Genomic DNA, 115,343 nt, shown 5'->3' on the forward strand with positions numbered 1-115,343 from the left:
GAACGCTTCCCGCAGGACACTCTGACGTACCAAACTCACGACCACGGCCTTCGTGCTGAACCCATGCCTCTGTGACGGAGCACAGGATCAGCCGAAGGCCGCCTTCACGTCCGCTGAAATGCGAAAAAGCCGATCAAGTACGAGCCGTGTTCGATGCCGGACCATAAACGTCAAGTGAGGTTCACTCCGCGGACGTCGCCCGAGCCGTGAGCTGGGGGAAGCGCTCTTCCCAGACCTGCCGGATGTGCCTGCTGACCAGGGTCCGCAGGATGGGCCACTGCTCGGTCAGCAGGTCACGGTTCAGGAGCGCGGTGAGGTCGTCGCGCTGTCCTTCGGCCAGTACGGTGCGGTACAGGCTCATCCGTTGCCGGGGCCGGTCCAGGTCGTACGTACGCAGACCGGACCACGCGACATGCAGGGGCAGCCGCACGGGTCCACGGGACGGACCGGCCAGTTCGCCGAGAGAGGCGGGCAGGCGGCCGTCGTACCGCTCGCGCAGGACCTCGGCGACTGGCGCCGGTGAGACGGAGGACGACAGCTGAGCCATGAGGCCAGTATCCGCGCCCGACCTTCCCTGGTACTGCGGGGCGCGGCATCATGCTCCACCTGCCCGGCTACGGCCTCCGTTCCGGCCGCCCCCATATCCGAACATGTGCGGGATCGCTCAGGCTCGGTGTACCGCCTTATTGCGGAGCTGCCCCGTCAGGCTGCGGCCGGACAGCCGGTCGCGTTCCCAGCCTTCTGAGATCAGAAAATCGAGATGGCCGCAAGGGTTCACCCAGCCCCCGCGCGCCCGACGAGGAGGCCTGCTGAGCTGCACCTGCACGATGACGACGGAACCCGCGCAAGTTTTTCGAAAGCAGCATTTCACGCAAACCTCTGTCCGTCCGGCCCGCTGTCGGCTTGAGGCAAGCATGCGAGGGCCTCGACCAGTTGTCGTACGGACACGGCGCCGGAGTCCGGGAGGGCAGCCTCCGACCAGGCGCGTTGCGCGGTGGCCGTGTCGCCCTCGGCGGCTGCCAGGACGTTCTGCTTGGCGCTGTTCTCGTGGATCGGGTCGGTGTCGAGGCCGAAGTCCGCCAGGTGCACGACGATGCGCACCTCCAGCTTCGGATTGGACGCCATCCGCTCGTTGAGGCGGTAGACCCGGACCCGGTGGCCGATCAGCGCCCGGGCGCGCTCGATCATCGCCCGGCCGGCCTCGGAGTCACCGCGGTCGGTGCGGATCGGCTGCTCCAGCTCGCCGGAGGTGTTGCGTAGCACCAGGACGCCGCGGGTGCTAGTTGCCTCCAGGCGTACGTCCAGCAGCGTCGCAGTGAACTGCTTCGCGGCATCCAGTCGGGCGGTGTCCTGACCGACGGTGTCCCCTAGGACATAGAGGCTTACGGCACGTTCTCGGACGCGGTCGGTCCAGTCCGCTTCTTCGCCCGGCGGGCACGGACCGACGGCATGGGCTGCGGCGATGACGAGGTCGAGGTCACGAGGGTTCATCGCTCCATCCTGACCGACCCAGCGCCGGCAGCCGGACTCGGCGGGTTCGGCTTGCCGCCGCTCTCAGGGCGCAATTGCGGCCTCGTCATGCCTCGCCTTCGCCGTCGCCCTGCTCGACTCCGGCCTCGCCTCCTCCTCGGTCGGCACCTACGCGGGGCAGTTGATCATGTCGGGCTTCCTCGGGCGGTCCCTGCCGCTCACCGTGCGCCGGGGGATCACGCTCCTGCCGAGCATGGTCATCCTATGCACGGGCGTCGATGCCACCCAGGCGCTGGTGTGGTCACAGGTGGTGCTGTCCTTCGCCCTCGTACCGCTGATCCTGCTGACCCGCGACCGTACGGTCATGGGCCCGCTGGCCAACCGGCCCCCTGACCACCGCGGCGGCCTCGGTGGTCGCAGTCCTGGTGATCGGCCTTCTACCTCGTCGGGCAGGTCCTCACGGGCTGAGCGGAGCAACGGGGGTCCATACCACCGGCCTTGTTGCACTCCTCTTGCAATTGCCATCAACATGCAATCCAATGGCGGTAGTTGTAACCGCAGCCCTCGCCGCACGCCCCTTACCGTCAGTCCTGACAGGATACGGAGCGCACCATGCCCCACCTGCTGCCGGAGCCCGGACCGCAGCGCACCATCGCCGCCTCGAACTTCGTCTGCACCGTCGGCAGCGGCCTCTACCTGACCGCGGGCGTCCTCTACTTCACCGAGGCCGTCCGGCTCCCGGCGGCCCAGGTCGGCCTCGGGCTCGGCATCGCCGGGATCCTCGCCCTCGCGGTCGGCATCGTCGCCGGCCACCTCGCGGACCGGCGCGGGGCGCGCGGCGTGTACGCCGCCACGCTCGTGGTGCAGGCGTTCGCCACGGCCGGCTTCCTGCTGGCGGACAGCTTCTGGCCGTTCGTGGCGGCGGTCTGCGCGGCCACCGCGGCGAAGGGCGCGGGGCTCGCGGCGCGCAGCCCGATCATCCGCCACCACGGGGGCGAGCGGCCGCAGGAGTTCCGCGCCTACCTGCGCGCCGTGACCAACATCGGCATCTCCCTCGGTGCCGTGCTGGCAGGCTGGGCGGTCCAGGCCGGAACGCAGAACGCGTACCGCCTCCTCGTCATCGGCAACGCCCTCGCCTTCGCGGCATCGGCGGTGATCGTGCTGCGCCTGCGGCCCGTCGCGCCCGAACCGGCCGCCGACGGCCCGCGCTGGATCGCGCTGCGCGACCGGCCCTACCTCGCCCTCACCGTGCTGGACGGCATCATGGCCATCCAGTTCAAGGTGCTGACCGTCGCCATCCCGCTGTGGCTGGTCGCCGCCACGGACGCGCCGCCGTGGCTGATTTCGGGGACCATGCTCCTGAACACCGTCCTGGTCCTCACCTGCCAGGTTCGGGCCAGCCGCAGCATCGACACCCCGACGGCGGGCGCCCTCGCCTACCGCCGCTCCGGCGTCGCCTTCCTCGCCGCCTGTGTGCTGATCTCCCTGTCCGCCGGGATCCCGGCCTGGGCCGCGGCGGCGCTGCTGCTCGCCGCCGTCGCCGTCCACACCCTCGGCGAACTGTGGCACTCGGCCGCCGGGTTCGAGATCTCCTTCGCGCTGGCCCCACGGCACGCCACCGGGCAGTACCTCGGCGTCTTCGGCCTCGGCGCCGGCCTCGCCGAAGCGGTCGGGCCGGCCCTGCTGATCTCCCTGTGCATCACCTGGGGGCGGCCCGGCTGGTACGTGGTGGGCGCGCTGTTCGCCGTGACGGGCCTGGCCGCCCCGCCAGCCGTGGCCTGGGCCCGACGCCGCGGCTACGCGGGCGCGGCCCGGCACGGGGACACGGCGAAGGAGGCCACGGCGACTGCCTGAGGCGGACGGGCGGGTCAACCAGGACGTGCCGGCGGATATCGGCGCCCCTCTGGCCGACCGTCGACGGGCTACGACGCCCACCTGCCAGCCGGCTCCGTCGCGGAGGGGAAGGCCGGGCCCTCAGACGACTCCCTGGGCAAGACGGTCCCGGGTGGGATACGACGTCCGGACGGGCGGTCTTCCGACCGAACGTGAAGCCACCCTCGTATAAATTCCCTTATACAAGGGTGATTGCCCAGGAACGATCGTCAGGGGAGGGCCGCATGACCACGCATCAGGGTCCGGCGGGAGGAGCGTCGACGGCGGCGGTCGACGAGGACACCGAAGTCCTCGATGCCGAGCTCGTCGACGAAGCGCTGCTGCCCGCCACCATCCCCTCGGCAGCCGCGCCCCGGCCACTGCTCGACCGGCACACCATCCTCCACCCCGGCGAATCCGTACCCACCGAGGCGGACGCCCCGACCTACACCCGCCGGGACTTCGAGGTGTCCCCGGCCACGGCGGAGCGTCTGAAGAACAAGGCCGCACCGGCCAACACCAACCGCAACTACAGCAGCCAGCGCAAGAACTTCGCCGAATGGTGCGAGGCGATGGGGCGCGTGGCACGCCCGTGCACGACGGCCACGTACGTGGAATGGGTCGCCGGCCTCATCGCCCGGGACATGGCCCCCAACACGATCCGAACGTACATGTCGGGCGTCCGTACGTGGATGCCGGAGGACCAGCGTCCTGGCACCACCGAAGCCCGCGGCATGCTGGCCGAGTACCGCAAGGAGTGGGGCAAGCGGAACCGCGTACGCAAAGCCCCGCCCATCACCGAGCCGATGCTGCGCGCCATGGTCGACACCTGTGACCTGCGCACACCGGCAGGACTCAGAGACCGGTGCGCGCTCCTGGTAGGCCGGGGAGCACTGAACCGCCGTATCGAGCTGGCAGACCTGGACATCGACGACGTCGAGGTGGAGGACAGCGGCGTCGACCTCTGGATCGCGTACTCCAAGACGGATCAGGAGGGAAAGGGCGAGAGCACGTTCATCCCGGCCGACCCCGCCGGTCCCGCGCTGTACGACCCGGTGTCGGCCGTACGGGACTGGCTGCACTGCCTGCACCGCATGGGTGTCCACGACGGCCCTCTGATGCGCGCCCTCACCTCGAAGGGCAGGCTCCAGAACCGCACTGCCGCGACCACCCGGGGCGACTACGTCACGGGCGACGCCCTCAACGACTGGATCCGCCACCGCGCCTACCTCGCGGGCTTGCCCGGCTGGCACCTGATCACCTCACACGGCCTGCGCCGCGGCGGCGCCCAGCAAATCGCGGACGCCGGCGGCGACCCCACCCAGCAGGGCCGTTGGAAGCCCGGCTCGGCAACGGTGAAACGCGAATACCTCGACCGCGCCCAGAACCGAGCCCAGAACCCGTGGCACAAGGTCCACATGCGGAGCACGCTTTGACTGATCGGAGGCAGTGGGGGACCGGCCTCGGGGAACATCGGTACAGCCGTTGGCGCTGAGAACGATTGCGTTCGCTGAGTACGGGCGCATCGCCAAGACCGAGCACCTGCTGCGGGTGGTCGACCGGGTCGACGACACCTACCGGCGGCAGATGAACCGGCAGCTTCGTCGTCCAGAGGACGACGGCGTTGAGGACCAGGCCGAGGAGGCCGAGCTGGTCCCCCTGCCTTCGCGGTACGCCTGGTGGATGGTGCCGCGCTTGCCGTGGCACACGTCCCGGCCAGCGTGTGGCGGGGCTCCTGCACGGTGAGTGTCCAAGGGGCCCTCGACCTGTGCGTCGGCCCGATCCGCGCCTGTCACCTCGAGGAAGCCGGGGCCTGCTGAAGCTTGCACGGCGTGTCAGCAGATCGTCATGGCGCGTCCGGCGCGGCCCGTTAACCGCTTCCGCGGCCTGCCGTGGCGAGTGGCAGCGCCGCCCACGGTCTCTCCGGTGGGCCTGGACGGCCCGGGGCCCCGCAAGTGCTCCAGCAGACCCAAGGCGCTGTCCGGCCGGCACAGGGGGCGGGCGATGACGCCGGGTACCGTGCGCAGCACCTCGGCGGCCTCCCGGGCGGAACACGCTCGCGCCCGGCTGCCCATCCGGCACTCTCACTCTCCCGTGTGCACGCTGGTGGGCTCTTGCCGTACGCCGATCCCAAGGTCGACGCCGAGACGCTCGGACCCGGCAGATACGGAGGGCCCCGCCCGATCTGATGATCGGGCGGGGCCTCGCTCGTTCTTCCCTGGTGTCAGGAGGTGAAGTAGCCGTTCAGGTCGGCGATCACGTCGGCGGATCCGGAGTTGTTGTAGAACGTGACCCGGCCGTCCACGACGGGGACGACGACGAGGTTGGCGACGGTCTGCCCGGGGACGTAGTTGAGGTTCGACACGCCCGGCCGTGTGATCCCGTGCGGGTGGACGATCAGGTGGCTGGCCTCGGTCGGGTTCGTGACCGTGACGTTGAGCACGACGGCGGTGACTCCTTGTGCGGGGACTCCTGCGGCGCCGGTCACCTGGAGGTGGACGACATCGCCCGGACCCACGGCTCCGGCGCGGGCGCCGGTGCCGTCGCGGGTGTCCAGGAGGCGGACCGGACCGGCCGCGGAGAAGGCGGAGCCGGTGGCCGCGTAGTAGCCGGTGACGTCGGCGATGAGGTCGACGGAACCGGAGTTGTTGCGCAGGTCGACCTTGCCGTTGACCACGGGGACCGTCACCAGGTTGGGGACGATCTGTCCGGGCGTAAAGTTCAGGTTCGACACGCCCGGCGCCGCCTGGCCGTTCGGGTAGACGGTGACGTGCCCGGCCTCGGTCGGCTGCACCGCCGTCACGTTCATCACGACCGCGGTCACTCCGGTGGCCGGGACGCCCTTGTCGCCCGCGACCTGGAGGGTAACGACCCCGCCGGGTCCCACGCGCTGCTTCTTCGTACCCGTACCGTCACGGGTGTCCAGGAACCGAGCCGGGGTGATCGGGTTCAGCGCGGAGCCGGCACCGGCCTGATCGGTGTAGTAGCCGGTGACGTCGGCGATGAGGTCGACGGAGCCGGCGTTGTTGCGCAGGTCGACCTTGCCGTTGACGACCGGGACGGTCACCAGGTTGGGGACGATCTGCCCGGGCGCGAAGTTGAGGTTCGACACCTTGGGCGTGGCCTGCCCGTTCGGGTAGACCATCACGTGTCCGGCCTCGGTCGGGTGGACGGCGGTGACGTTCATGACCACGGCCGTGACCCCCGTCGCCGGAATGCCCTTGACCCCGGCGACCTGGAGTGTGACGACCCCGCCCGGTCCGACGCGCTGCTTCTTCGCACCGGTGCCGTCACGCGTGTCCAGGAACCGGGACGGCCCGGCCGGCACGAAGCGGCTGCCCGTCTGGACGGGCGCGGGGGCGGTGACCGTGTACGCCCTGGGCAGGTAGCCCGGGGAGGGCACCCCGCTGGTGTACTTGGCGCCGTCGAGGAGCAAGTCGTACTGTCCGGGTTCCAGCCCGTTCGTATCGACGGTGACGTGCAGCTGCTTTCCGTCGGTGTTCGCCGTGATCGGCTCCAGCACCCGCTCTGTCCAGCCGTTGCGGATCAGCTTGAGCTTGGTGCCGACGGTGAGCCCGGTACCGCTGACGACAGCTTCGGTACGCGTGCCCGCCGCGCTGGTCGACGGGCTGATGCCGGCCGGGTCCAGCGTTGGCACAACGCAGCCGGAGTCACAGATCCCCCTCAGGTGGAAATCGACGGGAGTGCGGGACCGGCGGGGGCTCAACAGCAGGACCGCTTGGCCGGGTGCTGCGTCGGCGCTCGCGCGGCAGCCGAAGAACAACCGGCTGTCGTCCCCGTTGGTGCACCCGTAGCCGCTGTTCATCGAGGTCCACCCCGGGCTGCTCAGCAGGTCCAGGTCCGGCTTCGCGCCCCCAATGTCAGAGGTGTCGCCCGAGACCGTGAATGACTGGCCGGGCCTCATGTCGATCACGGCGCAGTAGGCGGTGGAGGTTTCGGAAAGGGTGCCGCTCCGTTCGGGGAAATTGTTGACCCAAATCCGGTTGGCGGTGCATTCCGGGGCCCAGCCCGAGGCCGTCCCCACTCGCCAGGTGTCCAGTTTCACCGCGAGGGGGGCGTCGGGGCGGGCAGCGTGGGATGTGATGACCGCTGTGTACGACGTCGAGCCGTCAGCACGGCAGGGGGCGAGGGGCTCCGGGCACACGAATCGGCCCTCCCTGTCGACAACGGTCAGCTGGGTGACGTCACCGCCCGAATTGCCGGGTGTCCGTGAGGCGATCCAGAGTTTGTCCGTGGTGGCGGCGTCCACGCGCACGCAGCGTGCATCCAGCACGGACGTGAGGTCGAGGGCGAGAGAGGGGCCGCCTGTCTTCGTCGAGGCCGCGGCCGGGCACTGCGCGGTTGCGGACACGTCACGGCGGACCAGCTTGTACGTGTTGAATCCGCCCCGGCTGACGAGCAGCACCGTGTAGGGCACCCCGGAGGCGAGGGAGCATCTGGCGGCCGTTTCGGAGGAGCCGGTCTCGCATTTCACGTCGCCCGCCGCGTCGACCCACATGACCGTCGCGTTCGGGTAGCCCGCGGTTTCGGTTGAGCCGATCAACTCGGCGTTGGAGTGCGCGTCCCCCGGCACGCTCAGGCAGCCCCAGGTGTTGTCCGGGGACACCGATACCTCGGCCCCCCAGGCACCGTTGCCGTACGCGGAATGAGGCCACGGCGTGCAGCCGACGGCCTCACCCGTCCTGTGGAACACCAGTCCGTAGCTCGAGTCCGGCTGCCCGCTCAGGTATGCGCGGAAGGGAGCGGTGCCGGTCAGTTTGCAGATGGGCCCGGTGTCACACTGCAGGGTTCCGGACGCGTCGTACACCTTCACACGGGCAGGGTTGCCGCCGGCGGGCGGCCGGTTCAGTGTGTAGATGCCCTTGCCGGTGGCGGTCGGCAGGGTCAGGCAGAACTGCTGTCCGGGCGCACCGAACGCTCCGGTGACCGGACCGGCCACGAGGCCGTTGTCGTGGGTCGTCGTGCATCCCCTGGTCTCCTTGGCGGAGACGAATGCGATACCGAAGGTCGTGAGATTCCGGGACCGGGGGTCTGCCGACCAGGTGTAGTCACCGGGGGCCAGGTCGCAGGTTCCGTCGTCGCAGCCGGGTATGACGTCGCCGGCCACGGAGACGAGCCGCGAAGGAAGCGGGACGTTGCCGGAGGAAACCTCGGCGAAGGAGTGCTCGGCCGCCTGCGTGACCCGAAGGGTGCGGCAGTGCTCCGGGCTCAGATCCGGGGCGACTCCGAAGGCCTGGGGGACGACCAGCGCGCAGCCCTCTGGCTTGGAGAGCCGGGCCACGGAGTAGTTATAAGCGACCGCGCCACCCCAGGGATGCACCGCCGAGATGCGGAACGGCGCGGTGCCCGTGAGTTTGCAGTCCATCGCGTCCTCCCCGCGGGAGTAGGACGTGCAGATCTGCTGCCCGGAGGCGTCGTACACGCTGTGCAGGACTTCGGAACTGGAGCTGTAGGCGCGCAGGACGTCACTCGCTGCCAGGTCCAGGGTGTAGCAGTCGCCCGCCGAGCCGGTGGGCAGCGTCCGGGGGAACACGGTCGGTCCGCCGAGCCTGCGGTCTCCGGCGCCGATGACCTTGCATGCGGTGGACGAGAGCAGCGGAGTGTACGACACGGAGATGCCGTTCGCCACGGCGCTCTTGTCCGTGACTTGCAGTGTGTATGTCCCGGCCTGACTGGTGGGGCACTGCCGGATCGCGGGCGCGCCCCAGGCGACGTCGCACGCGACGGTGGCGCCGCCGGGCGCGATCAGCTTGGTGGTGGACGACTGGGTCGTGGTGACCTGGAGCAGGACGAGGTCCTTCTGCTGCGGCAGGGCGAGCGAGAAGGACGCCGTCTTGGACGGGTCCACCGTGCAAGTGACGACCGTGTGCGGAGCGACGGCTGCCGGGCACGGACCGGAGACGTCGCTGTTCTGGAGCGTGCGTACGGTCGCCTGGTGGTCGGCCGTGGGATCCGGCGTCGGCGTGGCCTGCGGACCCGCGGTCTTGGGCGGGGCCGTGGCCGGGGCGGCCGTGGTGGTGGTGGGTGCCGCGGGGGCCGCGGCGGCGGTGCCGGTCTGACCTGCGAGTGAGGCCAGCAGGGCGAGCAGCAGGGTGCCCGAGGCGGCTCTCGCGCGGCCCCGCCCCCGTCTTCTCCGCTTCTTTCTGCCGATCGGCAGCAAACTCATGAACCCCCCAGTTCGGATGGGCCCGACCCCCGTGACCTGCTCGGGAGCTCTGGGCAGCCGGAGTTTAGCGCCTGCCCCGGACAGCCCGAGGGGGCGGGATGCGCCGTGCACGTCCCGCCCCCACCAGGCAGGAGGCTCGGGGCGCGGCCGCCGACTGGCGGCCGGCCTGCGCAGCCCGGACCGGACTTGCTCGACCAGGGCGCCGACTTGGTCCACTATCAGGCGCAACGCCGGCAGCCAAGGGACCCTGGCGGTCCCTGCCCAGCGGAATCCTGGAGACGCCCGCCATCGACTGTCGCCCACAGCGATACTGCTCGCAGTGATTCGCAGCCTGAGGCAGTGAGCGCGGCAGGCTGAGCCGGGGGGTGTGCGTGGCAGGGTCGGGGCAGCGGAGCCGGTCTCGGGGTGAGCTGATTCGTCAGAGGGCGCGGTCGCAGTTCGTGGGGCGGCGGGTGCAGTTGTCGCTGTTCACGGAGAACCTGGCCAAGGATCCGGAGTCGGCGGAGTTCTTGTTTCATGTGCGCGGAGTGGGCGGCGTCGGCAAGAGCACGCTGCTGAGGCAGTGGCAGCAGGCAGCACGGGCAGCCGGGGCGATCACCGCGGTGGTGGACGAGGGGGACGTCCACGGTGTGCAGCAAGCCCTGGTGGAGCTGGCACGGCAGTTGGCCGAGGAAGCGGGGCCGTTCAAGGAGTTCGACCGAGCCGCCGATCAATACCGCCGGGAGCAGGAGGCAGCCGCCGAGCCCATGCCGCTGGAGGGGGCCGACGTAGCGGAAGGCGGGCCATCGGTCTCCAGCCGGCTGGTGTCGCAGGCCGCGCTGGGTGCCGTGTCGCTGATCCCCGGAGCCGGAGTGGTGACCGCCATGGCGAACCCGGACACTGCTGCCCAGGGGCTGGGTCGTCTACGCGCCGGGGCGCGCGGCCGTGGACGGCGCTCACGCGGCGGCGATGTGGCCGGGGTCAATCGCGCGTTCGTCTCCGAGTTGGGCCGGCTGTGCGAGCGGTACCCCTGGGTGGTGCTCTTCCTCGACACGTGGGAGCAGACCGGACGCTATATGGACGAGTGGCTCCGAGAGCTGCTGAGCGATGGTTTCGGGTCGTTGCCGGCCAACGTGATGGTGGTGCTCGCAGGACGGGACGAGCTCAGGGAACGGGAGTGGGCCGAGTTGCGGGCGCAGGTGGCCGACGTACCGCTGGAGGAGTTCACCGAGGCGGAGACGCGGGAGCTGCTGGCTGCGAGGGGCGTGACGGAGCCACAGGTGGCGGAGGCCGTGTGGCAGCTGTCCATGGGGCTGCCGCTCCTGGTGGAACTCCTGGCGCTCACCAAGCCCGAGGCCGCTGATGACGTGGACGCGAGCGGGGACGTGGCGGATGCTGCCGTTGACCGGTTCGTGCAGTGGATCACCAGCTCGCAGCAACGTGAGGCGGTCCTTGCATGCGCGCTGGTGCCGCAGCTGAACGAGGACGTCTTCGCCGCCGCCGTACCAGCAGAGGCGCAAGGGCTGTGGCGGTGGCTGTGTGAGCAACCGTTCGTCACGGGCCATGGTGACTTCAAGCAGTACCACGCCGTGGTGCGGGCGAGCATGGTGCGTCAGCAACGTACCCGCTCACCTCAGCGATGGGTTGCGGCGCATCTTCGACTGGCGGAGGCCCACGCCGGCTGGCGCTCCGCTGCCGAGTAAGGACTTCCCGAAGGGAAGCGGTGGAGTGATGCCCGATGGCGTCGGCACCACGTGGACGAGACCTATCACCGGCTCTGTGCGCAGCCTGCTGCTCATCTGCCCTCTGCGCTTGACGAAGCCGTCCATGCCGCTGGAGCGAACACGGCCGCCCTGCGGCAATGGGCCGATGCCCTTGAACAGGCAGCTCGGGACACGGCAGACCCCGAGCTCCTGCTCTGGGCGCGGCGCCTTCAGGACGCCGTCTCCGGTGATGAGTCCCCCGCCATGGCCTCGCTCACCGCGCTCCTCACCCACGGTCGGCTCACCACCTCGGCACGGGCCTGGGCCCACACCTACCGGGGCCGGCACCTCTACCTTGAGGACCGCGATGAGGAAGCCCTCACGGAACTCAGCCGGGCCATCAGCCTCGACCCCCGCAACGGTCGTGCTTGGGCCTACCGAGGCAACTCCCACCGCTGGCTCGGTCACGCTGAGCAGGCCATCAGCGACCTTTCGACCGCGCTCACCCTCGACTCGACCTTTGCCTGGGCGCTCGTCTCACGCGGTGAAGCCCACCGCGAAGCCGAACGCTTCGAAGAGGCCATCACCGACCTCACCGCCGCACTCGAACTGGACCCCACCGACGCCTGGGCTTACAGCCAACGCGGTGAAGCCCATCGGCAGATCGACCGTTTCGAAGAGGCCATCACCGACTTCACCGCCGCACTCGAACTGGCCCCCACCGACGCCTGGACACTGGGCTCCCGCGGACAGACTCACTGGCAGGCCGACCGCTATGAGGAGGCCATCAGCGACCTCACCGCCGCACTCGACCAGGAGCCCGATGAGACGTGGCTACTCGTGGCACGCGGAATGGCACACCGAGACGCCGGCCACGACGAAGCAGCCATCACCGACCTCACGGCCGCATACGACATCGATCCGACCAGTGTCCCGTCCTGGTCCAGCGCGGAATCGCCCACCGCGAGGCCAGCCGCTACGAGGAGGCGCTCACGGACTTCACCGCCGCGATCGGCTTGGATCCGACCAGCGAATTGGTTCTCATCCACCGCGGCTTGGCGCACCTGAGGGCCAGCCGGTACGAAGAGGCCATCACCGACTTCACCGCCGCACTCGAACTGGACCCCGACAACGCCTCGGCCCGCGTCTCACGCGGGATGGCACTGCGGGAGGTCGACCGCTACGAAGAGGCCATCACCGACTTCACCGCCGTGCTCGAACAGGACCCCGACAACGCGGAGCTGCTCGTCTCACGCGGGGTCGCACACCGCCATGCCGGCCACCAAGAGGAAGCCATCACCGACCTCACCGCCGCACTGGAGCTCAAACCCACCCACGCCCGGGCCCGATTCTCACGCGGAATCGCACTCCGGGAGGCCGACCAGTACGAGGAGGCCATCACCGACCTCACCTCGGCATTCGACCTGGACCCCACCAACGCCTTGGCTCTAGTCCAGCGCGGGCTCACACACCGGGAGGCCAGCCACTACGAGGCAGCCATCACCGACCTGACCTCCGCACTCGACCTGGACCCCACCAACGCGTGGGCCCTCGTGGTGTGTGGGATCACATACCGAGAGGTCGATCGCTACGAGGAAGCCGTGAGCGACCTCACCGCCGCACTGGGCCTGGACCCCACCCTGGCCTTCGCCTACAGCCAGCGCGGAGAGGCTCACCGGGAAGCCGGCCGCTTCGATGAGGCCGTTGACGACTTCACCACCGCGCTCAGCCTGGATCCCCATGACGTCTGGGCCCGGGGCTCCCGCGGGCAGGCTCACTCTCAGGCCGACCGCTATGAAGAAGCCCTGAGCGACCTCACCGCCGCACTCGACCAGGAGCCCACCTCGACATGGCTGCTCGTCGCACGCGGAGTCGCGCACCGGAATGCCGCCGACTATGAACAAACCCTCGCCGACTTCACGGCGGCGCTCAGCCAGAACCCCCGGCTCGTGTGGGCACTCACCCAGCGCGGCGTGGTCCACCAGGCACTCGGCCACTTCGAAGAGGCCATCACCGACTTCACCGCGGCACTCGACCAGAACCCCACCAGTACGAGTGCGCTCGTGATGCGCGGGTTCACGCATCGGCAGGCGGCCCACTATGAAGAAGCCCTGGCCGATTTCACCGCGGCACTCCATCAGACTCCCCGGGTCGGGTGGGCACTCGTCCAGCGCGGCATGGTCCACCAGGCACTCGGCCACTTCGAAGAGGCCATCACCGACTTCACCGCGGCATTGGATCTTGACTCCGGCAACGCTTCGGCACTCACCCAGCGCGGCGTAGCCCACCGTCAGGCCGGCCACTACGACGAGTCCGTCACCGACCTCACCGCGGCGCTCGGCTTGGACTGTTCCAACACACCGGCACTGAGAGAACGGAGCATCACCTTCCGCCAAATGGGGGACTACTCGCGAGCAGCTGACGACCTCGAACGAGCACTGGCGGTCGACCCCGATGGCGACGGCCTTTTCTTCGAGAAGGCGATGCTCGACACCGTCCGGTCAGGAATCGACGAGGCCAGTGCGGAACGTTGGACGGACCTCCTCGAACACCACGTCGATGAATCAGTCGACGGTCCTCGACCCCTCGTCGCCTTGGTCCGGATTCTCCTCTTCGGGCCGGAGAGCCAGGTCTCCGAGGCCACCGAGCTGCTCCTCCCGCGCCTCTCGGACCACGGCGCTCTCGCAGACCTGCAGCACTACCTCATCGAGTGTGCGGCCTTGGAGGCCGAGGTGGCTCAGCGGGTGGGGACGTGTCGACGCGTCATCTCGGAGCGCAGGAACGGGTGAAGATAAACGGGAGAATTGAGTCAGGGCGAAGCTGATGGACCGCGAGCGGCGCGACGGGCCCGGCTGCCCCAGCGGAATGTCTCTAGCGCGCTGCGCGGAAGAGGTCCACGGAGGATGGGGTCATCCCCGCGGGCGCGGGGAGCAGCGCGACTACATCACCGAGCACACCCGCAACCTGGGGTCATCCCCGCGGGCGCGGGGAGCAGAGCCTCGCGAAAGCGTCGATGACCTGGGGGGTCGGGTCATCCCCGCGGGCGCGGGGAGCAGCTTACTGACCTGCGACTCTATCCGGGCGATGGGCCGTTTTTCAGCACTTCCATCGAATCCGGCAATCAACGTGTCTCATGCCAAACTTTGCGCCCAAACCAGCACCGGTGCTTGGCAGGCCGACGACGGCGATGCCAACAAGGATCGCGGCCCAGGGCCCCGAGCCTGGCAGGAGCATCCGATGATGACGAACAAGACGCTGAGCGTCGCGGCCCGCCTTCGACGAGCCGGGCCCTGGCCACGTGAGGGTTTCGAACGACATCCAGCACTCTGCACGCAACCCGGCCGGTGGCCAGCGTAGGTGCGCATGGGCTCCAGATCGGCCTGCAGGCCAAGAGCACGCAGGATCCGTCGATGATCGCGCAGATCACCGAACTGCTATCAAGGGTTCGCGTGCCGCCTACGGCCCAGCCGCCGACACCCCGGCAGGTTTCGGCGGCGCAGGCGGTCATGACTCCTCATCAGGTGATTTAGCGATCAAGGTAATGTTCCCTGTGGGGTGTCAATCACCCCCTGAAGGGGGACGCAGAGTATGGAACTGACCGCAGAGATCGCCGCGTACCGGGCCGGTACCGGGGATCCCAGACGCCTGGTGGGCAAGTTCCGGCGGGCAGTGCTGCTTGCGCCCCTTGCCGACGGTGACTCGGACGCTGAGGGCGGGTTGATGTCGGCCGTCTCGGGTGGGATCCGCTGGTTCTACGCGTTCACGGACGAGGAGGCCTTCGCCCGGTTCGCCGAGGCCCGTGGGGAAGCCGGCCGCGAATGGCCCTACCTTGCGATCCTCGGTGCGCGTCTGGTCGATGCGGTCGTCCCGGAGGTGGACGGCCCCGCTGGCGTTGCCGTGAACGTGGCCGATGTGGACGGGTCGATGCTGTTTCCGCCCGTCGCCGGGATCGTCCCCGATGCATACGCGGTGGACATCGAAGCCGAGGCCAAGACCGAGTCCGGGGAGGTGGCCTGATGGCCGGCGATGGTGATCTTGAGGTATCCCCGCAGGCGGTGGCCGCGATCCAGAAGGGTCTGCGGGCTGCGATATCGGAGCTGCGCGAGTCGGGGGATGCGGCCGGGGCCTCGCAGGGGGCCGGGTTCGAGAACCTGTCGATGACGGCGATGGAGACCGGGCACGGCGCGTTGTCGAAGGACTTCGAGGACTTCTGCGAGCGCTGGGAGTGGGGCGTGCGCAGCCTCGTCCAGAACGCCTCCACCCTCGCGGGCAACCTCGGCATCGCCGCGGGGACGATGTGGGAGGAGGAGCAGTACATCCACGGCACGTTCAAGGTGGCGGTCAATGCGGCGTACGGAAACCCGCACGCCAGTGAGGACGAGATCGAGAAGAAGTCCTGGGGCGACATCTTCAGCGCCGACGTCTACAAGCCGGACTACAGCGCCGAGTCGTTCCAGAAGAGCTCGGAAGACATCAAGCAGACCTGGTCCGACACCAAGGACACGGTGACCTCGTCGGGGAGGATCGGGTCGCTGAAGGACCTGCTGGAGCAGACGAAGGACAACGGGGGCGGTAACTGATGGGCTGGCGGGATGTCATACCGGACTCGATCGAGGACAAGGTCGAGAAGGGCGTCGAGAAGGTCGGCGACTTCGTCGAGTGGAGCGGTGGCAAGGCCGCCGACCTCGCCGACGAGGTCGGCCTGGACGAGGCCGGCGACTGGATCCGTGACAAGTCCCGCTCGGCAGCCAACCAGCTCGGCGCCGACGTCTCCGAGCTGGAGCTCGGCCAGACCGAGGACCCCAAGAAGCTCGTCTACGGCAGCGTCTCCAAGATCCGCGCCCAGGTCTCCCACCTGAACGACTTCAAGGCCGCCTTCGAGTCGGTCGGCGACGGTCTGAAGACCATGACCCAGCCCGAGGGCCTGAAGGGCAAGACGGCAGACACGTTCCGCGAGAAGGTGGCCAAGGAGCCGCCGCGCTGGTTCAAGGCCGCCGACGCCTTCGGCAAGGCCGCCGACGCGATGAATCGTTTCGCCGACACGGTGGAATGGGCGCAGGGCAAGGCCAAGGAGGCCCTGGACGACTACAACAAGGCCAAGAAGGCCTCCGAGGACGCCCGCACCGCGCACAACAAACTCGTCAAGGAATACAAGGACGCCTACGAGGCGAAGAAGGAACACCTGCCCCCGAAGCCGTCCGACGACTTCCACGACCCGGGCAAGGCGATGGCCCACGCCGCCCAGGAGAAGCTCGACAACGCCCGCAAGCAGCGCAACGAGGTCGCCGACACCACCGCGGCAGCCGTCCGCGCTGCCCGAGACGCCGCCCCGCCCAAGCCCTCGTACAGCCAGCAGCTCGGTGATGCCGAGCAGTATTTCGTACTGGCCGGCACCCACCTCCTCGGAGGTGTCGTCAAAGGCACGGCCGGCACGGTCAACTTCGCCCGCGCCCTCAACCCGCTCGACCTCTACAACCTCTCGCACCCCGCCGAGTACGTAACCAACCTCAACTCCACGGCCGCAGGCCTGGTCACCATGGCCAACGACCCGTGGGGCGCGGGCAAGCAGATGCTCGACGAGTTCATGAAGGACCCCTCCGAAGGCATCGGCAAACTCATCCCCGAACTCATCGGCTCCAAGGGCGCCGGCGCCTTCAAAAAGCTCAGCTCCACCGCCAAACACCTCGATGACCTGAAAGGCCCTGCCCGCAAGTCGATCGATGGGGACGCCGCGAGGACGTCCCGCACGAAGGACGCCGTCGAAAGCGGGAACACCGACCCGATCGACCTCGCCACCGGAGCGATGTTCCTGCCGCAGACGGACGTCGTCCTGCCGGGCACGCTGCCGCTCGTCTTCACCCGGCGCGTGGCGTCGGACTACCGGGCCGGGCGCTGGTTCGGGCCATCCTGGGCATCCACGATCGACCAGCGCCTCGAGATCGATTCCGAAGGCGTCGTGTTCGTGGGAGAGGACGGCATGCTGCTGGCCTATCCCCATCCGGCTCCGGGCGTCCCGGTCATGCCGGAAGCCGGCCCCCGCTGGTCCCTCGACCGGGACGCGGACGGCGAGTACACCCTCACCGACCCGGCCTTCGGCAACGTCCGGCGCTTCACCTCGTCCCGCGACGACTTCGCGCTGCTCACCCGGATCGACGACCGCAACGGTAACTGGATCACCTTCGAGTACGACGACGCCGACGCACCGGCAGCGATCGTCCACCACGGCGGTTACCACCTGAAACTCACGACCCGCGAAGGCAGGGTCATCGCCCTGCACCTCGCTGCAGCCGGTCCCGATGGCACGGACCAGGAGATCCTGCGCTACGCGTACACGGACGGGAACCTCACCGCTGTCACCAACTCCTCCGGCCGACCTCTGCAATTCACCTACGACGAGCGTGCCCGGGTCACCTCGTGGACCGATACCAACGGCAGCCACTATCAATACGTCTACGACGACCGGGACCGGTGCGTGGCCCAGGGAGGCGCCGAAGGCCACCTCTCGGTCCGTCTGGACTACGGCAGCTCCGATCCCGTGACCGGACTACGCGTCACCACCATGACCACGGGCTGCGGAGCAGTCCACCGGTACGTCGTCAATGAGGCCCACCAGATCGTCGAGGAGATCAGCCCCGTCGGCGCTGTCACCCGCTACGAACGTGACCGGTACAACCGGTTGCTGAGCCGGACGGACGCCCTCGGCCGGACGCACCGCTTCTCATACGATGCCCTGGGCCGGCTCACCGCGATGGTACGCCCCGACGGCCGCGAGTCGATCGCGGAGTACAACGAGCTCGGGCTTCCGACGAGGGTCGTCAATCCGGACCGGACGACCATCCGCCAGGAGTACGACGCACGGGGCAACCGCACCGGCGTGACGGACCCGTCCGGCGCCCTTACCCGGTACACCTACGACGAGGCGGGGCGCCTGACCGCCATCACCGACGCCCTGGGCCACACGAGCCGCATCGCAAGTGATGCGGCTGGTCTGCCCATCGCGGTCACCAATCCGCTTGGGGCGACCACCCGCCTCACACGGGACCCGTTCGGCCGCACCTCCGCCATCACCGACCCCCTGGGCAACACGACCCGCCTCTTCTGGACGCCGGAGGGCAGACTTGCACGCCGGATCGAAGCGGACGGCAGCGAGGAGACCTGGACGTACGACGGCGAGGGCAACTGCCTCACCCACACGAACGCCGTCGGCGCCGTCTCCCGGTTCGAGTACACGCACTTCGACCTCATGACCGCCCGCACGGGCCCCGACGGCGTTCGCCACGCGTTCACGTACGACCACGAGCTCCGGCTGGTCCAGGTGCGCAATCCCCAGGGCGCGACCTGGGACTACGAGTACGACGCCGCGGGCTGTCTGGTGTCGGAGACCGACTTCGACGGCCGGCCCCTGGCCTACCAGCGCGACGCGGTCGGTCGGGTCACCGCCCGTACCGATGGGCTCGGGCAGACCATCCGCTATGTGTGGGACGACCTCGACCGCATCGTCGCCAAGGACGCCGCTGGAGACGTCACCACGTTCGCGTACGACTTCTCCGGCCGGCTCGCGGAGGCAGCCAACGCGGCCGCTACGGTCACCTACCTCCGCGACCGCAGCGGCCGCCTTCAGTCCGAGACGGTCGACGGCCGCACGACGAGCTACACGTACGACGCTCTCGGCCGACGCATCAGCCGCACCACCCCAACGGGGTCGGTGAGCACCTGGGCCTACGACCCCGCGGGGCGCCGGTCCCTGCTCACAACCGCCGGGCGTACCCTCACCTTCGATCACGACGCCGCGGGACGGGAGATCGGACGTCACGTCGGCGAGCTCACCTTCACGTCCGAGTTCGACCCGCGCGGCCGTCTTCGCACGCAGCAGGTCACGAGCGCCGGCCGCAGCATCCAGCGGCGCGACTACGCCTACCGGGCCGACGGGCACCTCATACGCATCCACGACCAGCTGTCGGGGCCGCAGACGTTCGAGCTCGATCCGGGAGGCCGCGTCACCGCTGTCCGGGCGGACGAATGGACCGAGCGGTACACCTACGACGAGTCAGGCAACCAGACCGCGGCTTCCTGGCCCGCCTCCCACCCCGGCCAGGAAGCCACCGGTCCCCGCGCCTACTCCGGTACCACCCTCACCCGGGCTGGCAAGGTCCGCTACGAACACGATGCACTCGGTCGCACCACCCTGCGTCAGGTGACCCGGCTCTCGCGCAAGCCGGACACCTGGCACTACACCTGGGACGCGGACAACCGCCTGACGGCGGTCACCACCCCGGACGGCTCGCGCTGGAGGTATTCCTACGACCCGCTGGGGCGCCGCACCGCCAAGGAGCGTCTCGCAGACGACGGCACGACGGTGGTGGAGCGGATCACCTTCACCTGGGACGGGGACACGCTGTGCGAGCAGCTCGAGGAGCAGCTGGTCCAGGGCTGCGGGCGCGGCGACCGCATCGCCCTGTCCTGGGACCACGACGGCCTGCGCCCGCTCACGCAGACGGAACGCCGGTTCAGCGCGGACGCCCCCCAGGATGCTGTCGACGAGCGCTTCTTCTCCATCGTCACCGATCTAGTGGGCGCCCCGCGGGAGCTCGTCGACGAGGCGGGCCGCCTGGCCTGGTACACGCGCAGCACGGTGTGGGGCACGACGACGTGGGCGGCATCGAGCACCGCCTACACGCCGATCCGCTTCCCTGGGCAGTACTTCGACCCTGAGACGGGGCTGCACTACAACCGCTTCCGCTACTACGACCCGGAATCGGGACGTTACGCGTCCTCGGACCCGCTAGGACTTTCACCGGCGCCGAATCCCATAGCATACGTCAGTAATCCGCATAGGCTGGCGGACCCGATGGGACTGTTCTCGTGTACGGACGCCCGGCACCCCATGGACTACATGGAGGACAATGCGATCCCGGCCGGGCATCCGGTCACGCATGGCCCGACGGCGACTCTGATCGGGTCCGACGGGCCGAGCACGCGCAACTTCCAGAATGTGCTGAACGCGGGCGAGCACGACGTCGTCGCCCACGGCAGCCGGGACGGATTCCTGGAGATGCCGGGGGGCAACGTCAATTCCGGTCAGATCGTGGATGCCGTCCGGAACAACCCGAATTATGATGGGGGGCCTCTGCGGCTCATGGTGTGCCACTCAGGATCGGACACCGCCTGGACCGCCCAGCGGATCGCCAACGAACTCGGAACCACGGTGCGGGCGCCTACGGACAGGGCGGGAACCAACCCGCTGCTGGGGCCGGGACAGACGCCCGTGGTGGACAACGGTGGCTACTGGAGGGTGTTCCTCCCGATGGTTGAAGGGTGACGTGGATGGAATTGATCGGCTTCTATCGCGAAATGCAGCCGGAGCCCAAGGAGGTCTTTCACGAATCCCTCAGGGACCAGGTGAGGAGCGAGGCCGGGTATCCGAAGGCAGAGGTCACGCGGTATCTCGAAGCGGGACATCCGATCTTCGACGTCATGGAAATGACACGGGATGTCCTGCGAGGGTCGTTCACAGTACCCGGCGGTTCCTCGCTGCTGTCCGACGGGCGGTTTGTATGGCGCGCTGATCTGGCTCGGTACGTCGGCGCCTACAACATCGAACTGCCGCAGGAGTTCCTCTCCTTCGCCGCCGGGAACGGATTCTCAGTACCCGCCCCGGACTACGAGCGGCTGCTGGGCATCTCCGTGGCCGCGACACGGGCGCTCGGTTTCCGGCTCGACAAGGGCGCCGAGCCTGGTGCCGGCGCATGACGGGGTGACACCCCTTGCGCGGGCGGTGGCACCGACCCCGACCCGCCCTCCTCGGCCACCTGTCGCCTGCTCACCGAATGCCTGGACCTGATCACCACCACCGTGGTCGATGACCTGGTGGACGGCGAACGGGCCGCCGTGGCCAGGCTGCGAGCCGCCGACGAGGCCCTGCGCGAGCTGATCGCCACCTATGTCGAGGCCTACGGGAAAGGATGACGGATGTGGCGGAGGGGCGGAATCCAGGCCGAGAAGCTCACGAGGCGCCATGCACGGTGAAACCAACACTCGACTGCGACTGGGATGCTACGGTGACGGGCCCACCCCTGCCCCTCACCCCGCGTTTCGGCTTTCGCGACTTCCGCGTGACGATCGCGCCCTACGCGAACGCGGAGGAACGGGGACGGTTCCTCATGAGCACTTTCGGCAGTGCGGCGTGGCTGTGGGACACCCCCGACGAACTCCGATTCGATCCAGTCAGCCGAGAACTGGTCGGAGCCGAATTCCAGATCGCCGGTGACGCCGCCGCTGCCGGCGACTGTGCCCGCGTTCCCACCACACCCCTCGCCCAGCCGGGCGGCCTTCACGCGGAAGAAGCCCGAGACTTCCGGCTGGAGGCGACCACGGAACTCTGCCGCGCCCCCGGGGACACCATGCTGACCTGCCTGCGGAACCTCGACGTCCTCGACGAGCCACTGGACGCCCGCATCGGAATCGCACCCGACGTGGCGCTCCTCGTCCAGCACGGCACCGTCGTCGGCTGGAGCCTCACGGATCCCGTGCGCTACCTGACCAGCGGGTTCACCGCCCCGGACCCGGCTCCTCCCGCCCCGGCCACCCGACTCCTGTTCACCCAATGCCTGGACCTGATCACCACATCGCTGCTCGACGAGGTAAGGAACCGAAACCCGGTCGCCCTCACCAGCCTCCGGACGCTCGACCGCGCCCTGCGGAACCAGCGCGAGGACCGCCACCGGGCCGACGCCCTGATCGCGTTCATCGCGGAACTGGTCGAGGACTACGGGTAACCGTGAAGCTGAGTTCGACGGCGGGTGGCCGGCAGCGGCGACGGGCGCACGTCGCGAACGCTGTGGGGCGTCACGCCAGGGAACCGCGACGCGACGGCGCACACGCCTCTTCGCCTTCCCGGTCAGTACTTCGATGCCGCTGGTTCGCCGCCTCGCGCACGGAGGCGACCAGCCGGGTCAGCGTCGTCACCCTGGGCAGCAGCACGCGGCACTCGCGCAGCCAGCCGGCCGCCGCGTCGAACAACGCCTTCGGGCCCTCGCCCGTCGTCCCGGGTCAATCCCCGTGGCGGGGGCGCCATTCCTTCGCCCGGCATGTCGACGATCTCGTCGAGTTGCTTGACGCATGGGGCGTGCCCAGAGCTGTGCTGATCGGGCACTCCTACGGTACTGACCTGGCGAGCCGGTTCTGCCTGACGCATCCTGACCGGGTTGCCGCCATGCTTCTGATGTGCGGGCCGTTCGTCGGTGATTGGCGTACCGGGGACCGAGCGGAGCGAGGCCGCCGCATGTCCGCAGGGTGAGAATCTTGTCGAGACGGGCGAGGCGTGCGCGCGACGTCGAGCGCAGCCGGGCAGCGGGGAGGCGGTCGAGGACGTCGAGGGCCCGCTGAGCGGCGTCTGAGGGCTGGGTGGGTGCCTCGGCCTGCGCGAGGACCAGGGTGGCAGCAGCCCAGCCGGGGGTGGCCACGGCAGTGGACGCGATGGCCGTTTCGAGCGAGGAGTTCGAGGCCGCCGTCGCATTTTCGCTCGGCGACGACGGATCGGTTCGCTGGGTGACGTGGGCCTGCGGTGCACCAAGGACGGATTCTGCGGGGTGTATGCCGACTGGAAGATCGACTACGGCCCCACGGATCACCTCCTGACCATGGTCTAGGTCTGCTGGGCGACTGCCCGGGCGGGCTGGGGTTCGTTAGGTGCCGTCGCGGAGCATGGCGAAGAGGACGTCGGCCCGGCGTCGGGCGAGGCAGGGTAGGCCTGGCTGTGGTGCTTGCCCTGGGCGAGCTGCGAGAGCAGCTTGCCCTGGGCGAGCTGCGAGAGCGTCGCAGGCACAACCTCCCGAGTGGGGCGTCGGCGCCCGAGTGTGGTGGTTCATGTCACAGCAGAATTTGACCGAGTCGTTTGGATTGGTCGGGCACGCCGAGGCCGGCCGGAGGCCAAGTTCATCAGGAGCCCATGAGCACCTGCCGAACCAGGGCTGAGGTTGGTCTGGGGAGGGGCCCTGGCCAACTTGCCGCATATAGAGCCCAACTGGGTGCAGGGCGATCCCAGTAGGCGTCAGCCCGCCATGTTGCGTACGGGGCGGCCTGCTTCAGTCAGGACTTCGCTGATCTGTTCTTCGTGGTGCCCGCAGGCCTGGCTGACAGCCGCTCACAAGGACGCGGGGCGCACCGTATATGCACGCTCTGACATAGGCGCGAACCAGCCAATGGTGAGTGTTTGCGCCATCCGGGCAGTGCTGCTTCCATGTCGCCATCTCACCGCCCCTGACCTGCTGCTTCTGCCAGCGGAGGACGCGGTGTGCGCGGGTACTGGGTGACGACAAAGGGACTTGAAGTGCGGGACATCTACGAGCGGCTGCTTGCCGCGGCGAGTCTGCGTTCGACCGACGGGGCAATCCGCGTCAGCGCGGAGTACGAGCCGATCGGCGGTGCCGGGGACACGCTGTTCCCGCCAACCGTGAAAATCAAGGAAACCGATGGCGCCGGCTACCTCCTCGAACCCCGCTACGTGGACGGCGAGAAGGTCGAGGTGGTCTGGCTAGACCAGCCACAGTCGCAGGCCAACCGTTGCGAGCAGGCACTCATGGACGCCATCCGCGACGGATCCGCGTACCTTCCGCATCTGCTGCTGGTCACCGAGTCGGCGGGTGTCCCCGTGCGAACGACGAACCTGCAAGCGCCCCACCGGTCCAGGGACGCCTACTTCCGGGACGCCGAGGATGCGACTGGTGCTGCCTTCGACAAGACCGAGGCGGGCCGTGCCCTGCGCCAGGCGAGCTCCGAGGACTGGAGCGCCTATCTGCGCCTGGTGCCGAGCGATCTCGCGTATGGGGTGTGGGACTCGCACCGCAAGCGGCGTATCCAGGTGAAGATTCCGCGCGCGTACAAGTCGGCGATGATCGGCATCGCCCCGCTGATCGGGGTTCGCGGGGCCGGCCGCGTTGACCCGCTGAACCTGGCCGGCGACACGGTGCAGGTGTCCGAATCCGGCTGGACGCCCGTCGAGGGGACCAAGGCGCCCAAGGGCGCCAAGACGGCACGGATGTCCGAGCTCGGGCACGGCATGATCCCGCCCTCGGAGGGACTGGGTGGCGTCTCGGTGCGCTCTGTCCAGCGCGAGGCGAGTCTTGCGATGGCCCAGCTGGCCTCGCTGCGCTTCGGTGACGCCGGTGAGGAGTTCACGGCGGCGGCGCGCGCTCTGGTGGCAGCAATCGCTCTGCTGGGCGACCGGCTGGCCTTCGCCTCGCCCGCGCTGCGTCTGCGCTCAGGCTGTGACCTGGTGCTCGTTTCGGAGCGGGTGCAGTGGGTTCAGCGCGGCCGGGACGGGCGTCCCCAGGAGGAGCCGCTGGCGGTGAACACCGTGCAGGAGGCACTGGCCCTCTTCGAGATCGCGTCCGAGCGGGCGCGCGCGGCGGGCCTGGAGTGGTCCGCCGAGCCGGTGGCGCTGAAGCCGAACGCGAGCCTGCAGCAGGCCATCGACAAGTCGTTCCTGTCCGATGGCGTCGGCGAGGCAGAGGGCGAGTGACGGCATGCCATTTCGTATAACTGTTCATCTGCTGGACCCCGTCTACCAGGCCTCGACGCTGGACCGTGGCGCGGCCGAATGGCCGCCCCACCCCTACCGGGTGTTCTGCGGCCTGGTGTCGGTGGCCGACCCGAAGGACCCGGCTCAGGACGCCGCCCTCCAGTGGCTGGAACAACAGCCCGCCCCGACCGTGCGGGTGCCCGAACGCACTGCCGAGGCCGCCTCCCCGCGCGGCGCGTGGGTGCCGACCAACGGGATCGAGAAGACAAAGCCCAGCCACGCAGTGCTGCCCGGCCGGACGGCCGGCGGAAAGCCGAAGGTCTGGCCCGAGCGCACCCTTGCCGAGCCGACGGTGGAGTTCGAGTGGCCCACCGAACCACCAGCAGGCGTCCACACGGTCCTGGAGATGCTGGCGAGGTCTGTGCCGTACATCGGCCGGGCCACCGGCCACGCCTTCGTACACGCCGCGATCCGGCCCGCCGGCGAGGAGAGTGCCCCCGACGAGGGCCAGTGGCAGGTGTGGGAGCCGACCGGCGACAGCGACGCACACCGAGCGGACGCACAATCCCTGCGCATCCCGTACCCGGGGCTGCTGGCACAGCTGCGGTGGGCTCACGAAGAGGGCCAGAGCGCCTACCAGCAGGCGCGCCCGCACCCCTATTTCCTGCGCGGCACGGTGGCCGAGGACGAAGAACCCACCGTGCTGGAAGGGCCGTACTCGGATCTCCTGTCCTTCGCGTTCCCGCCCGGCTTCTCGCTGGACCCGGCCCTCACCTTGAAGGTCACCGGCGCCCTGCGAAGCACGGTCAGCACCCTGCTGGACGAGGCCGGTCACGACGTGGACGCCATGGTCGCGGTCCACGGCCACAAGGCACCCGGCGACGAGCGACGGCTGTGCGCGTTCGTCGCCTACCCGTTCGTCGGACACCACCACGCCGACGGCAGGCTGCGCGGCGTGGGCGTTGCCCTGCCCTCCGACCTGGAACCGGCTCACCGCCGCGCTCTGCTGGCGATCCTGCTGCGCGCCGGTGGCGGCCTGGCCGAACTGAACGTCCCGGCCGTATCCAAGCCGATCCGCCTGACCTACATCAGCACGGGCGCCACACCGACCGACGCCATCCGCACCGTACGGCCGCAGCGCTGGACACGACCCGCCCGCGAGTGGACCACGGCACTGCCGATGGTGCTGGACTTCTTCCCCAAGCGCCACGGCCGAGAGATCGAGGCCTCGGTGGCCGCCAGCTGCCGCCTCGCCGGCCTTCCCGAGCCCGTTGCCATAGAAGTCCTGCACTCGGGCGCCTACGCGGCCGGAGCCCCCACGCTCCCCGCGCGCGCCCTGCGCCGCAAGGCCGACGAGCGCCCGCTGCCCGCCCGGCACGTCCGCCTGCGATTCGCCCAACCAGTGACCGGCCCGGTGCTGCTCGGCAGCAAGAAGAACTACGGCCTGGGCCTGTGCCTGCCCACCCATCCGCAGGAGAAGTCGGCATGAGCCTCACCCCGGAACACGACCTTCGGCTGGAAGAGTTCCCCGACTTCGTCCAGGAAGTCCGAGGCCACCGTCCCTTTCCCTGGCAGACCGCCTACCTCCACGAGGTCGCCGACCGCGGCACCTGGCCGGACCTGGACATCCCCACCGGCCTCGGCAAGACCAGCATCATCGACATCTGGGCCTTCCTCCTCGCCTGGCAGCACGCTTCCGGCACCCGCCGGACGGTGCCACTGCGGCTGTTCTTCGTCGTCGACCGGCGCCTGGTCGTCGACCAAGCCCACGACAGTGCCCGCGCTCTTCAGCACGCCCTCGACACCGCACTGCCAGACACCGTGATAGCCCGCGTCGCACGCGCCCTGCGCGAGATCGCGGGTTCCGGTTCGGCGTTGGAGAGCGTGCGGATGCGCGGCGGCGTCGACTGGGCCTCACGCTGGCTGCGCTCTCCCGCCCAGCCGGCCGTCATCACCTCCACCGTCGACCAGTACGGCAGCCGCCTGCTCTTCCGCGGCTACCACACCAGCCCCCGCATGCGACCCATCGACGCCGCCCTGTGCGGCATAGACGCGCTGCTCGCCGTGGACGAGGCCCACATCGCCCTGCCGCTGCTCGTCACGGCCACCGACTGCGCCGCCTACCAAGGCACCGCCACCCAGCCCGAGTTCGCCGACCGGGCCGTCAAGGTCGTCAGCCTCTCCGCGACCGCCTCAACCGGCCCCGACCGGCCACGCCACTCCATCACCGGCGCCGACCGAACGCACCCTGTGGCCGGCAGGCGCCTGGCCGCCCGGCGGCGCCTGACCCTGCTGGACGCCTCTGCCGACGCGAAGAACACCGCTGAAGCCTTCGCACGCGCCGCCGAATCTGCCGTCGACACACTGCTGCCGATCGTGGAACGCCCGGTGATCGGCGTGGTCGCCAACACCATCCGAGCCGCCCGCGCCACCTACCGCCTGCTGTCCCAGCGCGACGACGTGGACGTGGTGCTGCTGACCGGCCGCTCCCGCACCCTGGACCGCGAACGACTGCTCGCCAGCACGCTCGTCACCGAACTCCTCACCGGCGTGAACGCGGAGCGCGTCAGGCCGCTCGTCGTGGTCGCCACCCAGACCGTCGAGGTCGGCATAGACATCTCCTTCGCCGGCCTCATCACGGAGAACGCGGCCCTCGCCGCGCTCATCCAGCGCCTGGGCCGCCTTGACCGCACCGGCGACCTCCACCTCGCCCCCGCACTCGTGATCCGTGCCAGCACCCAGAGCGACCAGTCCTCCATCCCCGTCTACGGAGAGGCCGCCGAACACGTCTGGAACTGGCTCACCGACCAGACTCCCGCCTTGCCCGCGACCGACCTCGATAGGACCGCCCTCGCCCAGGCACTGCCGGGCGGCCTGCTGGTCAATCCGCTTACCCTGCCCGGCCTGCTCGCCGACGTCGACACCACCCTCTTGAACGTGGCACCGCCGCGTATACCCGTGGTGCATCGCACGCTCCTCGACTCCTGGACCCGCACCAGCCCCACCCCTGTCCCCGACCAGGACCCAGCCCCGTTCCTGCACGGCCTGGACACCACCCCCAAAGACGTTCAGGTCCTGTGGCGAGCCGACCTTCATGAGGTCGACGGACGGCCGGACTTTGACCAGTGGATGGTCCGCATGCGGCAGATCCCTCCTCACCCGGGCGAAACCGTCGCCATTCCCGCAGCGCAACTCCGCCGCTTCCTCACCCGTACCGCGGGCGCAGACGACACCAGCGACCTCGAATCCACCCCGCCGCCCCATGAACCCGCCCCCGGACCGAAGAAGCAGAAGCAGCCGCGCATGGCGCCGGTGCTGTCCTTCGACGAGGTCCAAGGCGAATGGGTGCCGGTGACCGAAGCGAACGACATCCGGCCGGGCAGCACCGTGGTCCTGCCCAGCCACTACGGCGGCCACGATGCCTACGGCTGGTCCGGCACCCGCGACCTGCCCACCTGTGACCTCGGCGACTTCCCGCCCGCCGCCACCGCCCCCACCCGCATCCACGCGCCCCTGCTCACCCTCCTCGCCGGCGGCGACGACCACCTCACCGAGACCCTCACCAAGACCATCACCCGAGCTGTCGGGCTCCTGCAGGCGGCGGAACAGGAGGAGGCCGTCATCGTCCATAACCTCCTCGACACCCTCCTGGGGCACCTGAACCGGCACACGGGGGACGGCGCGTACGCCGACCTGGCCCGTGACCGCCTGAGCCACCTTCGGACGGTTGGGCAGTGGACCGTAGAACCCACCGGCCGTACCGAACGCCGAGGACGCATCGTCCTGGACCCCGACGAACCCGCCCGTCTCCTCCTCATCCCCCCACACCTGCCCGTAGGACAGCGAGAACAAGGCGCGGGAGTCGGCGACGAGAGCGCCGACTCCAGCTCCCTGACCAGGCCCGTCCCCCTCAGCCAGCACAGCCTGGCCGTCGCAGACCGCACCGCAGCCTTCGCCGCCTACCTCGACCTGCCCACCAACCTCATCGACACGCTCCGCACCGCCGGCCACGCCCACGACTGCGGAAAGGCCCACAGCAGATTCCAGTGCATGCTGTGCGCCGGCGACCGGCTCCTCGCCGAATCCCTCGACGAACCCCGAGCGAAATCCGGCATGGACCCCGCCGACCACGCCGCACGCCGACGCGCCGCCAGACTCGCCCAGTGGGATCCCGAGATGCGCCACGAAGCACTCAGCGCCCTCGCCGTCACCGCCTGGCTCGAAACCCAGCCCGACCATGCACGCGGAACCGACGATGAACTTCTCATCCACCTCGTCGCCGCCCACCACGGACACGCCCGTCCGCTCCTGCCCCCGGTCACCGACCCCTCACCACAGGCCGTGACCTGCACCATGCCCGACAACCAGCAGATCACCGTCAACAGCGCCAACATGGGCACCGACTGGAACGGACCCGACCGCTTTCACGCCCTCAATCGCCACTACGGACCCTGGGGCCTAGCCCTCCTCGAAGCCGTCCTCCGCCTCGCCGACATGGCCTGCTCCGAAGAAGGCACCTGACCATGCCGATGCCCACCCACCAGCTCGAACTCCCCGCCCTCTACGGAAGCTCACCCCTTGGCTTCCTCGCCGCACTCGGCACCCTCCACCTCACCACCCACATCCTCGACCAAGCCCCCCGCCTCTCCTGGAGCGGACCCGACGCACCCGCCGTTCTCCACACCCACCACCCCCTCACCCACCAGACACTCGCCGACCTCCTCACCACCCAGCTGCCCAACCAGCCCAACAAAGACCCGATGGCCGTCGCCCCCGGCATCCTCGACCAACCCCGCCACCCCGAACCCGGCTCACCCAACGACCCACTCCAGATGCCCATCGACGAAGCCCTCACCCGGCTCCGCGGCCATGCCAAGGCTGAACGCGACCACGACGACAACCGCGCCCACTGGTTCACCTCACTGATCAACACGCTCAGCCTCACCCCGGGCAAGACCAACAAGAAGGAGACCGCAAAGAGCAACGCCACGGATCGCGGAGCCCTCTACACCCGCACCACCCCCCACTTCGGCCGGACCGGCCAGATGACGCTGCCCAACAACTGGACCATCGCCGCCCAGCATTGCCTGAAAGCCCCCACCCACATCCACGCAGCGCTCACCCGCTGGCAGCGAGTCGACGACTACGCCGGCGCCAACCTCGACTACCTCTCCACCGGTGACGCCCACATGGTCAGCCACGGCAAAGCCAGCCAACAGGGCGTTCCGGGCGCCACCTGGCTCGCTCTCCACGGCTTCGCCGCCTTCCGCCTCACCGGCAACACCAACCGACCTGCGGCCACCAATTGGGACACTGCCACCAATGCCCTGATCTGGCCCATCTGGCAATCACCCCACACGGCGACCACCCTCGCCACCCTCCTCGAACACCCCGACATTCGAACCCACACCCCAAGCCGGACCCGACTCCACAACCTCGGCGTCACCGCCCTCTACACCGCACCCCGCACACGCCTCAGAAACGGCGACGGCCCCCTACAACCAGGGCGCCTCATTCCGACGAAGCTCGACGGACTTCGGAACCCCAAGCCCACCAAGACACGCCGAACCACACCGAAGCCAGAAGCCGGATAAGTAGCGTGTCCACCATGGCGAAGCCCGCCAGCAGTACCCCTGCGGCTCCTGCGGTGCTGGTCGCTCTCCTGGGCCAGACAGCCGGCCCCGCGGGCACGCTCCGCGGCACCACTGCGGCATCTACAACGATGGCCGCCCGGGCGGCCTTGTTGGGCCATCTCTGCGGGTTCGACCCGCAGCACCACGACGGCACCTTGGTGAGGATCACGCCGGCCGCAATGGCCGCGACCATCTCCGTGGGCATGCCCCGCGGCACCACTGTGGCAGTACGGCGGCGTGGATGTGGAGCTGTGGGTCTTCCCGTCTCGCCTGGCACGGCCTGGACATCAACTCGGCCTCATAGGCCGCGCCGGTGTCCAGGCTGGTCGTGGGCTGAGCTGTTCCTGCGGACTTCTTCCCTAGCACCACTACGGCGCGATGGGCGTGCCGGTGGCCTGCATGCCAACTCGGTTCGTCTCTGCGGGTTCATCCCGCAGCACTACTACGGCGTGAATAACGGGGGCCTATGGGCCGTCGAGCGCCTCTTCGGTTCACCCCGCAGCACCACTTCGGTTCGATCAGACGGACCACCGTGCCCTCCGGGCTGGCGGGTCATTTTGTTCTGCAGCACCACCACGGCTTCCAGTTGAAGAGGAAGATGACCGCCGTCAGCGCGACGGGCTCTGGGTACGTCGCGCAGCGCCACGACGGTGACGAGATCGCCGAGTATCTGGCTAAGGCAGCGAACCCGTCACTGCGGCTTAACCCTGCAGCATCACTGCGGCGAGTGTTGGCGCCGGTCGGGGGGGCATTCCCTTCCAACAGACTCTGCGGCGCGCGTCCCGCAGCACCATTGAGGCAGGGCATAGGCGACCAGCTCGCGGATCAGGGTCAGGGCCGATTCTGCGGGCTCCCCCTGCAGCACCACTGCGGCCCGTCGGGAGCGATCCGCTGCTTCACCCGGACTCCACCGTCTCTGCGGGTACGACCTGCAGCACCACCGCGGCGTTAGGTATTCGATCAGAGCCGTGTCGTCAGCGGAGCCGTCCCTGCGGGCTTCGTCCCGCAACACCACTACGGCGATGGTGCCGAGATCGGTCTCATGCTGGGCTTAGCGCTATTCCTACGGGTTCTCCGCAGCACCACTACGGCGTGCCGGTGCCCATCTTGTGGGTGCTGCCGACCAGGATCGTCCCTGCGGGCTTCTTCCGCAGCACCACAACGGGATCGCCGCCGACGCGGAGACGAAAGCGAGCAACAGCTGTCTCTGCGGGTTGCTTCCGCAGCACCACTACGGGACCTGGGGCCTGGTCGCCTCCTCGGGCCCGGAAAGGCCTGTTTCTGCGGGTTTTCCCCCCCCCGCAGCACCACTGCGGCACCGCTACCTCGACGACGCGTCCATCCGCGAGCTACACCGTCTCCGTGGGTACGTCCTACCGGGACTCCATGACCCGGCTCAACCAGGCTCGGCGTGAGCCGTCTCCGTAGGCAGGTCCTGCGGCACCATTTCAGCTGGCCTCTGGCGGTCGCGGGCTCGGTCTGGCGCAACTGTTCCGCAGGTACCACCTGCGGCACCATCGCGGCACGTACCCGTTCCTCCCGACCGCGTGCGCGACCTGACGACTCCGCGGGCATGACCTGCGGCAGCACTGCGGCACTTCCTGGAGCGCGTCTCCCACAGCGGGGTCCAGCGGCCGTCTCGACAGGCACGACCTGCGGCACCACTCCGGCGCCCACTGGTACGCGATGGTCGGCGGTATCGCCGTCCCATACCTGCTACCTGCGGATTCGGCTCACAGCACCACTCGGGAATCCACACGTCTGCCTCGGCGATAGAGTTGACGACTAAACCTCTACGGGTCCGTCCCGCAGCACCACTGCTGTAGCTCATGGAACATCGGCGCCGCCTCGGAGAAGAACCGCTCCCTGCGGGCTCGCCCTGCAGCACCACTGCGGCTGTGACGGTATCAACGGATACCTCAACGGACCGTGCTCTGTCTCTGCGGGTTCATCCCGCAGCACCACTACGGCCCCCGTCGTCGACCCGGAAGGCACGTGAGACGCCCCGTGTCCCTGCGGGTTCATCTTGCAGCACCACCGTGGCCTACTGAAGCAGGAGAAGGGTATGAGCCGCGTCGAGGCTTGTCTCTGCGGGTTCCTTCCGCAGCCCCACTACGGCAGCGTCGTCGAGGCCGTGGCCAACCAGATCGACGCCTGGTCCCTGAGGGTTCGCCCGGGGCACCACTGCGGCTGCACGAGCGACCTCAAGACCGTCGCCGGCCGGGACCTGTCTCTGCGGGCTTCCTCCGCAGCACCACTATGGAACCTGGGGCCTGATCGCCCCCTCGGGCCGGGAAGGCCTGTCTCTGCGGTTTCACCCCGCAGCACCACCGTGGCGTCAAGAACGGCGACCAGTGACAGATCACCCGGGTCTCTCCCTGCGGGTTCGCCCCCCGCAGCACCACTGCGGCTACCAGCAGGTGAACCTTGCTGCCCTGCCTGGCAACGTCTGTCCCTCTGAGCCGCTCCGCAGCACCATTGCGGCATGATGGCCGCGGCGAGCCCGGAGAGCGCGAAGAGGACCGCCCCTGCAGGTACATCCTGCAGCCCCACTACGGCTACTGCATCACCCCCCGGCACCGCGCGCCGGTCCTCCGTCTCTGCGGGCGCAGCCCGCAGCACCACTACGGCCCTCGGATGCCCAGGGTAAGGACCATGGTCATGACCCCATCTCTGCGGGTTCGTCCCGCAGCACCACATTGGCTGCGCTCTCCGAGTGGGTGTGCGACTTCGGCGACCCCCTGCGGGTTCGCTTAGCCAGTCAGTACACGGTCAACTGCTCGCGGCGGGTGAGCTGGCACCGGCTGAGGGGGTATGGCCATATAGGCAGGCCCGGAGTCCCCCCGCTGCGGGCTGGGGGACTCCGGGCCTTGGCCGCTTTGCGGCCTGGTCAGATTGTCGGAGTGTGCCCGTGCACCGCGTGCGGCAGGAAGGCGGTGAACGCGGCCTCGGTGAAGGCGAGTGCTGGGCCCGTGGGCCTCTTTGAGTCGCGGACGGCGACGAAGCCTCGGGTCGGCCGGGCGTCGGCGACCTCGACGCACTGCTCACCGCCGTCGCTGAACGACGACTTGCGCCACTTCGCCTCGGGCAGGTCGGTGGCGTACAGCCTGTTCATGTCGGTCATGACTTCTCCATGATGGTTTTGATCTTCTCCCGCGAGTCGTCGACGGGGAGTGCTGCGGCCACGATCCGCTCGAAGGCGGCCTCGTAGACCTTCACGTCGTCGGTCCCCTCGGCGAAGGTCCCGCCGCGGATCGTCTCCACGCTGATCACGGTGGGCCAGGGATGGGGGAACCGGACGATGTGGAACGGGCCCACCATGCCGGGGTGGGGGTTGGCGAGTATCGGCATCATCTGGATGGTGATGTTGGGCTGCTCAGCCATGTCGAGCAGGTGGCGCAGCTGCTCTCGCATCAGCGAAGGGTGTGCCGCGGAGCGGTAGTGCAGGGTGGCCTCGTGGATGACGGCCCATAGGTGGAGGGGTCCGCCGGGGCGACTGGTGTCGGTGAGAATGGCCTGGCGCTTCTTGCGCATCTCGACCAGGGCGGAGACCTCTTCGGTGGTCCGGGTGATGGCCGAGCCGGTGATGATCTCGCGTGCGTACTGGGGGATTTGGAGCAGGCCGGGGATCAGGCCGGGCAGGTAGATCCGGGTCGACTCGGCGTCTTCCTCCAGGCCGATGTAGTCCTTGTAGTTGGTCTCGGGCAGGTCGCCGTAGTTGCTCCACCAGCCGACCTTGTTGGCGTCGCGGGCCAGTTCCTCCATGGCGGTGACCACCGTCTCGTCGGTGACCCCGTAGGCCTTGAGGAGTGGCTTGACGTCCTTGATCGGCAGGTGTGCCTTGGCGTTCTCGATCCGGTTGATCTTGCTGCCGTCCCATCCGATCGCCTGGGCGGCGCTGTCGGAGGTGTTGAAGCCGGCTTTCTTCCTGAAGGTTCGCAGCGCGCTGCCGAGACGGCGTCTGCGCACGGTCTGCACAAGCGGCGGTGTGGGCACGGGAAGTTGAACCTCTCTGCGGGCTGTCCGGTCGATGCAGGGGGCGGATCTTCCCCTTCCGGGTGTGGCTTCCTCTTGCCGGGTCAGTCTGCCCGTCCCGGGGATCGGAAGTCGATCGAACATCCCTCCAATCGTTGGGAGTTTGGTTGCAATGGTTGCAGGCATCGCGTCATCGGGTGCATTCTTCCAACGTGACGCCGTGACCAAGTGTCAGCAGATGATCACACTGAGGTGTTAGGTCGCGGCCCCAGAACGGCCGGGTTCGAGCATGGCCCGGCCCGCCGGCCCCGTGTCCCCGCCCCCGTCGGGGACACGAGGCCAGCACCCGACACCCGCTCCCAACTCGCCGAGGCCACCCATGAGCCAGAGCACCACACGCACACCCCGCACCCACCGCCCGGCCCTCACCGCCCGCGCCATACAGGGCCCCGACGCCGACAGGACCGCCCGGTGACCGGCGTCCTGGCGGAAGACGTGAAAGCAGCCCCCACCGGACCCCAGCGCTACAGCGACGGCTACACGCCCCGCGACACCGCCCCCTCCCGCGCCCGACGCGACGTCACCCTTTGCCTCCGTACCTGGGGCCTCGATGCCCTGGTCGACGACGCGCAGCTGATCGTCTCCGAGCTCGTCGCGAACGCCGTCAAGCACACCCACACTCGCCGGATCGGCGTCTCTGTCACCCGCCACCCCGACCACGTACGGATCGTCGTCACCGACACGAGCCGCGCCCTCCCCGCTCTCACGGCCGCCACTCCCGACGCAGAAGCTGGCCGCGGGCTCCACCTCGTCGACCAGCTCACTACCCGGTGGGGCAGCAAGCGGGTCGGGACCGGCAAGCAGGTCTGGGCCGAACTCACCACTCGCAAGGCGACGTCGTGAGCGCCGGCGACTGGGGCGAGTTACACGGCCCCACCGCCGTCCCCTCGCTCACCGTCCCGGGCCAGGCACCCGCCAAAGCACAGCCGCTCCGCAGGCTGGCCAACGACACGGCGCACACCGTCACCTCCGGACTGGAAGCCCGTACCACCGAATCGCGGGCCTGCCGCTGCGGATCCCACACCCGCACCACCCTGTGAGCTCCGGTGACAGCGCGGCGCCCCCGGGCCCGCGCCGCCACCGGCCAGAATCCCGGCCCGGCACTCCGAAGGGCAGCACCAGCCGGAACGGGCACCGTCCTCGGCTGAACAACCTTGGACAGGTCGAGCAGCCGGGGACGGGCACCGCGCACACCGGCGGGCCACCCTCGCCAGCAGGCAAACGATGTGGTCCTCGGCCCCTTCCCGGGGGGAGGAGTCCAGCCGTTTGTACCGCTGCAAGCCCGTTTTACACACGGCACGAACCCGCTGTCGGTCACCGCTTCCCGAGCGGTTCCATCGAACCAACGTCGGTGCCGACCCTCGCCGCGACCCTGGCGACAGGCCGGGCCCCGAGGGCCCACGGCCGACGTGACCACCCGCCCTCGGTGCGTGGACGACAGCACCAGCACCCGAACGACACCCTGAGAACCCCAAGAGGGAAGGACACTCATCGTGTTCATCGACATCCCGAGCGAACTCGAAAACGCTCTGATCGACCGTTCTCTCCCGCCCTGGGAACTGGACGGTTCGTTCCTGGCGCAGTCCACCATGGAGCGGTACCGGACCGAGCTGACGGCCACCCCGCGGTTCGAGGAGACCGCCGCGACCCTGCGCCACGCGCTGACCGGGAAGGGCGGCGGCTACGCCGTGCTGCGCCTGGGGAACCTCGCCAAGGCCCTGGGAACCGACGACCGGTTCCTGAGGCTGGCGACGGCCTTCGCGGCCGAGGTGGCCGTCCCCTTCTCGCCCTTCCCGCGGTGGCCTCTGTGGAAGGACATCGGGGTCAAGGTCGACAAGGATCCCGGCAAGTCCAGCGGCATCGGGTACAACGCCTTCCACATGGACCTGGTCAACGCGACCCTGCCCCCGGACTACACCACGCTCCTGTGCGTCCGCCCCGACCCGCTCGGCGGCGGCCCCAGCATCCTCTCCGACGCCCACAAGACGGTGGCGCGGCTGTCAGAGCACTGCCGCGCCCTGCTTGCCGAGTCGGCCTACCACTATGGGACGTTCTTCGACCTGTTCGGTGTGGGCGAGGAGTACAAGCCGTTCCCGATCCTGGACGGCTCCGACCCGGGCGAGAGGTTCGTCCGGTTCACCGCCAAGATGCTGGAGCGGTCCAAGCTCGGCCAGGCGCACGCCGACGCCGCCCGAGAGTTTGCCGAGGAGCTCGTCCGCGGTCAGGTCTCCTTCATGCTCCAGCCCGGGGACTACCTCATCGTGAACCAGCGCCGATTTCTGCACGGCCGGGAGGCGCTCCACAGCGGTCAGGAGACGATCCCTGCCGCCGACCGGCGGCTACTCCTCCAGCTGTTCCTGCGCGCGCCGGCCGGAGCCGGCTCGGCCGCGTAGCAGGCCGACGGCACCCGTGACCCACCGAGTCCCGCCCCGGCTCCAGTCCCCGAGCACGCGGCACGGCCATGGGGCGGGGCCACGTCGGGCACCACTCGGAAACGGTCGCGCACCGGGCTCCCTGGGTCCGTGTACGGATCTAGATGCGCGAGTTGCGCAGGGACTGCCATGCAGCGCCGGCCAGTGCCCGCGTCGCTCGCGGGACCGACAGATGCTCGCGGTACAGGGTCCAGTTGTATTGCACGAGGGACAGCTTGTTAGAGGACAGGGATCCCGCCTGGTGGGCCCTGTACACCGCAAGCGGCTCAGCCAGGCCCCGGGCCTCAGCGCCATCCCGCATGATCGACAGCCAGAGGGCGTAGTCCTGGCGCTTGCGCATCTCCGGCATCAGCCTCGTGCCCAGCACATTGCGGTCGTACATGGCGGTGAGAGCACCAATGTGGTCTTGGAGCAGCATCGCGCGGTAGTCCACGTGCTCCCGAGCACGGACCACCCGCCCGTTCGGGATCCAGTCGGTGCTCTCGCCGTCGTAGTCGGCGTCCATCTTGAAGTAGGAGGTGAACGTCAAAGGCGCAGAGGCCTCCGCAGCGAAGGCGAGCTGCTTCTCGGTCTTCTCGGGGAGCCACATGTCGTCGCTGTCGAGAAAGGCGATGTAGTCCCCGCGGGCCCGCTTGATCGCGAGGTTGCGGGCCCGGCCGGCACCGCCCTGTTCGGGTGCCGTCTGCGGCAGGACGCGCTCGTCCTGCTCGGCGAACTCGCGGAGCAGGTCCATGGAGCCGTCGGAGGACTGGTCGTCGGTGACCAGCAGCTCCAGGTCGCTGTGGGTCTGCGTGAGTACCGACCGGACGGCTGCGCCGAGGGTGGCTGCCGAGTTGTACACGGGCATCACGACGGACACCAGGGGCACAGCGCTTCTCCTTGCCAGTCCAGGAACGACGGTCCATTCAAGCACCGCAATCGAGTAGGAGCTGCCATTCCTGCTCCTGGGCTGGGGCCGCGTCGGACCGGCCTTCCTGGCGCAGTTCCACACAGCAACCCACCCCACCCCGCACCTGGAGGCCGCCACCGCGTCCATCCCCACCCCTGTCCCCGCTACTGAGCCGGACCCCGACCCGGCACCCGCTCCCGAGGCCGCAACCCCTGCCCCTGAGCCGCTCCCCGTCGCCACGGCCGATTCGGCCCCGGCCGCCGTGCCCTCCATGAACGAGGCACCCGCACCCGCCCCAGCCTCCGCTACCAAGACGGCCGTACCCGGCTCCCGTCCGTCCCTGCCCGCCGCACTGCTGGACGCAGCCAGGCACATCGCGGACACCCACCACGCGGAACACGGAGCGCCGATCACCGCTGCCCAGCTGGCGACGCGCATGGGCGTCGCCCTGCCGGTGGCCACCGCCGCGCTCGCTCAGCTCTGAGCCTCCCCCGGCCGCTGGCCAAATCACCCCACCTGAACCCCACGCCCACCGATGGGCCCGGTTCGTCATGCCCCGAGCAGCACCAACACGCCCCCTCGCTGGCTGGTTGCTGCTCGGGGCCACCCACCCCGACAGAAGGGACACGCCCCGACATGGTCACCCTGGACCTGCGCCACGTGGCAAGCCCCGCCGTGCGGGACCTGCTCCGCCTCGTCAACCACCCCGGCTTCGACCGCGCACAGCAGCAGATCGAACGCCTCGGAGGCTGCACCGAACCCGTGCGCCTGACCGGCCACACCACCACCGTCGACACCACGACCGGTGAGGTGCTGCGCTCCCACACCACGTCCGATGAACCGACGGGCAGCCTGCTCACCGCGTGCGGCAACCGGCGCTCCTCGCGCTGCCCTGCCTGCTCCCGTGTCTACGCCGCTGACACCTACCACCTCATCCGCGCCGGCCTGTCCGGCGGCAAGACCGTGCCCGACACGGTCCGCACCCACCCCCGCGTCTTCGCTACCCTCACCGCCCCGTCCTTCGGCCCCGTGCACAACCGCCCCACCAACACGGACGGCGGGCTCCGACCCTGCCGCTGCGGCAAGTTCCACGAACCCACGGACGCCCTCCTGGGTACGCCACTGAACCCGAAGACATACGACTACGCGGGCGCGGTCCTGTTCAACGCCCACGCCTCCGCGCTGTGGGCACGCTTCACGATCTACCTGCGCCGTGAGATCGCCGCCCAGCTCGGCCTCACCCAGAAGGCCGCCCGCGCCCTCCTACGGGTCTCCTTCGCCAAGGTCGCCGAGTACCAGAAGCGCGGCTTGGTCCACTTCCACGCCGTCATCCGGCTCGACGGCCCGGACGGCACCACCCAGCCGCCACCGCCGTCCGCCACCGTCGCCATGCTCGCCAGCGCCATCCGGGCTGCTGCCGCCCGCGTCCGCGTGGCCGTCGTGTCGGACGCGGTCGGGGAACGCGAACTCACCTGGGGCGAACAGCTCGACGTACGCGAGATCGCCGCCTTCGGCACCGACGCCGAACTGACCGACCAGGCCGTCGCCGCCTACGTGGCCAAGTACGCCACCGAGTCCGCAGACGCCTCCGGCACCCTCGACCGCGCCTTGTACTGCCGCCCCTGCCAGGGACGCGGCGCCACCCTCCTGCCCCATGGAACCCCGCTCCCATGCACCGCATGCACTGGCACCGGACAGGCCCGGTCACTGCCCCGACTCGCGGTCGCCCGGCACGTGCGGCAGATGATCCGCACCTGCTGGGATCTGGGCAAGCTGCCGGAGTTCGCTGACCTCAAGCTCTGGAAGTGGGCGCACATGCTCGGCTTCCGCGGCCACTTCTCCACCAAATCCCGCTGCTACTCGGTCACCCTCGGCGCACTGCGCGACGCCCGCCATGCCTGGCGCACCGACCAGGCCCGCGCCCAAGCCGGCCTGCCCGAGCCCGACCCGACGACCACCCTCGTCATCGGCCACTGGGCCTACCACAGCTCGGGCTACAGCCCCGGCGCCGGACTCCTCGCCGCCGCCGTCTGGCACCGCAGGGAACTGGAACGGCAGTCGTAGCGGAAGAGGGCTGCCGATGACCTCGCACCAGCCCACCGCGCCCCACCCGGCACCGAGTGCGTCGCAGGAACTGCTGACCGTGCCCCAGGTCATGGCCCGCCTCCAGCTCGGGCGATCAGCCGTCTACGACCTGCTCCGCACTCGGCAGCTCGCCTCGATCACTCTCGGCCGCGCCCGCCGCATCCCCACCCACGCCCTCACCGACTTCATCTGTACCCGCCTCGACCAGGAAGCCGCCTGACGACCACGCCCCACGACGCCACCCCCTCCCGCCGCGTCCGCGCCAACGGCGACGGGACGGTCTACCAGCGCAAGGACGGACGCTGGGAAGCCGCAGGGTACGTCCTTGCCCCGGCAACACGCGCAAGCGCGTTCGCGTCTACGGCACCACCCGCAAGGAAGCCCTGGCCAAGCTCACCGAGAAGATCGCCACCAGCAACCGCGGCGTCCCCGTGCCGTCCGCACAGGGCAGCGTCAGCGCCTACCTGACGTACTGGCTGGAGACGGTCGCCGTCCATCAGCTCCGCGAGAACACCCACACCCGATACACCGCCTGCGTCAACCAGTACATCGCCCCCGGCCTGGGCAAGAAGAAGCTCGCGAAGCTGACCGCCAAAGACGTCCGCACCTGGCTCAACCAGCTCCGTACCACCTGCCAGTGCTGCGCCCGCAGCATCGATGCCGGCCGTGATCAGCCCCGCTGCTGCGCCGCCGGAGCGTGCTGCTCCAAGCGGCTCTCCCCGCTGACGCTGGCGTACATCCACTCCGTCCTCAAGTCCGCCCTGGAGCACGCCGTCCGCGAGGAGGAGATCACACGCAACGTAGCCCGCAACGTCCGCACGGGTACACCCCGCCCCCGGCGCTTCGAACCCTTCACTGCCGACGAAGCCCGCCAGTTCCTCAGCACCGCCCACACCCACCGGCTGCACCCGCTGTTCGAACTCGCCTGCACACCGGACTCCGCAAGGGCGAACTCCTCGGCCTCCACTGGGAAGACCTCGACCTCAGCACGGGCACTGCCGCTGTTCGCCGAACGCTCCAGCGCACCAGTGCCAGCGGACTTACCACACTGCCTACCAAGACGCGGGCCTCCGAACGCCGCATAGCACTCCCCACCCGCTGCGTCCAGTCACTGAAGCACCACCACGACCAGCAGCAGCGCGAGCGCGAGGCCGCAGGCGCCACGTGGCAGTACAACGGGCACGTGTTCACCACTGCGCAGGGGGGCCCGATCGACCCGACCAACCTCACCCGCGCCTTCACCATGCTCCTCCGCAAGGCCGGCCTCGGCCGCATCCGCTTCCACGACCTCCGGCACTCGACCGCCACCCTGCTCCTTGAGCAGGGCGTCGAACTGGTCGTGATTAAGGAGCTTCTCGGCCACGCCCACATCGGCGTCACTGCCACCGTCTACGCCCACGTCCGACTCCGGCTCCAGCGCGACGCCATCAACGCCCTCAGCACCGCACTCGGCGGGTCAGAGAAGACCGAGACGACCAGCGGCAATAGCGACGAACCGCCACCCTGCACCGCCACCTTCCGCTGACGTTGCCGTCAACTACTGCCGTCACCCCGCGCCGAAGCCCCGTCAGGACTCGCCTGACGGGGCTTCAATTCGCTACCATGAACAGTTTCCCGCAGGTGAAATCTTGAGGAATTCGTGCAGGAATCGCGCGTTGGCGGTCAATCTAAACTCGCCACTAGCTCGATCTAGTCAGCTAGTTCTCGCTTTCGCTCTGCTCCATTTCGCCCCCCGGGGACTCGACAGTCGAAGGTGGCAGATTGGACTCGTCCTGTCGGCGTTCATCCCAACACCTAACCGAGTGCCACCTCTCTTGGTCGTACCCTTGATGCCCCCACCACGGAGAAACCAACGAACAGAGCGAGTTCCACGAGAGTATTACCTTCCAGCGGACTAGCTCCTGAGGCCCAGCATCCGCCTCAGGAAAGGACAGGCAATGCTGGAGTGTAATAACGTGATGCTGAAGGGCATTCCTAACAGAGCGCACCATTTTACGCTCATCAGATCCGCGATCAGCCCGCGCGAGTCGCTCCGTTTGGGCTTTCATGAATGCGTCAAGGCGCTCTACATCGCGAAGCGTCACCTCCTCGCCGAAGCGAAGAGCCCGCGCCGCGATCTTCGTCTCCTCGGCCATCTCGTCATCACCCCGCGAATGCGTCACGGCCTCTCCCAAATCGGCTCATCCCAATCGAAGTCGATATCCCCCGTCTCGGCGTCTCTCTTCCAGATGCGAGTCACATGCTCCCAGGAGATTCCCCCCTCAAACACTACTTCAGCTTCATGGGCATTCGGATTCACTCCCGGTCCGAGCCTTGCGTTCACGTCGATACCGCCCGGAGCTCTAATCTCGTACACATACAATCCACGGCCAGGGCCGGCAGGAAACGTTTGCGCCGTGTTGGCATGCTTGGATGCACCGACAAAATTACTGGGGGTATTGTGTACCACATAGTCCAAGAGGCTGGTATTCGAGCCAGGGGCCTTGGGCGCAAAACCTCCGGCTGCCTCGATGACATCAGGTGCCCGCGAGTCGCCCCGATAGACCGTATCGCAATTGTGAACGAGGACCGGAGCGGTGCCCGCCAGCACATAGTACGTGTGGAAGTCTTTGACGGTGAGGTTGTGCGTCGAGACTGCGTAGGGGTAGTTGCGCTTCGTCTGGACGGTGAGGGTGGTGCCGTCGGGGCGGCGGAGGTGGTCGCCCGGGTTGAAGTCGCCCGCGTCGACCCACTGCCGGCGGGTTTCGTTCCAGTGCGGGTGGTGGAGCGTGGAGGTGAGCTGGACGGGCGGGGCGCGGGGGTTGGACTCGTCGGTCAGGGTGAGGTCGGTGAAGTCCTTGTCGTCGGGGGTGGTGATGGTGGCCGTCACCTGCTGGGGACGCGTCTCGCCGGTCTGCGGGTCAGTGGCGAGGACGGTGTCGCCGACACGGACGTCCTGGATCTCCTTGGTCGTACCGTCCGCCATCTGTACGCGGGTGCCGGTCGGGAAGCTGTTGAGCTTGCATGCCACGGCGCTCTCGGCTTCGCCGCCCCCGCTGCTGTGGGATTCGACCGAGTCGGCGGCGCCGGCTTCGGCGTCGGATGCCTCTCTGGTGGTTTTGGCTTCCGTGCCTGCGCTGTCGCCTGCGGTTTCCTTGCCGGCTTTCTCGGATGCCGATTGGGCTGCTTTGGCCTCGGCTGCGCGGGCTTCCTTGGCTGCGGTCTTGGCGCGGGTCATCGCCTCTGCCGCGCGGGCGACTCCGCGTTCCGCTTCGTGGACGGCGTCGTAGGCCTTGTTCAGCTCCTTGTAGATCTTGAAGGCCTTGATGCCGACCTTGATGGCCTTGGCGATCTTGCCCCAGGGGACGAAGTTCAGCGCCGTGTTGATGCAGGCCATGACGTCGCCCTTGGTGAAGCAGTCGCGGGCGTCGTTGTAGCCGATCAGGTCACCGACGATGTTGATGACCTCGTGGAGCAGATGGTCTCGCCGCTGCTTGGTCTTGTGAAGCTGGTTGTTGGCGTTCTTCAGTGCGGTCTCGCCGTCGTCGTCGTCACCGCCACCGCCACCGCTGTAGATGAACGGCTTATCGAGACCGTCCTTGTGGTTGTTTGTGCACTCCGCAGGTGTGTCGCAGGCGTTCTTGAGGCCGCTCGGATCGGATGAGTTGACAGGGTTGTTGTTGGAGTACGCATACGCGTTCCACTGCTGTGGATCGCCAGCGTCGATGATCGGATCCGGGCTGATGAAGCGGCCCGTCGTCGGGTCGTACTCGCGGGCGCCCAGGAGGGTGAAGCCGGTGGATGTCTCCTTCGTGCCGCCGATGAAGCCCTTGTCGCCGGCCCACGCGCCCGGAGCGGGTGGGGTGCCGCGGTCGTTGCCGAACGGGTCGGAGGACCGGCGGACCTGGGCCAGGTCCGCGGCGTTGAACTGCACGCCGCCCGTGCCGTGGTGGTCGGAGCACTGGTAGGTGAGGGTGGAGGTGCCGCCGGTGGTGGTGCGGGTGATGGACAGGCCGCCGGGTGCCGCGTACGTGCGGACGTCCGTGACCTTGCCCGTGGCGGTGTCCAGGGTGATCTGGTCGGTGCCGAGGCTGAGGGTGGTACTGCCTGGGTCGCGGCGGATGAGCTGGTTGCCGCCCGTGTCGTAGAGGTAGCTGGTGCCGGCGCTCTCGCCGGTGCCGGTGATCTTGTCGAGCTTGCCCTGGTCGTTCCAGGTCAGGGTCTTGGTGCCCGGGGTGCTGGTCATGGAGGCGGTGTTGCCGCCGGCGTCGTAGGTGTACGAGGTCACCTTCGAGCCGGACGGGCCGGTCTCCGTGGAGGTCATCAGGGCGTGCGGGCCGCCCGTGCCGCTGCCGGTGTTCTGGCGGCCGCCGAAGGTCTGCGTGACCGTAGTGTCCTTGGCGGCATTGCCGGTGAGGTCCTTCTTGACCAGCTTGGTGCGGTTGCCGAGGAGGTCGTACTCGTACTGCTGCCAGTACGGCGTCGGGCCGCCCACGCTGGGCTTGCCAGTGCCGTCTATCGCCGGGCCGCCGGCATTCGCGCAGCCGCCGATGCCGGGGACGCTGGGCTGGGGGGCAGTGGTCTGGGTGCCGGTGTCGGTCCAGGCCTGGGTCAGCCGGCCCAGGTAGTCGTGCGTGAAGCACTGCAGGTCGCGCTTGGCGCCATCCTGGGTGTTGCCGATCGAGGTCAGCTGGCCGACCTGGTTGTAGGTGTAGTCGACGACGTCGACGCTGGATGTCGCGTCGGTCTGCTTGTCGAGGGTCGAGCGGATCTGTCGGCCGGTCGCGATGTCGTAGGCGACCGTGGAGACGATCTGCTTGGCGGTCTTGCCGACCGTGGTGCGGATGACGTTGCCGTACGGGTCACGTCGCAGGCCCACCACGTACGGGGAGCGGGTCGTGGCGATAGTGCCATCGAAGGCCGTGAGGTTGCCTGCGACGTCCATGGAGAACGCCATGGTCTCGACGCCGAGACCGGCCTTCGGAACACCGGGCAGCTCGGTGGTCGCCAGCTGGCCGTATGCGTCGTAGGTGTTCTTGGTCTCGTAGGTGCCGGCCAGGTCCTTCTCCACCGCCGGGATGGTGGTCTTGGTGCCGAGGGGGCGGTAGCCGGCGTCGTAGCCGGTGACTTCGGAGGTGTAGGCGCTGCCGGCCGCTCCGCCGACATAGCGGGTGCTCGAGGAGGGCTTGCCGAGAGCCTTGGTGTCGTAGGTGAAGGCACCCACCTGCTTGGCCGGATCGGCCGCCATGCCCTCGTACGTCGCAATGGGACGGCCGAGCAGGTCGGTGACCGTGGTGGCGCTCTTGTTCCTGCCGTCGGTGACGGTGGTGAGGTTCTTGGCGTCGTCGTAGACCGTGGTGCTGATTCCGGCATCCGGGTCGGTGGTCTTGACCACGCGGCCGAGGAGGTCGTAGGCGAAGGTCCACTCGTTCCCGGCGGCGTCCTTGCGGCGCAGCTCCTGGCCCTGCGTGTTCGTCTCGTACGTCGTCTCGTCGTACGGGCCGGTGGGGGTGTTGGCCTTGTATTGGCGCAGCAGCGAGGTGGTGCCGTTGCTGATGGTCGCTGTCGCGTAGCCGCCGTTGGGCGGGATGGTGCGGGTCTCGTCGGCGCCCGGGTACTCGTTCCGCGAACGCCACTGCTCGACGCCGTAGGACTGGAGGACGGAGGCCGTGGTCCGGCCCAGGCCGTCGAAGACGGAGACGGTCTGCGCGGGGATCTTGCTGTCGGGGTTGACGCCGCCGTTGGGCAGGAACAGCGCGCCCGAGGGGCCCGCCTCGTCGTTGTAGTAGGCGGAGCTGGTCTTGACCTGCCAACCGTGGGAGTCGAAGAGCGCGTCCGTGATCAGGCGGCCCGTGGTGCCGGAGACCGGGTTCGCCTGGGTCTGGCGGATGCGTCCCAGCCCGTCGTAGACCGTGTAGCTGGATGTGTACGAGTTGTCGTTCATCAGCGCCTGGCTCAGGACGCTGGACGGCGCGTTGGTGCCGTTCATCGCGTACGCGTACTTGCGCACCGGCAGGGCGCCGTTCGCCTTGTCCTGGCCCGGTTGCCAGACGGAGGTGATCCGGCCGAAGGCGTCGTACTCGCGTTCGGCGACGTGATTGTTCTCGTCGGTGGTCTTCAGCGGGAGCGAGCGGCCGGTGTCGAGGGTGGTGGTGGTCTTCCAGCCGAGGGGGTTGGTGTGGGTGACCTCGGTGGGCAAGGCGCCGGTGGCCGGCGTGTACTGCGTCGTGGTCACCGCGCCGTCGGGGTGGGTGGCGTCCTTGCGGGTCTTGTTGGTGTTGCTGGTGACGCGCCCGTACGCGTCGTACGTCGAGGTGGAGTTGAGGCGGTAGACCGGCTTGCCCGCGGCGTCGTAGGTCTCCAGGACCGAGGTGGCGGTCTGGTCGGCGGTGGCGCCGGCCTGTCCCGCGGGCAGGTTGTCGAAGGCGGTGAGGGTGTCGCCGACGGTGTTGGCGGCCGTCGGGGTCTGGCCGCAGGCGCCCTTGAGGACCAGGGTGCGGGAGACCAGCTCGCTGAGGGCGCCGCCGGGGCCGGCCGCGTACTCGAAGGTGGTGCACAGGCGCTGGTCGGGGCGGGACAGGTCGCTCTTGTCGTCGACCTTGACGGGCCGGGAGAAGAGGGTGTCGTCGTACTCGCTGGTGCGCTCGCTGGTGCGCCAGGTGCCGTCCGCGAGCTTGGCGCGGGTGGTGACCTTGGCCGTGTTCTGGGCGCGGGCGGTGATGGGCGGCAGGCCGGCCGACTGGGTGCGCGTGGCCGTGACGTTCTTGCCGAGCCAGGGGGTGGTGACCTCATCGGACACCACGGTCCCGCCGTCGCGGTCGTAGGTCTCGGTCTGGCGGACACGTCCGGAGAGGATGTTCTCGTCCTTGATGGAGCCGCCCTGCGCGTCGGCGACGGTCACGCTGCGCTTGCTGCCGTTGGCGAGGACGTCGCCGTCCATGCCCCGCAGGTACGTGGCCACGCTCTTGGTGCGCGGGGCCTCGGCCGCGTTGCCGTTGCCGGTGCGGGTGGTGACGGTGGCGAAGCCGCGGAACTGGTCCCAGGTGCGGGTCTTGGGGTCGGTGAACTCGGAGTCGTTGCGGTGCCAGGCGATGCCGCCGCCGTACTCGTAGTCCGTCACGGTGGTCACCTGGCCGGCGACCATGTCCTGCTGGGTGACCGACTGGACCACGACCTTGTTGAACCAGTCGTTGACCGGGTCGGCGTAGGACTGGCCCGGCAGGTACCACTTGACCGGCATGCAGGCCATCGTGTTGGCGTCCTCGGCGGACGGCATCGTGCCCTTGACCCGGGAGCACTCCGGCGCCTTGTAGACGACGTTGATCAGTCCGCCGGTCTCGGTGGTGATCTTCTGGATGCGGGGCCGGTAGTAGCGCGGCGTGGAGGCCTCGGTGCCGTCCGGGCGCTTGACGACGCCGTCGACGCGGTTGGGGATCTGCAGCGGCTGGAAGGAGACCGCGGGCAGCTGCTGCTCCGGCTTGCCGTTGGAGGCCTTGCGCACGATCGAGTCGAGCCACAGCGTCGGTGATGTGCCGTCGCCCGGGTCCTGGAAGGACTGGTTGAGGACGTAGGTGTCGACCAGGCGATAGCCGCTGCCGGCCAGCACCTCCGTGTTGATCTTTGTGATGCGCTTGGTCGTGAAGTACGTGGGGGAGAGGTTCAGGCACTGGCCGGTGGCCGAGCACTCCTGGTCGACGGGGGTGTCGGGCCAGGACTTGGCGTTGGCCTTGGTGCGCTGGGCCGGGTCACAGGTGATGGCGCCGGCGGCGAAGCAGCGCTCCGCGTTGTCCAGCCGCACCTGCGCCGCGGGTTTGGCCGCGCCCTTGGCCGCGATCTGGTCCGGCAGGCGCTGGCCGTAGCCGATCCAGGTGGGGTAGCTGCCCCGCTGGTACTTGATCGAGGTCCCCGTGCCGTTGTTCTGGCCGCCGCCGCGGCCGTAGTAGTTGTCCTCCTGCTCGTAGCGGTAGGAGATCAGGTTCTGGTGCGGGTCCACGACGTAGTCGAGGTTCCACTGCCAGCCCAGCTGCTGCCAGGAGCCGTTGGCCGGGGTGGCGGCGCCGAGGCACTTGTCCTGGCCGCTGTTGAAGTACACCGGCACCGTGGAGACGGACTTGGCCTCGGGGTCGGTGCCGTCACCGCCGGGAAGGCGGTTGGAGCCGAAGTAGTACTGCGTGCCGTCGGTGGTGGTGACCTTGAACGCCTCGCCCTTCCAGGCGGGGTTGCGCTGGCCGGTCAGCCGCTCGATCTTCGTACCGTCGTCGCCCTCGAGGCGGTACACGCAGGTGGCGTCGTCGCGGATGATCTGCCCGGAGTGCCCGGCGAGGTTCAGCGAGAGGATGTCGCCGGCCCAGCACTCGTCGCCCGAGTCCTTGATGCCCGCGTCCTTGCACCCCTTGTACGAGCGCGAGACCGAGCCGGGGCTCCACTCCCAGCCCTCACCGAAGGGGCCTGCCTGCGCGTTGGTCGAGGCCGTGCGGCCGTCCACGGAGGACGAGTCGTAGCCGAGCGAGATGCCCGGGCCGGCGCCGGCGATGCCGTTGGGGACTTCGACGGTGTAGCCGTACGTGAAGTTGGCCGCGTTCGCCCCGGCCTGCCACGAGGCGGACGGCTGGAGCGGCGTGGCAGAGAAGTCGCCGCTGGGGCCGTTCGGGGCCGCTTCGACCGCGAGCGCCACGTCCTGGGCGGCCAGCACCTGCGGGGCCGCCGCGGGTGCGCTGCCGGCCTCGCCGCTCTGCTGCTTGCGCGTCAGTGCGGAGGCTGCGGGGTTCTGGGGTACGTCGACCTGCGCGACCAGGCGCCCGGAGGCGTCCCGGTGGGAGGCCAGGGGCTTACGGGTGGTGCACCCGGCGGCGCCCGGGGTGGTCAGGGCGCAGGTGGGCAGCTGCACCAGACGGGCGCGGTCCGCCCAGTTGGCGCCGGCGGCCTTGGCCCACGCCGAGACGTCCAGGCCGACCTCGACTTTGCCCGGCACGGCGGAGCCGGCGGCGCCGCTGAGGGAGACGAGGGCGCCGTTGACCCCGGCGGCGCGGGTCTTGGCAGCGTCCTTCACCTCGACGCGCAGCGCGTCGGCCTGGCCGGAGTTGCCTCCCGAGCCGCCGACGGCCAGAGAAGACAGATTCGCCGATTGATTCGCGTCATTTACAGGTGCGATCCAGACAGGAAGCTCTCCGGCTTGAATTGCTCCGGCCGCGGGCGCCCCACGGGCAACACTTTTGTCGCCGAGGACGAGGGTCGCAGCACCGGAAGGGAGCTTACTGTTCGAATCTGGGGCCCATTTCCGGCCAGACGGAGTCTGCTTGGCCGGAAGCTTGGCGTTCGACCCCTTGACGGGTTTGGTATCCGGCAGCGGCGTATTGGGCGGGACCCACACCTTGGGCGGTTTATCTACCGCCTCGACCACGGGAAGACCGAAGCCGGAGAAGAGGACCGCGAGCGCAGCGACGACCGCGACCCGCGATCGTCCGGGGCGCGAGCGCACGAAGAAACCACGTCTACGAGACAACCAAATCCCCCCACAGGACACAGAAAGCGCAAACTCCGGGCCGACGGGACCCAGAGCACACGCACCCTACGTACCGTCCGTTCGATTTATCAGCGGAGTCTCAGATTCCCCTGACGTGACTCATGTCACTCGCCGGGCACTGCGGACGTTCGCCACCCAAAACGGACACGCGTTACCCGAAATCCTTTGACAGGATTGCAGTCGTGAAGAAAAGGTGCCGTTGACTTCTGTCCGTCTCACAGCTCAGGGGGGCCATACACGTGAGGCCGTCATTTTTCGCACCACGGACACCACGGCCGGGGGGCCTCAGACGACGGGCGCGGCGGATCGCCGTCCTGCCCGTCGCCGGAGCCGCCGTGCTCTCCATCGGAGCCGGCCTCATCACGGCGCCGCCCGCCGCGGCCGACGACGGTGCCCGCGGCCACGGGCCGCAGCGGACCACCTGGCCCGCCCCACCGCCCAAACCGGCGCCGGGTGCCCGGGAGACGGCCGTCACCAAGGCGCTCGACGAGGCCAGGACCAGCGGGAAGCGGGTGCCCATCGCCGACCTGACCACCGCGGACTCCCAGACCTTCGCCAACCCGGGCGGCACGCTGACCACCGACGCCGCGCCCGTCCCGGAGCGCCTCAAGGGCGCGGACGGTCAGTGGCGCCCACTCGACGCCACCCTCCGCGCCGCTGCGGACGGCACCGTCGTCCCGGCCGCCGTGTCCTCGAAGCTCAGCTTCTCCGGCGGTGGCACGGGCCCGATGGCCGCCATGACCACCGCCGACGGCAAGCGTCTGGCCTTCAAGGCCCCGTTCGCGCTGCCCAAACCCACGCTCGTCGGGGACAGCGCGATGTACACGAACGTCCTTCCGGACGTGGACCTGCGGCTGACGGCCAACCGGCAGGGCGGCTGGAGCCAGGTGCTCACAGTCCGCACCGCCCAGGCCGCGGCCAACCCGGCGGTCAGGAAGCTCCGGCTGGACGTCGAAGCCGACGGACTGACCGTCTCCAGCGACCCGGCGGGCAACCTCGACGTCAAGGACGCCGGCGGCCGGACGCGCTTCACCGGCCCGACCTCCTTCATGTGGGACTCGGCAGTGACTGCGCCGGCTCCGGCAGCTGCTATGGCCTCCCGCCTGAGCAAGTCGGCCGGGGCCGACGCCCCGCAGTCCGCCCCGGCCGCCGAGCAGCCGCCTGCGCCCTCCACCGCTGACGGCCCGGGCGCGGGCGCCGCCGTGAAGCCGGTCCGGACGACGGCCGACGCCAAGGGCATCGAGCTCGTTCCGGACGCGAAGCTGCTGGGCAAGGGCACCGGCCCTTGGTACATCGACCCGGGCTACAACCCGGTCCTGGACAACGGCAACCAGGCCTGGGCCCAGGTCCAGGAGGCGTACGAGAACACCAACGAGTTCAACGGCACCGAGTACGGCCAGGACAGGCCGGCCACCGGTTACTGCGGCTACAACATCGGCAACCCGCCCTGCACCGGAATCGGCCGCACCCGCGCCTACTTCCAGATCGGCTTCGACTCCAGGCTCTACAACACCGAGATCATCAACGCGACGTTCTCCGCCACCGTGGTCTCCTCCTCCAGCCCCAGCACCGCCACACCGATGGGCCTGTACGCGACCAACGCCATCGGGAACCCGACCAGCTGGAACAGGCAACCCTGCGGCACCGGCTCCACCATGCAGGGCTGCAGTCAGGTCGGGCACACCACCATGTCCGGGACCGGCCAGATCGACTTCAACGTCACGGAGCTGGCCAAGGCCGCCGCCCGGTACCAGTGGCCCACGATCACCCTCGGCCTCGCACCTGACGACGAGTACAACAAGTACTACCGGCAGCGTTTCAACAACACCCCGCACATCACCGTCGAGTACGACATCAGACCTACCGTCTGGTGGCCCCGCACCCGGCCCAGCCCCGGCTTCGCCGACACCGCCACCTCCGCCGACTGCCGCACACCCGGCACCACAAACCCGTGGGACAACCCCGGCTGGGTCGGAGCCAACAACAACATCACCCTCACCACCGCCACGTGGTCGCCCACCAATCGCCAGCTGCAGACGACCTTCCACTACTGGGACGACGACTCGGGCCGGACCAGCTTCGCCCAGACCGGCTGGAACGGCGACTACGGCGACGCCACCGTGGACGTGGGCCCGCTGACCGACGGCCACCAGTACGGCTGGACGGCGCGCACCACGGACGGAACCCTGACCAGCGGGGACACGGACTGGTGCTTCCTGCGCGTCGACCGGACGCCGCCCACCGCAGCCGTCACCTCCACCGACTTCCCCGCCTCCGGCAGCATCGACGCCCACCCCAAGCGGGTGAACGAGGAGGGCACCTTCACCCTCTCCGGCACCGACCCGGCGCCGGCCGCGGGCGGCCGCACTTCGGGCCTGGCGTGCGCGCGCTGGACGACGGACCCCGTCAAGGCGGCCGCCGTCAACTGGAAGTGCACGGACACGGAGACCGGCATCACCAAGCTCACTGACGGCAAGACCACCATCAAGCTCACCCCCCAGCGCTGGGGAACGAACTACCTCTACGTCCAGACACAGGACAACGCGGGCAACCTCTCCCAACCCGTCGCCTACAGCTTCTACGTCCCGGCCAACCCGAACAGCCCGGCGCCGATCTTCGGTGACCTCACCGGCGACCGCAAAGCCGACATCCTCCTGCCCGACAGCTCCGGCGCGCTGCGCGTGATCGGCGGCGGCACGGACCCGGCTGCGGCGCCCAGCGCCCGTCCTCAACTCGCCCCCGGCTGGAACGGCTGGAACGGCATCCACACCACCCACCGCGGCAGCCTGGGCGACAACAACGTCGACGACCTCTTCGCCCACCAGCCGGGGCAGGCCAACCTGTACCTCTACCTCAACAACGCGACCGGCGGCCTCGACGGCGCGGCCCCCGTCTCCGTGGGCAAGCCCGGCAGCTGCGTCACACCCGCCGGTGCGGCACTCGACTGCGCCGCCCACGGCTACGGCGCCGACTGGTCCAAGACCAGCCAGATCGCGGCCTTCGGCTCCCTTTCCGGAGACACCGCGAAGGACGGGGCGCTGGAGCGCACCTCCCTCGTGTTCGTCGAGAACGGCCGGCTCTGGCTCGCGGCGGCCGGAACCGCCAACAAGCTCACCACCCGCTCCATCCTGCTGTCCGCCAACGACACCCGCTGGGACGCGTACGACGTGGTCACTCCCGGCCGCGCCCAGGGAACGGACCTCCCCACCCTGTGGGCGCGATCGAAGGCAGACGGCACCCTCCACGCCTTCTCCGTCAAGGGCACGCCCCAGGCTCCCGACCTCACCGGTTTCACCAATCCGGCAGCGGGCCTGATCTCCGGCACGATCGACCCGAAGACGTACCCCCGGGTCGGCTCCGACGGAGACGTCAGCGGCGACGGGCTGCCCGACCTGTGGGCCGTCGACGCGAACCAGCAGCTGGTCGCGTTCAACGGCGCAGGCACCGCACCGAACGGCACCACCGTCCCCCACCCGACCGTCACCGGCGTCGTACCGACCCCGGTGGCGCTGGGCAACCTCAACCTGCCGACGGCCCAGTGGAAGCTGACGGGCCAGACCGGCACCACCTCCCCCGATGCGGTCGGGACCAACCACGCCACCCCCGCCGGCGTCACATTCACGGACGACACCATCGGCGGACGCGCGACCACCTACGCAGCCCTCAACGGCAAGACATCGCCGACGACCCTCACCGCGGCCCGTCCGGCCGTCGACACCCGCAGGAGCTTCACCCTCAGCACCTGGGCGAAGGCCGACGCCGCCGGCGGCGTCATCGCCAGCCAGGACGGCAACCGCAACAGCCTGCTCACCCTCTGGGCCGACCCCGGAACCAAGCGGTGGTTCTTCGCCCTCGCCCACGCCGACGAGGACGGATGGCCGTTCGACTTCACCGACTCCGTCAACGATGCTGCCCGTGTCGCCCCTGACGCGTGGGCCCGCCTTACGGCCGTCTACAACGCCGACACCGGTCGTATGAGCCTTTACGTCAACGACGTCCTTGCCGGAAGCGGCTATCACAGGGCGTCCACTAGCCCAGCCCCCAGCGGCCCGGTCGTCCTCGGCCGTTACAAGGCGAACGGGGTCGGCGACGTGTACCTCCAGAAGGGCGGCATCAGCAACTTCGCCGTCTACCCCTACGCTGCCGCCCCCACCGCGCCTGCCGCCGCGGGCCCCATGTCACTGACGGCCGCAGCCACCAACTGCGTGGACAACGACTACAACCGCACCGACGACGGCAACAAGATCCAGATCACCGGGTGCAACGGCACCGACGCCCAGAAGTTCCAGATTCGGGGCGACGGAACCATCCGCACCGCGGGCAAGTGCCTCAACGCGGTGAACGCCAGCACCGCCAACACCACGCTCATCGAGCTACGGACCTGCGACAGCTCGGCTCCGAGCCAGCAATTCCTGCCGCGGGCCGACAACAGCATCCACAACCCGGTATCCGGCCGCTGCCTCGACCTCAACAACCTCAACACCACTCCAGGGACCCAGCTGTGGCTGTATGACTGCAACAGCAGCGCGGCCCAGCGCTGGACCACCCCCACTCTGAGCACGGCCCCGCTCCCCGTGCCCACCCCGTAGTCAGATCCTCTGCTCACACACACGGTGGCCGCTCCCTTGAGTCCCAGGGAGCGGCCACCGTCTCGCTGCCGCCTCTCAGCACCGCCGACCACACCACCGACGAGGGCGCCGTCGACCACGTACGCCACGGCGCGCCGGCCTACGCCGGATCTCCCTCCGCAGACAGCAGCGGCGCGGTGAGGCAGTTGCACCCGACCACCTCGGACGGAGCGTTCGGTGACACCTCGAACGTCACCGTCACGCTCCGCTTCACCGTCGTGCGCTCCCACCACACGTTCTCGCCTAGGCGTGCGCGTACATCCCCATGCTCCTTGGTCCCGTACCGAAACTTCGCGTTCACGCCCGCCCACTGGTCCGTACGTACGAACGAGCACGTCACCAGGGTCTTTCCATCGGCCAGCCGCAGCACCGGCAGCTCGCCCCCTGCCACCTCGAAGGCATACCGCATCCCGACAAGCGGCAGCTTCTCGTGTTCGGCGTTGTACGCCTTGGCCACCTCGCTCGTCAGCTCGCCCGGAACGAAGTGCTCGCTCTCCGGCACCCCGCTGGGGGCGGAGAACGTCATGTAGCGCGCGTACCGCCCACACACCTCCCGGTCGGCGGCGGCCGTCGGCGAGAGGGACGCCGCCCCGGCATCACGAACGATCCCGGCGATCTCCTTGTCGCGCACCGCGTAGCCGAACAGGGTTTGGTGCTTCGACTCGTTCTTGCCGGGCGTCGCTGCTTCATGACCGCAGCCTTCCAGTCGCCGCCCGGAGCGTCCTGCACGAAGTAGTGCAAGGCGGTGTCTCGAGTGGCGTTGACGAAGTCGGAAGGATTCCTGCTCAAATCGACGAACGACCGCGGATAGGTCTGCTGCGCCCGCTCTGCCGGCAGGAAGAATTCGGGCCGGCCGAAACTGAAATCCGGCGCATCCACGCCCCGCAGCTTCAGCGCCTCGATGCGAGCCAGGCTCTCGGCCAGCAGGGGGTCCGGTCTCCACCGCCTCCAGTCCGGCGCTGTCACGACGATCGAGCGAGGACACTCGCTCCGACACGTAGCGGTTGAATACGCCTTCGGTAAGTCGAGGATGCGTCGGCAGGCCGTCCCCAGGGTGACCGAAGCGACCATGGCGGACAAGACGGCGTCCTGAGTGGCGACCCCGTGACTTCGTCGCGTGAGGTGGGAAGGTCGGCGTGTCGAGGTGTGGATGGGCCACGTGAGCGGGACGGATATCGTCCTGGCATGACACAAGAGTTCGATCTTTCTGCGTCTCTTGCCAGAGGCGTCGAAAGCCGTAGTGGTGCGTGGGGCTTCATCCAGGGCTTCGCTGCCCACTGGGCTGATGCACTGGAGAACGGTGATGGGTGGGCAGAGGCCGATCTCATGGCTGCCGAGGAGAGCCTGGGAATCCGGCTGCCAGCGGCGTTGCGCGAGGCGTATCTCTTGTTCGGGCGCCGACGGGATCTCACGAGCAACCACGATGTGCTGCTCGGCCCGGCCGAGCTGTATGTGGATGACACCAACCAGGCCCTGGTCTTCCGTCACGAGAACCAGGGAGCCGCGTCCTGGGGCATCCTCCTGGACAGCCTGCAGGAGGACGACCCTGCGGTGTTCATGCGAGCTGACCTTGCCGACAAGAGCGCCGAGCGGTGGGAGGAGTGGCTGGAGCGCCTTTCCCTCTGCTTCGTGGAGATCGTATTGTCTGAGTCTCTGCAGGCCGATGAAGAGCTATGCGACTTCCTCGACCCGGACGACACCAGCATCCAGCTGCTGGAGGAGAACGCCCTCCGGCTGCCCTTCCCCGCGTATCCCATCGGCGAGGAGGAACACGCCATCCGGTGGTTCCTGGGCCAGGACGTCCTTTTGCGTGACGACGACGGCATGGCCGTTCTGGCCCGCGGCCGGACGGCAGAAGACCTCGACCGCGTTCGCGACCTGATCCCGGGTGACTGGCTCAACGACTATCGCTGACCACATCCCAGGCTTCGGCCGGCCGAGTCGCCCGAGCCGGAGTCAGCCAGGACTTTGTTTGGTGCGGGCGCGGGGTGGTAACCAGTCGGCCTGGCTAACGAAGGCGTAGGCCGCCCGGAAGTTCCTCTTCAATGATCTCGACCAGCCAGTCGAAGGCGGTCGGGCCACGGCCGACGCGGGCTTCCGCGAGCCTGGCGGTCATGCGTTCCTTGTTCGTCGGATGACAGCGGGCGAGCCACATTTGGAGCTGCCGGGCAGTCTCGGGGTGCCCGAGATGCTGGCGGGAGGCTTCGTGGTCACGCCATTCGATCACGAAGTCGCCATCGTCCGGAGTCCCGAAGCCGCCGCGGAGGCAGTCAGCGAATGCGTCGAGGTTCCGGCCGAAGTAACCGCCGCAGCCGATGCTCTCGCCGGCGACCCGCCAGAAGTCCTCCAGGGTCCTGACCTGACTGCCATCCAGCACATATCTCACTGTCACAGCCGCAGAGTACGTCCAGGCTGGTGGCTTGCCTATCCGTTTTTGCACCCGTGCTGTGCAGGCAGTACCTCGCACGGCTTCGCCGGAACATGTGCGCTTGGAGAAGACTCCGTAGAGGCAACGGCGACACCGTTCTTCTCCTCTCGTCCGGTCAGGACCTGGAAGAAGCTCGGCACCGCGGCGGTCGAGTCGGTAGCTGGCCGTCGCGGCTTCGGTTCCGAATCGGCCAAGTCCACTTCGGCCCATGGACCGGCCTGCACAGGTGTGACACCGCGGGTCTCGCTCGTGCCGCGGACTGGATCCACCCACAGCTCGACTTTTGTCCGCGGACAAAAGTCGGGGTGGTGATGTTGGAGGGGATGGCACCCTATGCGGCATGCAGACAACGCCAAGGGCCCATGCCGCGTAGGCGGCCGAGCGAGCTCCGAGCCGGCTATCCCCGGCAGGGCCGCACCCAGGGCGCGCAGCCGTCCATCGACGGTCTGTCCGCGCATGCGGTATGGGACGTGGTCCGCCTCGAAGACACGAGGAACTACCTGGAGCCAGGGGATGTGATCCTGGCCCTCGACCGCTGGCAGCAGTTCGTTCGCAGCTCCGAGGGCCGGCAGTGGGACGAGTGCGAGTGGGGCGACGTGCACTGGTACTGCTGCGGCAACCCGCTGGAGGGCCGCGCTCTCCTCGACAAGGTGATGCACGCCCTGCCGCCCAGAAGTGCCCGCGAACTCCGCGCCCTCGTATCGCGGTACGACAGGCTGGCGAGCGCCCTCGCTCTCGCACGCGCCGACCTGACTTGAGGTGCGGTCGTACCGTGCGGGTCTCTCCAGTGGTGCCCGACTTTTGTCCGCGGACAAAAGTCGGGCACCACTGGAAGTCAGTCAGTGGGGTGGTCGGTGGCCGCCGCGAGGAGGGCGCGAGCTCGGGTGCGGAAGGCTTCGTCCCGGCTGATGATCTGGGTTTCCAGTCCTGAGCGGATGACCCGTGCGTCACCCTCGGCCAGTACTGCCAGCCGCTGCACCTGGGCGGCGGACAGTGCGGCTGGGCCGAGGGATTCCAAAGCGTCGCACGCACCCAAGGGGTCGGCTTCCCTCTCGGCTGCGTCGAGGACGGCGGTGGCGAGCGCGGTCCGGTCCAGGGTGCCGGTTCCTGCCACGGCGACCAGGGCTGTGGCCGCTGCCGGGACCGCGACGGGGTGGGTGAGGGCGGATTCGAGGTGTGAGGTCAAGGACCTTCCGGCCGGCCCCAGGAGTGCCGTTGCCTGGGCCGCCCGTGCAACGGACCACTGGGACCAGGGGTTCTGGGCTGCCCGGGCGAAGACCGAGTCGAGGACCGGGACCACCGTGTCGGCGTCCTGGGTGATGTGCCACAGCGCCGCGGCGAGTGCGGTGTCGGCGTCGAGGGCCGGGGTGGTCGTGTCGCCGTCCGGTTCCGTGAGCGCTGCGCGGAGTACCGGAATCAGGTCTATGGCCTGGGCGCCGAGGGTGGCTGCGATCGCTGCTGCCTGCGTGCGTTGGTGGAGGGGGCCTTCGAGCGTCTGCGCAAGGCAGCGCAGTAGGTGCTGCTCCTCGCCGGTCAGGTCGTACAGGGCCTTGGCCGCCGGGAGCGATCCGTTCTCCGCGGCGGCCATCAGCTCCCGTGCCGCCTGCCTACGCTCGTCGGTTCCGCAGTCGGTCGCGATGGCGGTGATGGCTCGGGCGGTCTGGTCCGGATGGTGAGGGAGCGCTGCGTAGAGCTGCGGCAGCGCCGCGGCTGCCCGCCCACCCCAGCCCACGACGAGGGCCGTCAGCTGCCATGGCTCGTTGCCGTGCAGCGCTTCGGGGTGGGCGAGGCGGTGTCGTACGGCGTCGAGGAGTTCGTCGTCGTACGGGAAGGCGGCATCGGCCGGCGCACGAAATCCGGCGGCGGCGTCGAGCGCGCGGGGGCGCCGCTCCAGCGCGCGGGCCAGGACCGGGGCGGCCTCGTCAGGGGCGATCAGCACGAGCGCGGCGAGAGCGCGGTCCGCACGGTCGTCTTCCTGCCCGGGATTGCGGCCGGCAAGCGGCGCCAGTACCGGAGCGGCCTGCGCGGCAACCGTCCCGAGATGACCCAGGAGCGAGGCCCCCGAAACCACGGCCTCCTCGTCGACAGCCGTGGCGACCAGAGCGGGCAGCAGCCGCTCGGGGGCGCTGCGGGACAGCATGCAGGCACGTTCGGCCGCCCACAGCGCCTCGGAACGGACCTCGGCCCGGTCGTCCCGCAGCGCAGAGTCGACCAGCGCGAACACGGCCTCCCGGTCCGCATCACCGCCGCGGCCGAGCAGCGTCTCGGTGACGGCGGCGAGCGGTTCGTTGCGTTCAAGGTCGAGTCGGTCCGCGACCAGCGGGTCGGCCGGAAGGAGGGACAACATGGTGCGGGTGTGCATGCCGGTCCATGGCACGTCCGCGTCCAGGCAGGCGAGAACCGCGGCCAGCCGCACCTGGGCCGGCTCGGCCGGGTCCAAGACGGTGGTCGCGATGGCCGCGCCCAGCGACCGGTCGAGACGGGATATCCCGGCGAGCACTTCTGCACGTACCAGAGGATCGGACTCCTGACCCCAGCGTGCGCGCAGTGCAGGGAGCACCGCCTCTGCCGTGCGCGTGTGTGACAGCGCCCAACCGGCAGCCTGCTGCACCGCCGGATCCGGGTCGTCGAGCAGCGGCAGCAACTGCGGGAGCTGCTCGGCTGCGGCCGCCCGTACCGTGCCCGGTGGCACGCCGTACTCGTCGTCGCTCTCGGCCATGCCGCCGAGCAGTGCAAGGACATCCACCTTCCGGTGGCCGGCAGCCGCGATCCGCGCCAGGAAGGGGATGACCTCGGCGGTGGCGGAGTAGACGGTCCCTTGGTGGAGCACGCTCCCGTACAACTCCGACAGGGCCTCGTCAGCCGCCGCCTCGTCGGCTCCGGCCAGGGCCCGCAGCAGGTCGGGGAGATCTTCGGCGCTGCCGTAGGCGTGGGAGAGACGGGACCAGGGGCGACCGTCGAGGCCGTCGAGTGCGCGTGCGAGTGCCATGCGGTGCATCGTGCCAGGCAGGTCCGACACCACAGGCCTGTGGGACTTGGGGAGGACCGGTCCGGCGCCTGCACAGCACGCACTTGGGACGGCCCCCGAGATCGCGGTACTCACGCCGACTTTTGTCCGCGGACAAAAGTCGGGCCCCTGGGGGGCGATCAGGGCTGGCCTGCAGGGTGGCCTCGGCCCCAGGTCGCCAGCGGCAGAACCCGACCGTCTATCGCCATCGACTGATGCAGCGCGACCATGCGATCTCCCTCACAGACACCCCCAGCTACGTGCGGCATATAAGCCTGGAATTGCGGGGTTCCGCCTCGATCCCGCAGGGCCGCCGGATCTCGGTCGACCGAGGCGGGACGCGGCTGGCAGGGTGTGGGTCATGAGTTCCGAGCCTCCGCATCCCACACCTGTCCGCCACCATGACCACGGCACGTGGCTGGTCGAGTTCACCGGTCGGGTGCTCGTCGTCTGCCCGCGGTGCGGGGGCCGCGCGACCGTCGTGCCTCTGCCGCGCCTGGCGAAGCCGAAGTACTTCAGTGCCCTGCTCTTTCAGCCCCGCCGCCTGACGTGTGCCGGCTGCGGCGCGGTCGCCGAGTGGACGGCCGAGGAACGGGATGCCTGCCTGGTCGGCGCCGTGCCGGGTGGCACAGAAGACCCCTTCTTCCGGCGTCCGCTCTGGCTGCAGACCCGCTGCGCGGGACGGATCCTGTGGGCCTACAACGAGGAGCACATCGAAGCGCTTGCCGCGTACGTGGGCGCCCAGCTGCGCGAGCGGTACACCTCCCCGACGAGGTCGATGTTCGCCCGCCTTCCGGCCTGGATGAAGTCCTCGGATCGGCGCGAGGAGGTGCTTGTCGGCCTCACCACCCTCGGAAGGCTTGCCCAGCTTTCGGCCCCCGCCGACCGCTCCGACGCGGCGTACGAACGCGGCGACCGCCCGCGCCACCACGGCAGTGTGCTCTTCCGCGGCGGCCCGTACTAGAGCCTGTCCTCCGACGGGGATTTGCCAGCAGGGCCGGTCTTCGCCCCTGAGCGGTCTCTCCGACCGTCGCGCTTTGTGGGGGTGCCCGGCCATGACCGCGTGGCACCGCCATACTCGGAGCGGGCCAGAGAGAGTAGGTGCCATATGGGCAGCACGGTGGTGCCGTTGGCGATCGCTTTCCTGGGCATCGTCGGCACGCTCTTGTCAGGACTCATGACGCAGAGGCTCGCCGAGAAGACGAAGTCCAAGGAGTTGGGCCATGCCGATCGGCAACGTGCCGAGGAACGGCTGTACGAGGCCGAGCGTGCGAGGGAGGAGGCCGTTCGGACCTGCTGCATCATGCTGAACACCGCTTCACTGGACTATCACTCCGAGCTGAACAACTTCTGGTACGCGCTCCGGGCCGGCCACGTTACGGATGACCTGAGGTCGCGTCTGGACGACGCGCGGCGCGAGCACCGGGCGCGGTACTCAGAGGCACAAATGCGGGTCCCGGACGGAGTGCTCGGCGCCGCCGACGACGTCTACCGCAGGCTCAGCCGGATCTATGGAGTCCTCAAGCGTCTCGACGGCGGGATCCCGCCGCGCCGGGAAGGCGAGTCCCTTGAGCAGGCGCACGCTCAGATCGTGGAGCTTTGGAACCAGCTCAGCGAGATGCGCCGAATCATGCGACGGAGCATCGGCGTCCCCGCCCAAGGACCGAGAGATCAGTAGCGTGACCGCTCACTGGGGCGTTCGAGCATCTACGAGCGCAGCATCCCTAGTGCGTCAGCCAAGGTCACGGGGCCATCGCTCCACGAGCAGACCTCCAGCCAAGACAAGTACCCGTTCCGCGCGAACGCCAGGACCTCACCGATGCAGTGCTCAGCCGTGTCGTAGAGCTGAACTTCGGCCGCCACCAGGGTGCCGACGGGAAGCGGCGCCGCCGCCACGGTGTCCGTGTCCAGGTCGAAGTCCGTCGTACCGCAGCCGCACGAACAGCGTCCAGCCACCCGTAGGTGCGGTACTTGTCGGCGGAGCGCGAGGTGAGTCGCGTCCTCCGTGCCGAGAAGCACGTCGAGCGCGTCGGCAACATCGGAGGGCAACCCAAGCGTCATACCCGCACCGTATCTGGCCTCCGGTGTCCCGTCTCAGACCTTTCAGGTGTGGGGCCGTTGACCTGTGGGGTGACGGGTTGAATCGCGACTTACTGGTGGGATGGCGGGGCGCCGCGGAAGCCCCGTGGGCGGTGCCGCTGGCGTGTCTCATGGATCATGGCGAGGGTGATGCCGCCTGACCAGGGCCTTGTCAGTATGGCGAGACGCTTGATGCCCGGTTTCGCACTGAAGATGGCTGTTTCCCGATCAGAGGCCGCAGCAGTGGATGCGTTCAGGAAGGATGTCGCCGCTGACGATCCTGGAGCTGCCGACGGGCGGTCGACCAAACGACCTCGAACTCATTGGCCGACAACCGCTGCGGGTCGTGCCCCTCCCACTCAGAGATGGGCAGCTCGGCGGTCCGACCATAGACGCTCTCGTATTCGGCCAACCGACCGTCTCTCTGGGCTTCTTGCCACTCGACCAGTGAGGCAGCGGCCAATGCCTTGTTTCCGGGCTCCTGCACTTCGACTTGCCGGATCACGTACCCATCGGTGTCCAGCTCGAAGTAGAACCAGACGGCTTCCTCGCCCCAGAAACAGCGAACCCAGGTCACTGGTTCACCGTGTCGAAGGGTTCGTCGTGCCAGCGCCAGTCGGCGGTTCCGTCGTCGTGGATGTGCAGCATGAACTCCGCGACCGGGCTGCCGTCGGGGAACGTCATGGTGAGCGCATTGCGGATCTGGGTGTAGCAGGCGTCGGCCTGCTCCCAGTCCTCCTCGTCGACAGCTCGCTCTTGCTCACGGAAGAGAAGGCGGAACTGTTCAAAGCCAGGGAGCGTCTCGACTTCGGCGTGAGTCCAGGGCATGTCGGCGCCGGTAACCGTCAGCCGGGCGATCTCCTGGTCACCGTGGTGGAGCCGCCAGTTGCTGCCGGTGGTCAGGTTCGGGTCGGTCATGTCCCCATGATGGCGATCACCACTGACAGGCGGGGAGCAGGGTCACGGCACCTTCTCGATCATGCGTGACCACCTCACGCAGTGGAGGCTGGTGGGGTGCGACGTTGAGTCGCTGCGCCGCTTCGATGGGCATTTAAGGATGGGCTCGCCAGTATGCCGAGGTGAACAGGCCGGTGAGGACGACGGCTTCCGGGTAGGTGGCCAGCTCGATCCGGACTTCGGAGGGACGGCGAGGATCACCGAACTGGTCCTCGCCCAACACGTCGAGTCGCCGGTTCCAGCGCTGCCGCAGTGGCTCACCGCTGCTCTCTGGCATACGCGCCGTCGGGCGCGGAGCCGACTTTTGTCCGCGGACAAAAGTTGAGGGCTCCCCCGCGCGTGCGGTGGAGCCCTCAACTCGGGTCAGCGGGTCTAGCTCCGCTGGCTGTTGCTCTCGATCAGGAGCATGGTCAGCTCAGCCCGGTGCTTGGCCGACATGTTCGCCCAGATCACCTCGCACACAGCCTTCGGGTCCTGCCACGGAACCGAGGTGGCTTCCACTGCCCTGCCCTGCGCAGGGATGACTCCCTCGGACTCGCGCTCCCCCACCGGCTCCGCACGTACGGGTTCAGCGAGGACCGGTGCCGGCACCGTCGCCTCGGCCACGGGTGCGGTAGCCGGCTCATCAGCCGGAATCGGCGCTTCCGTACGCGGTGAGGCTGGGCTCGGGGTCTCCCGACTTTTGTCCGCGGACAAAAGTCGGGCGGGTGCCTGGGTGTGCTCCGGGTTGTCCACCACTCCCCCGGCGTCGGGCGCCGCGGGTTCCGCGCGTACCGGCGCCGGCTCCTGGGCAGCGCTGCGCAGGATTTCGCGCTGGGCCTCCTTGGCCTGGGCTTCCTGTGCCTTGGTCTCCTTGAGGAGGTCCAGCAGCTCGGCCGCGCTCACGCCCGGTCGGTCCTTGGCCGCCCGGGCCAGAGCGCGCCCGTCCCGCTCGGGCAGCTCCCCCGAGCTGAGCATCTGCTGGATCTCCTCCGGGAGCTCCAGCAGCACGAGCTGGTTGGTCACCCACGACGGCGACTTGCCCAGCCGCTCCGCCGCTCGGGACTTCGCCCCGTGCTCGCGGCCCTGCTCCGCGCACGTGTCGACGAGCTGCTGCACGCCGCGGGCGCGCTCGATCACGTCGAAGTCCTCGCGTTCGAGGTTCTCGGCGAGGAGGTGGTCGATGAAGTCCGTGCGGGAGCCGGCGAGGTCGTCGCGTACGACGAAGTCCAGCGCTTCCAGACCCACGTGCAATGCGCTGCGGAAGCGGCGCTCGCCGTTGATCAGGATGTACGTGGCCGCCCCGATCCGGGACTCGTGGTCGGGCCACAGCCCGAGGTATGCGCTGCGGCTGACCACGACGCAGGCGGAGAGCTGGGCCTGGCGCAGCTCCTCGCCGAAGCGGGTCAGGTCATCGTCCGTGCCGAAGTTGCGGCGCGGGTTGAGGGGGGTCGGGGAGACCTGGTCCAGGGGGACTCGGATCAGTTCGTACGCCGGCAGGTCGCCCTGGGCGATGGCCTTGGCCCGCCCGCGCTCGCTGCGGCCGCCGCTGGTGCGGCGGGCGTTGCTGAAGGCAGCGCCGGTGCCGAGGAGGTCGCTCTTGCTCATGCCGCGATCCTCCGGGCGATCTCGCGCATGGCCTCCGACTGCTCGCAGTCGGGTGCGTAGTGCAGCAGGGGCAGCTTCACGCGCACCGCTTCGCGCTGCTCCTTGAGGTCGGCGATGACGGTGATGACCGGCGGGTCCCCGAACTCCTTCCAGCTGTTGAGGGAGGAGGTGACGACGTAGCCCTTGCGGCTGTCGTAGAGGTTGACGACGAAGCCGAGCTGGGCGATCTCGATGTCGAGGTCGTCGATCAGGTCTTCGAGCTGCTCGCTGAGCATGTCGTACGCGTCGGCGGAGGTGTCCTCGGCCTGGACGGGGACGATGATGCCGGAGGTCTTCGGGGCTTCGCCCTCGCGGGTCCGGGCGTAGTAGAGCGCGGTGTCCATGGTGTATCCGAGGCTGGGAGGGCAGTCGACGACGATGTAGTCGAACTCCTTCTCCAGCTCCTCCAGCGCCTTCTCCAGGGCGGTTTCCTTCGTCCGGACGTGGCGGGTGGTGGCCAGCCGGGCGTCGAGGAGGAAGGCGTCCTTGCAGGACGGCAGCAGGAAGAGGCGGCCGGCGAAGACCCCGTGCTCGATGGGCACGAGGAGCTCCCGCACCCGGCCCTCGATCTCGCCGAGCATGTGCTTGGCGAGGCTCGGCTCCTTGATGCCGAGCATCTCGGCGCCCAGGTGGCGGGTCAGGTGTCCCTGCGGGTCGAAGTCGATGACGCAGACGCGGGCACCGGTCTCGGCGAGGGCCTGGGAGAGGCCGTTGCTGATGGCGCTCTTGCCTACGCCGCCCTTCTGGTTGCAGACCACGATCCGGCGGGCGCCCTCGTGGGGGGGCCTGCGCCGACCGGCGGGGGAGGGATGGGTGTCGAGCCACAGCCGGATCGACTGGGCGACGCCCTGGTTGTACGGAACCTCCCGTACCCGGCAGTCCTCCTTGAAGTCCCCGTACAGGCCGGTGGGCAGGTACGTGGAGAACGAGGAGGCGCCCGAGGTGTCCACGGGAGTCGCCGCGGAGGCATCGGCACGCCAGGCGTGGATGCCTTCGGTGACGGCGTCCTGGATGTCTACGCCCAACTGTGCTGCGCGGACCTTGAGTTCCTGCCGCAGGGACGCGGGCAGCTTGGCGACTACCTTTTCCCTGACTTCCGGATCGTATGGAGCGGTCATGCGGGTACCTTACTAACCTCCAGGGCGGAAGGCGAAGAGACACACCGGACACAATCCGTCTCTTTGCGCATCCCGCACCCCACTTCGGCGTGGTGTGCTCGCCGACCCCGAGCTCTGGTCAGGCTCCGGGGCGGGCATGGACCTCGGGTGCCCCTCGCCCCGCCGACAGCTCTGCGGTGAATGGTTCACTTGGCCGATGGCCTGGCCGACTGGGGAGGGTGTGTGGAGGATCCGGGTTTCCGTGTGCTGCTGAAGGATGTCGGTGACAGGAAGGTCGACCTGATGCGCGCTGTCCGTGCCGTGACCGCCCTCAGTCTCTGGAGCAGCAAGATTCTGCTGGACCAGGTGCCGACAGAGGTGACGGAGCCGAACTGGTTCGAGGTCGCAGAAGAGGTTGCCGGGCGTCTTGAGGACGCAGGCGCACGGGTGGCTGTGATGTGTGACTGGTGCGACCGTGTCATTCCACGCGGGGCTGGTCCTGTCGATCCCGGCCCGTGCAAGGGGCCCTGGCCCGAGGGCACCTGCCGGGCGAGCCGTTAACGGCGCCGGGGCATTCAGCCAGCGGCTGGCAGGGGGCTAGGGTCTCCTGCAACCAGGCGCTGCGGCACTCCCGTGCAAGCCGTGCCCTACTCCGGACTCTCCAGCCAGGCTGCGACTTCCATCGAATTTCTCAGCTCGTCTTCGAAGTCGGCGGAGTAGGCCTTGGCGAGCGTCTGACGGATGTCGACGGCCTCCCGGATGGCGGTCAGGCCCTCCTCCCGCCGCCCCGCCGCTCCCAGCTCGACGGCCAGGTTGGTCAAGGACATGGCCAGGTCGGGGAGGCGGCCCGGGTTCGTTTGCGCGAGTGCCCGGTTGTGGTCGACCACTTCGCGGCTGCTGCCCAGGCTCTCCTCGCGCCGGCCCATCTCTCCCAGGTCGACCGCCAGGTTGTTCAAGGCATCGGCGAGGCCGGGCAGGTACACGTCTGGATTCACCCGCGCCAATGCGCGGTAGAGCTCGACCGCCTCACGGATCGCGGTGAGACCGTCCTCCCGTCGACCCGCGTCAGCCAGCCGAATGGACAGATTGTTCAAAGCATCGGCGAGGTTGGGCAGGTGGACGTCCGGGTTCACCCGGGCCAGTGCACGATAGAGCTCGACCGCTTCCCGGATGGCGCTCAGGCCGTCCTCCTGTCGTCCCACCGCAGCCAACCGGCTGGACGAGTTGTTCAGGGCTGAGGCGAGGCCGGGGAGGTAGGCGTCCGGGTCTCCCTCGGCCAACGTACGGCGAATGGCAACGGCCTCCTCGACCGCCGCCAGCGCCTCGTGCCGCCTGTCGGCCGCCCCCAGCCGGATGGACAGGTTGTTCAGCGTCATGGCGAGGCGGGGGAAGTGAGCGTCCGGGTCCGCCTCGGCCAACGTGCGGCGGATACCGACGGCCTTCTCGATCGCGGCCAGGGCCTCCGCCCGCCGCCCCGTCTCTCCCAACCGGATGGAGAGATCGTTCAGCGAGTCGGCGAGCCTGGGCAGGTTTTCGGTCTGGCCCGTTTCAGTCAGAGCGCCGTATCGGTCCGTGAGCGCCTGTGCAAGGTCGGCGGCCGTACCCGCGAGGCGCTGACTGGACCGGGGAATCCATCGCTGCAGAGTGGTGAGGTCCTCCACTGATGTGGCGAGGTCTTCCGTGAGCTCGTCAACGGCGGCGATGAGGGGGGCCGGGTGATCGGTCTGGGTGGCGGTGGTGATGATCTGCCCGGCCAGTCGGCGGTGGTGGCGTACACAGAGAGCAGTCAGTCGGGCGTCCAGGCGGTCGTGGAAGACAGGGTGGGCGGCAGCGCGGCTGTAGACGGTCAGCAACTGCGCGCTCTGGGTGTCGTCGGCGCCGTCCAGGAGGAGCTCGGCGAGGACCGGGGTCTCGTCGAGGGTGCGTCCGATGTGCCGTTCGGCGAGCCGGTCGGGCTGCAATGCGCCCCATGGCGGCCCGGCCTTGGCCGTAGCCGGGTACAGGTCCGCAATCCAGGCGGTGACCGCGTCGCGCCGGTCACGCGGCTGGTCGGCCAACGCCGGCAGTCGGCGCCACATCTCGTCGGCATGTTCGTGGTCGGCTGCACCAACCAGATGCGCGGCGGCCAGCGCGCGCTCCAACGTCTTGGCAGTCAGTCCGGGCACGAGACCGCAGATGCCGGCCCTGTTCTGCCAGTAACGCTGTTCGTGTCCCAGTAGCCGGTCCTCCAGCATCTCGGCCTGCCCGGGCACCTCACTGCGCTGGATGGAACTGTCCGCTGCGTCGGCCCCCGGCTCGCCGCCCTCGGGCTCGGCGGCACCGCGCTCGGCGGCATCGAGGAGGTCTGCGAGCGCAGTCATGTGGAGAGTGAGGGCGTTGCCGTAACCGTCCTGTTGGAGCGGGGGCGGTTTCAGGTCGGCTGCCGCGGCTGTCCAGTCGTGGCCGGCCATCCCGTCCACCCCTGGCAGTACGGAGGCCAGGGCGCGGGCAGCGGTGCGGTACGCCTCCTGCCGATCCGCCGGGTTGCCCTCCAGCGGCGCCAGCAGAAGGGCGGGGGCGTTGGCGAGGTAGTCCTGGGCGAGGCTGGTGGCGGTGGCGGCGCGACTCCACCAGTCACCCGCGGTCCGGGCCAGCAGCAGTACCTTCAGGGGCGTTGTGCCGGGGTGCTCGACGGCGGCCTCCACCAGCGCGGAGAGCTGGTCAGCACGAGTCTCCGCGTAGTCGAGTACGACCAGCAGTGGTTTGGAGACGTGCCGGAGCTTCCGCAGTTCGGCCGCGCTGGCTGCCGGGCGGGGCCACAGTACGGCCCACCCGTCGCCGGCCAGCAGGTTGGCGAGATGGTGGGCGAGGCGGGTCTTGCCCTGCCCCCCGGGCCCGTGCAGCAGCCAGGCTCCGAAGCCACCCAGCGTGCACCACGCCCGTAGCCGTTCGATCAGATCCTCGCGACCATGAAAAGGGACGGCCTGCCGCGTGGCCTGCAAGAGAGCCGAGGGCGAGCGCAAGCCGTTCGGCGTCGGCCGGGAGGAGGTATCGGAGAGGTCCTGGAACTCCACCCCCTCCAAACCGTTGGGGGTGGGGCTGTGTTCTGTGAGGGCGGCGCGAAAGGCTGCATCGTGGTGCAGGACGTACGCGGGCACCACGTTGAGCTGCCCGTGCCCCGAATGGGCACGATCGGAGGCGACGACACCGGCGAGCAGGCGGTCGCAGAACATCGCCGCCCCTGAGAGGCCGCCGTAGGGCGACGTGCCGACCTGGGACCACTGCGGGGGGTGCTGGTGGACGTCCATCACATACCGGTTGTCGACGAACCCGGTGCCCGGGTTCACTGCCCCGCTGAACTGGCCTGCCTCCACCTTCGTCCTGGCCCCGGCCCCCCGGCCGGTGCCCGCACAACCACCCGCCGCCGTACCGGTTCCGGCCCCTGGCCGCTGGGCGACCTCCGGCACCCCCCAGGTCTCGCAGCCGGTAGCGGGCCGGTCCGTCACCAGACGCCCCCAGCGCACCGCCTCTGTCGGTGTCTGCCACCGTTCGTCGTCGTCCACGAGGACCAGCGCAGCATCATCCCGGCCGCCTGGTGCGCCGCACCACACCACCGTCCCGCCCACCGTGTGCTCCGTCCCGGGGCGGAACACTTCCACCCGCTCGTCCGCCCGGACGACGACATGAGCGGAGGTCAGCACCAGTCGGCCACCCACCGCGTACCCCGAACCCGGCCCACCAGGCCCGGTTACTCCCGCCAGCCGCAGCCGTTCCACCCTTCGGCACCCCCCGTACAGGTCAGTCTGGGATGCGGTCGGAATTGTCGCCCGGCCCCGATGGGCGGTCGGGCGCTCCACTAACCAGTAGTTCGCGACCGCCGACACTCCTCGGCGTCAACGTGAACGACACCCTGTGCGTCCGGCCCCGAGACACCCCGGCCTCCGTCTCCGCCCCGACCGCCCACAGCTTGAATCCGGCCTTGGCCTTCGCATCGGCCCTCAGCTCCACCTCGAACTCCATCGCCACGGGTCCCACGGCAAACACCACATCCGGATGCTCACCGCCCGCCGCCGCTGCTGCGATCAGCTCGTCCCGTACTGCGGCCACCGCCTGTACCAGTGGGATATCCACCGTGCCACCCCTGATCGACATACCGTCACACCCGACTCCGTCACGGTAGGGCGGTTGGCCCCGCTCCTGCAGAGATACGCAACAACTCATACCCCCTGGCTACCGGTCGGCCCCGCGTGCCGACCGAACTCCCCGCCGACAACCCATCTCTGCTACGGGCTCTTGCTCGCTGCAAACTGCGGACCGTACATCCCAGGGGCCAGCCCCTGGACCCCGCCAGCGCCTAGGCCGCGCTGGACCGGCCTTGGCATGGGGGGCTGCTCGCCCCCCAGACCCCCTCGCCAGGCGCTTGGGCGCCCTGGACCCGCTCCCCCTCGCGCCCTGCCCCGGCTCCCTGACGGTCGCCGGTGCACCCCTCGGGCGCAGGGCGCCCTCACTGGACACGAGGGCCACGGCGAAGAGTGGTTGCTGTGAGCTGTGGCAGGGGTGGGGGTTGCGATGCCGCACAGAAAGTACAGCACTCGTGAAGTGCGCGTGCGTTGGCTGGTGCATCAGTGGGGGAGAGAAGGGGCAGCAACCCGTTCGTGCATGGGTCGGACGGACTCGTACCAGCGCCGCGGTCATGCTGAGGTCACAGCAGGCCGGAGTCGGCTGATGCGGGCGGTCCCGTTGCTCTTTAGTAAGAGGGCGCGGCGATTTCAGGCCTCTGACCTGCGGGTTTGCCAGAGGGAGTGTGTCGCCCAGGACACATTTGGACTCCCGAAGTGTGTACCTGGCGAGCACATTTCGCCGAAAACTCAAGCAGCGCTTGAGTTTTCGGGGCGGCCAACAGGCTGTGGATCACCGCAGGTCACAGCGTCGGGCTGACACACGCACAGAGCTCGCGCACACCCCCAGACCCCTCCCGAATGTGATGCCATCACGACAACCGAAGTCAAGCAGTCGTGTACTTTCGGCGCTTGACCGCAAAATAACTTCACGTACCGTGTACTTTCAGCGCCTCCCTCGAACAGCGCCCCGGATCTGACACATCGGCGGCGCGTCGACGCGTCAAAAGACAAGCACACGTTGATTTTTTGGATAGTCTCGGACCGCCTGAGTAACAAGGAGGTCCTGTGACATCTGATCCGCCCGCACGTCGCCGACAGCGCGGGCCCCGTCCTGTACCCACCCCGGTCGCCGCAGGGAACGAAGCCGAGTACGGCGACATCCTGGCCGTCCTCGGCCAGCAGCTCGGCGAGAAGGTGGCCGACGTCGCCGACCCCGGCGGCCGACGTCGGCTCAAGGGGGTCCACTTCGAGTACGCGGCAGACCCCAAGGCCGTCCACGACATGGCCGGAGGCGCCGGGTACAGCCTGGCCAGCAACTGGTTCACCCAGCTGCTGGCGCAGCTCGCCGTCGCCAACAGCATCACCAAGTCCCAGCTGTGCGTCTTCCTCTTCGTGGCCGGAGGGCAGGTGCCGGGGACCGGCATCACCCAGTACACGCAGCAGGAGATCACCGACGGGCTCAACAAGATCGCCGCACAGAAGGGCGGCAAGATGATCACGCGTTCCACGGTCAACCGTGCCGTCCAGGCGCTGTGCGGCTACAACTGGGTGGAGAAGGCCGGCAACGGCCGGATCCAGATCAACGTGCGTCTGTGGTTCCACGGAAACAGCACCGCCCAGCACGAGGTGCTCGCGGAGATCGCCGACCGGCACGACCACGACGTCGAATCGTTCCCGTACGCGGTGGGCCCCGAAGGCGCCCATCAGGAGGAGCTGGACCTCGACTTCGGGACCGAGACCGAGGTTCGCGGAAGGAGACGTACCGGGTGATAGTGCTGCCAGGCCCCTGCACGGGCGACCGCTCTCGAGGAAGGCTGTCCCATGGCTAACGTCATGTCTCCGATCGTCGCGGAGCGCATCTGGGCCCTGCCGCTGTCAGGGTCCGCCGTCAAGTTCCTCCAGTACCTCGTCTCCCGCAGCGACTTCGGGGGAGCCCTGCCGGTACGGCAGAAGGACATGGCGGCCGAGTACGGGGTCACGCCCCAGGCCGTCAGCGGACTCATGGCGCCGCTGTGCGACCTGAACATCGTGCTCAGGCCGCGCAGCGAGGAGCGCAACGGCAACTCCTACCGGCTCCACCCGCTCGCGGCGAAGTACGAAAGCCCCGAGGCCATGGAGGCGGCGTTCCGCGCGGCGCTCGTCCGCATCCAGGGAGGCGAGCTTCCCAACCTGAAGCTGCCGACCTACCACCAGGCCCCGCCGACCCCGACGGGCCGCCCCAAGCTCCAGGTCGCCTGAGCGGAGCCACGGAGCGGGACCCCGGGCTCGAACGCGGACCCGGACAAGACAGAAGGCCCTCCACCGTGGTGGAGGGCCTTCCGTGCCTGAGTAACTTGGTACCCCCACTATATCCGCCGGGCCCCGGCTCCGCGTACTTGGATTGCGCCGGGCAGGGTGCCCGTGTCCTGACCGCGCTGGGACGTCACGAGGCGGCAGGCCGGCGTCCACGTCGAGCCCGGCACGGCCAGGTTCCGGGCATGGGCTGGTCGGTTGAATACACCTGCCTGCCCACCCGATGTCCGCCCTCCTGCGCAGGCCTCGCGGTAAGGAGGAGCCATGACGCATCTGGCTCGGATTCCGTTGGCGGACGGCGGCTCCATTCTGGTCGAGGCGCCACCCGGGACCGGGGGACCGGTGAAGGCGGGGCGCCTCGGCGACGCCATCCAGGAGCTCCCCGGCAACCTCCAGGCAGCGCTCGTGTCGGTCACCGATGCGGCGAGCGCCACACTCGACCAGCTGCGCAAGGCGGGCCCCGAGGGGGTCACGGTCGAGTTCGGCGTCGACCTCGCCGTCACCGCCGGCGCCGTGATCACGAAGGGCAGCGCCAACTGCCACCTGAAGGTGACCATGAGCTGGCACAAGAAGGACGCCTGACCCGGTGGACGCCACCCTCAGGGCCCTGGCCCAGCTCCTCGGAGAGCACGACGAGGTGTGCGGAGCCGGCTTCCTGGTCGCCGACGACGTCCTCGTCACCTGTGCACACGTCGTACGCGCCGCCGGCAGTGAGCCCGGGAGCAGAGTACGGCTGGTCTTCCCGTACGTGGACGGCGCACGCGCGGTCGAGGGGACCGTCCTGGAGGAGCCGTGGCGGGATGCCGAGTCCGAAGACGTCGCCGTGGTGCGCCTTGACGCCGTCGTGCCCGGCACACATGTCCCGCCGCTGGGGTCCGCCGCGGGCTCCAGCGGCCACGGGGTGCGCTCTTTCGGCTTTCCCGGACAGGCTGCGTCGGGCGGGCACTTCGGGTACGCCAAGGCGGGAGACCTTCTGCCGGCGACGGAGAACCGGGGCGAGCACCTCCAGCTGACCGGTGCCAACGACCTCACCACCGGGTTCAGTGGTGGCCCCGTCGTCGACGAGGTGACCGGCCTGGTCATCGGCATGCTCAGCGAGATCATCGAGCCCGATGCCCACGAGAGGGGCCAGAACATCGCCTACGCCACCCCCGTGGATGTGCTCCGGGGGATCTGGCCCGACTTGACCGTGCGGGACGTCTGCCCTTACCGGGGCTTGGAGCCCTTCACCGCGGACCACGCTCAGTGGTTCGAGGGTCGGAAGGACGCCGTGCGCCAGGTCCTGGCGCATCTGGCCGAACAGCAGCGCGTGATCCTGCTGCTCGGTCCGTCCGGCTCGGGCAAGTCCTCCCTCGTCCAGGCCGGGGTCCTGCCCGCACTGGCAGCGGGCGAACTGGCGGGCAGTGACCGGTGGCTGCGCGTGGTGCTCCGGCCGGGGGATGACCTGCTCGCCGAAATCGAGGCGCGCGGGGCTGCCCGGGGCCGCCACTGACGGGATCCCTGAGGCCGTGACCCGCAGGCTCTTGGCCGAGCCCGACTGCCGGCGCGTCGTGCTCGTCATCGACCAGTTCGAGGAGTTCCTCGCCCCACAGGAGCGCAGCCCCGCCGCCGCGGACAGCCTTACGTCTGCGATCACCTCGCACGCCGCCCTGAGCGTGATCCTGGTCATGCGCGACGACTTCTACCCGCAGCTCGCCGCCCGCGCCCGCGCGTTGCTGGAGGCGGCGATGCCGGGCCTCCTCAACGTGCCGGGCACCCTGAGTGAGGACGACCTGCACGACATCATCACGCTGCCCGCCCACAGCGTGGGCGCCCGCTTCGAAAGCGGGCTTGCGGAGCAGATCGTCACCGATGTCCTGGCGACCTCCCCGGAGGGGGTGCGCAGCCGCAGGGCCCCGGTCACGGTGCTGCCCCTGCTGGAACTGACGCTCAGCGAGCTGTGGCGACGACTCCGTGACGGCTTCCTCACGCACGACGCATACCGGCGCATCGGCGGAGTGACGGGGAGCCTGACCACGTGGTGTGACACCGCTCTGGACCAACTGCCTCCGGGCGGCCTGCCTGTCGCCCAGCGCATGCTGACCTCGCTCGTGCGCCCTGCCGACCTCCGCCGCAACATCCCCGAGATCCGGGCGCAGGTCCGACTGGCGGATCTGCGAGATCTCGCGGCCGGCCCAGACAGCGGGCCAGAGGACAGCAGTGCCTTCGACACCGTCCTTGCGGCCTTGACCCGGCATCGGATCATCACCACGCACACGCCGGAAGTGCCCTCGGCACAGCCGGTGGCAGAGCTCATTCACGACGCGCTCATCCGGGACTGGGGAACCCTGCGCAAGTGGGTCAGCGAGGACCGCCAGTTTCAGGAATGGTTCGTACGGGTCAGCGAACAGCAGGCTCGCTGGGCGGAGGGAAGGAATGAGGACGACCTGCTGACGGGAACGGCGCTTGCCGAGGGGCTCGCAATGTGGTCCCGCCGGGGCCGTCTGCCCGCCGACATCGTCGAGTTCCTCACCGCCGGCGAGCAGCGCCAGCAGGCTGTTATCCGCCGCAGTCGGCGCCTCAACGCGATCCTGGCCGGCTTGCTCGTCATCGCTCTCATCGCGGGGGCCGGTGCATTCTTGCAGTGGCGGACCGCCGAGGGGCAGCGGCGGGAAGCCCTGTCCCGCCAGCTCGCCGGTGAGTCCGACACCCTTCTGGATACCAACCCCACCGTGGCCTCGCTGCTCGCCGTGCAGGCCTACCGCACCAGCCCCACGTCCGAAGCGGCTCACAGCCTGCAGAACGCCGCTGCGATTCCGCTGCGGCGCAGCCTGTCCGGCCACGGCGACCGGGTGACCAAGGTGACGTTCAGCCCTGACGGCTCCACTCTCGCCAGCAGCAGCCTCGACCGGACGGTGCGCCTGTGGGACACGCACACCGGCAGGCCCGGCCCCATCCTCAAGGGACACACCGCTCCGGTGATGTCCGTGGCCTTCAGCCCCGACGGCCACACACTCGCCACCGGCGGCCTCGACGGTACCGTCCGCCTGTGGGACGCGCACACCGGCGCACCCCGCCACATCCTCCAAGACCACGGCGCCGCCGTGCGGTCCGTGGCTTTCAACCCCGACCGCCGCACCCGCACCCTCGCCACCGCCGGCGACGACGCGACCGTCCGCCTCTGGGACCTTGGGACCGGCAAGCCCCGGGCCGAGCTGGAGGGGCACACCGGCCCCGTGTGGTCCGCGGTGTTCAGCCCGAACGGGCGCTTCATCGCGACCGGCAGTCTCGACCACTCGGTGCGCGTGTGGGACGCGGCAACCGGCAAGCAACACGCAGGCCCGCTGAGGCAGCCCGGCGAGGTGCACTCCCTGGCGTTCGACTCCGACAACCGGAAACTCGTCACATCGAACAACACGGACACCGGCGTGCGGGTGTGGGACATCGACACGGGCAAAGAGCGCAACAGCCCCCAGCGGGGCTACTTGGACGACATCACGGAATCGGTGGCGTTGAGCCCGGACGACCGTGCCCTCGCCACGGGCCTCCAGGGTGGCACGGCAGTGCTGTCCGATGAATTCGGCCGGACCCTTGCCATCCTGCCGGGTCACCCCGACACCGTCTGGTCGGTGGCGTTCAGCCCCGACGGCCATACGCTCGCGACGGGCAGCGACGCCACCGTGCGTCTGTGGGACGTGGCCGCCGGACCGAATCGGGCGACGTTGAGCGAGCACACCGACAAGGTCTGGAGGGTGGCGTTCAGCCCGTCCGGTCGAACCCTCGCCACCGGCAGCCTCGACGGAACCGTGCGCTTGTGGGACGTGGCCAAGCACACGAGCCAGGCCCCACTCAAGGCCAGCGGCGCAGTGCGAGCGGTGGCGTTCACCCCCGACGGGCGCACCCTCGCCACCGGCAGCATGGACGGCAAGGCCGAGCTGTGGGACGTGCGAACCCGCACGAGGAAGATCGCCATCTCGGCGAACACGGGACCGGTCGAGGCAGTGGCCGTCAGCAAGGACGGACGCGTCATCGTCACCGGTGGCGGAAACCGCGTACGGCAGTGGGATGCGGCCACCGGCAAGGAGATCCGCGCACCTCTGAAGACCGCCAGCACCGCGGTGACCGCACTGGCCTACAGTCCCGACGGAATGAAGCTGGCCGTGACCGACATGGACAACTCCGCACGCCTGTACGACGCTGCCACAGGTGCCCCCGGCCCCGTGCTCAAGGGGCACAGCGGAGCGGTGTACGCAGTGGCGTTCCACCCCGACGGGCGGACCCTGGCCACGGGGAGCGAGGACTCCTCGGTACGCCTGTGGGACGCGAACGGCGGCAAGAGCCTGGCCACCCTCACCAAACATCATGGGTCGGTACCCGCCGTGGCGTTCAGCCCCGACCGGCGCTCTCTCGCCAGCGGCAGCAGCGACGGAAGCGTAGTGCTGTGGGACGTGCCCACCCGCAAGGCCCGCGCCACCCTGCTTGAGTTCGAGATCGTGCAGGGGGTGGCGTTCAGTCCCGACGGCCACACCCTCGCCACCGGAAGTGCCGACGGCAACGCGCGGCTGTGGAACGTCACCCTGCCTTCGCCCGCCGCGGCGATTCGGAAGATCTGCCAGGCCGTCAACCGCGACCTCACAGCGCAGGAGCGGGCGGCATACCTGCCGGACCAGAAATCCGACCCCGTATGCCCCCGGAGATGAACTCGCACACACCGCAACGATCCGGAGCCCGCGGAGGCAGCCCGGCTTCCACGGCATCTCGTTGCCCACCGGCCCGTCGGCAGCCGGCCCGCCACGGCCGGCCCGCATCCAAATGAGCCGCTCCCTGCAGCGGCTGCACCCCCCGGCTCGCGCTCCGGCTGCACGAGGCGCTGATTCCTAACCTGGCTTCATGACGAGGACACCTCCGAGCGAAGCCGATCTCCAGCTCATCCACTTCTGTCGTGACCGGAGGATCACGCTGAAGCCGTCTCGCCTTACCGCGTGGCGGGCGCACGCTCTGATTCCACCGTCCGAGCCCGTGTTCCTGGGCGGTCGCCACGGGACGCGGCGGGTCTACCCGCCCGGCACCGAGGTACAGGTGCTGTGCCTGGCCGCCTGCGACCAGCTCCATCCGCGGATGTCGCCCTACGATCTGCTGCTCCTCACCTTCTTCGCCGAAATGCCGCTTCCGCTGCTGCCGACCGGGCCGTTGAAGGTCGCCTTGGCCCAGACGTTCTTCGGTCCCCGCTTCCGCTGGCGGGAGGAGGAGCAGCGGGCATTCGACGCCGTGCCTGAGGACTGGCGCGCGGAGCTGCCAACCGAATTCAACTGGGCACAGACCCGAGCCGCGCTGGAGATCCGCCAGGGTGGCCCCCACGTGCAGCAGATGCGCGAGAACCTCAAACGCCTGCCGGGTCTCGCACGAGCCCCGCGCGAGCAGCTCGACGCCCGGGTGGACGGGGTGCTCACGGCGCTCAACAGAGACCGCCTTCCCGTGGAGGACGCCGAGATCATGGCGGACCTCAAGGCGGCCATGGCCTTTGACGGCCCTCCCGCGCGATCCCGCGCCGCGTGGATGCACGCGGCGCTGTGCCGCTCAGAGCAGCTGGCCCTCCGCCAGGAGACGAACGGCGCGGAGCGCTTCGACGAGCTCATGGCGCTCCAGGAGCCCGAGCTGCTCCACTTCCGGGAGCTCGTACTCGAAGCGGTCAGCGCCATGTACACGGCCGCATCGGAGGGACGGCTGCGGACCCGTGAGATCCGCTCCCTGCCCATGGCCAGGATGGCCGGCCGGATGCTGGTGGAGTGGAACAGCGTCCGGCAAGTCGTCGAACCCGGATCCCGTCCGGCGCAGCTCGCACTCGACGGCCTGCGGAGCCTCTGGTCCATCTGCTCGCACACCGGGGGAGGAAGCGGCGAGGGCCGTGCGGCGTTCACCGCGCGTACGGCGCCCGGCTCCTCACCTTGCTTGCGTGAGTGTTGACCCTCTTGCTGTTGTCTAGCGGCCGTGATCGTTCCCACTGAAATACCTGTACCTCCACGACGCACGCCCGGAGTGCACGGCGTTGAACATGTAGCTGGTGGCGTTCGCGGCCTCTATTCACCCGGGGCATACCGTTTTGGCAGGATTGCCGGTTTCAGTGAAAGTGCTTACTAACGGCCCGTCGCTCAACTAAAGTCCCAGGTCGCTGAGCCTGCTCCCCGCACACGCGGGGATGAACCGTAAGCCGGCGAGCTTTTCGCCCTGACCCCGGCCTGTTCCCCGACACGCGGGGATGGACCCGGCGTGACCACCGGTTCAGTCGCACCTGAACCGGCGAGAAGATCCGCCGGTTACTTCAAGCCTCAACGCCTGCACGCCGACAAGGCCTACGACATCCCCCACCTGCGGAAATGGGTGCGGGGCATGCGCATCGGCGTCCGGATCGCCCGCAAAGGCATCGAGTCGAGTGAGCGATTAGGGCGTCGGCGGTGGGTGATCGAGCGGACGATGTCCTGGCTGACCGGCTACCGCAGACTCAACCACCGCTATGAACGCCACCCCGCAACTACCTGGCCTTCCTCGGCCTCGCAGCCGCCCTCTGCTGCTACAAACGCCTCATCCGAATGACCACATAGGACACGGTCTTAGACTTCGCGGTCCATACCCATACGTCATCGGTGTCGAGGCGGACATGCCGTACGAGCAAGTCGGCGACCTCGATGGAGCGGTACACCATGCCGCACTGCACGAGCATGGCCGCGTCTCGGCGCCCGATCCTGGTGGACTCGTCGATGCCTGCGAGAACCTTGACCAGGTACTTCAGGTCAGGCCGGCGAACTTCTCCGGCTCGCCTCCGGCGGGGACGTACTCCTCGAGCCGATAGTCCTCGATCATCTCGCGGATCAGGGAGCCGTCGGGCCTCTCGCTCTCTCGTTCGCGGCCGTCGTCGGCGGTGCGGATCCAGGCAGGATGCAGGACCGCGAGGACTAGGCAGGCGCAGGCCATCGTGCTCCAGAGACCGGCCGCTCCGGCGTGCTCGAGCAGCTGTGTCCCGGCGAGCGGGGCGGCGATCCCGGCGATGCCCCAGCTCGTGCCGTAGACCGCCAGGTATCGGCCCTTTCCGGCGGCGGGGGCCAGGCGTGCCACGAGTGCGTACGCGCGGCCCACAAGGAGCAGGTCACCCACGCTCCATACGATGGTTGCCGCGATGTAGATGACCAGGTCGTGAGCAAGCGCGTATCCGGCAAGGCCAAGGGCCAGCAGGAGATAGCCGCCGGCGAAGGCGGCATGTGCCGGGAGTGTGGCGAGTCGGTTGAGCCGCAACAATGGCTGCCCGCCGGTGATGGTGAGGGCGGACGTGGTGAACAGCAGTCCGGTGTCAGCCGGTTGCAGTCCGCGCAGTTCCAGGGACAGTGGCAGCGCGATCATGATCTGGAGATAGACCACCGCGAACAGCGTCCCTGCCGCGAGCATCACGAGCAATGAGCGATCTCGCCAGGGGGCGGCGGTGGTCGCCTGCTGGGTTGCCGCTGTCGTGGTGTGGTGGTCCGCGGGCAAGACGAGGTGCACGGTCAGCGCGCAGACCAGGCAGGTGAGGGCATCGACCACGAAAAGCCACCGCAGGTCCCAGCACCCCAACCCGGCCGCCAAAAGGCCCGCACCCATGCCGGCTACGGCGAGGGCGGCGTTCAACAGGCGGTAGGCACTGACCTGTTCACCCGGCGCCACAACATCCGCGATCATTGCCTGGCTGGGCGGCTCGTAGATCTCGAAGGCCAACCCCATCAGCACCGCGAAGCAGGCTGCCGACACCAGGCCGTCGGACAAGGCGATGCCCAATTGCGTCACCGCGCACCCGGTCAGCCCGACCACGATCGTGCGGCGTCGGCCGATACGGTCGGCCAGGCGACCGCCGACCAGGCGCGAAGGAATCGTGGCGAGCCCGAAAGCGGCGCTGATGTACCCGGCGACGACGTTACTTGCACCGAAGTTCGTCGTGATCAGCACGGTGAGGAACGACAGGGAGAACGCCCCTAGCCGGTTCACCGCCCGCGCCACAATCAGCAGTCGCACCGTGCGTGGCACATGCTTTCCGCTCTGCGCAGACCCCATGATGCCCCCTCGTGCGTGACTGACGAAACAGGTATCGTCGGTCACGCATGCACGCTAGAGGCCGAAGGAGTGACCGGTCAAGTGATGTTCGATGGTCACGTGGTGACGCTGCTCGATGCGGCCGTCTCCCTCGTGAATACGTTGACCGACGGCACCCGACAGGGCCGCCCCTACACCGCTCCGCACGGGGACCAGCTCCCGCAGGCGGTACACGACGCACTGCCGCTCTCATCGCATCGCTCCACGGTCGAGCCGGGTCACGCCGCCTATCTCGCGCACACTGCCCAGCAGATGCGGGCGGTGTTCGAGGCCGTCGACAGCGGCCACATCGATCAGGCGGCCCAGCTGGTAAACGTCCTGCTGGGCACCGCCGGCGCCCGCCCTCAGCTCGATCGCGTCGATGGCGAGCCCTGGCAAGTCCACTTCCACGGCTCCGACGACAGCCTCTCCGTGGGCTGGAGCGCCGGATGTGCCACCGCCCTGGCACTGGCGATCGGCAGCAACCTCGCCGGACGCCTCGGCGTCTGCACTGCCCCGCTCTGCGACCGCGTGTACGTGGACGCATCCCGTAACGCGGTCCGCCACTTCTGCTCCACCACCTGCCGAAGCCGAGTCAAGGCAGCGGCCTTCCGGGCGCGCAAAGCGTCCCAGGGCTGAGCATCTCCCGGCTCCGGTGCCGGGCTGGTCGACGTGGGGGCGCGGAGATCGTGCAGCTGTACGCCGGGGACACCGCGACCGGCGTCACGCTCCCCTCGCAGCAGCTCACCGGCTTCGCTCGGTCGCACTGGCAGTCGAAGACGGTCGAATTCACGGTTCCGCTGAGCGTCCTGGCCTACACCGGCAGCACGGGCGAGGTGGTCATGGAACCCGGCCCCATCGAGCTGAGCGCCAGCAGCAGTTCCACCGACATCCGCTCGACCGCCACGCTCACTATCACCGGCCACACACGCGTCATCGACGTCCCGAAGCCGTTGCGGCCGCGCACGCCTTTGCCGCGCTCCGGGCTGGCGGGCCGCACCGCTGGTGGAACACCGAGGACGGCCACGAACCGAATCTCTGCCCTGGCATCCGCCGGGCTCTGACCGCCGCCTACTTGCTGCCCTCGGCCCCTCCCCGACCCTACTCAGTGTGCGGCAAGCCAGATGGCCGTAAGGGAGGCGGCGAAGCCGAGGTGGGAGACGGCAAGGAATCCCCATTCCAGGGGGCCCATGCGCCATCGGTTACGGGCTAACAGCCGCCACTCGTACACCGTGGAGCCGACGGCGAGGGCCAACGACGGCGCCCACAGCAGGGCCCACCAGGACCAGACGTCAGCAAGACGGAGAACGGCGCATACCGCACCGAAGAGGAAAGCAGTCAGAGACCATCCCGGCTTCTGCTGTTCTTGGACGGAGTGCGGTGCGACTGAAGGAGTGTTCACGTCTCATGTCCTCTCGGGTTCGTGGGAGGCAAGGCCCCGAAGGGGGTGGGCCGCGCCTACGGCTTCGGCCCACCCCCTTCAGTTACAGCTCGGGACTCATCAGTGGAAGAGCTGCCAGATGGTGAGCAGGTCGCCGCCCAGGCCGGCGGCAGTCAGAGGAGCCTTCCAGTACCCAGGACAGACCGTCGTACCACGCCTTGAAGTCGCTGTACGTCCCGGCGACGGCCCTGGCGAAGCCGGGGATCTTCTTGAACAGCTTGACGATGCCGTCGAACTTGCCGGCAGTGGTGCTCTCGCCGTTCGCGATCGCCACCAGCTGGGCACGTTCGGCCGCGCTGTACTCGATGGGGGAGTTGAGCAGGGCGTTGGCCATCGATCGGACCGTCTGCTGCTGTTCCTGCGTTGTCGCGGTGAGGGCCGGGGTGGCAGGGGCGGTGCTCGCCTGCGCCGCAGTACCGCCGAGGCCCAGGGTCAGTGCCGCGAGTACTGCGACGCCGCCGATGCGTATCGTGTTGCGATTCACGTATTCTCCCCTTTGTGTCATGCACAAAGGGGTGCGGAGATCAGGTGCCTGTTCCTGGAGCCGTCGGCTTGGACACTTTCGGCCCCGAGCCGCGCCTGGCTCCGCCCCCCCGTGCGAATGGCCTTGTTTACACGCCCAGTTGGACTGGTCGGGTTCAACCGGTGCGTGTTTCATGAACGTAACGCAGATGTCTGATCTTGCCCAAAGACTTATCGGCATGAGTCAGATCACAGGATGCATTTCGGTCATGTGTTCCAAATTGGGAAGCGCTTCCTCCTGCCCCTGAGGTGGCCCTCGGCAGGGGCTCTCCGCAAACACGTGCAAGGCTGACGTCTCCCGAGCGTCTCGACGGCGGCTTGAATTGCCAGCGATCGTCGGCGTGTCATCTGTTGGCACGGATGGACCTCGCGCAGTCCCGCCGTGGGGCGTCAGGGCAAGTGGATGGGCCGCCATCACCCTCATGACCCGACGCATCACCCAGAAGAAGAAGCTCAGCCCCTCCACCCTCGCCAAAGTCGCCTGAACCAGCACCTCCAGCTCAGCCGCCGACTCGGTACACCACGCATGTCATGAACGGCTCAGACATAGGTGCTAGGGCCTGTGTGCCGGGAACTATGCGGCGATTGTCGGGTTCGGTGCTAGCGAACGACCTTCGCCCCGCCTAGAGTGCCTGGTCAGGAAGCCTGCTCCCCGCGCACGCGGGGATGATCCCGTGTCCGCGGCGAACTTCTCCACGTACAAGTTCTGCTCCCCGCACGCGGGCATGACCCCAGCGCCTGCGTCGCCCAGTAGCTGGCGACTGCTCCCCGAGCCCGGGACGTGCTCGTCACCGACGCCCGGGTGGTGGGCTGTCTGCACCACGTGTCGCGGGGCCGAGCCGTGCTAGTGCTGAGCGGGCCAGGTACGTGCGCCGGCCTGTTGGACTACCGTTCGAGCGCCTTGAGCCAGACCGATACGGCCAGAGATTGGAATAGCTGGGTTTCAAAGGCTGCGGGGTTGGCCTGGGCCAGCATGCGGCGGATCTTGGTGGCTTCCTCGATGGCGGTGATGCCCTCCTCCCGCCGACCCGCCTCACCCAGATCGACGGCCAGGTTGTTCAGGGAGTCGGCGAGGTCGGGCAGATGGGCGTCCGGGTTGGCCAAGGCCAGCGTGCGGCGGATCCCGGTGGCTTCTTCGGTGACGGTGATGCCTTCCTCCCGCCGGCCCGCCTCACCCAGCCGGACGGCCAGGTTGTTCAGGCAGGTGGCAAGGTAGGGCAGGTAGGCGTCTGGGTTGGCCTGGGCCAGGGCGCGATAAATACCGGTGGCTTCCTCAATGGCGGTCAGGCACTCCTCCGGTCGGCCCATCTCGCCCAGGCGCAGGGAATGGTTGTTCAGGGTCATGGCGAGGTCGGGCAGGTAGGCGTCTGGGTTGGCCTGGGCCAGCGCGCGACAAATACTGGTGGCTTCCTCAATGACGGCCAGGCCCTCCTCCCGTCGACCTGTCTCGCCCAGCCCCACGGAAAGGTTGTTCAGACAAGAGGCGAGGGCGTGCAGGTAGGCGTCGGGGGCAGCCTGGGCCAACGCGCGATAAATACCGGTGGCTTCCTCAATGGCGGTCAGGCACTCCTCCGGTCGGCCCATCTCGCCCAGCCGCAGGGAATGGTTGTTCAGGGTCATGGCGAGGTCGGGCAGGTAGGCGTCTGGGTTGGCCTGGGCCAGCGCGCGGTAGTGGCTGGTGGCTTCCGTGCTGGCGGTCAGGCCCTCCTCTCGCCGGCCCACGTTGCCCAGCTGGTTGGCGAGGTTGTTCAGGGAGGCGGCGAGGCCGGGCAGGTAGGTGTCTGGGTTGGCCTGGGCGAGTGTGCGACGGATCCCGGTGGCTTCCTCGATGGCGGTCAGACCCTCTTCCCGTCGGCCCACGTCACCCAGCCAGACGGCCAGGTTGTTCAAGGCCATGGCGAGATCGGGCAGGTGGGCGGCGCGGTCGGTCAGGGCCAGCGCGCGGTAGTGGCTGGTGGCTTCCTCCATGGCGGTCAGGGCCTCCTCCCGTCGGCCCACGTCACCCAGCCGGCCGGCCAGGTTGTTCAGACAAGAGGCGAGGTCGGGCAGGTAGGCGTTTGGGTTGGCCTGGGCGAGTGTGCGACGGATCCCGGTGGCTTCCTCGATGGCGGTCAGACCCTCCTCCCGTCGGCCCACGTCACCCAGCCGGACGGCCAGGTTGTTCAGGCAGGTGGCAAGCTCGGGCAGGTGAGCCTCGGGACTGGCCTCGGCCAGCACGCGGTAGCAGTCGGCCAGGGTTTGGGCGAGGTGGACGGCTGTGGTGGCGAGGCGGCGACTGGTCTCCGGGAGCTGATCGTTGAGGGTGCGGAGAGTCTGAAGGGAGGTGGCGGGGGCGGAAATGGTGTTGTTCAGGGCGGTGATGAGGGGAGCGGGGTGGTCGGTGCGGGTGGCAGTGTCGGTGATCTGCTTGCCCAGCAGCTGGTGGTGGCGGGTACACAGGGCGGTGAGCTGGGCATCGAGGCGGACCTGGAAGACGGTGTGGGCGGCGGCGCGGCTGTAGACGGTCAGCAGCCGTTCGGTCTGGGTGTGGTCGGCGCCGTGGAGGAGGTGGTCGGCGAGGGTGGGGTCGGTGTCGAGGGTGCGGCCGATATGGCGTTCGGCGAGGCGGTCGGGTTGGAGTGTGCCCCAGGGCAGCGGAGCGGAGGCTGGCGGGTAGAGGCCGGCGAGCCAGGTGGTGACCTGGTTGCGGCGGTCGCGGGTCTGGTCGGCCAGTGCGGGGATCCGTTGCCATAGCCGGTCGGCCTGTTCGCGGTCGGCCGCTCCGGTGAGGTGAGCTGCGGCCATCGCCGTCTCCAGCGTCGCGAAACTCAGCCCTGGTGTGAGGCCGAGGGCGGCAGCGTTCTCCCTCCAGTAACGGCTCTCGTGTCCGAGGAGACGGTCTTCGACGTCCGCAGCCCGGGGGAGTGGCGCATCGTCTCGGCGGTCTCCGGTGCGTTCGGCGATACGGGGTTGGGCGGTGTCGAGGAGGTCCGCGAGGGCGGTCATGTGGAGGGTGAGGGCATTGCCGTATGCCTGCTGGTTCAGCTGCAACGGCAGCGGTAGGCGGGCTGCGGCCGTGGGCCAGTCGTGTGCGGCAAGGCCGTCGACCAGCGGCAGAGCTGTGGCCAGGGCCCGGGCCGCGTCACGGTAGCGGTCCGCCCTGCAAGCAGGGTCGTGCTCCAGCGCGGTCAGCAGAAGGGCGGGGGCGGTAGCGAGGCGGTCTTCGGCGAGGCGGGTGGCGGTGGCGGCCTGGCGCCACCAGTCGCCACCCGTACGGGCGAGCAGCAGGAGTTTCAGGGGGGTGGTGCCTGGGTGGTCGGCGACGGCCTCGACGAGGGCGGCGAGCTGTTCGGTGCGGGTCTCGGCATAGTCGAGGACGAGCAGCAGCGGCCTGGCGGCATGCCGCACTTCCGAAAGCTGGTCTGCGGTGGCGTTTGTCTTCGGCCACAGGACGGCCCAGCGGTCGGCGGACAGCTGGGCAGCGAGATGGTGGGCGAGACGGGTCTTGCCCTGCCCGCCCGGCCCGTGCAGCAGCCAGGCCCCGAACCCGCCCAGCTCGCACCACGCCCTCAGCTCGCCCAGCAAATCCTCACGGCCGTGGAAGGGCACGGTCTGGTGCCGCGCCTCGAGCAGCGTCGCCGGTGAGGGAAGCCTCGTGCCTTGCCCGTGGCTTTGGGCAGGATCGCTGAGGTGCTGGAACTCAACTGCCTCCAGGCTGTGGTCCGCTCCGGCGCCGTGCTCGGCGAGAGCGGCGCGGAAGGCGGGGTCGCGGTGCAGGACATAGGAGGGCACGACGTTCAGCTGCCCTCCACCCGAGTACGCACGGTCGGAGGCAACCAGGCCTACGAGCAGCCGGTCGGCGAACACCGCCGCCCCCGACATCCCGCCCCACGGCGAGGTGCCGTCGTCGGACCACCGCGGGGGATGCCGACGCAGGTCCAGCACGTACTGGTTGCCTACGAACCCGCTGCCCGGGTTCAGCTTCCCGCGCAGCTGAGCGGCTTCAACCGCACTGCCCTCACGCTGGGCGACATCCGGCACGCCCCAGGTCTCACACCCGGTGCCGGGCCGGTCCGTGACCGTACGTCCCCACCGCACCGGCGCGGTCGGCCCCCGCCAGTGCGGATCGTCATCGACGAGGACCAGGGCGGCATCGTCCCGGCCGGCGGGAGTGCCGCACCACACCACTGTCCCGCCTGCTGCACCGCTGCCACCTGGGTGGAACACCTCAACCCGGGTGTCGGCAGGGCCGACGACGTGGGCCGAGGTCAGCACCAGCCGCCCGCCCACGGCGTACCCCGAACCCGGCCCACGGGCACCGCTCACCCCGGCCAGACGCCCCTTGTCCACGACGGCTCCTCACGACCTCATGCGAACACACCCCCGACCGGGCCGGGGAAACAGGGTCCCCGGGCCGACTCGGGGCTCAGTCTTCGATGCGCTGCGAGGTGTCCCCGGGGCCGGAGGGGCGCGGCCGCGTCGCGTGCACCAGGACATCGCTGCCGCTCGCGGTTCGCGGGGTGAGGGTGAAAGACACCCTGTGCGTGCGCCCCCGCGACACCCCGGCCTCGGCCTCCGTGCCGACCGCCCACAGCTTGAATCCGGCCTTCGCTTTCGCGTCCGCGCGCAGCTCGACCTCGAACTCCATCTCCACCGGCCCCACCGCGAACACCACCCCGGGATCCTCACCCACCCGCGCCGCTGCCGCGAACAGCTCGTCTCGTACGGCTGCCACCGCGTCCGCCAGAGGAATATCCACAGCAACCCCCACGTACCTGACGCATGATCACACTGCTGCGGACACCGTAGAAGCAGAATCGTGATCGCCGTGGCCGATCACCCCACTTCGCCGGCGAGGAAGGCGCCGAACGGGGCGGCGCACATGGCGAGCATGCGGGAGGTGGAGGCGACCCGGCCCATCAGGTGGGCGGGGACGATCGCCTGTCGGAGGGAGGCCGAGCACCATCATGGCGCCCATGCCCGCTCCGCAGACGGCGAGGCGCGAGGCCGGCGACGTACGGGTTCGGGGCGGCGGCAAGGCCCAGGATGGCGAGTCCCTCAACTGCGGCCGTGCAGGTCAGTGCGGTGCCGGTGCCGATTCGTCGCCCGAGGAAGGAGGCGATGCCCGCGCCGAGCAGACCGCCGGTGGCCTCCGCGGTGAGGAGCAGGCCGAAGCCGAAGGTGTCGATGCCGAGACGCTCGTGCGTGAACAGGGCGAGGACGGTCTCCACGGCGAGGAAGGCGATGTTCCCGACCGCCGGACGCAGCGCGAGCCCGAGCAGCAACCGGTCCCGGAATACGTACGAGGCGCTGGCCCGCGCCTGCCGGAGCAGCGACTCACGGGCCTGCGGTACGGGCCGGGATGCGGCAGGCAGCGACTGTACGAGCAGTGCGGAGAGCGCGAACGAGACTGCGTCGGCGAGCAGCGGAACTGCCCGCCCGAGCGCGAGCAGGGCACTGCCCGCGGGCGGCCCGGCGAAGCCGGACATCGCGGTCTGGGTGCCGCGCAGGCGAGAGTTGGCGCGCTCCAGGAGCGCGGGGTCGCGGCCGAGCAGATCCGGCAGTTAGGCCGTGGCGGCCGTGTCGAAGAAGAGCCCACCGAGGCCGAGCAGGAAGGCGAGAGCCGCGGGCAGTGGAATGCTCAGCACGTCGAGCGCGGCCGCCGCCGGTATGGCGAGCAGCACCGCACGCGCCGCGTCCGTGAACCACATCGTGCACCGACGGTCCCAGCGATCTACCAGCGCACGGCCGAGCACGACGCCGGGGCCAGCTGGGGGAGAGGCGAGGGCGAAGCCCCGCAGAGCGACCCAAAATCGGCTCCACCGGGGCGCTATCGGCGGCGCAACGCTCGCGGTGCCGGGCATGTGCTCTCCCGGCACCGTGAGCGTTGCGGGCGGTTACTGCAGGAAGTAAGCCACGAGCCCGGTGGCGGCACTGGGCGACTGTTCCCCGCGAGGAGGTCGTGGCCGCCCGGATGAAGCTGGAGAAGCAGGGCCGCCCGACGGACGCGCCCTCCCATGAGGTGGCGTAGACCTGCCCGGCCCCGACCCCTCCTGCCCCTGCCACCCGCACTGGATCAGCTGCTGGTCATACGCCGCTGGCTGGAGCTGACCTTCGCCCGCGTCGACGAGAAGATCACTGCCGTCCCGGCGGCCGACGCCGAGAAGGCACGACGCCGGCCCCTTTCGGAGCCCCCACAGTGGTGGATCGAGTATGGCATCGAGTGGTCGTCCTCGTCGTAGTGGCCGAGGACCCATACCGTCGCCGTAGTGCCGCGCCAGGGACCTCGGGCGTGGATGCAGGTCTCAGGCCAAGAGGCTCCGCGGGAGGTAGCGTGCGGTCTGCGGGTCGTAGGCGCCCGTCACCGCTGCCGGACACTCGCCGTCGAGCTCAGCTCACGGTTGCCCGTAGTCCTCGACCTGTTCCGCGATGAACGCGAGCAGGGCGTCGGCCCGGTGGCGGTCCTCGCGCTGGTTTCGCAGGGCGCGGTCGAGCGTCCGGAGTCTGGTGAGGGCGACCGGGTTTCGCTCCCTTACCTCGTCGAGCAGCGACGTGGTGATCAGGTCCAGGCATTGGGTGAACAGGAGTCGGGTGGCCGGGGCGGGAGGAGCCGGGTCCGGGGCGGTGAACCCGCTGGTCAGGTAGCGCACGGGATCCGTGAGGCTCCAGCCGACGACGGTGCCGTGCTGGACGAGGAGCGCCACGTCGGGTGCGATTCCGATGCGGGCCTCCAGAGGCTCGTCGAGGACGTCGAGGTTCCGCAGGCAGGTCAGCACGGTGTCCCCGGGGGCGCGGCAGAGTTCCGTGGTCGCCTCCAGCCGGAAGTCTCGGGCTTCTTCCGCGTGAAGGCCGCCCGGCTGGGCGAGGGGTGTGGTGGGAACGCGGGCACAGTCGCCGGCAGCGGCGGCGTCACCGGCGATCTGGAATTCGGCTCCGACCAGTTCTCGGCTGACTGGATCGAACCGGAGCTCGTCGGGGGTGTCCCACAGCCACGCCACACTGCCGACAGTGCTCATGAGGAACCGCCCCCGTTCCTCCGCGCCCGTGTACGGTGCGATCGTCACGCGGAAGTCGCGAAAGCCGAAACGCGGGGTGAGGGGCAGGGGTGAGCCCGTCACCGTCGCTTCCCAGTCGTCGTCGAGTGTGAGTTTCACCGTGCATGCCGCCTCGTGAGCTTCTTGGCCTGGATCCGGCTCTCCATCATGTCCGTCATCCTTTCCCGTAGTCCTCGACATAGGTGGCGATCAGCTCGCGTAGGGCGTCGGCTCGGTGCCGATCCTCGCGCTGCTCGCGCAGGGCCTCGTCGGCGGCTCTCAGCCTGGCCAGGGCGGCCCGTTCGCCGTCCACCAGGTCATCGACCACGGGTGTGGTGATCAGGTCCAGGCATTCGGTGAGCAGGCGGCGGGTGGCCGGGGAGGGCGGGTCGGGGTCGGGATCGGTGTACGCGGTGGTCAGGTGGCGTGCGGGGTCGGTGAGGCTCCAGCCGACGACGGCGCCGTGCTGGACCAGGAGCGCCATGTCGGGGGCGATGCCGATACGGGCGTCCAGTGGCTCGTCGAGGACGTCGAGGTCGCGCAGGCAGGTCAGCACGGTGTCCCCGGGAGTGCGGCACAGCACCGTGCATCTCTCGTGCCGGAAGTCCCGGGCCTCATCGGCATGGAGCCCGCCGGGGCGTACCGCGGGCGTGCGGGGAAGGCGAGCGGCTTCCTCGGGGGAGGCGGACTCTTCCGGCCAGTGGAATCGTGCCGCGACCAGCTCTCGGCTGCTCCTGTCGAAGCGGAGGATGTCAGGCGCGTCCCACAGCCGCTCCTGGCTGCCGAAGGTGTCCGCGAGCAACTGCTCACGCTCCCTCACATCCGTATAGCGCGCCACGTCAATACAGGCGTCGCTGGTGAAGCGGGGAGCGATGGGCAGCGGAGCGTCCGTCACTGTTGCGTGCCAGCCGCCGTCGAACGTCAATTTTGTGGTCATTCTTGCCTCATCTGATCTGCTTCGCCGGGGCCATGTACCCGTCCTTGAGCGGAACTCTGCCCTGCACGAGGTCTCGTGGGTGATCGGCGGGTGGGGGTCCGTAGGATTCCCACCGAGCGCCTTCGCCCCACTGTCGCCCTTGATCCCAGACGAGCCGTAGGCCGTAATGGCCTGGCCCTGGGTGTTGCCGGGCCCATCGAGCACTACGATGTCCTCGCCCTGCCGGAAGGTGAGCCTTTGGCCGTTCCCGTCGACGGGTACACGGCATCCGGGTTCTTCAGGATTTCCGTGACCCGTTCGTCGCTGAAACCGTGCCTCGGCTGAGCAAGGTGTGCAGGGCATCGACCAGCCTGGCGGAGCGTTCCTCCAGACCTTCGATCCACTCCTCTCTTCCGCGTTTACGTGGGTAGCGTGAACTTTGTCCGGCCCGGCCCCCGACATGAGTCCTTCTTTATCCAGTCGGTGAGGGAGAGGCTCTGGTAAGCCTCCAGACCAAAACCGAAAGCCGGTGCCGGCCACGGCAGGCTTGCCGGTCGACGCGATACCTTTGAGAGTGCCGGTCAGTCCGGCCTACCGAGACTGCCGCGGTGATGCGGCACTGGCCTGCCACTTTAGGCGGGCGGAAGGCCCTTTCGATCACTTTCATCGAAACCGGCATTTCGGTCCCATGCCCTCGTCCGGTCAGGATCCCAATCGCGGAAAGCTCGACGTGGGCGTAGCTCGGATGGGCCGGGGCACACGTTGCGCGGGATCGTCGCTGGGCGCGTGCGTCGCGTCTGCGGTACCGGAGACGGGACGCGAGATAATCGCTGCATGGTCAGGCTCTCCTCCAGCAGCACAGCGCCCTCTGCCGCCGAGGTGCTCCACGCCCGGTACGCGGGCCGACTGCCCGCCTCCCTGGAGAAGCTTGCAGGTCCGCGGCACGGCGTGGTCGAGCTGCCGCTGCACGTGGCCTGGTCCGGACTGCCGTCCGCAGCGGCTTCGGCGCTGCTCGGCATCGGCTTCGGCCGGGGCGTTGCAGTGGCTCAGAACCTGCTGGGTCCGGGGCAATTGATCGCGTGCACCTTGGACATGGCTATCCTTGGGCGCGGCGTGGTTGCGCACGCCTGCTAGAGCACCCCGGTGGGTTGGTTTGGGTTCCACTGCTGGTGGTGCGATGACTCGGGCGAGTCACGGTGGCCGTTCCTCTCTGCAAAGAGGGACGGCCACTGTTTTTCTCGCTACCGCTTACGGGCGACGGCTGCGTACTTCGAGTCCTCCGCATCAGTGAGGGTCGAGGTGTCGACGACGGCGATGTTGCTGACGCCGACCTGGGGAACAGCGATGTCGGACCGCCAGCCGCGGGAGGTGTCGAGCCCCGGTTCGATGAGGTCGAGACCGGTGAAAAACCGCAGGATCTCGGCTCGGCCGCGGAGCCGGAGAGGGCCGCTTCCATCCTCGGAGTTGTAGGCGACGACGACCTCGCTCAAGTCCTTGAAGTCAGCCGTCGGGTGGATGACGCTCATCAAGCTGCCCGGTGCCACAGCTTCGACATACGCAGCCACCGCATCATGCGGCCGGCGCGCGTCGTCGATGAAGCACAGCACGTTGTTGAAGCAGAGGCCGACTGGCTGGGTGAGATCCAGGGTGTTGCGGACCTCGGGCGAGTCCAGCACGGAGGACGGGTCGCACAGGTCGGCCTGGAGGAAGACGGAACGGCCCTCCGCGGACTCGGGCGCGGACATGAACGCCTCAGAGCGCCGGGCCACGATCGGGTCACTGTCGACCGACACCACGCGGGCATCCGGTGCGATGCTCCGCACGATCTGGTCCAGGTCTGGTTCGATGGAAGAACCGCACCCGAGGTCCAGGAACTGGGTGATGCCCTCGCGGGCCATGAACGTCGCAATGCGTTCCATGCAGTGCCGGGCCGCCCAGGCCGTGGCTCTGCTGTTCGGGTGGACCTTCCCGATGGCTGCAGCTACAGCGGCATCCACCTCGTAGTGGTCTTTTCCGCCCAGGAGGGCGTTGTACACCCTTCCGGGGTGCGGCTGGCTGGCATCGATGTGCCCTGGCGTGAGCGTCTTGTGCTTCGCGCCCATCTACTCCCCCTCTTTGATCATTGCGGCCCGGGCAGTTGCGGTGCCGGTCATCGGGGCAATGTTTCTCTGGCGATCTCCACCAAGATCGCCGGCGTGTCGCGGATCGGCGCGGCGTATACCGCGCATATCGTGTCGAAACCCTGCAGATGGCGACTCGTCTTCTGGTGCAGGTACTCGCCGCCGTCGAAGCTGCTCCGGTAGACGATGTCGGGCAGTTCGGGCTCGGCGAATCGGAAGAGGTGGAACGGGCCCGCCTCGGTTCCCGGGTAGGCGCCGAGGTGCTGAGGGACGATCTGGATCTTGATTTCCGGCTGCTTCGCCATGGCCAGGAGATGCTCGATCTGCTGGTGCATCACCTGCGGGCCGCCCACGCTGCGACGCAGGGCGCTTTCGTCGAGGACTACCCATAGAATCGGGCGCGTCTTCCCCGCGGCCTCCGGTGTGCCGGGGCGCGTGCCGAGGATCCGGCGCTGCCGCTCCTGCAGCAGGTCGATGTGACGGTCGAGAAGGTCTGTCCCGATTCCAGGGTGACAGGCACTCAGGGCGGCGCGGGCGTAGTCCTCGGTGCGCAGCAGTGCAGGCACCAGGTACGGCTCGAACGCGCGGATGACGGTGGCCGCGCTCTCCAGGCTCAGGAACCGGTGCAGGTTCCTGGGCAGGACTTCGGCGGGATAGGACGCCCACCAGGACGGCTGCTTGGCCTGCTCCACCTCTGCGAGGAAGCCCGTGATCTCTTCCGCAGTGGCTCCGTACAGGTCGAGCAGTTTTTCGATCGTCGTCCGCGGAGGGTTGGACTCGCCGATCTCCCAGCGGCGCACAGTGTGTGGCGTGACACCGACGGCCTGGGCCGCATCGGACCGGCTGATCCGCGGGGCAGCCTGCATGCGCCAGTCCGTGAGGCGCTTCGCCAGGACTGACTGAAGTGTTGTGGTCGCTTTCGGCGCAGCCAACTTTCCCCCTTCCGAAGTGGTCAGAGTCTGGCACAAGCGATGTGTACATTCCAAGCTGCAATTTACACATCGGCAGTTGCAGCTTGCGATGTACATGATGGATAGTATGGGTCCGGAGACGATCACCGGCGCCAACAACCCGCCCACGCAGGCGCGTTAGGGCATCCCGCAGCCGGCGTGTGGCCCCGTCGCGGCGCTTTGATGCGCGGCTGCTGCTCCGCAGCGGCGCTGCTGGACTTCGACAAGAACGAACCGCAGTCTGTCGAGAGGAACGCTTCGCCGCAGAACGAGCCGGACGCACAGCGGCATGCAACGCCGTGCCGCGCCGACCTGCGGGGTCCCAGGTCGGCGCGGCAGTCGCGGCCATGGCCGGCCGAACCAGAGGGGGCGATTTGACGAGCGACGTCGATCGGGTGGGGGATGGACCGAGGTACGCCGATGAGCTGACGGCCGACGTCGTATGGGAGATCGGCGACTTCCTGCTTTCCCGACTGGAGCGAGCGGCACGTGCTCACCCGTCATACAGCGAGGAGGGCATCACGGCCTCGGCGCTCGCAGAGGCAGTAGCCACGTTGGTTCTCACCTTGGAGTGGTCCATCACCGGCGAAACGCCCGGCCGTACCCGTATCCCGATCGGGGTTCCGATGCCTCCAATGTCCACTGCGCTGGAGCGCCAGGTGCGAGCGGAGGTGCGGCTGGATCGCCTCCGGGACGATTGGAACCGTCTGTGTGTCCTCGCCGGCTACTGGCGCTCTGCACCTGGCTATCAGGACGCCCGCTGGTGCAAGCTCGATTTCCGTGACGCCGAGCATGAGCGTTGGTACCACCAGCAGCTGTCCCACCGTCATCCGGAGAGAGACAGTGCGTGAGTCGGAACGACTTCGCCCTTGGTGGGCTTCTCGACCGGACGCCGCCGGAGCAGTCGCGCTCCGCGCCGACGGGGCAGCTCGCCCGGCCGATGTCCGAGACCGGTGTCGATCCCGGCATCGACCGGGCCCTGCTCCTGTCCGTGCCCCCATCCGCGCGCAGGCGAGGTGACCAGGCGCGCCGGACCTGGCCGGCTAGCGGCGCCAGAACCGCCAGGACCGGCGCTGTGCCGGCGCGGGCGCAGGAGCGGCCTCGGGCTGAACCGGGTCCCTGGGGGCCTGCGGAGCGGCCGCCGAAGGAGCCGCCTGTCGGCGGGGCTTGAATTCGACGGGCAGGCTGGTCAGTCGGCGGGACATCCACGTGCCCACCACCTGCAGGTGGTCATCGGGGATGGACAGGGTCGCATCCGGGACGCGCTCCAGCAACAGGTCGATGCCGGTCTCGGCGATGGCCCGGCCCAGGTCCTGGCCCGGGCACTCGTGGGCGCCGGCACCGAAGGACAGGTGTGAGCGGTTGCCGTGAACGGGCTTGTCGGGGTCGTTGCGGATCACCGGATCGACGTTCCCGGCGGCCAGGCCGAGCATCACCATGTCACCCGCGGCGATCTGGGTGCCGCCGACCTCGATGTCGCATGTCGCCCAGCGGGTCGGGACGACGGCGAGCGGGGGGTGGTCCCACAGGACCTGCTCCAGCGCGTCCGGCAGCGTCATCTGGCCGCCTGAGAGGTTGCCGCGGAAACGGGAGTCGGTCAGGACCATCCGCAGTGTGTTTGCGATCAGGTTCGCCGTGGGCTCCAGCGCACCGACCAGGATCAGCCGCAGGTGCTGGCGGACCTCCTCGTCGGTCAGGCCCTGCGGATGGGCCAGCAGCCGGCTGGCCAGGTCGTCACCGGGTTGCAGTTTCCGGCTCTCCACCAGATCGTGCACGGTATCGACCACCAGCTGGTTGCCGGCCAGAGCGGCCTCGCCACCACTGATCATGTCGGAGACGGCCGCTCCCACCGACAGGGCGGCGGATTCGGGTATGCCCAGCTGCTGGGCGACTACGAACGCGGGCAGCTTCCGCGCGAAGTCGGCGACGAGGTCGGCCTTGCCTTCCCCGGCGAAACCGTCGATGAGGCGTACCGCGTACCGGGTGATGTAGCGGCGCAGGCGATGCCGGTTCACCCCGGCCAGGCTCTCCGTCACCGCTTCCCGCAGACGGGCGTGCTCCGTCCCGTCGGTGAGCGCCACCAGCGGCTGCCACGCCGTGATGGGCCGCAGGGGCGAATCAGGGGCGAGAGTTCCGTTGCGGATCGCCTGCCAGTTGCGGGAGTCGGAGGAGAAGTTCCTGGAGCGCATCACCTCGAGGTTCTCCCGGTGCCCCAGTACCAGCCAGGCGGGCACGTCTCCGTACAGGCGTACGGGAGCCACCTCGCCGTGCTCGGCTCGGAGCTGTTCGTACAGGGCGTACGGCTGTGCTTCCGCCTCGGCGCCGTAGAGCCGGCGCACGCCGTCAGAGGCCGCGGCGTGCATGGGGCAGCCACGAGCGGCAGCGGCCGAGGCGGTGGTGGTATCGGGGGATTGCATGGTCGCGTTGCCTCCGGGCAGGGGCGGGGCTCTGGAAGGCTTGGGGTGAGCCCCCACTGAGAGTGACGAGGAGTCAGCGACGTGCAGCATACCGTCGAGTGGCGCCCCACCGGAGCGCAGGTCTCCGCCTCAACTAGGACAAGCGGTTGTGTACTTGGCCGAGAATGATCTTGTGTGGAAGGCCGTGGTACTGATTCATGGAGCCGCTGGGCTCTCGGGGGTACGGCAGGGGGATCCTGGTCCGCGTAGCCCCGACAGGAAGGACCACTTGGCATGTCGTCAGTATCCGAAGAGCAGTCCGTCACATCCCTCACGTCCGTTCCGTGTGCACCAGGAGCCATGCCCCTCCTCGGTCACGCTCTGGCCTTGTGGAGAGACCCGCTCGGCTTCCTCTCCTCACTGCGAGGCCACGGAGAGCTCGTGCGGGTCAACCTGGGAACCATGCCGATGTATGTGGTGACCACACCCGAGCTGGTGCACGAGGTCACCGTCCGGCAGGTGAACAGCTTTGAGAAGGGCCGCTTCTTCGACAGGCTGAGGCCGCTGGCCGGCAACGGGCTCGCCAACTCCGACGGCGAGTTCCACCGCACACACCGCCGCATGATCCAGCCGATGTTCACCCGCGACCGCATCGCCGGCTACTCCGAGATCATGAGCAGCAGCGCCCTGGCACTCGCCGAGTCCTGGAAGCCCGGCGATGTCATCGACCTGGAGCCGGCCATGGCGGGCTACGCCGTGGAGACCCTGTCCAGGACGCTGTTCTCCTCCGAGATTGGCCTTCCGGCTGTCAACGCGGTCCGGGAGCACCTACCCGTGCTGCTCACGAACCTCCTGGTCCGCGCGGCCTCCCCGAAAATCCTCGACCGGCTCCCCATACGTGCCAACAGACAATTCGACCGTGCGGCCGCCGAGCTCCGCGCGGTCATCGACGAGGTAGTGACCCGCGCACGTGCGGCAGATCCCACGGGCCGCGACGACCTGCTGTCGCTGCTGCTGACGGCCCAGGATCCCGACAGCGGAACGAGGCTGTCGGACCAGGAGGCGCGGGACGAGCTGGCCACGATTCTTTTCGCGGGTGCGGAGACCACCGCCGCCACCCTCGCCTGGACCTTCCACGAGCTCGCCTCCCGACCCGACGTGGAAGAGGAGGTCGTTGCCGAGATCCGCAAGGTCGTCGGTGGCGGCGCCGTCACCGCACTGCATGTGCCCCGGCTGGAGGTCCTGCGCCGCGTCATCGACGAGGTGATCCGGCTGCACGGCGTCACGCTTCTGATGAGGCGGACGACCGAGCCGGTGACCCTGGCGGGAGTCGCCCTGCCGCGCGGTACCGAGGTGGCCTTCAGCCTGTACGCGCTGCACCGCGACCCCGGCCTGTACGACAACCCCGACCGGTTCGACCCTGACCGCTGGCTTCCCGAACGGCAGGCCGCCGGGCCGGGCCGCCGCGCCTACATCCCGTTCGGGGCGGGCAACCGCAAGTGCATCGGCGACCTGTTCGTATGGACAGAGGCGACGATCGCCATCGCGACGATCCTGGACCGCTGGAAGCTGGTCCCGGTCGCCGGGCATACGCCGCGGGAGGTCGCCTCAGCGGTGGCACACGCGGACTCCATTCCCATGACTGTGGTCGCCCGCGAGTGACGTGCCGGCAAGCGTCTCCCGTTGAGCTTCCGGCCAGCGGGACTCGGCCGTCCGGTCAGCCTCGCATACCGGAGAGGCCGAGCGGCTGAGCCGCTCGCAGGGGCCGGCCGGCCGGCACCACGTCCCACCACCACGACACCGCGTCGATACCCAAGGGCTCAGGGCTGTCGTCCGTCGGTCTCGTGGCGAAGGCCGTGGGGAGATCGGCGGGGTCGTTTGGGGTGGTGTACCGGACCGATGTGACGCCCCAGTCCAGAGACCCGCGGACGAAGCTCCGCAGGCCGGCCGTGTACTGCCGCATCTGCGGACTGCCCACTGCAGAGAGGTGGTCGGTGAGGTGCATGAATGCGCCCAGTACACGGTCACGCTGGGCGATGGCCCGGTCCATCGCCTCCTGCGGACCGAGCCCCTCCTCCTCCAGGACCCGCAGAACGTTCAGGTGGTAGCCGTCCGCTGACCGCTCCTTGTGGTCGGAGAGAATGTCGTTGTCCCACGTGATCACGAACGACGCCATCTCCTCGGCAGCCCGGACGGACTTGTCGTCGCGCTCGCTGAGCGGCAGCTCATATCCGTGCCCCATCTCCAGCAGCGGGAAGATGACCGTCGTCGCACCGTCATAAAGCCGCATCAGGGTGTAGTCCGACAGGACCGGGACCGTGTTCGCACGGCGATGGGACGCCTCCCATACGACGGACAGGGCGTACTCGCGCAAGTTGGCGACCCAGCGGGCGGCCTGACTGTCCGTCCCGTACATGTCCACGCGGGCCCGCAGGTCCCGCAGCCCGCTTGCCAGCGGATCGTCGAGCAGCAGGGGAGCCTCGGGATTCTGTGCCACCCGCAGCAGCCGATGCATCGTTCCTGCAAGATCTCCTGGACGCTGGCCGAGAGGGCCTTCCTCGCAATAACCGTCGTCGACGCCGAACAGCCACATCACGAAATCCGCGACAACCCTGACGACTTCCTCGCGCCCATGCGGCAGGATCCGGGCCGCGAAAACGCCGATCTCGTGCCGAACCAGCCGGCGGCGCAGGTCGACGGACCCTATCTGGAACGTCTCCGCCCAGTCGGCGGTCTGTGCGTTGACTTCTGCGTGACAGGGGTGGATGGCAGGCGGTATGGGGGAGAACAAGGGCGGGACGGCAATCACGAGTGGGGGCTCCTCTGTCGCGGGTGACGAAGGCCTGCGCCGCGTGGCCCAGGCTTCACACCCGTTTCTGCACCTCGACTCGCGATCATGCGGCATGAGCATGGCTCGATCCAGTGGGGCGATCCGAGCAAATGCACCAAGCAGGCCCATGCTTCCGCTTGAATGCGCAACCCCCGGGTCAGGCCGACGGGGGAGTGGGCCCGCTTTGCGCCTCTGGCGCATGATTGACCGCTATCGCCAGCAGGATCGTTCGCAGCGCACTGGCACCGCCGTACGCCCGCGCTGCGGATACGGCGCGTTTGCGATCCGACGGCTCGTCCCGCCAGACGGCATTCAGGAAATCCTCAGTGAGGGCGTAGAGCATCTCCATGTCCTCACAGCCCGCGAGTTGCCGATGGATGCGCTTCTCAAGCTCCTTCCGGTCCTCGGGTGTCAGGGCGGTGCCCGTGGTCACCTTCGCGTACGCGTTGCGGGCGGATGGAGCCGCGTTCTCGACGATGTCCTGTGCCATCAGGAACGTCACGTGCTCTTCGCCGTCCTCACCCCAATTGCGGGCAACCTCACCCATCAGCATGTCCACCATGCGGTGCTCCCGCAGAGCGGCACAGCCGATGATGTCGTCAGCGATCGAGCGTAGTCTCAGGCGGTCCGCGGAGCTCAGCGTCACGGGTGGAGTAAACCTCTCTATTTACGGAGTGCAGGCCGTCGGCCCGCGGCTGCATCAGGGCTTGACGTTCAAGCTGCGCTAGGCCGTCGAAGACCGGCGCGCCTCCAGCAGCACGTCACGACCGAGTTCCACGCAGTACATGTGAAGCAGCTCGGACAGGCCCTTGGGGACAGCGTGATGCTTGACGGAGTCAACCGTGGCCCCGAGATCGTCAAGCAGCGCGTCGATGACAGCCGCGGTCTGAACTGGTGTTCCTTCCCAGCGGTGCCCGGCCAGCTGTTCGGAAGAGCTACAGGGGACGGGATAGACACGGCCGCGGGTGGTCGTGATCCAGACGGTGTGGTACAGGGGCGCGGAGGCGAGTGCCTCCCCGTCGGCAGGGAGAGACAAAGGGGCGTAGAACCGCCAAGTGCGATTGCCGTCTGCGCCGTCCGGGCTGCGCAGGACGGGCATGCCGGTCATGTTCTCGCGCACGCAGAAGTCGTCCATTTCTTGCCCTTCGTTGCTACATAAGGTCCAGTCTTCCATGCAGGTTGCCGAGGAGCCGGGTAGCGCCTTCCATGGCTCCCGGGGGTGGGATGCGAGTACGCATCGGGGAAAGCAGGCGCTAGTCAGGGTCTGCTGCGGCCGGTGGGTCGGACTGCTGCGGGCCTGCCGGCGCTGGGTGGTTCACGGCCTGCAGTTCATGCATGCGCCGAGTGCTCTCCACCTCAGCCGCCCGCCAGGCCTGCCGCTGCGCGGCACGGGCCGCTTCCCGCCCGGCGTGCTCGGCGTACGCGTCAGCCAGCATCGTGTCCCAACGGGCTGTCGCCCTGAGCCGATCGGCCTGGGCGGCGTACTCCGCCGCCATCTCGGCCCGCAGGCCGGCCACGGCCCGTTCGATCACCTCGGCCTCGGCCTGGGCATGGCACTTCCAGCACAGGCCGTCCTCAGGCCGGGTGCCCTTCCCGGTCGCCTCACACGGCCGGCCCCTGTCGTCCGTGCCCTCGCACTCCCACCACACCGCGGTCGGCGCAGCCGCCCAGGGGCCGGGAACGCGCCCCTGCCGTCGGGAGGCCCGGTGCCCAGCCCGGCGTTCCTCGCACTTGGGGCAGACGTCCTGAGGGCCCAGGTGTATCCGGGCGCCGTCCTCGCACATAGGGTCCGGGCAGTCCGTGGACGGCCGGACCAGGCCGACCGCCACGCCGACCGCGGAGGAGATCCCCTTGCCTCCGCGGGCCGCGTCCATGGCGTAGCCGTGGTTCCACCACCGGCGCCGCACCCGGTCTGCCAGCTGCTCGGCGGTCCGGCCGCCGTCCAAGGCGGCCAGGATGGTGTCCCGGAGCACGGCCGGGCGGTGCTTCGGCAGCAGCAGGGCCAGGGCCTCGGGCCAGGCAGCCTCCACCTCGGCCACGGAGGCGGCCTGCTCGGCCGACATACGGGCGCGGCCGGTCCTCGTGCCCTTCGCCGACCGAGCCCCCGGGGTCGGCGCGCCAGCGCCGCAGGACGCGGCTGAGCCGCCCGCGCCCGCCCGCGCGCTACTACCCGCACCAGCCCTACGGGCGTCACCAGCGGCTCGCGCCGCAGGCGCTTGATCGTCTTCTGTTGTCTTCTGGCTGACAGTCTTCTTAATGACTCCCGCGTTCCCCGACACCCGGGAATCCCGGGAGTCGGGAGCGACCTCGTCAATTGAACCGTTCTCGCAGGTCAGCCCCGACTCCCGGGAATCCGGGAGTCGGGGAACGATGATGTTGAGCTTGCCCGCAGGCTTCTCCCCCGCCAGCTTTGCCCGGCGCTTCGCGGCCGCGGCCAAGGCCTTGGGTGTCGGCTCAATCAGCTGCACCTGCCGAACATCGGGCTCACGTTCGACCGACTCCAGCAGCGCCGACACCTCCGCGTCCGTGGCCGGGGTGTCGTACACCACCACTTCGGTGGACCATGCGTTGCCTTTCCAGGCCATGATGCGGATCTTGACGACGTACCGGGACACCTGGAGCTGTCCCATGGCGCCCGCGAGCCCGTCACGGCCGTAGCCGTACTTCCGGGCGATCGTCGCCAGCTGGATGTCCCACCCGTCCTGGTGCCGGATCAGGACCGCCAGCAGTCCCAGGGCCTCGAGGTCCATGGCCACCGCGTCGTCGATGGTGTCGTTGGGGACTGCCGCGAACCGTGCCGGCCGTCCGCTGCGCTTCTTCACTGGCTCACCCCGGCTCGGGAGGGCGCGCTGGTGTGGCCTGGGAAAGCAGACAAGGCGAGGTGGACGGATGTGCTGAAGTCTGGGCGCTGCACGAGGGCATTCCCCCTTAGGGCGAACGCGTGGGGATGCACCATGCGCGGGTACGGCGCAGCGCGGCCGCTCCGGAATGCGGATGTCGGCCTCGCGTCGTACCTGTGGCGGAGCCGACGCGGTTGCGCACGCCGGCTGGAGCATCCACAGCGAGTGGGTTTGGGTTCATCGCTGGTGGAGCAATGACTCGGGGCGAGAGTCGGCGGCCGTTCCTTCTGCAAAAGGAGAGCGGCCGCAGATATGTCAGAGGAGAGGCTGGTGTTGCGGGCCGGCCTCTCGGGCGGTGTGGGGACCGCCGCCCCGGTCAGGGGGTCTTGGACGGTGCGGCAGCGATGCCACACCCCGTACGCTGGCCATGAGCGCACCTCTCCGTCGTTGGTCCAGGTGTGCGTCCGTCGGCCCGGGCGGCCACCCGGAAGACGGACCGACAGGCCCGTTCCGGGCCTGTTTGGTTTTCAGGGGAAGGCTGTCCCCTCCCTCTATCCGATCACAGGCACCGTATCGACTGCTTCGCAGGGTCAACCAACCCATCCCGCTTCTTCTCAGGTGCTGATGAGGGCGCGTCAGCCGCGACCCTAAGGAGGGTGGATCAGGTGGGAGGTCATGGCAAGAAGTACCCTTCGCGCTTGCGGTCTTCCATCGCCGCCTCGGCCGCGGAGGCTTTTGCCGACCGCGGTTACGACTGCGACAAATATGCGTTATGACTGGTACAGATCAACCAGCGGTCCCCTTACGCGCCATCTTCGGCATGATGCCGCACCGTGCGCCTGACCATGATGGTGAGCTTCAAGACACCTCACGATGCCAACGCGTCAAGCTGACCTTGGATTGGCGCGGGGGTGGTCGAACGGACGGGATCATCCAACGCGAGAATCAGGCCATGGTCATGGCAAGGCGCTTGTATGCCTCTTCTCCCGTGGTGGACGGTCTGCCGTTGCTGGCAGAGCCGGAGTTCTGGGCCGCCCACCTGGTCGAGACTATGAGGTTCGCAGGTTGAGTCCTTCGGTGTTGATCCGGCGGACGTCGAGGCCATGCTGGAGCGCCTGAGCGACAAGGCCGCGTGGCCCATGTTCCGGATCCCGCTCGCGGGCGGGCACAGCATCGTCTTGCACTACAACAGCGGTGAGGAGTACACCTCCACCGACTACTTCATTGCGACACCGTAGACCGGCCCGCGACGATGAAGGCGGTCACCTGGGAGTTCGGGTGACCGCCTTCATCGTCTAACTGCAGCTAAGAGCTCTTCAGGCTCTCCGCGCCACCCGGGCCGCGTGAGGCGAGCCTGGCAAGCTGGCCCCGTGACCGGGGCGCGGGGTGGTTCCCCGATCACGCGCCGCATACCCGCATCGAGCCCTTCGCCCATTCAGGCGATGGGAGCTCGGAGCCGTCATCGGTTCAGTCCGGGCGCCGGTGGCCGGCGTTGGCCGCCAGGCCGCCATGCGTCTCCGGCTGGCGGCTACCCAAAAAGCCTAGCTGGGTGTCGCGTCCCGGATCTGGTCTCTCCGGCTCCGGGGCGGACGGCCGATGCGTGCATACGAGGCTCAGGCTCTTCTCGTCCCTTGTATTGCCCCATGATCCTGCCCCTCCACGCTCGGGGCATCCCTGATCTGATTTTGAAAGAGCTGAACATGCAGACCAGTACGCGTTTCAAGGCAGCCCTCGCGGCTGGCGTCATCGTCTTGGGCCTCGCCACCCCGGCGATGGCCGGTACGTCGAAGGTCAGTGGCGGCACCTGGTACTTCGGTACCAACAGCAGCGACTTCGTTTACTCGAACTACTACCACCCCGACCGGTGCCACGGCTCTTCCGCGAAGGGCAAGTACCTCGCCCAGAGCGGCAACGTCGACAAGGACAAGACGTCCTATGCGTCGGCACCGGAGGCGATGTGGGGCAACGAGTCGTACTACCGTTCCAACTGCGAGTGAGACACCGCATGGCTTCGGATGCGTCGGATGTTCCGTAGCCGCTTCGACCGTGTGGGGCCTGGCAAGCCGGTCCCCACACGGTCGGCCCCATCGACGGTCTTCTCCGCGGCCGTCCCAGCGCATGCTCCCCCGACCACTCCGACCTAGGTATTCGATTGCTGCACCGAGGTATCAAGTTCGTCTACGCCGCCGTGTTCGCGTTCTCCGCACTGGTGGCGTTTCTGTTCGTGCGGGGACTGGACGAGGACTACGTACTGGGTCACTCGGCTGTGGTCTGGGTACTCGACTCCGACGATTCCGCCAGCGGTTCCGACGTCGCGCGCGGCGTGGCGGCCTTTGCCGCCGAGCACAAGGTCACGGTGGCCCGTGAGGTGCCCGATCTGCGGAATCCCGATGGTCTTCGGCACCTGTACCTCGCCACCGGCGCCCCGAATTCGGTAGCAGCGTCGTGGCTGAAGGAGGGCTATCCGGCGTTCGGCCGGGACCTCCACACCGAGGTCCATCCCCTCGCCGAGATCGGGCAACGGGATCCGCGTGGCTACTACTACGTGTTCGGGCCGCCGGCGGCATCCGATGCGCTGGTAGCCAAGTTCAAGAACCTCGGTCTGCGAGCGAGCATTCACCACCCGCTCTCCTTCGAAGAACTGACCCCCTTCTACGCGGACAGCACCCTTGTCTTGTCCTTCGCCGTGGTCGCCCTGGCCGCCATCACCATGACCGGTGCAAGTGTTCTGCTCAACGCGAAGGCGTAGGGGGTGCTGCGCCTGCAGGGCAGGTCATTCACGGACATCCTATTCCGAGATCTCCGCCAGTTGGCCGGGTTCGCCACGATCGCTGCCACCGCGGTGGCAGCCGGTGCCCTGGTCGTCCTAGCCCTCTACAAACGGCCTGGCCTGGCTTGGCCTTTTCGCCTCGGTGGCCACAGGCATCGCCGGCCTCCTCGTCCTTCTGATCCTCGCCGCCCACGCGGCCATGCTCGCCCTGACGTTCAGGACCGACGTCCTGCGCGCCCTCAAAGGCGAACTACCGGCCCGGGCTGCATCCACTTCCGCCTACCTGGTGCGGGTACCCGCTCTCCTGCTCGCCTTCAGCATCGCCACCTCCACCGTGCTCGCGGCCCAGGACGTACTCTCCCGCCAGGACAGTCGCGAGCTCTACGCCAAGGTGGGTGACACCGCCGCCATCCGTCTCAACGGCAGTCTGGGCGAAGAGGACACCAAGACACTGGAGGCCAAGGTGGGGCAGTGGCTGCGCCAATCCGACGCAGCAGGGGAGCTCATCGTCGCCGGCCGCCGGGACCTCCAGGACCTCGCCCCGGGCGCTGGCCTTCCCCAGGGCGAAATGCTCATCGTCAACGAGACCTTCCTCGACCGACAACCCTTCCTCGATCCGGCAGGCCTTCGCTACGCCCCCGCCCCGAAGGACGGCAAATCTCCGGACTCCCGCCCGGTGCGGCTCATCGTCCCTGCCTCTCTGAGCCGGCATGCACCGACCATCGCCGCCGAGATACCCGGAACCCTCAGCCCGGGCCACCGCGAACGGATCAAGGCCGACCAAATCGAGACGCTCCTGGCGGCGGACGGCCAGCAGGTCTTCGGTTACAACGCCGGGGAGCAGGTACACACGGCGGCACGCAACAACAAGGAAGACCGCTCCCTAGTACACGATCCGGTTCTGCTGGTGGTCCCCAACGGGTCGGCGTACCTCACCAACAACGCCTACACCTCGTTCGCGACGCAGGGAGGTGTGGTCTTCCCGGACCCGCTCGACCGTACCGTACCCACTGCACCAGGTCAGGGGCCCACCTCTCCGCCCTGGAGCCGCTGGTTATTCCAGCATGCCGCGGGCGGTATCGGGCCGGCAGTGGATGCAGGCGGTGACACCCTTGAGCAGACCCACCTCGTCCGGCGCCGGACTCGTCCACCCCCGGGCCGTCGCCTCCGTCGTAGGCCGGTCACTGCCGATTTCATGACCGATCCGGCCGAAGGGCGCCTCCCGCGCGGGGAGGCGCCCTTCGCTGTCAGGGGGCGATCCCGGCCCCTGGCGGGGCCGTCAACCGAGGGGCGGGGATCTCAGCGGCGGCTGTCCTCGGCGATACGCCGGGCGTTGTCCATGTCAGCGGCGGTCTGGGCGGTACCGCCGCCGTTGACGAGCAGGTAGACGCGCGCCTCGTCGGCGATGCCGGTGCACGTGCGGTCCTCGCCGACCTGGACCATGGCGCGGGAGTCGACCATGCGCTGGCCGACCTTGGTCAGGCCCTGGTGCCGGACGTACGGCCCGTCGGCGGTGTCCTCGGTGGTCTCCGCCAGATCCGGGTCGAATCAGGAGGCGGGCACCGCGAACTCGCCGGTGAACCAGAGCCGGGCGGTGGTGATGCGCTGCTGGTCGACGCGACCCGTCTACGGAGCAGTCGTCCAGGTCCAGCAGGCCGGCGCGGCGAAGTTCGGCCAGCAGGGTGGCCTGCAGGCGAGGCCAGACGCCGGCCTCGGTCCAGTCCCGCAGCCGGCGCCAGGCCGTTACTCCGGAGCAGCCCACGGTCTCTGTGGGGACATCGCGCCACGCGACACCGGGCCGCAACACGTACATGACGCCGGCGAGTGCTGCCCGGTCGGGAATACGCAGCCGCCCGGGATAGCGGCGGCGTCGTTCGGGAGCGGGCGGCAACAGCGGGGCCACCCGCTCCCACAGGGCGTCAGGAACAAGATCAGCACGCACCCCGGACACCCTGTCGATCAAGATCGCCGAACACAAGACCCGCGACTCAAGTCATTCTGAAACGATCAGTAAGCCCGACGTCTCGCTGCGAGGTCGGGGCGACGTTTGCGTCGAGGCCTGGGACGACGAGAAGCCCGTGCAGTGGTGGACTCTCACCGATGCGGTCGTGGTGGCCTATCAGCCCCACTCGCTCGATCCGGAGAGGTACGACATCATGCTCGGCGCCGGCGTCAGGAGCGAGGAGAGCTTCTTCGAACTGCTTGCGGCGCCGCGCTTCGAGCTCTTCGCGGGAACGACGGTCGCTGCGGCAAGTGCAGGCCGATGCTCCGCCGTGGACGGCCTGTTCAAGGCGCGAGCGGACCCGGCCCCCGTTCCGATAGAGCTGATCGGCTGCGAGCCTGCGGAGCCCCTGCTCGCGGCGCTGCGGCGACCGCGTCGGTGGGAGGGGGACTGGGCCTACCTCCTGGTGCTGGATCGTCATGGAGCCGTGATGGCCTCCCGCACCGTGGGCCTGGCCATCACCGGAGCGCGACCGTCCATGCTCGGCGGCACGCTCGTCGACATCACCCTCACCGACGGCGGCGACGAGCGGTCATCGCTGGCGGCCCGCCCGATCTGGGCGGAGTGGTACCAGGGCCCGCCGACAGAGCCCAACCTGTTCGGGCGCCCTACGACTCGCAGGGCAGGGCCGAATGGTTGGACCTCACCACTCGTGCCTGGCGGGTGCCCGCGCCCCGGCCCGATCGGTCCGGCGGTGAGTACCATCTCGACGGCCGGTCGTCACGGACGTTCCCGGGCTGCACTGCGCGATCGCCGAGGCCCTGCTCGGGCCCGGCCGCTACTACGGCCGGGAGTGGAACGCCCTCAAAGACTGCCTGGGCGGTGAATTCGGAGTGACCCCGCCCTTCACCCTGACCTGGCACGACTCCGAGATCGCCCGCCGCGCACTGGCGGGCGTTGTGGAGGATCCGCAGGGCCAGCTCTCCTACTTCGAGGAGACCGTGCAACTCCTCGAACGGCGCGGCGTCACGGTCGTGCTCCGGTGAGCCGCTGGCACCCGACTGAACACGGCTCCGGGACGGGCTGCGCAGGCTTCAGTTGTCGGGTTGCTCGGATGGGGATTCGCCCCGGACGACCCCGCCATTGGAACTGCACCCACTGCAATAGAGGTCCCCTTCGACGAGCACGGCACAGGGTTGGGCAGGGCCCTGAGCACACGCACCCGAAGGCCCGCCGCCTACCCGTCCAGCCAGCTCAAGGGGTCGCTCTCGGGGACCCCTCCCTCCGTGAGGCATGTGAAGGTGAGCGAAGTACCCAGAGATGCCAACTCGGACAGGACGCCAGGGCGCACAATCAGCCTGGACCCGGTCTCCGCTGTGCCGGCGATGTCCACATGCACTGCATAACCGTCCCGCTGGAGCGCCAGCAGGCTTTCCCGCCTGGGGCGGAGCTGGGCGACCAGAGTGAGGACCTGCAACTCCAGCGCATCCTCCTCACCCCCGCTGACCCTCCACGTCCAGCGGTCCACTGCCGTCTCTACTTGAGAGCATCCAGTCAACAACTCCGGCACCAGTCCCACGGCCGATGAAACGCGGTGCGCGTCGACCTCTTCCTTGTCGACCACCAGCGCGACGCGCACGGCTCGCCAATTGTCACGCATACTCATTAGACCCTCTATTCCTCTGCCGTGTCACCGGGCGTTCATGTTGGGTGTCACTGTCAAGGGGACACCCAGCTGAGCAATTCGGGAAAACAACGGAGCGGGAACCAGGAATTGTGACCCGTGGTCCGCGAAACCGTGGACCTCCAGATGCACCTCGAAGCCTTCTGCCTGCATTGTTCGCAACTGCGAGGCGCATCCCTCCGTCGCGGACAGAATGTGCTCCAACTGCTCGGCAGTGTCGCGGGTGGTGTGTTCATCGCACGTGAGTCGCCACCGGCCGTCGATGTCACCCGGCGGTCCCCAGCGGTCTGCCCCTGGCGGACGGACAGCGGTCGGTTGCAGACCGAGCCGTGTCGATACCGCGTCAGGGTCGAGATCATTCTTTTTGATGACGAGAGATACGCTCGTAAGGCCCCATGGAAGGGCCGTCCGCTGCGAACCGACACTCACCTTACTCAACCATCCTTTCATTTTGGCCATTCTACTTGAATTCACGGCAGGCGGCCCAGTGGACATCTCCCATGTTTTCCTTAAGGAGTTCCGAGAGCATGGTTCTGCGTGAGACGGTCGTCGAATCCTTTGACCCGGGCCGGGAGCAGTGGCTGCGCGCGGAACGAGCGGTTGGCCTACGCATCGACCAACTGCTCGCAGCGCAGCGCGATGCCGCGCACCCGGGCCCGCTGGAAGCCGAGCGGCTTGCCTGGGCCGTATGATCCCTGCTCAGGAGGCTTGCCCACACTTGCGGGGTTCGGCCTGGTGGAAGTCATGAACTGCACTGCCGGTTCCTCAACTGGCGGTAGGTCAGGGCAGGCAGGCCGGCCGCTGTGCGGGTCGTGCAGGATCGTCGCCCATTCGGCCAGTTCCGGCGAGACGCCAAAGTCCATGTCCACGCTGCCGAGGAAGCCCGTGGACACGCGCATGCCCAGCAGGGCCATCTCGTACCGGCTGGCGAGCACGGCGCCGACCCCCACCGGCATGTCGGCTCCGTGACGCCCTTCTGGACAGGAGCGAAGGTAGTGGTGATGTCGCCGGGCAGGGGCTCCAGGAGCAGCGTGACCCTGGCCTGCGCGTGGAAGTCACCGACGGCCGCGGTCGCGCGGATCCAGGCGTCGGAGACCGGAACCGGGGTGCCAGCCGAATAGCGAGAACGTTCACAGCGGGGGACATCCTGAGTAGGGAGATCTACGAGGACACCTGAACCGGTCGTCGCTGCGTGCCCGAGGGCCCCCACGAGCGAACGGCGGGGGCCTCGGGGACGGTCGGTCAAGGTTTGGCGGCGATCTGCTTGCTTACCTCGTTGCGGATGGTGGCCACGGTTGCGGCGAAACTGTCGAGGTTGATAGAGGCCGGCGGAGTGTCGAAGCCGACGCTTCCGGCGACGGCGACGACCGCTGACTCGTCTGCCCAGGTGCATTCAGGTTCCAGGCTGACGAACGACTGGCCGGCCTCATGACGCCTCTTTGTCACGCGGCACGACAGAGGTTCGCCGCCGGAGGGGGTGATAGCGCGCGGGCCGACGACCGTTTCCTGCGGGAATTCCCATCGGCGGTCCAACGTGGCCAGCATGTGAGTACGCGCCTGTACCGGGCTGAGCACGAACCCTTGCACACCAGTGACGGTCAGGATGTCCGCGGCCTTGTTCCTATCGGGACTGGAGGGTCCCTCGTAGGCCGCGAAGACGGGGACCGGGCTGTCGATCCAGTCGGAGAGGCCGCGGGCGAGGGCTTGATCAGGCTCGGCGTGCTCCGTCTCGTTGTACTTTCCCATGAGCAGGGTGGCTGGCAGGACCACCCGGTAGGGACCGGGCTGCGAAACGGCCTCGGGCTTCCCGCCCCAGCTGCCTGGCCCGGCACTCGGGTCGCCGCTGCCGCAGGCTGTCAAGACGCTTACCGTCATCGCGCATATCGACAGCCGTCCCCAGTGCTTCACTTCGTACCCCCGTTGCCCCTCTGTTCTTGATCAAGAACACCCTGTCACGAAAGCCGTGACGGGGTGATCGGTCTCGTACCCAACCCGCATACCTGGGGGTCAGGCGCTTGGACAGGTTCCGACGCTCCCGCCGTTGGGCCGCCGTCACAAGATCCCCCTCGCTCCGGACGCAGAGATCACAGGCATCATCGTCCAGACCGTCTCCGGGCAGGTACCTCAGATCCTCCTGGACTGATGGCCCGAACTCGTGGGTGAGGATCTCGCCGACCAGGTGCAGCCGGCCATGCTGGGCGCCCGAGGGCGCGAACTGTGCACGGTTGCGGTATCCGTCTGGGCCCGGGACGAGGCTGTACGCCGCGCGCCCCAGACCCTGGAGAGAATCCAGGAAGTGATCGGCCCCGAGTGCACCATCGTCAGCTGGTCACCCAGCTCGCTCCTGCCCGTCGTCGTTCTCATTGCGGGATCGCCCTCCTTCACCGATCGCCCGAGGCTCGAGGACACACTGCTGCAGACCTGGCACGACACCCGTGAGGCGGTCGGGATCGAGCACACACTGGTCTTGGAGCACGGGTGCGAGACGACAGTCGACCGCCTCGTACACGAATGGGCAGCATCCCTCCTCCGCCTCGATGCCGACGACTTCCCCGTCTCGTCTCCCATGCCGGCCGACACCTCGACGCACTACGGCCAGGCACACCACCTCCGGGACCAGCAGATGATCGACAGACGCCCTGCACTGTGCCTGGCATTCGCCTGCCGGTCCGATGAGGTTCTGCCGTGGGAAGAGCGCGCAGCGAAGGCCGGGATCCCCATCCAACGCTGTGTATCCGAGGGCGAGTAACTGCAGCTGACGGGGTGACGTCGCGACGGGCCCGTCCGGTGCTCTGCCACCTTCAATTCGGCGGAAGAGAACGACAACACGGGATCCCCCGTGGATCTTTGTCAGTCCCCGTACCGTGGTAGGGAGACACGTTTGGAGGAGCCCTTGAGCGCCCACACCGAGCACGTGCCCGCACCGCCCCCGGCCCCCGCGCCCACCGCGGCTGCGGAGCTCCTTGCCCGGGTCCGGAAGGACCCCCGGGCCGCACAGTGGGTCCCGGCGTTCGAGCAGGACTGGGCCCAGGCCTTGGAGGACTCCTGGCACAGCTACAGCCTCACCCCGCTCCACCAGGTCGTCCGCGCCTGGAAGGCCCGCCTGGCATCCGCCTCGGCTGTCGATGCCTTCATCGCTTCCGGGCTGGACGACTCCGACGGCATCGGCCTGGAAGACGTTCTCGGGGTACGCCCTTGAGCGCATGGCCGGCCCGGCTCTCCCCACGGGCTGCGAAGGTGCTCACTGCGCTGCCCGGGCATGCGGTGGAGATGGTCCGTGATGTCCTGGACCTTGCCTCCTGCGACCCTTGGTCTTTTCCGCCCTTCGACAGCCGTGACCCTGAGGGCGAGGACATCCGGTCCGCCTCTGTCGGGCAGCTGACGGCCGTCTACTTCATCAACCGGTCCAGCGGCCGCCTGTACGTCATCGACATCGTCTGGCTCGGCTGACCTCTCCGGGGACGACAGCGCGCTGGGGCTAGTGCTCTGACCGCATACTTTCGCCGGGTTGGGCGGGTGTGGGGCCATTAATGCCAGCCACCTGGCCGAGGCATCCGCCTATGCTCGGCTCGTGCAGCCGCTTTCCGACCGCAGCAATCCATTGATCACGGCGTTCCCAGCCGAGCTTGCAAGCGATGCCGAGGCAGTCCTGGCGGTGATGCCTGATTCTCGGCTCCAGCCGCATGCCTCGTTCTCGGTCGCTGTCGAGGGCCAGCGGGTTTTGATCCCCGGGCGTCTCTACAACGACGAGCCGCCAGCTGACAGGGTGGCGTCGCTTTCGTCGCGCCAGCAACAGCTTCTGCACTGCCTGTACTCAAGGCACTGCGACGGCATGGTCAGGCAGCGCCACCTGGAGAAGATCTTTGGTTCCACGGACCCATGGGTCGTCCCCTTCGTCGTGCAGCTGGTTGGCGAGTACGTCTTGGAGATCCTGGTCGTCATCTGCGATGAGCTCCGTGATCTCGCCACGCCCGGCACCTGCGGCCACCTCGCTTACGGGCAGTTCCTCGTGGACAACCCTGCTTTCTTCGCGCGCACTCAACGGCGGGTCGTGAGCTACTGGAGCTGCTACTACCGGGGCACCTACGCGAGTTTTCGGGGCTACCCGGGGTGCACGATCCTTGACCTCCTACGGTCCGCTGCCTCCGACAGAGCAGGACAGCCCTGGCCCAACCTCGCTCCAGCCGGCACCAGGGTGGACGGCTACTGCTAGGACCCGGCCGGGCAAGGTCGCCGGGCTGGTCAAGCGGCATCGGCGAGGGGACGTCCGCCCCAACGGATGCCCTTCTCGCTGCGGATACGAGCGCGCTCGCGGCGCTGGGCTGCCAGCACGTCGGATGACGGGCATTCGCGTTGCGCCAGCGCAGATAGGCGTGCAGGGCCCGGGTCTGCACGGTGTGGTTGCGGTGGTTGGAGTTGGCGATGGTGAACTGCCGCAGCGGCCCGAAGTGCGCTTCGATTGGGTTGGCCCAGGACGCGTATGTCGGCGTGAAGCACAGCTCGACGCGGTTCTTCTTCGCCCAGCGGCGGATCGTCTCGCCCTTGTGGGCGGACAGGTTGTCCAGGATGACGTAGATGGGGGCGCCGTCCGGTCGGGCGGCGCGGACCGATCTGAGCGCGGCCAGCGTGTTCGCGGCGCCCTTCTTCCGACGGTTGACGCCCCAGAGCGTGTCGTCACCGACCGAATAGCAGCCGTGGAAGTACCTGACGCCATGAGTGCGGTGGTAGGTCGCCGGGTGCCGCTCGGGGTGACTGGCCGGGGCCCAGCCCGCACCGCCGGTGGGGCGGATGCCGAGCGGGCCGAACTCGTCGAACGCGAAGACCCGGTCCGGAAAGCGGTCCAGGACCTCCTCGACCCGGTCCAGCTTTGCTTCGCGGTCGGGGTCCGGGGACTCCTTCCACGTCTTGGTGCGCTGGAAGGTGATGTCGCGGCGGGCGAGCAGACGGCGTAACGCCTCGCGGCCGATGCGGATGGCCCGCCCATGGACTTTCCGCAGGTGGCCAGCAGTTTGCGGATGGACCAGCGAGTGAAGGGCTGGCCGAGCTTGGTCGGGCGGGTGGTGGCCGTCTGGACAACGAAGTCCTCGTCGTTAGGACTGAGCAGGCGGGGACGGCCTCCCGCCCACCGAGTGTCCAGACAGGCCAGGCCGATCTCGTTGAACCGGTGGATCACATCCCGGACGGTGTCCTCGTCGGCCTGCACCAGCTGGGCGATCACCGGGACCCGGTTCCCGCCGGCCGACGCCAGCAGCATCATCGCGCGTCGGAAGCGGACCGAACTGGTGCTGCCCCGACGCACGATCTGCTGCAGCTTCTGCCCCTCCTGGTCGGTCAACCTGCGCACGCGGACAGGCTCAGCCACCGCACCCCCAGCACTCGGATCGGACGTCACGCAACATTCAACCGCCCCGACCACCAACCCGGCGAACCAATGTGGTCAGAGCACTAGCGACCTGTCGGTCGCGGAAAGCGTCCCCCGACGCGCCCGTGGCGGACTGTGCCGACAGGGCGGGAAGCAGGCCGCCGACCGCGCCGCGCCATCGGCCCGCCTTCGCGGCCGAGGGCGTCTACCGCCGCCCGAAGTGCTGGAGCTTCTGCCCCTCCTGCTCCGTCAGCCTCCGGACCCTGACCAGTGGTGCCATCCCGCCTCCACTGCTGGTTGGAAGCGACATCGCTTCCAACCAGCACAACGAGCAACCCGGTGAACCATGCGGTCAGAGCACTAGCCAGTGGCCGGGAGGGTGTGAGGGTCTGACCAGGCGCCTCCAGGGGCGCGGGGCCGGCCGCGGTGAACTCCGCGAGCGGTCCCCGCCGGAGCGGGGACGGGGACGGGCGAGAGGGCGGTCAGGCGGCTCGGCGCAGGCTGTCTCTTTTGGATTTTCCATCGAGGCGTAGCCTCGCGGTCTTGCTCGCAGCCGGTCCCAAGAGGTCTCCTGTGCGGCCGAAATCGGCGGGCGGGCTACCAGGGATCAGAGCCCATGCGCCCCGCGCGGCGCAGCAAGGGTGTTTGGTCAGCTTACGGCGGCGGTGCGCAGGGCTGTGATGGTCTTGGCAGCGTCGGCGAGACTGGTGGGGTCGACCAGGCGGAGTATGCCGAAGGTCGCGGCATCGCTCCATGCGCATATCGCCTGGTCGCCGGTCGGGCCGGTGGCGTAGCCGCAACTGAGGCCGCCGCCTGCAGGGCCGGGGTCGAACGCAGTCACGTCATGGGCTTTTGCGCCGGCGAAGAAGTTGCGGAACTCCTGCGCGACGGACTTGCTCTCCTTCTCGGCCTGATACGTCGGGTCCCAGGCCGTGCTGCGCGCCCAGAAGAGCGCATGCGCGGTGTCGTCCTCGGTCGTGTTGTAGTACCAGGCTTTGATCCCAGCCGGTATCGACCTACCTCCCATCAGGCTGGCCTCAGCACGAGTCGCGGCGTCGCCGGTCATCAGCTTGTAGCCGCCAATTCCTTCTGGCGGGGTGATCACGCTCGGCTGAGGCTGGGGCACTTTTCCGTGAGCGGTGGCCGCAGCCGCCTCCGAAGCGCGGGGTTCAGGGTTGTAGTTGAGCCCGGCCTTACCTACAGCGGCGGCCACGATCAGCACTGTCACACCGATGATGATTTTGTGACGCTTGGCGCCCAGCCGCGCGGTCTCGGCCGGATCGCCGCCCACGGGAGTAGCAGGGGCGCGCCATGACGCGCTGCGCTTCCACAGCAGTGCAATGGCGACGGCGGCGACGGCCAGCACTCCGCAGACCTGACCTACGGCGTAGCTCTGCGACGTTGTGTCCACGGAGAGGGTGATCATGCAGGCGATCGTATGGGTGCTCGCACGGTTGGCGGATCACGATCCCGTATCCACTGGGATACAGGCGTCGTTTCTCGGTGTTAGCGTTCACGTCTGGGAGCAGGTGTCGTCGAAGAGTACGGCGCCATTGCACAGCAGGCTCCAGCCCTGTTCTAGTGCTGTGACCGGGAATGTTTGGCGGGTTGGATGGTCAGGCCGCGGCGGGTAGTGGTCTGCCGCCCCAGCGGAGGTTTTTCTCGCTTCGGATGCGGGCGCGTTCGCGTCGTTGTGCGGCGAGGACGTCGGGGTGTCTGGGCCTCTTACGCCGCCGATGTCAGCTTCCGCGCCCCGGAGAACCAATGAAGCTACCCATCACCATCCACCAAGCACGGCTCGGATCCACGGAGTTCAAGGTCATCCGACCAGCCCGGCCCCTGGTCCACGCAGTGCTCATCGACCACGATCGGCACCTGGACACCTACCTCGATCAGGACGCCGCCCAGCGAATCGGTGGGCTATGGAAGCTCGCTGCCTCTTCACCGCGCTCGCTGATCCACCTGCCGATGCGGGGGAACCGTGGCCCCTTCCGCGAGCTGCCAGAAGACGGCACACGGCAGCTTGATCTCGTGCTGCTGCACCACTCGCTTCAGTTCGCCCCCTCACGCTGGAAGGAAATACGAGGACGGCTCGGCCCAGGGCGTCCGCAGACCGTGACGCTGCCCGGCCCAGGACACATCAACGAAGCCGTGATTGATCACGAGGCACGGCACTACCAGGAGAACCGGGATCTGTTTCTGTTCCACCAGCATCTCCATGCCGAGACCCTGTTCATGACCGGCAGCGCGAAGGTGTTCAGGGACACCGCCCGGCACTTCTTCGACGTCGCCCGAAACGGCCCCGGATACGTCCCCGTCCATCCGAGCTACCTGCACTTCTGCACCGAGCTCCACTCCAACGACGGCATTCTCGGCGACGCGCGCGAGATCCACATCGAGTACTGCGACCAGTGGGACTCATGACGCTGACCGACAGGACCCGGCCGACCATGACGTTCAACGATCACCTCCAGCATCTCGTCGAGAGGGCCCTCGCATCCATCCCGGCCGCCGACGCCGGCGACATCTACGCTGTCTCCTTCCTCATCGACAACGAGGAGGACGACCCTCGTCAGCCGACTTTGACGATCGGCTACAACACTGAAACTCAGGCCCGACGCTGCATCCAGGACGCCTCTGACCAGGCAGAAGCCCGCTGGAACTACGCTTTCTGGATTCAGAACGAGCTGACTGTGGTCGGCGACCTGACCAGCGACCCCGCCGGGGCCACAGCTCGCCAGGAGTGGATCACCGAACTCGGACTTTGGTACGACGAGCCGACCGACCTCGCCGACTGGGATTCAGTCATCGGGCCACTCGCCGCGCAGATCGAGTCCCGCTTCAACCAGACCTGCTGCCAGCTCGCCCGAACCCTCCACACGACCGGTGTCATCGAAAGATCTGTCGGCCGAACCGTGCCGGTGATCGTCCACGAACTGGAGTACTACGAGGCGATCGCCCGGC

86 protein-coding genes and 12 pseudogenes (1 of these 98 running past the window's edge) are annotated in these 115,343 nt (G+C 68.7%); 53 read left to right on the forward strand and 45 right to left on the reverse strand.

The window, feature by feature from the left end:
* Positions 1-181: 181 nt before the first annotated feature.
* Both AC0666_RS27410 and AC0666_RS27415 read right to left on the reverse strand, forming a co-directional pair.
* Positions 182-547, reverse strand: a complete 366-nt coding sequence (locus AC0666_RS27410; protein ID WP_478708478.1) for a hypothetical protein — start codon at positions 545-547, stop codon at positions 182-184.
* A gap of 320 nt (positions 548-867) precedes the next feature.
* Entirely contained in the window at positions 868-1,491 is a 624-nt protein-coding gene (locus AC0666_RS27415) for a hypothetical protein (protein ID WP_478708479.1), read from the reverse strand.
* Between the two features lie 109 nt (positions 1,492-1,600).
* Between AC0666_RS27415 and AC0666_RS27420 the strand changes: the two genes are divergently transcribed.
* The 3 genes from AC0666_RS27420 (at position 1,601) to AC0666_RS27430 (ending at position 4,778) form a co-directional block, all read left to right on the forward strand.
* The gene (locus tag AC0666_RS27420) at positions 1,601-2,170 is read left to right on the forward strand and encodes a divalent metal cation transporter (RefSeq protein ID WP_478708554.1); all 570 of its coding nucleotides are present in this window, start codon (positions 1,601-1,603) and stop codon (positions 2,168-2,170) included.
* Positions 2,083-3,324 carry an MFS transporter gene (locus AC0666_RS27425; RefSeq protein WP_478708480.1) on the forward strand — a complete coding sequence of 414 codons (1,242 nt, stop codon included), beginning with the start codon at positions 2,083-2,085 and terminating at the stop codon, positions 3,322-3,324. Before AC0666_RS27420 ends, AC0666_RS27425 begins: the two co-directional genes overlap by 88 nt.
* Before the next feature lie 263 nt (positions 3,325-3,587).
* The gene (locus AC0666_RS27430) at positions 3,588-4,778 is read left to right on the forward strand and encodes a site-specific integrase (protein WP_478708481.1); all 1,191 of its coding nucleotides are present in this window, start codon (positions 3,588-3,590) and stop codon (positions 4,776-4,778) included.
* A 163-nt stretch (positions 4,779-4,941) separates the two neighbouring features.
* Here the strand turns inward: AC0666_RS27430 and AC0666_RS27435 are convergent.
* Together AC0666_RS27435 and AC0666_RS27440 are read right to left on the reverse strand one after the other, a co-directional pair.
* Positions 4,942-5,092 (reverse strand): annotated as a pseudogene (locus AC0666_RS27435) (Tn3 family transposase); the annotation flags it as partial.
* A 474-nt stretch (positions 5,093-5,566) separates the two neighbouring features.
* The gene (locus AC0666_RS27440; protein ID WP_478708482.1) at positions 5,567-9,529 is read right to left on the reverse strand and encodes a hypothetical protein; all 3,963 of its coding nucleotides are present in this window, start codon (positions 9,527-9,529) and stop codon (positions 5,567-5,569) included.
* Positions 9,530-9,981: 452 nt separating this feature from the next.
* Between AC0666_RS27440 and AC0666_RS27445 the strand changes: the two genes are divergently transcribed.
* The 8 genes from AC0666_RS27445 to AC0666_RS27480 all read left to right on the forward strand — a co-directional run bounded on the left by AC0666_RS27445 (position 9,982) and on the right by AC0666_RS27480 (position 21,986).
* Positions 9,982-11,211, forward strand: coding sequence for a hypothetical protein (locus tag AC0666_RS27445; protein ID WP_478708483.1), 1,230 nt, complete (start codon positions 9,982-9,984; stop codon positions 11,209-11,211).
* 51 nt (positions 11,212-11,262) lie between these two features.
* Complete coding sequence (locus tag AC0666_RS27450) at positions 11,263-12,279, forward strand: tetratricopeptide repeat protein (RefSeq protein WP_478708484.1); 1,017 nt, start codon at positions 11,263-11,265, stop codon at positions 12,277-12,279.
* Positions 12,165-14,000 carry a tetratricopeptide repeat protein gene (locus AC0666_RS27455; protein ID WP_478708555.1) on the forward strand — a complete coding sequence of 612 codons (1,836 nt, stop codon included), beginning with the start codon at positions 12,165-12,167 and terminating at the stop codon, positions 13,998-14,000. Before AC0666_RS27450 ends, AC0666_RS27455 begins: the two co-directional genes overlap by 115 nt.
* Before the next feature lie 799 nt (positions 14,001-14,799).
* Complete coding sequence (locus AC0666_RS27460) at positions 14,800-15,228, forward strand: hypothetical protein (protein ID WP_478708485.1); 429 nt, start codon at positions 14,800-14,802, stop codon at positions 15,226-15,228.
* The gene (locus AC0666_RS27465) at positions 15,228-15,791 is read left to right on the forward strand and encodes a hypothetical protein (protein WP_468974443.1); all 564 of its coding nucleotides are present in this window, start codon (positions 15,228-15,230) and stop codon (positions 15,789-15,791) included. Before AC0666_RS27460 ends, AC0666_RS27465 begins: the two co-directional genes overlap by 1 nt.
* Positions 15,791-20,530, forward strand: coding sequence for a putative T7SS-secreted protein (locus AC0666_RS27470; RefSeq protein ID WP_478708486.1), 4,740 nt, complete (start codon positions 15,791-15,793; stop codon positions 20,528-20,530). Before AC0666_RS27465 ends, AC0666_RS27470 begins: the two co-directional genes overlap by 1 nt.
* Positions 20,531-20,535: 5 nt before the next feature.
* On the forward strand, positions 20,536-20,961 hold the full coding sequence (locus AC0666_RS27475) for a hypothetical protein (RefSeq protein WP_478708487.1): 426 nt from the start codon (positions 20,536-20,538) through the stop codon (positions 20,959-20,961).
* 410 nt (positions 20,962-21,371) lie between these two features.
* Positions 21,372-21,986: a hypothetical protein gene (locus AC0666_RS27480; RefSeq protein ID WP_478708488.1), complete on the forward strand. Its 615-nt coding sequence runs from the start codon at positions 21,372-21,374 to the stop codon at positions 21,984-21,986.
* Between the two features lie 134 nt (positions 21,987-22,120).
* Here the strand turns inward: AC0666_RS27480 and AC0666_RS27485 are convergent.
* Positions 22,121-22,254: pseudogene (locus AC0666_RS27485) on the reverse strand (DUF4158 domain-containing protein); the annotation flags it as partial.
* A gap of 19 nt (positions 22,255-22,273) precedes the next feature.
* Between AC0666_RS27485 and AC0666_RS27490 the strand changes: the two are divergent.
* A pseudogene (locus AC0666_RS27490) lies at positions 22,274-22,507 on the forward strand (alpha/beta fold hydrolase); the annotation flags it as partial.
* Between the two features lie 348 nt (positions 22,508-22,855).
* Here the strand turns inward: AC0666_RS27490 and AC0666_RS27495 are convergent.
* Positions 22,856-22,990 (reverse strand): annotated as a pseudogene (locus AC0666_RS27495) (IS110 family transposase); the annotation flags it as partial.
* Between the two features lie 549 nt (positions 22,991-23,539).
* Here AC0666_RS27495 and cas7g point away from each other — a divergent pair.
* From cas7g to AC0666_RS27515, 4 genes are read left to right on the forward strand one after another with little or no spacing between them, the layout of a single operon-like run.
* Entirely contained in the window at positions 23,540-24,730 is a 1,191-nt protein-coding gene (gene cas7g / locus AC0666_RS27500) for a type I-G CRISPR-associated RAMP protein Csb1/Cas7g (protein WP_478708489.1), read from the forward strand.
* A gap of 4 nt (positions 24,731-24,734) precedes the next feature.
* Positions 24,735-26,219: a type I-G CRISPR-associated protein Csb2 gene (csb2, locus tag AC0666_RS27505; RefSeq protein ID WP_478708490.1), complete on the forward strand. Its 1,485-nt coding sequence runs from the start codon at positions 24,735-24,737 to the stop codon at positions 26,217-26,219.
* The gene (gene cas3g, locus AC0666_RS27510; RefSeq protein ID WP_478708491.1) at positions 26,216-29,251 is read left to right on the forward strand and encodes a type I-G CRISPR-associated helicase/endonuclease Cas3g; all 3,036 of its coding nucleotides are present in this window, start codon (positions 26,216-26,218) and stop codon (positions 29,249-29,251) included. The genes csb2 and cas3g overlap by 4 nt, the downstream gene beginning before the upstream one ends.
* A gap of 2 nt (positions 29,252-29,253) precedes the next feature.
* Positions 29,254-30,324, forward strand: a complete 1,071-nt coding sequence (locus tag AC0666_RS27515) for a type I-G CRISPR-associated protein, Cas3-extension family (RefSeq protein WP_478708492.1) — start codon at positions 29,254-29,256, stop codon at positions 30,322-30,324.
* Between the two features lie 2,929 nt (positions 30,325-33,253).
* Here AC0666_RS27515 and AC0666_RS27520 read toward each other — a convergent pair.
* Together AC0666_RS27520 and AC0666_RS27525 are read right to left on the reverse strand one after the other, a co-directional pair.
* Positions 33,254-33,487: a DUF397 domain-containing protein gene (locus AC0666_RS27520; protein ID WP_471233203.1), complete on the reverse strand. Its 234-nt coding sequence runs from the start codon at positions 33,485-33,487 to the stop codon at positions 33,254-33,256.
* Entirely contained in the window at positions 33,484-34,332 is an 849-nt protein-coding gene (locus tag AC0666_RS27525; protein ID WP_471233205.1) for a helix-turn-helix domain-containing protein, read from the reverse strand. Before AC0666_RS27525 ends, AC0666_RS27520 begins: the two co-directional genes overlap by 4 nt.
* A gap of 477 nt (positions 34,333-34,809) precedes the next feature.
* Between AC0666_RS27525 and AC0666_RS27530 the strand changes: the two genes are divergently transcribed.
* The 3 genes from AC0666_RS27530 (at position 34,810) to AC0666_RS27540 (ending at position 36,791) form a co-directional block, all read left to right on the forward strand.
* Positions 34,810-35,241: an ATP-binding protein gene (locus AC0666_RS27530; RefSeq protein WP_478708493.1), complete on the forward strand. Its 432-nt coding sequence runs from the start codon at positions 34,810-34,812 to the stop codon at positions 35,239-35,241.
* Positions 35,238-35,438 carry a hypothetical protein gene (locus tag AC0666_RS27535; protein ID WP_471233208.1) on the forward strand — a complete coding sequence of 67 codons (201 nt, stop codon included), beginning with the start codon at positions 35,238-35,240 and terminating at the stop codon, positions 35,436-35,438. Before AC0666_RS27530 ends, AC0666_RS27535 begins: the two co-directional genes overlap by 4 nt.
* Positions 35,439-35,891: 453 nt before the next feature.
* A complete protein-coding gene (locus AC0666_RS27540) occupies positions 35,892-36,791 on the forward strand; it encodes a TauD/TfdA family dioxygenase (RefSeq protein ID WP_471233209.1) in 900 nt (299 codons plus the stop codon).
* Between the two features lie 139 nt (positions 36,792-36,930).
* Here AC0666_RS27540 and AC0666_RS27545 read toward each other — a convergent pair whose 3' ends face one another.
* Positions 36,931-37,698, reverse strand: coding sequence for a glycosyltransferase family 2 protein (locus tag AC0666_RS27545; protein WP_478708494.1), 768 nt, complete (start codon positions 37,696-37,698; stop codon positions 36,931-36,933).
* Between the two features lie 292 nt (positions 37,699-37,990).
* Here AC0666_RS27545 and AC0666_RS27550 point away from each other — a divergent pair, with 292 nt between their 5' ends.
* The 4 genes and pseudogenes from AC0666_RS27550 (at position 37,991) to AC0666_RS27565 (ending at position 41,329) form a co-directional block, all read left to right on the forward strand.
* Positions 37,991-38,203: a hypothetical protein gene (locus tag AC0666_RS27550; protein ID WP_471233212.1), complete on the forward strand. Its 213-nt coding sequence runs from the start codon at positions 37,991-37,993 to the stop codon at positions 38,201-38,203.
* Positions 38,204-38,355: 152 nt separating this feature from the next.
* A pseudogene (locus AC0666_RS27555) lies at positions 38,356-39,803 on the forward strand (replication initiator).
* The gene (locus AC0666_RS27560; protein ID WP_471233213.1) at positions 39,800-40,024 is read left to right on the forward strand and encodes a helix-turn-helix domain-containing protein; all 225 of its coding nucleotides are present in this window, start codon (positions 39,800-39,802) and stop codon (positions 40,022-40,024) included. Before AC0666_RS27555 ends, AC0666_RS27560 begins: the two are co-directional and overlap by 4 nt.
* Positions 40,021-41,329, forward strand: a pseudogene (locus tag AC0666_RS27565) (tyrosine-type recombinase/integrase). The gene AC0666_RS27560 and the pseudogene AC0666_RS27565 overlap by 4 nt, the downstream one beginning before the upstream one ends.
* A gap of 633 nt (positions 41,330-41,962) precedes the next feature.
* Here the strand turns inward: AC0666_RS27565 and AC0666_RS27570 are convergent.
* On the reverse strand, positions 41,963-48,832 hold the full coding sequence (locus tag AC0666_RS27570; protein ID WP_478708495.1) for a scabin-related ADP-ribosyltransferase: 6,870 nt from the start codon (positions 48,830-48,832) through the stop codon (positions 41,963-41,965).
* Between the two features lie 809 nt (positions 48,833-49,641).
* On the opposite strand from AC0666_RS27570, the gene AC0666_RS27575 reads away from it, so the two are divergent.
* Entirely contained in the window at positions 49,642-53,895 is a 4,254-nt protein-coding gene (locus AC0666_RS27575) for a ricin-type beta-trefoil lectin domain protein (RefSeq protein WP_478708496.1), read from the forward strand.
* Positions 53,896-54,034: 139 nt separating this feature from the next.
* On the opposite strand, the gene AC0666_RS27580 is transcribed toward AC0666_RS27575, so the two are convergent.
* The gene (locus tag AC0666_RS27580; RefSeq protein WP_478708497.1) at positions 54,035-54,565 is read right to left on the reverse strand and encodes a hypothetical protein; all 531 of its coding nucleotides are present in this window, start codon (positions 54,563-54,565) and stop codon (positions 54,035-54,037) included.
* 554 nt (positions 54,566-55,119) lie between these two features.
* Between AC0666_RS27580 and AC0666_RS27585 the strand changes: the two genes are divergently transcribed.
* A complete protein-coding gene (locus AC0666_RS27585; RefSeq protein WP_478708498.1) occupies positions 55,120-55,848 on the forward strand; it encodes an SMI1/KNR4 family protein in 729 nt (242 codons plus the stop codon).
* Between the two features lie 94 nt (positions 55,849-55,942).
* On the opposite strand, the gene AC0666_RS27590 is transcribed toward AC0666_RS27585, so the two are convergent.
* Positions 55,943-56,326, reverse strand: a complete 384-nt coding sequence (locus AC0666_RS27590) for a barstar family protein (RefSeq protein ID WP_478708499.1) — start codon at positions 56,324-56,326, stop codon at positions 55,943-55,945.
* A gap of 398 nt (positions 56,327-56,724) precedes the next feature.
* Between AC0666_RS27590 and AC0666_RS27595 the strand changes: the two genes are divergently transcribed.
* Positions 56,725-57,120 carry a hypothetical protein gene (locus AC0666_RS27595; RefSeq protein ID WP_478708500.1) on the forward strand — a complete coding sequence of 132 codons (396 nt, stop codon included), beginning with the start codon at positions 56,725-56,727 and terminating at the stop codon, positions 57,118-57,120.
* 77 nt (positions 57,121-57,197) lie between these two features.
* Here AC0666_RS27595 and AC0666_RS27600 read toward each other — a convergent pair whose 3' ends face one another.
* The gene (locus tag AC0666_RS27600; RefSeq protein ID WP_478708501.1) at positions 57,198-59,351 is read right to left on the reverse strand and encodes a HEAT repeat domain-containing protein; all 2,154 of its coding nucleotides are present in this window, start codon (positions 59,349-59,351) and stop codon (positions 57,198-57,200) included.
* Positions 59,352-59,730: 379 nt separating this feature from the next.
* Between AC0666_RS27600 and AC0666_RS27605 the strand changes: the two genes are divergently transcribed.
* Both AC0666_RS27605 and AC0666_RS27610 read left to right on the forward strand, forming a co-directional pair.
* A complete protein-coding gene (locus AC0666_RS27605) occupies positions 59,731-60,333 on the forward strand; it encodes a hypothetical protein (protein ID WP_468587039.1) in 603 nt (200 codons plus the stop codon).
* Between the two features lie 144 nt (positions 60,334-60,477).
* A complete protein-coding gene (locus tag AC0666_RS27610) occupies positions 60,478-61,047 on the forward strand; it encodes a hypothetical protein (protein WP_478708502.1) in 570 nt (189 codons plus the stop codon).
* A gap of 29 nt (positions 61,048-61,076) precedes the next feature.
* Here the strand turns inward: AC0666_RS27610 and AC0666_RS27615 are convergent, their stop codons facing one another.
* The 6 genes from AC0666_RS27615 to AC0666_RS27640 all read right to left on the reverse strand — a co-directional run bounded on the left by AC0666_RS27615 (position 61,077) and on the right by AC0666_RS27640 (position 65,149).
* Entirely contained in the window at positions 61,077-61,430 is a 354-nt protein-coding gene (locus AC0666_RS27615; RefSeq protein WP_468587035.1) for a hypothetical protein, read from the reverse strand.
* Between the two features lie 271 nt (positions 61,431-61,701).
* Positions 61,702-62,025, reverse strand: a complete 324-nt coding sequence (locus AC0666_RS27620; RefSeq protein ID WP_478708503.1) for a hypothetical protein — start codon at positions 62,023-62,025, stop codon at positions 61,702-61,704.
* A complete protein-coding gene (locus AC0666_RS27625; RefSeq protein ID WP_468972644.1) occupies positions 62,022-62,366 on the reverse strand; it encodes a hypothetical protein in 345 nt (114 codons plus the stop codon). Before AC0666_RS27625 ends, AC0666_RS27620 begins: the two co-directional genes overlap by 4 nt.
* Positions 62,367-62,499: 133 nt before the next feature.
* Positions 62,500-62,682, reverse strand: coding sequence for a hypothetical protein (locus tag AC0666_RS27630; protein ID WP_478708504.1), 183 nt, complete (start codon positions 62,680-62,682; stop codon positions 62,500-62,502).
* A 95-nt stretch (positions 62,683-62,777) separates the two neighbouring features.
* Complete coding sequence (locus AC0666_RS27635) at positions 62,778-63,992, reverse strand: ParB/RepB/Spo0J family partition protein (RefSeq protein WP_478708505.1); 1,215 nt, start codon at positions 63,990-63,992, stop codon at positions 62,778-62,780.
* Entirely contained in the window at positions 63,989-65,149 is a 1,161-nt protein-coding gene (locus AC0666_RS27640) for a ParA family protein (RefSeq protein ID WP_478708506.1), read from the reverse strand. Before AC0666_RS27640 ends, AC0666_RS27635 begins: the two co-directional genes overlap by 4 nt.
* 243 nt (positions 65,150-65,392) lie before the next feature.
* Between AC0666_RS27640 and AC0666_RS27645 the strand changes: the two genes are divergently transcribed.
* Positions 65,393-65,689: a ribosomal protein L7/L12 gene (locus tag AC0666_RS27645; RefSeq protein WP_478708507.1), complete on the forward strand. Its 297-nt coding sequence runs from the start codon at positions 65,393-65,395 to the stop codon at positions 65,687-65,689.
* An 86-nt stretch (positions 65,690-65,775) separates the two neighbouring features.
* Here the strand turns inward: AC0666_RS27645 and AC0666_RS27650 are convergent, their stop codons facing one another.
* Positions 65,776-68,808 carry a tetratricopeptide repeat protein gene (locus AC0666_RS27650; RefSeq protein WP_478708508.1) on the reverse strand — a complete coding sequence of 1,011 codons (3,033 nt, stop codon included), beginning with the start codon at positions 68,806-68,808 and terminating at the stop codon, positions 65,776-65,778.
* 97 nt (positions 68,809-68,905) lie between these two features.
* Entirely contained in the window at positions 68,906-69,259 is a 354-nt protein-coding gene (locus AC0666_RS27655; RefSeq protein ID WP_468972655.1) for a trypco2 family protein, read from the reverse strand.
* Positions 69,260-70,293: 1,034 nt separating this feature from the next.
* Between AC0666_RS27655 and AC0666_RS27660 the strand changes: the two genes are divergently transcribed.
* The 7 genes and pseudogenes from AC0666_RS27660 to AC0666_RS27690 all read left to right on the forward strand — a co-directional run.
* Positions 70,294-70,998 carry a hypothetical protein gene (locus AC0666_RS27660; protein WP_478708509.1) on the forward strand — a complete coding sequence of 235 codons (705 nt, stop codon included), beginning with the start codon at positions 70,294-70,296 and terminating at the stop codon, positions 70,996-70,998.
* Positions 70,999-71,049: 51 nt separating this feature from the next.
* The gene (locus tag AC0666_RS27665; protein WP_468587015.1) at positions 71,050-71,466 is read left to right on the forward strand and encodes a hypothetical protein; all 417 of its coding nucleotides are present in this window, start codon (positions 71,050-71,052) and stop codon (positions 71,464-71,466) included.
* Between the two features lie 318 nt (positions 71,467-71,784).
* Positions 71,785-72,102 (forward strand): CU044_2847 family protein, encoded by a 318-nt coding sequence (locus AC0666_RS27670; RefSeq protein ID WP_468587013.1) that lies wholly within the window; start codon positions 71,785-71,787, stop codon positions 72,100-72,102.
* Between the two features lie 4 nt (positions 72,103-72,106).
* Entirely contained in the window at positions 72,107-73,012 is a 906-nt protein-coding gene (locus AC0666_RS27675; protein ID WP_478708510.1) for a S1 family peptidase, read from the forward strand.
* 16 nt (positions 73,013-73,028) lie between these two features.
* A complete protein-coding gene (locus AC0666_RS27680; protein ID WP_478708511.1) occupies positions 73,029-76,199 on the forward strand; it encodes a WD40 repeat domain-containing protein in 3,171 nt (1,056 codons plus the stop codon).
* Positions 76,200-76,518: 319 nt separating this feature from the next.
* The gene (locus AC0666_RS27685) at positions 76,519-77,463 is read left to right on the forward strand and encodes a hypothetical protein (protein WP_478708512.1); all 945 of its coding nucleotides are present in this window, start codon (positions 76,519-76,521) and stop codon (positions 77,461-77,463) included.
* 351 nt (positions 77,464-77,814) lie between these two features.
* Positions 77,815-78,098, forward strand: a pseudogene (locus tag AC0666_RS27690) (transposase); the annotation flags it as partial.
* A gap of 184 nt (positions 78,099-78,282) precedes the next feature.
* Here the strand turns inward: AC0666_RS27690 and AC0666_RS27695 are convergent.
* Complete coding sequence (locus tag AC0666_RS27695) at positions 78,283-79,620, reverse strand: MFS transporter (protein WP_478708513.1); 1,338 nt, start codon at positions 79,618-79,620, stop codon at positions 78,283-78,285.
* 39 nt (positions 79,621-79,659) lie between these two features.
* On the opposite strand from AC0666_RS27695, the gene AC0666_RS27700 reads away from it, so the two are divergent.
* The gene (locus AC0666_RS27700) at positions 79,660-80,232 is read left to right on the forward strand and encodes a CGNR zinc finger domain-containing protein (RefSeq protein ID WP_478708514.1); all 573 of its coding nucleotides are present in this window, start codon (positions 79,660-79,662) and stop codon (positions 80,230-80,232) included.
* Positions 80,233-80,282: 50 nt separating this feature from the next.
* Complete coding sequence (locus tag AC0666_RS27705) at positions 80,283-80,657, forward strand: fibronectin type III-like domain-contianing protein (protein WP_478708515.1); 375 nt, start codon at positions 80,283-80,285, stop codon at positions 80,655-80,657.
* A gap of 420 nt (positions 80,658-81,077) precedes the next feature.
* Here AC0666_RS27705 and AC0666_RS27710 read toward each other — a convergent pair whose 3' ends face one another.
* The 4 genes and pseudogenes from AC0666_RS27710 to AC0666_RS27725 all read right to left on the reverse strand — a co-directional run.
* A complete protein-coding gene (locus tag AC0666_RS27710; RefSeq protein ID WP_478708516.1) occupies positions 81,078-81,518 on the reverse strand; it encodes a hypothetical protein in 441 nt (146 codons plus the stop codon).
* A gap of 923 nt (positions 81,519-82,441) precedes the next feature.
* The gene (locus tag AC0666_RS27715) at positions 82,442-85,885 is read right to left on the reverse strand and encodes a tetratricopeptide repeat protein (RefSeq protein ID WP_478708517.1); all 3,444 of its coding nucleotides are present in this window, start codon (positions 85,883-85,885) and stop codon (positions 82,442-82,444) included.
* Between the two features lie 76 nt (positions 85,886-85,961).
* Positions 85,962-86,306, reverse strand: a complete 345-nt coding sequence (locus AC0666_RS27720) for a trypco2 family protein (RefSeq protein ID WP_478708518.1) — start codon at positions 86,304-86,306, stop codon at positions 85,962-85,964.
* Positions 86,307-86,383: 77 nt separating this feature from the next.
* Positions 86,384-87,291, reverse strand: a pseudogene (locus tag AC0666_RS27725) (MFS transporter); the annotation flags it as partial.
* A gap of 261 nt (positions 87,292-87,552) precedes the next feature.
* Here AC0666_RS27725 and AC0666_RS27730 point away from each other — a divergent pair.
* Positions 87,553-87,777, forward strand: a complete 225-nt coding sequence (locus tag AC0666_RS27730) for a hypothetical protein (protein ID WP_478708519.1) — start codon at positions 87,553-87,555, stop codon at positions 87,775-87,777.
* A gap of 153 nt (positions 87,778-87,930) precedes the next feature.
* On the opposite strand, the gene AC0666_RS27735 is transcribed toward AC0666_RS27730, so the two are convergent.
* Complete coding sequence (locus AC0666_RS27735; RefSeq protein ID WP_478708520.1) at positions 87,931-88,689, reverse strand: hypothetical protein; 759 nt, start codon at positions 88,687-88,689, stop codon at positions 87,931-87,933.
* Between the two features lie 55 nt (positions 88,690-88,744).
* The gene (locus AC0666_RS27740; RefSeq protein WP_478708521.1) at positions 88,745-89,506 is read right to left on the reverse strand and encodes a hypothetical protein; all 762 of its coding nucleotides are present in this window, start codon (positions 89,504-89,506) and stop codon (positions 88,745-88,747) included.
* 813 nt (positions 89,507-90,319) lie between these two features.
* Here AC0666_RS27740 and AC0666_RS27745 point away from each other — a divergent pair.
* Positions 90,320-90,619 (forward strand): hypothetical protein, encoded by a 300-nt coding sequence (locus AC0666_RS27745; protein ID WP_478708559.1) that lies wholly within the window; start codon positions 90,320-90,322, stop codon positions 90,617-90,619.
* 107 nt (positions 90,620-90,726) lie between these two features.
* Here the strand turns inward: AC0666_RS27745 and AC0666_RS27750 are convergent, their stop codons facing one another.
* Together AC0666_RS27750 and AC0666_RS27755 are read right to left on the reverse strand one after the other, a co-directional pair.
* Positions 90,727-91,587, reverse strand: coding sequence for an SAM-dependent methyltransferase (locus AC0666_RS27750; RefSeq protein ID WP_478708522.1), 861 nt, complete (start codon positions 91,585-91,587; stop codon positions 90,727-90,729).
* Positions 91,588-91,634: 47 nt separating this feature from the next.
* Positions 91,635-92,537 carry a helix-turn-helix domain-containing protein gene (locus AC0666_RS27755; RefSeq protein WP_478708523.1) on the reverse strand — a complete coding sequence of 301 codons (903 nt, stop codon included), beginning with the start codon at positions 92,535-92,537 and terminating at the stop codon, positions 91,635-91,637.
* 392 nt (positions 92,538-92,929) lie between these two features.
* Between AC0666_RS27755 and AC0666_RS27760 the strand changes: the two genes are divergently transcribed.
* Positions 92,930-93,406: a hypothetical protein gene (locus tag AC0666_RS27760; RefSeq protein ID WP_478708524.1), complete on the forward strand. Its 477-nt coding sequence runs from the start codon at positions 92,930-92,932 to the stop codon at positions 93,404-93,406.
* A gap of 192 nt (positions 93,407-93,598) precedes the next feature.
* Here AC0666_RS27760 and AC0666_RS27765 read toward each other — a convergent pair whose 3' ends face one another.
* On the reverse strand, positions 93,599-94,972 hold the full coding sequence (locus AC0666_RS27765; RefSeq protein ID WP_478708525.1) for a cytochrome P450: 1,374 nt from the start codon (positions 94,970-94,972) through the stop codon (positions 93,599-93,601).
* 339 nt (positions 94,973-95,311) lie between these two features.
* Between AC0666_RS27765 and AC0666_RS27770 the strand changes: the two genes are divergently transcribed.
* Entirely contained in the window at positions 95,312-96,613 is a 1,302-nt protein-coding gene (locus tag AC0666_RS27770; RefSeq protein ID WP_478708526.1) for a cytochrome P450, read from the forward strand.
* 55 nt (positions 96,614-96,668) lie between these two features.
* Here AC0666_RS27770 and AC0666_RS27775 read toward each other — a convergent pair whose 3' ends face one another.
* The 4 genes from AC0666_RS27775 to AC0666_RS27790 form a co-directional block, all read right to left on the reverse strand.
* Positions 96,669-97,757 (reverse strand): selina-4(15),7(11)-diene synthase, encoded by a 1,089-nt coding sequence (locus AC0666_RS27775; protein ID WP_478708556.1) that lies wholly within the window; start codon positions 97,755-97,757, stop codon positions 96,669-96,671.
* A gap of 181 nt (positions 97,758-97,938) precedes the next feature.
* The gene (locus AC0666_RS27780) at positions 97,939-98,427 is read right to left on the reverse strand and encodes a hypothetical protein (protein WP_468586733.1); all 489 of its coding nucleotides are present in this window, start codon (positions 98,425-98,427) and stop codon (positions 97,939-97,941) included.
* Positions 98,428-98,505: 78 nt separating this feature from the next.
* The gene (locus AC0666_RS27785; RefSeq protein WP_478708527.1) at positions 98,506-98,955 is read right to left on the reverse strand and encodes a hypothetical protein; all 450 of its coding nucleotides are present in this window, start codon (positions 98,953-98,955) and stop codon (positions 98,506-98,508) included.
* A gap of 79 nt (positions 98,956-99,034) precedes the next feature.
* Positions 99,035-100,603, reverse strand: a complete 1,569-nt coding sequence (locus AC0666_RS27790; protein ID WP_478708528.1) for a hypothetical protein — start codon at positions 100,601-100,603, stop codon at positions 99,035-99,037.
* Between the two features lie 1,121 nt (positions 100,604-101,724).
* Between AC0666_RS27790 and AC0666_RS27795 the strand changes: the two genes are divergently transcribed.
* From AC0666_RS27795 to AC0666_RS27810, 4 genes are all read left to right on the forward strand, one after another.
* Positions 101,725-101,859 (forward strand): hypothetical protein, encoded by a 135-nt coding sequence (locus tag AC0666_RS27795; protein ID WP_478708529.1) that lies wholly within the window; start codon positions 101,725-101,727, stop codon positions 101,857-101,859.
* Positions 101,860-102,321: 462 nt separating this feature from the next.
* Positions 102,322-102,618 carry a lactococcin 972 family bacteriocin gene (locus AC0666_RS27800; protein ID WP_478708530.1) on the forward strand — a complete coding sequence of 99 codons (297 nt, stop codon included), beginning with the start codon at positions 102,322-102,324 and terminating at the stop codon, positions 102,616-102,618.
* 191 nt (positions 102,619-102,809) lie between these two features.
* Positions 102,810-103,370, forward strand: coding sequence for a hypothetical protein (locus tag AC0666_RS27805; protein WP_478708531.1), 561 nt, complete (start codon positions 102,810-102,812; stop codon positions 103,368-103,370).
* A 163-nt stretch (positions 103,371-103,533) separates the two neighbouring features.
* On the forward strand, positions 103,534-104,778 hold the full coding sequence (locus tag AC0666_RS27810; RefSeq protein WP_478708532.1) for a hypothetical protein: 1,245 nt from the start codon (positions 103,534-103,536) through the stop codon (positions 104,776-104,778).
* Positions 104,779-105,009: 231 nt separating this feature from the next.
* Here the strand turns inward: AC0666_RS27810 and AC0666_RS27815 are convergent.
* A pseudogene (locus AC0666_RS27815) lies at positions 105,010-105,333 on the reverse strand (transposase); the annotation flags it as partial.
* 821 nt (positions 105,334-106,154) lie between these two features.
* Between AC0666_RS27815 and AC0666_RS27820 the strand changes: the two are divergent.
* Positions 106,155-106,379: a barstar family protein gene (locus AC0666_RS27820; RefSeq protein ID WP_478708557.1), complete on the forward strand. Its 225-nt coding sequence runs from the start codon at positions 106,155-106,157 to the stop codon at positions 106,377-106,379.
* A gap of 191 nt (positions 106,380-106,570) precedes the next feature.
* Here the strand turns inward: AC0666_RS27820 and AC0666_RS27825 are convergent, their stop codons facing one another.
* The 5 genes from AC0666_RS27825 to AC0666_RS27845 all read right to left on the reverse strand — a co-directional run bounded on the left by AC0666_RS27825 (position 106,571) and on the right by AC0666_RS27845 (position 108,763).
* Positions 106,571-106,972, reverse strand: a complete 402-nt coding sequence (locus AC0666_RS27825; RefSeq protein WP_478708533.1) for a hypothetical protein — start codon at positions 106,970-106,972, stop codon at positions 106,571-106,573.
* A gap of 51 nt (positions 106,973-107,023) precedes the next feature.
* Positions 107,024-107,512, reverse strand: a complete 489-nt coding sequence (locus tag AC0666_RS27830; protein ID WP_478708534.1) for a DUF4279 domain-containing protein — start codon at positions 107,510-107,512, stop codon at positions 107,024-107,026.
* Positions 107,478-107,630, reverse strand: coding sequence for a putative adhesin (locus AC0666_RS27835; protein ID WP_478708535.1), 153 nt, complete (start codon positions 107,628-107,630; stop codon positions 107,478-107,480). Before AC0666_RS27835 ends, AC0666_RS27830 begins: the two co-directional genes overlap by 35 nt.
* On the reverse strand, positions 107,623-107,973 hold the full coding sequence (locus tag AC0666_RS27840; RefSeq protein ID WP_478708536.1) for a hypothetical protein: 351 nt from the start codon (positions 107,971-107,973) through the stop codon (positions 107,623-107,625). The genes AC0666_RS27835 and AC0666_RS27840 overlap by 8 nt, the downstream gene beginning before the upstream one ends.
* A 286-nt stretch (positions 107,974-108,259) precedes the next feature.
* Positions 108,260-108,763, reverse strand: a complete 504-nt coding sequence (locus tag AC0666_RS27845) for a hypothetical protein (protein WP_471234372.1) — start codon at positions 108,761-108,763, stop codon at positions 108,260-108,262.
* Between the two features lie 409 nt (positions 108,764-109,172).
* Between AC0666_RS27845 and AC0666_RS27850 the strand changes: the two genes are divergently transcribed.
* From AC0666_RS27850 to AC0666_RS27865, 4 genes are all read left to right on the forward strand, one after another.
* Positions 109,173-109,766, forward strand: coding sequence for a hypothetical protein (locus tag AC0666_RS27850; RefSeq protein WP_478708537.1), 594 nt, complete (start codon positions 109,173-109,175; stop codon positions 109,764-109,766).
* Positions 109,767-109,910: 144 nt separating this feature from the next.
* Positions 109,911-110,216, forward strand: coding sequence for a DUF6247 family protein (locus tag AC0666_RS27855; RefSeq protein WP_478708538.1), 306 nt, complete (start codon positions 109,911-109,913; stop codon positions 110,214-110,216).
* Positions 110,213-110,467 carry a hypothetical protein gene (locus AC0666_RS27860; protein ID WP_478708539.1) on the forward strand — a complete coding sequence of 85 codons (255 nt, stop codon included), beginning with the start codon at positions 110,213-110,215 and terminating at the stop codon, positions 110,465-110,467. Before AC0666_RS27855 ends, AC0666_RS27860 begins: the two co-directional genes overlap by 4 nt.
* A 121-nt stretch (positions 110,468-110,588) precedes the next feature.
* Positions 110,589-111,230 (forward strand): hypothetical protein, encoded by a 642-nt coding sequence (locus AC0666_RS27865; RefSeq protein WP_478708540.1) that lies wholly within the window; start codon positions 110,589-110,591, stop codon positions 111,228-111,230.
* Positions 111,231-111,259: 29 nt separating this feature from the next.
* Here the strand turns inward: AC0666_RS27865 and AC0666_RS27870 are convergent.
* From AC0666_RS27870 to AC0666_RS27885, 4 genes and pseudogenes are all read right to left on the reverse strand, one after another.
* Positions 111,260-112,379: pseudogene (locus tag AC0666_RS27870) on the reverse strand (IS630 family transposase).
* 649 nt (positions 112,380-113,028) lie between these two features.
* Positions 113,029-113,805 (reverse strand): hypothetical protein, encoded by a 777-nt coding sequence (locus AC0666_RS27875; protein WP_468587637.1) that lies wholly within the window; start codon positions 113,803-113,805, stop codon positions 113,029-113,031.
* Positions 113,806-113,907: 102 nt separating this feature from the next.
* Positions 113,908-114,015: pseudogene (locus AC0666_RS27880) on the reverse strand (DUF5999 family protein); the annotation flags it as partial.
* A pseudogene (locus tag AC0666_RS27885) lies at positions 113,996-114,112 on the reverse strand (IS630 family transposase); the annotation flags it as partial. The pseudogenes AC0666_RS27885 and AC0666_RS27880, both read right to left, overlap by 20 nt.
* A gap of 31 nt (positions 114,113-114,143) precedes the next feature.
* On the opposite strand from AC0666_RS27885, the gene AC0666_RS27890 reads away from it, so the two are divergent.
* Both AC0666_RS27890 and AC0666_RS27895 read left to right on the forward strand, forming a co-directional pair.
* Entirely contained in the window at positions 114,144-114,803 is a 660-nt protein-coding gene (locus tag AC0666_RS27890; protein ID WP_478708541.1) for a hypothetical protein, read from the forward strand.
* Positions 114,800-115,343 carry the 5' portion of a hypothetical protein gene (locus tag AC0666_RS27895; RefSeq protein ID WP_469157070.1) on the forward strand. Its footprint extends 65 nt past the window's final position, so only the first 544 of its 609 coding nucleotides appear in the window; it begins with the start codon at positions 114,800-114,802; the stop codon falls past the right edge of the window. The genes AC0666_RS27890 and AC0666_RS27895 overlap by 4 nt, the downstream gene beginning before the upstream one ends.

Source organism: Streptomyces sp. NPDC043680 (genome assembly GCF_056436685.1).

Excerpts from the sequence above, each read along its gene's own strand:
- AC0666_RS27410 (WP_478708478.1), bottom strand. The coding sequence starts at position 547 with ATGGCTCAGCTGTCGTCCTCCGTCTCACCGGCGCCAGTCGCCGAGGTC.
- AC0666_RS27415 (WP_478708479.1), bottom strand. The coding sequence starts at position 1,491 with ATGAACCCTCGTGACCTCGACCTCGTCATCGCCGCAGCCCATGCCGTC.
- AC0666_RS27425 (WP_478708480.1), top strand. The coding sequence starts at position 2,083 with ATGCCCCACCTGCTGCCGGAGCCCGGACCGCAGCGCACCATCGCCGCC.
- AC0666_RS27430 (WP_478708481.1), top strand. The coding sequence starts at position 3,588 with ATGACCACGCATCAGGGTCCGGCGGGAGGAGCGTCGACGGCGGCGGTC.
- AC0666_RS27440 (WP_478708482.1), bottom strand. The coding sequence starts at position 9,529 with ATGAGTTTGCTGCCGATCGGCAGAAAGAAGCGGAGAAGACGGGGGCGG.
- AC0666_RS27460 (WP_478708485.1), top strand. The coding sequence starts at position 14,800 with ATGGAACTGACCGCAGAGATCGCCGCGTACCGGGCCGGTACCGGGGAT.
- AC0666_RS27465 (WP_468974443.1), top strand. The coding sequence starts at position 15,228 with ATGGCCGGCGATGGTGATCTTGAGGTATCCCCGCAGGCGGTGGCCGCG.
- AC0666_RS27470 (WP_478708486.1), top strand. The coding sequence starts at position 15,791 with ATGGGCTGGCGGGATGTCATACCGGACTCGATCGAGGACAAGGTCGAG.
- AC0666_RS27475 (WP_478708487.1), top strand. The coding sequence starts at position 20,536 with ATGGAATTGATCGGCTTCTATCGCGAAATGCAGCCGGAGCCCAAGGAG.
- AC0666_RS27480 (WP_478708488.1), top strand. The coding sequence starts at position 21,372 with ATGAGCACTTTCGGCAGTGCGGCGTGGCTGTGGGACACCCCCGACGAA.
- csb2 (WP_478708490.1), top strand. The coding sequence starts at position 24,735 with ATGCCATTTCGTATAACTGTTCATCTGCTGGACCCCGTCTACCAGGCC.
- cas3g (WP_478708491.1), top strand. The coding sequence starts at position 26,216 with ATGAGCCTCACCCCGGAACACGACCTTCGGCTGGAAGAGTTCCCCGAC.
- AC0666_RS27515 (WP_478708492.1), top strand. The coding sequence starts at position 29,254 with ATGCCGATGCCCACCCACCAGCTCGAACTCCCCGCCCTCTACGGAAGC.
- AC0666_RS27520 (WP_471233203.1), bottom strand. The coding sequence starts at position 33,487 with ATGACCGACATGAACAGGCTGTACGCCACCGACCTGCCCGAGGCGAAG.
- AC0666_RS27550 (WP_471233212.1), top strand. The coding sequence starts at position 37,991 with ATGAACGAGGCACCCGCACCCGCCCCAGCCTCCGCTACCAAGACGGCC.
- AC0666_RS27560 (WP_471233213.1), top strand. The coding sequence starts at position 39,800 with ATGACCTCGCACCAGCCCACCGCGCCCCACCCGGCACCGAGTGCGTCG.
- AC0666_RS27585 (WP_478708498.1), top strand. The coding sequence starts at position 55,120 with ATGACACAAGAGTTCGATCTTTCTGCGTCTCTTGCCAGAGGCGTCGAA.
- AC0666_RS27595 (WP_478708500.1), top strand. The coding sequence starts at position 56,725 with ATGCCGCGTAGGCGGCCGAGCGAGCTCCGAGCCGGCTATCCCCGGCAG.
- AC0666_RS27600 (WP_478708501.1), bottom strand. The coding sequence starts at position 59,351 with ATGGCACTCGCACGCGCACTCGACGGCCTCGACGGTCGCCCCTGGTCC.
- AC0666_RS27605 (WP_468587039.1), top strand. The coding sequence starts at position 59,731 with ATGAGTTCCGAGCCTCCGCATCCCACACCTGTCCGCCACCATGACCAC.
- AC0666_RS27610 (WP_478708502.1), top strand. The coding sequence starts at position 60,478 with ATGGGCAGCACGGTGGTGCCGTTGGCGATCGCTTTCCTGGGCATCGTC.
- AC0666_RS27615 (WP_468587035.1), bottom strand. The coding sequence starts at position 61,430 with ATGACGCTTGGGTTGCCCTCCGATGTTGCCGACGCGCTCGACGTGCTT.
- AC0666_RS27625 (WP_468972644.1), bottom strand. The coding sequence starts at position 62,366 with ATGACCGACCCGAACCTGACCACCGGCAGCAACTGGCGGCTCCACCAC.
- AC0666_RS27630 (WP_478708504.1), bottom strand. The coding sequence starts at position 62,682 with ATGCCAGAGAGCAGCGGTGAGCCACTGCGGCAGCGCTGGAACCGGCGA.
- AC0666_RS27635 (WP_478708505.1), bottom strand. The coding sequence starts at position 63,992 with ATGAGCAAGAGCGACCTCCTCGGCACCGGCGCTGCCTTCAGCAACGCC.
- AC0666_RS27640 (WP_478708506.1), bottom strand. The coding sequence starts at position 65,149 with ATGACCGCTCCATACGATCCGGAAGTCAGGGAAAAGGTAGTCGCCAAG.
- AC0666_RS27655 (WP_468972655.1), bottom strand. The coding sequence starts at position 69,259 with ATGTCGATCAGGGGTGGCACGGTGGATATCCCACTGGTACAGGCGGTG.
- AC0666_RS27665 (WP_468587015.1), top strand. The coding sequence starts at position 71,050 with ATGGCTAACGTCATGTCTCCGATCGTCGCGGAGCGCATCTGGGCCCTG.
- AC0666_RS27670 (WP_468587013.1), top strand. The coding sequence starts at position 71,785 with ATGACGCATCTGGCTCGGATTCCGTTGGCGGACGGCGGCTCCATTCTG.
- AC0666_RS27700 (WP_478708514.1), top strand. The coding sequence starts at position 79,660 with ATGTTCGATGGTCACGTGGTGACGCTGCTCGATGCGGCCGTCTCCCTC.
- AC0666_RS27730 (WP_478708519.1), top strand. The coding sequence starts at position 87,553 with ATGAGGTGGCGTAGACCTGCCCGGCCCCGACCCCTCCTGCCCCTGCCA.
- AC0666_RS27740 (WP_478708521.1), bottom strand. The coding sequence starts at position 89,506 with ATGACCACAAAATTGACGTTCGACGGCGGCTGGCACGCAACAGTGACG.
- AC0666_RS27745 (WP_478708559.1), top strand. The coding sequence starts at position 90,320 with ATGGTCAGGCTCTCCTCCAGCAGCACAGCGCCCTCTGCCGCCGAGGTG.
- AC0666_RS27750 (WP_478708522.1), bottom strand. The coding sequence starts at position 91,587 with ATGGGCGCGAAGCACAAGACGCTCACGCCAGGGCACATCGATGCCAGC.
- AC0666_RS27765 (WP_478708525.1), bottom strand. The coding sequence starts at position 94,972 with ATGCAATCCCCCGATACCACCACCGCCTCGGCCGCTGCCGCTCGTGGC.
- AC0666_RS27770 (WP_478708526.1), top strand. The coding sequence starts at position 95,312 with ATGCCCCTCCTCGGTCACGCTCTGGCCTTGTGGAGAGACCCGCTCGGC.
- AC0666_RS27785 (WP_478708527.1), bottom strand. The coding sequence starts at position 98,955 with ATGGAAGACTGGACCTTATGTAGCAACGAAGGGCAAGAAATGGACGAC.
- AC0666_RS27795 (WP_478708529.1), top strand. The coding sequence starts at position 101,725 with ATGCTGGAGCGCCTGAGCGACAAGGCCGCGTGGCCCATGTTCCGGATC.
- AC0666_RS27800 (WP_478708530.1), top strand. The coding sequence starts at position 102,322 with ATGCAGACCAGTACGCGTTTCAAGGCAGCCCTCGCGGCTGGCGTCATC.
- AC0666_RS27830 (WP_478708534.1), bottom strand. The coding sequence starts at position 107,512 with ATGTCCACTGGGCCGCCTGCCGTGAATTCAAGTAGAATGGCCAAAATG.
- AC0666_RS27835 (WP_478708535.1), bottom strand. The coding sequence starts at position 107,630 with ATGCGTAGGCCAACCGCTCGTTCCGCGCGCAGCCACTGCTCCCGGCCC.
- AC0666_RS27840 (WP_478708536.1), bottom strand. The coding sequence starts at position 107,973 with ATGCCGGTGGGGGTCGGCGCCGTGCTCGCCAGCCGGTACGAGATGGCC.
- AC0666_RS27845 (WP_471234372.1), bottom strand. The coding sequence starts at position 108,763 with ATGGGAAAGTACAACGAGACGGAGCACGCCGAGCCTGATCAAGCCCTC.
- AC0666_RS27875 (WP_468587637.1), bottom strand. The coding sequence starts at position 113,805 with ATGATCACCCTCTCCGTGGACACAACGTCGCAGAGCTACGCCGTAGGT.
- AC0666_RS27890 (WP_478708541.1), top strand. The coding sequence starts at position 114,144 with ATGAAGCTACCCATCACCATCCACCAAGCACGGCTCGGATCCACGGAG.